Source organism: Streptomyces sp. NPDC001941 (assembly GCF_040296945.1).
In the GTDB taxonomy this organism is placed as follows: domain Bacteria; phylum Actinomycetota; class Actinomycetes; order Streptomycetales; family Streptomycetaceae; genus Streptomyces.
On record NZ_JBEOYE010000035.1, the window covers coordinates 1 to 89,225 of the forward strand.

Below are 89,225 nucleotides of genomic sequence, written 5' to 3' on the forward strand. Positions count from 1 at the left end.
GCATTGCTCAGTTCATGCCGACGCACCATGCCAGGCCCCTGCCCGGAACAGCAGCAGATCCACCCTCCGGACAAGAGCCATCAGACACGCCCTAGGCGGACGCAGAGAGCGGAACGGGCCGCACCCCACGAAGGGGGTGCGGCCCGTCAGTACCCAGCAGTTCGGCTCGGTCGAACAGCCCGCTTCAGCCCAACCGTCCGGCCGGGTCGAACCATCCCGCTCAGCCCAGCGATTCGGTGGCGGTGCGCCTGATCCTCTTGGTCCGGCCCGACGCCGCCAGGACGCGTAGCACTGCCGCGTCGCCCTGGACCGCCGCTCGCAGCTGCAGCCAGTCGCTCCACTCGTCGATGGCGTCGGGCAGCCGCTCGGGTGCCAGCCGCCCCGAGCGGAGGTCCTCCAGGGTCTCCAGCTCCCGCGCCCGGCGCTCGCTGAAGCCGCGGACCTCCGGCGCCAGCGCCTGTACCCACGCGTCCCGCTCGTCGCGGGGGAGGTCCTCCAGGACCGCGCCGACGACGCCGGAGGCGACCCCGTGGTCGGATTCCGCGGTCACGGCGGCCAGCAGGAACGGCCTGGCCTCCCGTGACGTGAGGACGGACCGGTAGAGATCCCAGCGGACGTGTCCGTCGGCGGCGTCGGACACGGGCGTCCCGCGGTGCTCCTCCAGACGCGTCAGGGCCGCACGCAGTTCGGGCGACGGTTCAGCATCCGCCATTGGCCTTGAACCTTTCCATCGCGACCCGGATGTTCTCCCTGATCGTACGCAGGTTGTTGTCGACGACGGCCTTCTGCAGGCGGGAGAGCTCGCCGTCGCCCGCCAACGGCCTGCCGTTCTGGCCGATCCGCACCTCCGTGCCCTTGCCCTTGACGTGCGCGTGCGGCGGGGCGTGGTCGTTGGAGTAGATCTGGATGGTGACGCCGCCTTCGTTGACGATCGTGCCGACCCCCGGGAAATCAGAGGCGGTGGCGGCACGGACCGCCGCTGTACCCACCAGCGCGACGGACGACGCCGTCGCCGCCGGTGCGGCGGACGCCGTGCGCAGGGCGACGGACTTGGGCTTGACCGGGCAGGCGTGCCCCTTGCCCTTCTTGGCGTCGTCGACGATCTTGCGGAACTTGTCCAGAGTCCGCTTGGCCTTGACGGACTTCTCCAGGAAGCCGCCGATGCCGCTGGCGACCCGGACGACGGCCTTGCCGACCGAGTACGCCTTGGAGACCGGGACGATCTTCACGAGCGTCCACAGGCAGCTCTCGATGTCGAACTCGCTGAAGCAGCGCTCCAGGTCGCGGTAGCCGATCTCCTCCAGGAGGATCTCGCCGCCATTGGCCTTGAGCCAGTCGAGGATGCCCTCGCCTGCCAGCGCCTTCGCGGCGCGGAAGTCCGCGACGCACTCCTCGCCGCACTCACGGCGCAGGAGTTCCTCCTCGTCGGCGGTCAGGTCCTCGCCCGTGCCGCCGCCGTTGGCCTCGACGCGCTCCTTGACGGCCGCGCGCTCGCGCTCTCGCTCCTCGGCCTCGGCGCGGTCGGCGGCCTTGTCCGCCGCGGTGGCGTCCTCCACCGCGTGGGTGGCCGCGCTCTCGGCCGCGGTGGCGTCCGTCTCGGCCTGCGTGGCGGTCGCCCGGGCGCTGCTCGCGTCGCCCTCCGCGGCCGTGGCGCTGGCGCGGGCACCTGCCGCGTCGCGCTCGGCGTCGGTGGCTTCCCGGTCGGCCGCGGCCGCCTCCGACTCGGCGTCGTTGGCCGCCACGGACGCGTAGACGGCGTCGGCGCCGGCGGCCGCGTCGTACTTCTGAGCGTTGGCGTCGGCCTTCTTCGCCGCCTCGGCGGCCTTGTCGGCCTCGGCGGCGGACGCCCGTGCCGCCGCGGCGGACTGCAGGGCCTTGGTCGCGTCCGCGGCGGCGTTGGCGGCTGCCTGGAGGGCGATCTTGGCGTCGTCACTGGCCTTGTCCGCCAGGGCCTTGGCCTCCGCGGCCGCCTTGGCGGCCTCGTCGGCCTTCGCCTTCGCGGCGGCAGCCTGCTGCTCGGCCATCGTCTTGGAGGTCTGGCCCACCAGCACCGCGAAGGCGGCGGAGGTGTCGGTCTCGCGGTAGGGGCCACCGACGGTGATGGCCTGGTCGGCCGCGACGGTGACGGCGTTGGCGGCGTCCCGGGCCCCGGCGGCGGCCTGCCCCGCGGCGAGGGCGAAGCCGGCGGTCTTGGCGGCCCACGCGGCCGTCTGCGCGGCCTCGTTCTTGGCGGCGGTCGCTTCCTGACGGGCCTTGACCGCGGCCGCCTGCGCCTTCTTGGCCTCCGCCTCGGCGTTGCGGGCGTTGGTCCTGGCGGCGGCGGCAGCGTCGATGGCCTCGGCGGCCGCGGCGTGCGCGGTCGCGGCCGCGGCGTGCGTGGTGAGGTACGCGGACCACGCGGAGTCGGCCGCGGCGCGCGAACGGGAGGCCGCCGCGGACGCCCGGGTCGCCGCGGCGCGCGCGTTGACGGCTGCGTCCGAGGCGTCGTTGGCGGCCGCACGGGCACGGCCGGCGGCACCCGTGGCCTCGTTCGCGGCGCTGCGGGCCTCGGTCGCGGCCTGTCGTGCCTCCCCGGCGCTGGTGGTGCCCTCGGCCGCCGCGGCCGCGGCTTCCAGCGAGGCGGCGCGGGAGGCCTTGGCGTCCTTGTCGCGTTCGGCGGCCTCGGCCGTGGAGCGGGCGAGCGCGGCCCGCGCCTCGGCGGCTTCGGCGGCCTCGCGCCGGTCGGCGGCGGTGGCGCCCGCGGTCTCGGCGGTGGTGCGGGCGTTGCCCGCGGCGGTGCGCTCGGTCTGCGCGCGCTCGGCCGCCGTGGCGGCCTTCTGACGCTCGCTGGTGGCGAGGGCGTGCTCCCGGGCGGCGTTGGCCTTCTCGGTCTCGGCGATGCCGCGCTGGCGCTTGGCCTCGGCGGCGCCGGCCTTCGCCGTCTGCTCCGCCGACTCGGCGGTGGCCTGGGCGCTCTTCGCCTTCGTGGCGTTGGCGGCGGCCTCCTTCGCCTGGGCCTCGGCGGCCGTGGCGGCGGCCTTCGCCTGGGCGGCGGCCTCCAGGGCGGCGGTCTTGCGGAACTCGGTGTTGAGGGCGTGCGCCTGCGTCTGGCTGAGTGCGTACAGCGCACCGCTGTCGGCGACGGTCGCCTTTGCCGCGTTGGACGCGGTCAGCGCCGTCTTGGCGGCGGCCTGCGCGGCCGCGTACGAGGCCTTGGTCACCTGGACGGACTGCTGGGCGTACATCAGGCCGCGGCCGCGCGGCAGCTTGGCCTGGTCGGCGATCGACCACGCGGCGGCCTGCTCGGAGGCAGCCTTGTCGGCGGCCGTCTTGGCGCGGCCGACCGCGGCATTGGCTACGGCCACCTGGTTGGCGGCGGCGTTGCGGGCCGCGTTGAGGTCCGCGGTCGCCTTGGTGAACTCGGCCGGCTTGGGGTAGTTCAGGTCGTTCTTGTGGCCGAGCCAGTACTTCTGCCAGTACAGGATCTGGTCGGCCTGCCACGCCTGGCGCATGCCCTCGACCATCGCGTCGGTGGCGGTGCGCAGCTCCTTGGCCGCCGCCGTCTCGGCGGTCACGATCTCCTTGCGCTGCGCGGCCTGTCCGGCGTACTCCGCCTCCCACTCCGCGTGCGCCTGCACGACCACGCCGGACAGGGCCCGGTAGTGGTCGACCGGGTTGGCGCTGTCGCAGCCCGCCCAGGCGAGCTTCAGGTTCTCCACCTCGATGCGGAACTCCGCGGAGTCCGGTTCGGGAGCCTTGGTGGGGAACCCGCCGAAGCGTAGGAAGGTCGCGATGTCGTTGGCCGCGCCCTTCTTGCCGGAGAGGCGGTCGAAGAGCTCGTCCCCGGCGAAGGGCTTGTAGGCGGTGGCCCAGTCGTCGTCGGGCGTCGAGAGGCCGTCGAAGATCTGCTGTGCTTTGTCCTGCGCGGTCTTGCCCGCCCGGGGGACGGGGCTGTCCCACGTCTTGTAGTACAGCTCGGGCTGCTGGCGCAGCGTGAACGCCAGGATGTCGCCGCCGAACTCCGGGGCGTGGTAGTCACGGCCGCCGGAGGAGTTCACGTGCGCGTACGGCTTGTTGGTCGCGTCCAGCCTGGCCTGGCGGTCCGTGAAGGCACTGCCGTAGGCGAGGCCCGCGGCCTTGTCGCGGTCCTGGGCCTCGCCGAGCGTGCCGAGCGTCCAGTCCGCCACGACCTGGCGCAATCCGGAGTCCGGTCCGGCCAGGGTGTCGCGGGCATGGGTCTTCATCTCCGGCCCGCCGTAGTGCACGGCCCGCGCGACCTGGCAGCGGTCGCCGCGGGCCTGGGCACCGAGGCTGATGCGCACGGTCCGTTCGTACGGATTCGTGGGGTGGTCGCCGGGTTCCTCGGCGGCGGCCGGTGCGGCGGTCACCAGACCGCCGACGATCGCGACCGCGGTCGCCAGGACGACGCCCGAGGTCAGGGCCCTTCCCGGGCCGGTCCGTCCGGCCCTGCGCCATCGGGACGGAAGCAGTGTGTGCACGTCTCTTGCCTGTCTGATCGAGTAAAGGGATCAGCCCGGGGGAGACGGCGGCATGAGGAATGAGGAACGGCCGTGTGGCACTCGGCGGTCCGCGTGCTCGGGGACCGAAGCCGGTGCCGAGCGTGACGAAGGCGGCCAACAGCGCGCTGAAGGTGACGGGTTGATGCGGCGCGACCGATTGGTGGGTGCTTCGTACGGAGTTTGTTCCTTGCCTTCCCCCCAAGGCCCGCAGATCATTGCACGCGCCACGTAGTAAGTAAAGGGAATCTCAAGGTCCGCCCAAGAAGCCCAAGTCGGTGCGGTGAGGCCGGGGTTGCGGAGCGGCTCCACTCCGTTCGCGGCGGTAACTCGCCGTGCACGCAAGGCGTGAAGGCGTGACGGGTCACGCCCCCGCGACCACCCCCGGCCGCGCCCACCGCTCCTCGGCGAGCACGGTCAGGGCCCGTAGCGCGGCGGTCGGCTGCCGGTCCTTGTGGAGCACCAGGTGCACCCCGAGCACCGGATGGCACGTCCACGCCAGCGGGACCAGTTCCCCGCGCTGGATCTCGTCGGCGACCGCCGCCGCCGGCAGCAGCGCGAGCCCGAGTCCGGCCGCCGCGCACCGCTTCAGCGCCTCGGTGCTGACGAACTCCATCGCGGCGGGCCGGACTTCGGCCCGTGCCAGCTCGCGGTCCATCACCTCGCGCTGCGCACACCCCTTCTCGATCAGCAGCAGCGTCTCCTCGGCCAGGTCCGCCGTGCGCACCCGGGAGCGTCCCGCGAACGGATGCCCCGGGTGCGCGACCAGGCGGAGTTCCTCCTCGCCGAGCACCCGCGAGGTCACCATCGGCCCGCCGACCTCCTCCTCCAGGAGGAATCCGGCGTCCAGGGTCCCCTCGGTGAGCGCCTGGAGCAGGGAGCTGCGGCTGGCCGGACCGAAGATCACCCGCAGCAGCGGGAACCGGTCCTTCAGGTCCCGCAGCACCGGCGGCAGCCGGTGGGCGCACAGGCTCTCCGGCGCCGCGATCCGCAGGGTCCCGCTGACGCTCTGCGCGCCGCCACCTGCCGCCCGTACGGCCTCCGTGGCCTGCTCGGCGCAGTGCAGCAGGGTGCGCGCGTGGGTGCGCAGGGCGAGCCCGGCCTCGGTGAGCACCACGCGACGGCCGAGCCGCTCGAAGAGGCGCACGCCCAGGTCGCGCTCCAGGGCCTTGATGTGCGCGGTGACGCTGGACTGGACGTAGCCCAGCTCCTGCGCGGCTCGCGTGAAACTCAGGTGCCGGGCCACGACGTCGAAGGTCGCGAGGTGCTTCAGCTCCATCCATCGATCGTAGAATCCGATGCGATCCATCGCAATTGTTCGTTGGACGCGATGGGTGGTGCCTCCGTAGAACTGGAGGCATGGCCCCTTCCACAGCGCAACGAACCGGCCGTACGGACACCACGCCCGCGGCGGGCGTCCTCGGCAGGGACTTCCTGCTGCTGCTCGCCGCCACCCTCGGCACGTTCTCCAACTACGCGCCCCTGCTCTCGGTGGCCCCGCTGTGGTCCGCCGAAGGCGGCACGGGCAATACCGGGGTGGGCGCCGCGACCGGGGTGACGATGGCGACCACTGTCGGGGTCCAGCTCTTCATGCGCCGGCTGCTGGCCCGGTTCACCCTGCGCCGGATCCTGGTCCTCGGCGCGCTGCTGCTGGGCCTGCCGACGTTCGCCTACCCGGTGTCGGCGGGGCTCGGGTGGGTGCTCGCGATCTCCGCCGTGCGCGGGGTCGGCTTCGGGATGGTCGCGGTGGCCGGCAGCGCGCTGGTCGCGGAACTGGTCGCGCCGGGCAGCCGGGGGCGCGCGGTCGGCTGGTACGGGATCGCGGTCGGCCTGCCCCAGGTGGTGTGCCTGCCGCTGGGCGTCTGGGCCGCCGGGCACCTCGGCTTCACCGCGGTCTTCGTCGCGGCGGGCGCCCTCAGCGTGCTGGCCGCCCCGCTGGCCGCCGCGATCACCGTACGGGGTGACGGCGCCGCCCCCCGCGGGCCGCGGGTCGCCCCCGCCGACGCCGGCCGCTCCGGGGCCACCGGCCTGTCCGGCCCCTTCACCCTCCTCGTCGTGGCTGCCTGCGCGCTCGGCGGCGTGACGTCCTTCTTGCCGCTCGCGCTCACCCGGCCCTCGGCCGCGCCGCTCGCCCTGTTCCTGCTGTCGGCCGCCGTCATCGCCGGACGCTGGGGCGCGGGTGTCGTCAATGACCGGATCGGCCTCGGCCGGCTGCTGGTGCCGGGCGTACTGGCCTGCGCGGTCGGCATGGGCGGCTTCGGCGCGGCGGCGGTGCCCGAGGGCGGCGCACCGGTGCTCGCCGCCGTCGCGGCGGTCGTCTACGGCGCCGGTTTCGGCGCCCTGCAGAACGACACCCTGCTGGTGATGTTCCGCCGCGCGCGCCCGGGCGGGCACGGCAAGGCCAGCACCCTGTGGAACATGGCGTACGACGGGGGTACCGGCATCGGCTCGCTGGCCGTCGGCCTCTTCTCCCCCCTCCTCGGCGTCGGCGGATCGTTCACCGCCGCTGCCGTGCTCGTCCTGCTCGTCACGCACCTCGCCGTACGCGACGCGCGGACCGAACGGGCTGTCGCGGCGCCGGGTGCGGGACAAGAGGGGGAGGGCTTTTAGCCAATACGTGCCGGTGGGTCTTGTGTGTGGCACATGCACCCACCGATCCTTACATCCGATGGACAAGAAAGGCAGCCTTCATGGTGAACAGCTCTTCTTCCCCTCGCGCCCGGGGGGACTTCCCTCAGGGCAACCCCCACGGCACGTTCGTGGACCTCAGCCACGGCATCGTGGCGGGGGCGACCGCCTACCCGGGGCTGCCCCAGCCGGTGCTCACCGACCACATCACGCGCGAGCAGTCGCGTGAGGCCTACGCGCCGGGCACCGAGTTCCACACGGGCAGGATCTGCATGGTCGGACAGACCGGCACCTACATGGACGTGCCCTTCCACCGCTACGCGGACGGGTACGACCTCAGCGGCCTCGACCTGGCCCGCGTCGCCCACGTACCGGTGACGGTCGTCGAGACGGACAAGCAGGAGATCCCGCCCGAGGTCTTCGCCCACTCCGACCTCACCGGCCGCGCCGTGCTGATCAGGACCGAATGGTCACGCCACTGGGGCACCGACACCTACACCAGCGGGCACCACCCCCACCTGTCGGCCGCCTCCGCCGCCCTCCTCGCCGAGGCGGGACCGGCCGTGGTGGGCATTGATTCCACCAACATCGACGACACCCTCGGGCGCGAACGGCCGGCGCACACCCAACTACTCGGCGCGGGGATCCCGTTGGTCGAGCACCTGACGAACCTGTCCCACCTGCCCGAACGGGGCGGCTGGTTCACCGCCGTCCCCGTGAAGTTCGCGGGCCTCGGCACCTTCCCGGTCCGCGCCTTCGTCCGCACCGACCCGGGGGACTGACCGCGCCGCAGCCTCCGAGGACCGGAGCGGCACCCGGACGCGGCCACCCGTCCGGGTGCACGGCGCCGACGGCACGCACCGGCCGCGCGGAGCGCGGTCCTCTACGAGAGCGGAGCAATGGCCAACCTCCAGCAACTGCGAACGCTGCACACGGTGCGCAGCCACGGCGGCATCCACGCCGCGGCGAAGGCGCTTCACCTCTCGCCGTCCGCCGTCTCCCAGCAGATCAAGTCACTGAGTTCGGAGTGCGGGTTCCCGTTGGTCGAACCCGAGGGGCGGGGCATCCGGCTGACCGACGAAGGGTCGATGATCGCCCAGGTCGCCGCCCAGATAGCCGACTTGTGGCAGGCCTCGGTCGCCCGGCACCAGGACCCGACGGCGCACCCGCACCGCAGGCCGACGGTGACCTTGGGCGCCTTCCCTTCCGCGATGGGCACCTGTGTCCTCCCCGCCTTCCGCGGGGAGGACCAACTGCCTTTCAGGGTAGAGCTGTTCGAGACATCGCCGTACGAGGGACGCGACCTGGTCAGGTCCGGCACCCTCCAGGCGGCCGTGTCGGTGCAGGACGCGGAGGAGGCCCCGGAGACGGAGGACGGCGGGCTGCGCACCGTCCCGCTGCGCCACGAGTCGTTCGTCCTGGTGGGCCCGCCCGCCCTGCTGTCGTCGGTCATCCGCTCCGGCGCCGAGTCACTGGCCGGCTTCCCCTGGGTGCTGCCCCGGTCCGGGTCGGACTGCGACCGGCTGATCAGCGCCCACCTGGCCCGGCACGGGGTGATGGCGCGCCCGGTGGGGCGCACCGACGACTGGGGACTGGCCCAGGAGATGGCGTTCACGCTGAGGGCGGTGACGTACGTGCCGTCGTCCGCGCTCGTCCAGCACTCCGGACTGGCCCGTTCGGTGGACGCCGCGGGCATTCCCGCGCCCTCGCGCACGGTGGTCCTGCTCGCGGAGGAGGCGGCCGCGCTGTCCAGCTGGTTCATCGTCCTGGAGCAGCGCCTGAAGCGGGCCTACCGTCGCAACGCGACGATCGTGCAGGCTGGTTGACCTTGGTCGTGCAAGCCGGCTGACTGTCGCGCCCCCGTCGCCTGCGGGCATGAGGAAGGCGCGCGCACCGGGCCCCCCTCCGGTCCGGCGCGCGCACCTCGTCCCGGCGGACGCCCGGGTGCCTCAGCCGTTGCGGAGCCGTACCAGCCCCTCGTACTCCGGCTTCAGCTTCCACTGCGGGTCCGGCGGGGTCTGGTGGGGGCGCGGTACGTACGCCGAGTAGCGCTCGCACCGCATGTCGTGCAGATAGCGCGGGCAGTTCTCGAAGACCTGGCGGACCCGCACCTCGACCACCGCGTCCGCGTCCGGGAACGCGTCCAGGAGTGCGTCCTCCGTGGAGACCCGGGCCGTGCCGTTGACCCTGAGTTTGATCGGCTTCTCGTAGTCGATGAACAACATGCCGACCCGAGGGTTCTCCAGGATGTTTCCCAGGCTGCGGAACATTCCGTTCCCGTCGTAGCTCGGAAAGCACAGGCGTTCCGGTGAGGCGACGTGGACAAATCCCGGAAGTCCGCCCTTGTACGAACAGTCCGGGAATCCGTGCGCGTCCGCGGTGGCGAGATAGAAGCACGGGGCACCGGTGACGATTTCGACGGCCGATTCGTCGAGGTGCTCCGTGACGTACTTGTTCGCTATGTGGTCGGCCAGCGGTCGGGTGTCGAGGGTGTCCTGAACCCGACGTGCGCCCCGGTTGTAGAAATGTGCCTCGGGCATCTATGTGTCCTGTCCCTGGTCGTCCTTCTCCTGATGGGGGCCTCCCTATGGACGGTCCTGCCCCGGGAAGAGGGCGCGCAACGACCGTACGTGGTTCCTGAACGTTCTTTTTCGCGGAGTGTGGAATCGACCGAACCGGGCACCGCGAAACGGAATTCTTCCTTTCACGCTGACCGCGCGCACCGGGTCGTGCCGACGGGTGTGTGGAGGGTGCATCCAGTCACTGGGTGATCGTTTCGAGCTTCTGAACTGTGCGGGATCTTGTCGTGACGGAAGGAACACTCCTTTACGGCAGCCCAGCACGGCCATTCGAAATGGCCGCCCGAGCCGCCCGAATCGACGTCAACACCCGGGGCACGGGCCCGCGCTGGCCGACCCGTACCCCCACCCGCGAACAGCACGTCCACCACCCGACGGAGAAAGGCACTCCCATGACCGCACCCGTGGCGACACCCACCCGCGCCGAAAGCCGCACCGACAGCCGCTCCGACTTGATCGCCCGTGCCTTCCCGGACACCGGCGGCTCGCCCGACGCGGCGGCCCGTGAGGCGCTCCTGAGCGAGTTGCACGCCCACTACGTCGCTTACATGGCGGGCCCCACCGAGTTCGCCCGGATACCCAGGCTGAACGCCGACCCCGCCGTCACCGCCGTCGAGGACGCCTGGCTCGCCTGGGAGGACGCCCAGGTCGACGCATCCCAACTGCCCTCTACCGGTGCCGAGTTCCGCAGCTGGTTCCTCGACGTGGCGGACCGGCACACCCAGCCCGAGTTCTGCGACTACCTCGCGAACGAGGCCACCATGGAGCAGATGGCGCTGTTCTTCATGGGCGAGGAACTCGTCGACAGCAAGTTCGACGACCTGATGGCCATGGTGCAGATCGGCACCCAGGGCCACACCAAGCTCACCATCGCCGAGAACTACTGGGACGAGATGGGCGAGGGCAACATCGACCAGGTCCACACCCGCATGTTCGAGCACTCCGCCGTCTACATGCGCGCCCGCCTCGCCGACGCGGGCATCGGCCGCGAAGCCCTGTTCTGCCCCGAGGCGTTCGAGAACGCCTGCCTGCTGCTGATGTACGGGATCCACCGCCATCTCAACCCGCGCGCCCTGGGCGCCATGGGCGTCCTGGAGCAGAGCGCTTCGCCGCGCTTCCAGGCGATGGTCGACGGCTGCAACCGCCTCCGGGTGCCCGCCGACGTCATCGACTACCAGCGCATCCACGTGCACGTCGACGCCGACCACGGTGCCGAGTGGTTCGACGGGGTCTTCGTCCCGCTCGTCGACGAGTCTCCGGAGCTGCTGCGCGAGATCTCGCTCGGCGTCGCCACCCGGGTGCGCGTCGCGAACGCGTACTACGGGCGCATCTGGCAGGCGATGCGCCAACTCCCGAACTGACCGCTGGGCCGGCCGCGCGACAGCGCCCCGCTCGGCCCGAGCGCACGACGCACACCCACCACGCCTGACCGAGGAAGCCCCACCGGAGAAGTCCGACCGATCAAGCCCCACCCAACACGCCCCACCGAAGAAGCCCGTCCGGAGAAGTCCCACCGAAAGAAGCCCCACCGAGGAAGGACCCACGATGGCCGTCACGGCCGCCTCACCCCGTCCCCCGCAGGAGCTCTTCCGCAAGAGCCGGGTCTCCGCCTGGGACCAGAGCGTCTTCACCTTCAAAGTGGCCCTCGCCGTCGCCCTCGCCGCGGGCGGCGCCCACCTGGCCCTGCGCCCCGGCTGGCTGCCCGCCCTGGCCGGCGTCCTGATCCTGGGCGCCGTCTACACGCACATGGTGGAGCTCCAGCACCAGTGCCTGCACCACTCCGCCTTCCGCACCTCCCGCCCGCACCGGATCGTCGGCGTCCCGCTCGGGCTCCCGCTCCTCGTCTCGTACAGCCACTACCGGGTGCGCCACCTCCAGCACCACCGCTTCCTCGGCACCGACCAGGACTCCGAGTTCTTCGGCTTCGACAGCCGCCGGCCGGTGACCCCGGGGCTGCTGCTGCGGGGACTGTTCGACTACGCGCGCCTGCTCACCGTCGTGCGGGACGTCGCCGCGAGCTGCACCGGGAGCTGGACGTACGACGCGGGGCAGATCGCCGAGCGCAGGCGCCGCGACGTCATGCACGAGTACGTCCTGTTCGGCCTCGTCCTCCTCGCGGCCGTCGTCGCCGCCGCCCTCGGGCACGGCGAACTCCTGCTCCGTCTCTGGTTGTTACCGCTGCTCGTCGCCGTCCCGCTGCACTTCCTCGTCGAACTGCCCGAGCACCTGATGTGCGAGAACGACACCACCGACGTGCTGCGCAACACCCGATCCATCAAAGGCAGTTGGCTGACGACGTGGTTCACCAACGGCAACAACCTGCACATCGAGCACCACGCCGCCATGGTCGTCCCGATCAACCGACTGCGCGCCCGCCACCAGGAGGTCGCGCGCCACGCCGTCCACGTGGACCGGAGCTACGCCGCCTTCTTCCGCAAGGTCGCGTCCGCCGCGTGGTGCAACCGCAAACAGCCCCTCGCCGAGCAGACCGGACGGAGCGCCGCATGAGGACCACCCACCGCCGCCACGCCGCGATCACCGGCAGCGCGATCCGCCACGCCGGCCTGCTGTGCACCGAGGCCGTGCCCGACGCCCGCCGACTGTCCTGCGTGGAGGACACGATACGGATCGAGGTCCCGGAGGCCGAGTTCCGCATACGTCTCACCCGCCCGACACCGGCCACCACCCGGCTCTGCTTCCAAGCGGTCTTCCGCGAGGACGAACCGGCGGGAGGCACCTGGTGGTCCAGCTGGGAGGTGGACGTCACGGCCCCCGCGACCTCGCCCGAGGTGGGCCACGCCCTCGCCGCCGAGGTCACCCACAGCCGCCACACGTTCGCCACGGCACTCGCCGACGCACAGCACGGTGCGGAGGCTGCCTGAAGCGGAAGTTGGGGAGAGGGTGAGCCGCCGCCGGCTGGTCAGGCCCAGTCGGCGGGCGGCTGTTCCTGGCGGCCGCCGACATGAGGGGTGGACATGTGATCGCGGGCCCCGGCGGGCAGGGCGTCCACGCAGGCGGAGGAGCAGGCGTTGACCAGGAGGGGCAGTACGTCGGTGGCCACCCGCAGCGAGATCCACACCTGGTGCAGTCCGCGTTCTGCGAGGGGCTGGTCGCAGACACTGCAGGTGCCCAGCGAAGTGGGCCCCCAGCGCCCGGGATCGAGACGGCCGAGGTCCGGGTCGGCGTCTACTGCACGGGCCTGGGTGGGACGCAGGCGAGGGAAGGGCGGTCGCAGCTTGTAGTTGCCGAACAGTGCGCGCGTACTGACGCTGCTGCGGCGCAGGTTGGGGCAGCGGGTGATCTCGTACGGGAACCAGTGCAGCCGGTAGGAGGTGTAGGGGGTGAACTCCTCCAGGCTGGTCATGGCCCCGATCTCGGGTGGTATCCGGACCAGGTTGCTGCCGTACAGGTCCAGGCGCTTGACGTGGGTGAGTCGGGCGATGGTGACCGGCAGGGTGATGACCTGTCGGCGTTCCAGGGCGCTGAGTTCGCGCAGCGGCTCGAACACCTCGCGCTCGTCCGCCGCCGCTTCGTCCACCAGGTGCAGCAGCCGCTGCCAGCCGGGTGCGGTGGTGTCCTGCAGTTCGCGGTGGAACCCGACCCTGGCCCGCGGGTGGCACTTGTACTGGGAGAAGCAGGAGCACACGTCCCGGTAGGAGCCGGACCCGGCCGGGTCCGGGTCGCTTTGCCCGTCCCACGGGTTCGCGAAGAGTCTTGGTGCCGCCTCGTCCGTCATGACGACACGATACGAAGCAGCCCCTGGGGCGATCCAGCCGGTGTCCCGCGCTCGCCACGTGACGCCGACAGGCGAGCGGGACCGGACCTGTGCGGGGTCGTGTCGGTGGAGGAGGTCCGAAGGCGCCGCCGCTGAACCGGCCACGCGGCCGCCCGCCCCACCGCCTGCCGCCCCGGATCCGTCCGGGTCGGCAGGCGGTCCGGTGACCGGGCGGAGGTCAGCAGAGGATGATCAGGCCCGTCACCACCGTGCAGGTCGCGGTGGCCTGGTTGTTGGCCGGTACGGGGTCGGTGGGGCTGCTCGCGGTACGGGTGGCCGTGGCGGGCAGGGGGCCGAGGGCGAGCACGTTCTGCCGGGCGGTGAACGTGGTGGTGGCGGTGGAGGCGTTCGCCAGGTTGGTGTAGGCGCAGGTCACGGTCTTCGTACCGGCTTGGTACGAGCAGTTCGACGGCAGGCCCGTGACGAGGAAGGTCTGGCTGGGGAGCTTGGTGGTGACGGTGCCGCTGGCCACGGTGGCGGGGCCGTGGTTGGTGGCCGTCTGGGTGTAGACGATCGACGAGTTGAGAAGCGTCGCCCTGGCACCCAGGCCGACGGCGAGGTCGGCTTCGCTCGCCTCGTCGAGCACGGTGAACGTGAAACTGCCCGGCGTGTACGTGTCGTCCGCACCGTTGAACGCGCCGTAGGGGATGACCGAGTACGCACCGGGGGCGGCGTCGGCGGAGACCGTCGTGGTGAGGGACGTCTTGACGCTGGAGTGCGCGGGGATCTCCGTGGAGGCGCCACCGTATCCGTAGTAGAGGGCGTAGTACTGGGCGCCGCCGTCGCGGTAGGTGTCGCAGGCTTCCGGGTCTCCGCCCTGCAGCGTCGTGCAGGTACCCTGGTCCTCCAGGAAGCCCGCCGAACTGTAGAGGTTCTGGCTGGAGTTCACCGGGGCGTTGGTCGGGTTGCTGATGGTCACGGTGATCGTGACGGCGTCACCGGGTCTCGCGGCGAGGGTGGACAGTTCCACGCTGTGATGCGGACTGCTGGTCGCGACGCTGTCGACGGCGGCGGCGGGTCGCACCAGGCCCAGGGTGGCGACGAGGGCGACGAGGACGGTCGCGAGGGCCGAGCGGCGGGGGAAGAGCTGTCTGGTCATAGGACTCCCATCGGGTGGAGGTGACGTGAGGTGCTGCGACGCGGCGATCCCTGCGGGTGGCTCGTGGCGGCATCCGGCCATCAGAGGAGTGGGCCGGGGCCCCGCTGCGACGGCCCGGCCTGCCGGGGCGCCTGCCGCCACTTCGCTGCAGCCAAGCTATGCGACATTTCGCGACAACGAGCCATATAAAACCGGACAAAGAATTCGTTGGTGTGATGTGGTGCGACTCCGGAAACCAGGGGGACTCGCTCTGGTCTCATGCGAGTTCGTGCCCCTGGCGTGCGCTGCTGATGTGCCGTCGGTAGGCCTGAACATCGCCGGGCTCAGGGCTTGGCCGGTTTCCTCCTTGCCCCATTGCCCAGGATTTTGGGAATGGGCCATCGCATTGCCAGGGAAACGGACATTCCGCCCCTATAGTGCGGTCATGTCGATCATGCGTTCCCGTGCGAGGGTTCTGTTCGTCGCAGTCGCCGTCACCACCGCGACCACCGCCTCGCTGCTCTCCTCCACCGCGCTCGCCCCCGCGACCCCCACCACCTCCGCCGCGCGTCAGGCGCGGGCGGCCGCCGGGGGTGAGGACACCAGCGCGCGGGCCTTCCTCGTCGACTACCGGCTCGCCCCCGGGGTGGTCGCCAACACGGCCAACCCCGCCAATCCCAACCCCAGCCAGGTGCACGGCGTGCTCGGCATGCCGCGGGGGAGGGGCGCCCGGCCGGTCGTCGTCGTGCTGCACGGCAACCACCCCCTCTGCGTCCACGCAGGGAAGTCGCCAGAGCTCGGTCCCGCGCGCGTCACCAACCGCTGGTCCCTGGTGTGCGCCGATCCGAAGAACCTCCGCAAGACCCCCGGCATCGGACCCGACTACCTGCGCAATGACGCCGGGCTGTCCTACCTGGTCCAGGGCCTCACCCGGCAGGGCTTCGTCGCGGTCGCCATCGACGTGGCCGCGGCCGAGATGGGCTGGGGCGGCGAGACGAACCCGCAGAAGGGCTACGCCCAGCTCATCGACGCCCACCTGCGCTTCCTCGCCGACCTGAACAAGGGCCGCACCCACGGCCTGAGGATCCGCGACACCCGAGGGCGCATCGCCACCTCCGTCGTGGGCCTGGTCGGGCACAGCAGGGGCGGCGGCTACGTGCTGTCCCCGCCGGCCGCCCGGCGCCCGGGCCTCTTCGGCGTGGTCGCCCTCGAACCCCAGACGACGGGCGAACCGGCCCCGCACAAGGTGCCCGTGCTCAACATCCGCGGCGCCTGCGACGAGGACACCGGCTCCGACGCCGGGCGCGACACCGTCAAGGCGCTGGCGGCCTCCCGCAGGACGCAGGTGGCCGCCGACGTCCTGCTCGCGGGGACCGGCCACAGGATGCTCAACACCAACTTCGCCGACCCGCGCGGCAAGGGCCCCCTCGGCGACTGCCCCGCCAACAAGATCGCCGCTCCTTCGGTCGCACGGGACCAGGTCGCCCAGCTCACCGCGGCCTTCCTCGCCCAGGCCCTGAACGAGGAGCGCACCTACCGGCTCCCCGCGTTCACCGCACTCCATCCCCGGGGAGGCAACCTGCGCACGGGCGGACCCCGGCTGCGCTTCGTCCCGGCCCGCCCGCAGGGTTACGTAGGCGCCGACCGGCTGCCCCGCACCGCGTCACCGCAGCGGATCCTCCCGGCGATCCCCAGGAACCTCAGGGTCGACAAGGAACCCGGCTCGGACCTGTAAGGGAGACGACCGGGCCGCGCCCGGGATCCGTCCCCCTGCCCGGGATCAGTCCTGGTGCTGCGGCTGGAGCCGGCGCGGCAGGGAGAACTGCTGGGTCTCCTGGGCGGTGGTGACGACGTCGACGTGGCCGAACCCGTGGTCGGCGAGCCAGTCCAGCACGCCCTCCACCAGGACCTCGGGGACCGAGGCGCCGGAGGTGACGCCGACCGTGGTGGCACCGGGGAGCCAGGCCTCGTCGATGTCGTCGGCGCTGTCCACGAGGTGGGAGGCGCGGGCTCCCGCGGTGAGCGCCACCTCCACCAGGCGCTTGGAGTTGGAGGAGTTGGCGGAGCCCACCACCAGGACGAGGTCCGCGTCGGGAGCGATGCGCTTCACCGCCTCCTGGCGGTTCTGCGTCGCGTAGCAGATGTCGTCGCTGGGCGGGCTGACCAGGGCGGGGAAGCGCTGCCGCAGGGCGGCGGCCGTCGTGGTCGCCTCGTCCACGGACAGGGTGGTCTGGGAGAGCCAGGCGACCTTGTCCTCATCGCGTACGACGACCGTCCCCGCCTCCTCGGCCCCGTCGACGAGGTGGATGCGGCCGGGGACCTGGCCCAGCGTGCCGATGACCTCCTCGTGGCCCTCGTGGCCGATCAGGAGGATGTCGTAGCCGTCGTCGGCGAACCGGCGTGCCTCCTTGTGCACCTTCGTGACCAGGGGACAGGTGGCGTCGATGACGGTCAGGTCGCGCGCCGCCGCCTCCGCGTGGACGACCGGGGCGACGCCGTGCGCGGAGAGGATGACGGTGGCGCCCTCGGGGACCTGCTCGGTCTCCTCGACGAAGACGGCGCCCTTGCGTTCCAGCGCGCGTACGACGTAGGCGTTGTGGACGATCTGGTGGCGTACGTAGACGGGCGCGCCGTACAGCTCCAGCGCCCTCTCCACGGTGGCGACGGCGCGTTCCACCCCGGCGCAGTAGCCGCGCGGCGCGGCGAGCAGGACGCGGCGGGAGGGATCCGTCATGACGACCTCCACACGGCGGAGTCGGCGAGTGCCCGCAGGGCGTGGGCGCCCTCGGCCGTGAAGCCGGCGGCGTCCAGCGCGGACAGCGCCTCGCGGTACCGGTCGGTGATCATCTCTTCCACGGTGTCGCGGGCGCCGGTGGCCACGACGATCTCGCGGACCGCGGCCGCGTCCCGGCCGCTGAGGGCGGGGTTTCCCAGATGGGCGTGGAGCGCGGCGAGCTGGTTCGGGCGGGCGCGCTGCAGGGTGAGGGCGATCAGCGGGGTGTGCTTGCCCTCGCGCAGGTCGCCGTCGGCGGACTTGCCGGTGTCCCGCGGGTCCCCGAAGACGCCGAGCAGGTCGTCGCGCAGCTGGAACGCCTCGCCGAGCGGCAGGGCGAACGCGCTGCAGGCCGAAAGGAGTCCGGGGGTGGCGCCCGCGAGCGCCGCACCGGCCTGCAGGGGGCGTTCGACGGTGTAGTGGGCGGTCTTGTAGCGGCTGATGGCCAGCGCGGAGTCGACGTCCGCGCGGGGGGAGCCGGTCGCGAGGAGGTCGAGGTACTGGCCGGTCAGCACGTCACCGCGTACCGCGTCCCAGACGGGCACGACGGCCCCTGCCTCACGGGCGGTGAGCGGTACGGCCCGCAGCAGCTGGTCCGCCCAGACGAGCGCGAGGTCGCCGAGCAGCAGGGCGGCGCTCGCACCGAACCGGGCCGCGGCCTCCGGCTCGGCGCCGAGGCGCTGTGAGGCCAGCGCCAGATGGGCGGTGGGGTGGCCGCGACGGCTGGCGGCGTCGTCGATGATGTCGTCGTGGATGAGCACGGAGGCGTGCAGCAGCTCCAGCGCCGCCGCCAGGTGCAGGACGGCGCGACGGCTGCCGACGCCTCCGGCGGCGTGCCAGCCCACCACGCACAGCAGGGGCCGCAGCCGCTTCCCCCCTGCGTGCAGGAAGTCACGCAACACCTTTGTCAGGGGACGGAGTTCACCGTGCGCGGAGCTGTGGTCGAGCCGGTCCAGATAGCTGTCGAGGGTCGCGTCGACGTGACGGCGGATGTCGTCCAGGTCGACGGTGGCGGGCGTGAGGTGGGCTGTGGTCACGGCCGGGCCTGCCTTTCCCCCGTGCCCGGGCCGGCGCGGTGCCGGCCCGGGCACGGGGTTGTCGTGGGCGGACGGCTCAGACGCGGTCGGCCGCGATGAGCAGGTACTGGAAGCTGCCGTTCTTGTACGCGGTCAGGAAGGCGTCCTCGATCCCGGTGACCAGGGAGGACTTGGCGCGCAGCTCCCAGTAGGGGATGGTCGCCTCGGTCAGGTCCACCACGCAGGTGGGGACGAGCCGGTTGTTGGCCATCTCCCTGAAGTACGTGCTGCGCGGGTGGATGTCGCAGATGTAGTGGGCGTTGATCTCGCTGACGGCGCGCGAGGGCAGCCCGTAGGTGTCGTTGTAGCAGCCGGTGATGGTGACGTACCGGCCGCCGCGCTTGAGGAGGCGGGCGTACTCGGCGAAGAGCAGCGAGAGGTCCACGTACATGGTGGACTCGTTGTTCCAGATGGCCTGGAACGAGCCGCTCTCGAAGCCGGTGTCGAGCATGTTCCTCAGGTGGAAGCGGACCTTGTCGTCCACCCCGCGCTTCTTGGCCTGTTCGTTGGCGAAGGCGACCTGGGTCTTGGAGATGGAGATGCCGTCGACCTGGCAGTCGAAGCGCCGGTTGGCGACCAGGCTGCCGCCGCCGCGGCCGCAGCCGGAGTCCATCAGGCGGTCCTGCGGGGTGATGGCGCCGAGGTGGTCGGCCAGCAGGTCGGCCTGGGCGCATTCGAGGCGGTGCAGTTCGTTGATGACGGCCTGGTCGCGGTCGGGCTCGGGGGTGTCGAGCACGGACCAGTCGGCGGTGCCGATGCCGTAGTGGTGGTGGTAGAAGCCGTCGACGTCGCCGAGGCGGAGGTTGACGGGGTTCTTCTCCTTGTTCCAGTAGTCGGCGACCGACTCCTGGTAGGCGCTGACGAGAGGGGCCTCGGTGGACTGGAGCGTCGTCACGGTGCTTCTCCTTCGGGGAGGGGTGCGGAGACGGGAAGGGAACGGGTGGGGACGTACGTCCGGAGGTGGTCCGGAGTCGTACGGGAATCAGTCGCCGGGAGCCTGGTGGTAGCGCTTGCTGGTGGCGTGCCACTGCTTGCCGCCGCCCATCCAGGCCCACACGCCGGCCAGGAAGCGGCCGAGCTCGGCTGAGCCCTGGGCGGCGAGCAGGGCGGACTCGGCTTCGACGTAGTGCATGAGCTGGTCGTGGAAGGCGGCCGTCTCGTCGACGGCCTGCTGCAGCGAGCAGCCCTTCTCGGCCATGACGACCCGGGGCATGCTGTAGTCGAACGCGTTGACGTCCTTGACGCGCTCTTCCTTGTCGAGCGAGTAGAGGTCGTTGACGAGGACGCTGCACACGCCCGCCGTGAGGAACACGCGGCGCACCCGCGGGTCGAAGTACTCCTGCGGGGGCACCTCGTAGCCGCCGACGGTGTCGGTGATGACCATGCACGGGCAGAAGGCGTTCTCCCAGCGGTGCAGGAGGAACTCCCAGACCGGCGGGACGCGCCGGGTGAGCTGCCACTCGGCTTCCTGGTTGTAGGCGACGAACATGATGCACAGCTCGTGCCGCAGCCTGAAGACCTGGACGTCGCTGGCGTAGCGGGCCAGGTTGGTCCAGCTGGAGCGGATCGCCCGCAGCACGCGGTCGCCGTGCAGGACCTGCTCGTACTGGGCCGCGTACGGCGGGGGCGGGACCCGGGCCGGTGACATCGCGCCGTAGGCGAGGGCCAGGCGCGGCCCGAGCTTCTCGGGGGCGGGTTCGGCTTCGTCACCGTCCTGGTAGAGGTCGTCGACGGACCATTCGGCCACCGCGCACTTGGCGGCCGCGGTGAGCCGGTCCAGGTCGTCGCTGTCGGGGTGGGAGAGCATGATCAGGCGGCCGAAGCCGCAGTCCCGCAGCCGGTCCAGCTGCTGCGTCGTGGCGTCGGGGTCGATCTCGCCCGCCCACCAACTCACGAGTCGCGCGTCGATGGCGTCCCCCAGCGCGGGGTCGTCGCGCTCGGCGTCGGGGCAGTACAGCGGCGGCACCCGCACACCGGCCGAGGTGGTGCCGGGCCCGGCGGGGACACAGGGAGGTCGGTCCCCGCCGGGCCGGTCCGCACCCGTGGGGCGCGGTCGAGGGGGCCGTACGGCCGTGGAGCCGAGGCCGCTGGGCCCGCCGAGCAGGTGGCGCAGCGCGTCGGTGAGGTCCGGCGCGCCGAGGCCGGCCGGGCCCGGGCGCGTGACGGTGGGAGGGGCGGGGCCTTCGAGCGAGGACATCACGGGACTCCTCGGGGCGCGGCGGTCAGGACCGGGGGGCGGCGATGTCGACGTTCTCCAGGATGCCGACGGCGTCGGGGACCAGGGCCGCCACGGAGTAGTACGCGCTCACCAGGTACGACATGATCGCCTTCTCGTCGATGCCCATGAACCGCACGTTCAGGCTCGGCTCGTACTCGTCGGGGAGCCCGAGCTGGTGCAGGCCGATGACGCCCTGCTCCTCCTCGCCGGTGCGCAGCGCGAGGATGGAGCTGGTGTGCCCCTCGCTGATGGGGATCTTGCCGCAGGGGAAGATCGGCACGCCGCGCCAGGCCGGCACCTCGTGGCCCTCGACGATGGTCGAACCCGGCGACAGGCCGCGCTTGTTGCACTCGCGGTAGAACGCGGCGATCGCCTTGGGGTGGGCCAGGAACAGACGGGTCTTGCGGCGCATGGTGAGCAGGTCGTCCATGTCGTCGGGGGTGGGCGGCCCCGACCAGGTGCTGATGCGCTGGTCGTAGGCGGTGGTGTGGAGGAGTCCGATGTCACGGTTGTTGAGCATCTCCCACTCTTGACGCTCCCTCAGTTCCTCGATGGTCAGCCGCAGTTGCTCCTGGAGCTGGTTCATCGGGTTGTTGTAGAGGTCGGCGACCCGGGTGTGGACGCGCAGGACGGTCTGGGCGACGTCCAGTTCGTACTCCCGCGGCTCCAGGTCGTAGTCCACGAAGGTGGCGGGCAGTTGTGCCTCGCCCTCGTGCCCGGAGGCGACCTCGACGTCCGCCTCGCCACGCCGGTTGACCGGCCGGCGGGCGTTGAGCAGGAAGCGGTCGATGTGGTCGGCCAGGTGCTGGTGGCGGTCGAGCAGTGTCTGGAAGGAGCGCCACGGCATCGACACCACCGTGACCGCGGTGGTGGCCTTCACGGTGTGCAGCCACAGGGGGTCCTGCTGCCCGAGCGCCTCGTCGCCGAGCGGTTCCCCGTCGGCGAGGACGCCGAGGAGTTCCTCGGTGCCGTACTTGCCGGTGCCGTAGCGGTTGAGGCGGCCGTGCGCGACGATGAACGCCTCCTCGATGGGGGTCCCCGCCTCGACCAGCACCTCGCCCGCGCGCAGGTCGCGCGGGGTGAACTTGTTGGCGAGCTGGGAGAGCAGCTCCGTGTCCGGGAAGCCGCGCAGTACGGGGATCTCGCGGAGCGTCTCCGGGATGATCCGTACGTCGTCGGCCCCGTTCTGGATGAACTCCACCCGGCCGCGCCCGACGGCGAGGGTGAGCCGGCGGTTGACGCGGTAGGCGCCGCCGGGGACGTGCACCCAGGGGAGCGTGCGCAGCAGCCAGCGCGAGGTGATGGCCTGCATCTGGGGGCGGGTCTTGGTGGTGGTCGCCAGGTTGCGGGCGGCCTGGGTGCTGAGGGACAACTGGGGCTGCTGGCCGTTGAGTTCCGTGGTCGTCGGTTCCTGCTGAGTGGTCATGGCGGATCTCCCTCCCTGTTGGTTGATCGCTCGGTGCGGTGCCGGGTCCGTCGCGTTGGGCTGTTACGGGCCGGCCTGCTGGGTCTCGGCGGCGGTCAGTTTGAGTGCCTCCTCCAGGAGGGCGTCGACGATCTTCGATTCGGGTACGGTCCGCACGACCTGGCCGCGGACGAAGACCTGGCCCTTGCCGTTGCCGCAGGAGACTCCGATGTCGGCCTCGCGGGACTCGCCGGGACCGTTGACGACGCACCCCATGACGGCGACGCGCAGCGGGTGCGGGAAGCCGTCGAAGGCGGCCTCGACGCGCGCCGCCAGGGAGTGGATGTCCACTTGCAGCCGGCCGCAGCCGGGGCAGGAGACGATCTCCAGGTTGCGCGGGCGCAGGCCGAGCGAGGCCAGGATGTGGCAGCCGGCCTTCACCTGCTCGACCGGTGGCGCGGACAAGGAGACGCGGATGGTGTCACCGATGCCCTCGACCAGCAGCACGCCGAAGGCGACCGCGGACTTGACCGACCCCTGGAAGGCGGGGCCCGCTTCGGTCACGCCCAGGTGGAGCGGGTAGTCGCAGGCCTCGGCGAGCAGCCGGTAGGCCGCGATGGTGGTCAGCGGGTCGTGGTGCTTCACCGCGATCTTGATGTCGCGGAAGCCGTGCTCCTCGAAGAGGGACGCCTCCCACAGAGCGGACTCCACCAGGGCCGCCGGGCACGGTTTCCCGTACTTCGCCAGCAGCCTGTTGTCGAGTGATCCGGCGTTGACGCCGATGCGGATCGGCACCCCGGCGGAGCCCGCGGCCCGTGAGATCTCCTTGACCTTGTCGTCGAACTTCTTGATGTTGCCCGGGTTGACGCGCACGGCCGCGCAGCCGGCGTCGATGGCCTGGAAGACGTACCGGGGCTGGAAGTGGATGTCGGCGATGACCGGGATCGGCGACTTGGCGACGATGGCGGAGAGCGCGTCGGCGTCGTCCTGGGAGGGGACGGCGACGCGCACGATGTCGCAGCCGGCTGCGGTGATCTCGGCGATCTGCCGCAGCGTGGCGTCCACGTCGGCGGTCAGGGTGGTCGTCATGGTCTGCACGCTGATGGGCGCGTCGCCGCCGACGAGCACGTCGCCGACGCGGATCTGGCGTGAGCGGCGGCGCACGGGGGCCGCGGGCGGCAGCGTGGGCAGGCCCAGGTCGATGGACACGGTCAGACCTCCTGTTCCAGGTGGGGGTGGCCGGCGCGGGCCCGCAGGACCGCGTGGACGATGCCGGCGGGGTGCAGCCCCGCCGCGGCGAGCAGATCGGTGCGCTGCCCGGCCGGGATGAAGCGTCCTGGCAGCCCCAGCACGCGTACGGGAACGGTCGACCCCGCGTCCGCCAGGGCGCGGGCGACGGCCGTACCGGCGCCGCCGGAGCGGGTGTTGTCCTCCACCGTGACCACCAGGCGGTGGCGGGCGGCCAGTTCGACCAGCTGGTGCGGGACGGGAAGGACCCAGCGCGGGTCGACGACGGTGACGCCGATGCCGGTGGCCGCCAGCGAGCGCGCCGCCTCCAGCGCGGGCGCGGCCAGCGGCCCCACGGTCACGAGCAGCACGTCGCGCACGCCGGAGCGATGCAGTACGTCGACGGGGCCCAGGCGTTCCAGGGCGGGCAGGTCGCCCTGGGCGCCGGCCTTGGGGAAGCGCAGCGCGGTGGGACCGTCCGCACAGGTCACCGCCTCGGCGAGCAGCTCGCGCAACTGCCGGGCGTCGCGCGGCACCGCCACCCGCATGCCGGGCACCGCGCCCAGGATCGTCAGGTCCCACATCCCGTGGTGGCTGGGCCCGTCCGGGCCGGTGATGCCCGCCCGGTCCAGCACGAACGTCACCGGCAGCCGGTGCAGGGCGACGTCCATCAGGACCTGGTCGAAGGCGCGGCCGAGGAACGTGGCGTACACCGCCACCACGGGGTGCAGCCCGGCCGTCGCGAGGCCGGCGGCCGAGGTGACCGCGTGCTGTTCGGCGATCCCGACGTCGAAGAAGCGCTCCGGGAAGCGGTTGCCGAACGCGGCGAGCCCCGTCGGTCCCGGCATCGCCGCGGTGATCGCGACCAGGTCCCGGTGGCGCTCGCCGAGCAGGCTCAGCTCCTCGGCGAAGACGTGCGTCCACGTCGGCTTCGAGGCCGTGCGGGGGAGGCCGGAGGCGGGGTCGAGGACGCCGACGGCGTGCATGCGCTCCGCCTGGTCGGCCTCCGCCGGAGCGTACCCCCGGCCCTTCACGGTGACCACGTGCACCACGACGGGCCGGCCCAGCTCGCGGGCGACCTGCAACGCCTCCTCCACCGAGGGCAGGTGGTGGCCGTCCACCGGCCCGAGGTAGGCGAAGCCGAGCAGTTCGAAGAGGTTGCCCGCCACCGGCAGCGGACGCGGCAGCGCGCTCGGTGCGCCGTCGAGCAGCCAGTCCACGCTGTCGGCCCCGTCGCCGCGCAGTTGCTGGAGGTGGTCGGCGAGGGCGCCGATGGTGGGGGCGTAGGAGCGCTCGTTGTCGTTGAGGACGACGACGACCGGCCGGTCCTGCCGGGCCCCGAGGTTGTTCATCGCCTCCCACGCCATGCCGCCGGTCATCGCCCCGTCGCCGATGACGGCGACGACGGCCCGGTCCTGCTGGTCCTGCAACTGGCGGGCCTTGGCCAGCCCGTCGGCGTACGAGAGGGCGGTCGTGGCGTGGGAGTTCTCCACCACGTCGTGCTCCGACTCCGTGCGCGAGGGGTACCCCGAGAGCCCTCCGTGCTCGCGCAGCCGGTCGAAGTCGGCGACCCGGCCGGTCAGCAGCTTGTGCACGTACGCCTGGTGGCCGGTGTCGAACAGCAGCGTGTCGTGGGGGGAGTCGAAGACCCGGTGCAGGGCCAGGGTGAGCTCCACCACGCCGAGGTTCGGCCCGAGGTGACCGCCGACCGCCGTCACCCGCTCGATGAGGAAGCCGCGGATCTCCTCCGCGAGCGACGCGAGCGCCTCCTGGGACAGGCCGCGCAGCGCCTTGGGGCAGTCGAGTTCGCACAACAGCGGGAACGCGGCGGAGAGCGTACGCATGGGCATGGGTCCTCGCAGGAGGTGGGGGAGGGGTGGTGCGACGGGAGGGGTCGCGGACAAGCGCTTGCCGACGGGCCGAAGACAGCGGCCCTCCGTGCGGTGCCCCTCCATCAAGCACCAGATCACCGCGCCGCCGGAACCCCGTCCCGGAGGACCGCGTGTGACAGCGATGAACGCTTGTGCAGTTGTGAATTCACCCCGGGGCGGGCGTCGGTCCGGAGGGGAGCGCGACGCGTGCACGGGCGCCTGACGTGGTGCCGGGAAGTGAAGAGAGCGCGTCGGGGGCGCGCGGTGGTGAATCGCTCATGGGAATCGCGCCAACGTGGAAGGGAAAGGCACGGCTCCTGCGGTACCGGGACGGCAGACCCCTGCGGAGTGGGAGCTCCGGGGAACGCTGTCGTCATCGGTGCCTCAGGCAACCGGCTGCCCTGTCCATGCCTCCTACCGCCCGACGCCCATCCCCCTCGCGCCACCCCCACCAAGCCCCCGCCTCACACCGCCTAGCCTCACGCCTCACGCCTCGCTTCCGCCGCGCCTCGTCGAAGGGCCCGAGCGCGATCCCGCCTGCCTCCACCGCGACAGATGTCCAGCGCCCCCGGACCTCGGGCAGCGACCCGTCCCGCGTGCGTACGTGACCCCGCCTCGCCGACACCGACAGGTGACGTCCCACGCGGCACAGCCATGACACCCGCCGGCCCCGTCTCCGCTCCGCACGCACGCCGTGCCGCCCGAGAGGGAACGTTCATGCCCCGTCGCGAACCCAACCGCCGCCTCGCCGCGCTCCTCACGGACGCCCAGTGGAGCGCCGCCGACCTGGCACGCGCCGTCAACGCCCTGGGAGCCGCCCAGGGCCTGGACCTGCACTACGAACGCACCGCCGTCGCCCACTGGCTGACCGGCTCGCGCCCGCACGGCCCCGTACCCGAGCTCGCCGCGCAGGCCCTGAGCCGGCGCACGCGGCGGCTGATCACCGCCGAGGACACCGGACTCGCCCCCCACGGACGGATAGGCGTACTGCCGGAACCCGCTCCCGCCGCGGAAGGCGACCCCGTACGCCGCCTCAACGCCCTCGCCCGTGACGACACCGACCCCGCGCACCGCGCCCACCTGGCCCGCACCGCCTACACGCTCTCGCCGGTGACGGTCCCCGACTGGGCGGCGCGGGTGCCCCTCCCGCGGGCGGGCTCCGGCCACCGGATCGTCGACGCGGACGTGGAGGGGTTGCAGGACATGACCCGCACCTTCGCTTGCCTCTGCGACCGGCGCGGCGGCGGCCACGCCCGCACCGCCTTGACCAGCTACCTGGCCGACGACGCCACCGCACTGGCGGCCGCCCCCGCCTCCCGTACGCTGCACCGCCAGATCCTGGTCAACTGCGCGCAGTTGACCCACATCCTGGCCGCCATGACCGCGGACGCGGGGCACCAGGGACTCGCCCAGCAGTACTTCCGTGCCGCCCTGGGCCTCTCCCTGCGCGCGGACGACCGCACCAGCCACGCCGTCACCCTGCGCGCCATGAGCACCCAGGCCCTGCGCCTCGGCCACACCCACCATGCCGGTGAACTCGCCCGCGCCGCCCACGAGTCCGCCGGAACCACCGCTCCCGCCGCCACCCTCTCGTACCTACTGGCCCAGCGCGCCCTCACCAGCGCCGCGGACCGCGAACCGCGCCGGGCACTGGCCGACCTCAACGCCGCCGAACAACAGCACAGCAGGGCCACCAGCGCCCCGGGACCCTTCTCCACCTATCCCCAGGCAGGGCTCGACTACCAGCGGGCCCAGATCCTCCACGCGCTCGGGGACCAGCAGGAAGCGGTGAGCGCGCTGCGCCAGGCGGCCCGCCACCGCCCGCCCTCACAGCGCCGCCTGTACGTACTCACCCAGCTGCGGCTCTCCGACGTACTGCTCGACACCGGCCACGTCGAAGAGGCCTGCGCGTACGCCCGCCTCGCCCTGGACCACTACCCGCACCTGCACTCCGTCCGCGCCGACAAGGCGCTCGCCCACCTCATCAACCGGCTGCGGGCCTTTCCCCGCCAGCGGCACGCGGCGCTCGCCCTCGAGCAGGCGTACCAGCTGAAGCAGGACTGGTCCTGACCGCGGTCGTACGGATCCGGGAACGAGCCATTCTGGCAGCAGCCCCGAACGGAGCTGTCAGTAAAGGGAGACGGACAAGCGGAATGACCCGTGCGACCGGCGGGCGGTGTTCCGCACCCCGCCGCCCCGGCACCGCGACAGCGGGTGGCGGCGGGGCGCCAGTGGCGCGACGCGTCCGCCAACACGCCTTTTCCTTGGCCGGTTTGTCGTCGTTCCGTCGCGGTGGCGGGGGTACTCGCGCGCCGTCCGGTTCCCAGCCGGACTCTTCTCCCTCGAAGGAGCGCGCCATGACCACAGCATCATCAGCCGGCTATCCCGAGGCGGGCCACAGCGCCACCGCCTCCCGGCCCGTCGCCGACCATTACGTGGAGACGGAGACCAAGCCGTCCTTCAAGACGACCGAACTGATCGTCTACGTGGCCGTCGTGCTCGCCGTGCTGATCGCCTCGGCGCTGGTGGGCGCCGAAGGGATCGGCGACGACCGCTTCACCGCCGCCCAGGCCTGGTGGTACGTCACCCTGCTGACCATCGGCTACCTGATCAGCCGCGGGCTCGCCAAGTCCGGCTCGCGCGGGACCGTGCGCGACATGCGCGGCACGCGCGACACCAGCGGCTACGACTCCCGGGTCTGACGACAGGCACCGGCTGCCCCCTCGGACCCGAGGACGCGGCGGAACCGGCCCCGACGCCGGCGCGGGACACCTCGACGAAAGGCTGATCATGACCGAACGCAACACGCTGCTCCGCAGCGCGCACGACCTCGGCCTCGCGGCCTGGTTCGGCGGCTCCCTGATGGGGGCGGTCGGCGTGAACGGCGCCGCCGAGCAGGAGGGCGGCACGAGGCTCGACACGGCACGGATCGCGAGCGCGGGCTGGGCGAAGTGGGCACCGCTCGGCGCCCTCGCCATCGGCACCCACCTGGTGGCCGGCAGCGGTCTGCTGATCGCGAACGGCGGACGCGTCCGCCACCAGGCCGGTGTGGGCGCGTCGACGCTCGCCAAGCTCGGCCTGACGGGCGTGGCCCTCGCCGCCACCGCCTACACCCGGGCGCTGGGCAAGAAGGTCGAGCTCGACTCGTCCGACGACGCGGAGGACCGCGAGGCGGCGCAGGAGATCCCCGTCGGGACGACGCGCGCGCAGCGCCAACTGACCCTGATGCAATGGGTGGTTCCCGGACTGACAGCGGGCCTGGTGGTCCTGAACGCCCTGCACGGTGAACAGCAGCGCCCCGGGCAGCAGACGCTCGGCGTGCTGCGGAAGATGGCCCCGGGTTCCACGCGCGGCGCGTAGCGCCACGCCCCTCGGCGGCGCCCCGTCACGAAGGACAGCCGCGAAGCACAGTCAAGATGGACATCGCGATGGACAGGAGCCGGCAGTGACCGCACCGTCCGGACCGCCCGGAAGCGCCGGCGGTTGTGCGCCTGGCGCGTTCGGGTGCCTGGTTCGGCTGGAGTGCGCCTGTCCGCTATCCGGTGGCGGGTCTAGGGTGGGATACCAACGTCGGCGGGCAGTCCTGTCCTGCCGGTGCGATGGCCCGGCCCACCCCGGTGGGCGCCGTGTCGTGGTCCGTTCTCTGCCCTGACCCCGCAGAGCACGTCCTTCTCTGCCCCAGCCCCGGCAGAGTGCGCGTACCTGTCTGTACCGTCTGCCCTGACCCCGCAGATCACCTGCTTTCCTTTGACGACACCCAAGGATGCCGGTTGCGGGCCGGGGAGCGGCCCGTGAGACCGGTGCGTCCCTCCAGGCCGATGCCTGTTGCCGCCAGGGTTGCCTTCGCCGATGGCCCTGGAAGCCGCGGGTTTGGGGGAATGCGTACGACCGGCTCCCTGTGCGGCTGAGCCGGCCGGGTGCATGCGGCCGTCACCGAGTGCGGTGGCGGCCGCCGCTCCCGTAGCGACGCCGACTTCGCCCGGGATGCCCGGGGCGCGACGCACGGACGGCAGAACAGAAGGGATCGAGGGGGAGCACTGCCGTCCACTGTCACCGCCGGCCCGAAGGAGCGCTCCCGCGCGCCCCTTGTGACGGGAGGCGTCGTCAAGTCTAGGAGCTGGAGCCCCTACCGTCACCCCGTAGGCCCACAACTTCCCTGAAGGGCTGGACAGTTACCTCCCCCTTGTCAACAACCCCCGTCGTACGGCGCTCCGGATCCCGTACGACGCCGAGGCCACCAGCGGCACCACGGTCAGCGCCGCGACGAGCCAGTAGAAGGGGCTGCTCTCCACCGCCCAGTTGCCCGGGTCGGCCAGGGACTCCAGGTCGTCGCGGTCACGGTAGTAGCAGTAGAGCATGATCAGCATGGACACCGTGGAGCGGAGCACCGCCGACATCAAGCTCCCGGACGTCGCGCCCAGCGCCGCGACGAGCACGAACCAGGGCCAGACCGGCTCACTGACGAAATGGCCCCACGTGCCACCGGCGGCGTCACCGGCGGACACGCACCACGCGGTGCCGAGCCCGACCGCCACGGCGATGACGAGGTCGAGTGGCAGACGCCTCACGATGGGCGGCCACCGTCCCCGGTCGCCGTACGAGGCCGTCTCCGCACGCGAGGACGGCGGCTGGGGGACGAGGGGCGCGGGCATGCGGGACTCCGGTGGGGTGGCCGATCGGGGGTCCCCTCATCCTCACGGGTCCTGACGGGCCGCTCCTCGCCCGTGGGCAGGAGATCGCGCCCTCACCTTCGGCATACGCGCCCCCGATTCGGCATACGTGCCGCCGGTGGTCAGTCGTGGGGGAGCGACGGACCGAGAGGAAGGTCGTACGTCAGGAAGCGCCCGCCCACGCGCAGCCCGGCCAGTTCGAGGGCCTGCCGGACCGTGGGGTCGTCGAACTCGTGGACGGTCAGCTCGGTCACCTCGGGATGGGCGGCCCGCAGCCGCGCGACGAGGTCGGCGACCAGCGCGGCGAGGCGGTGCTGATCGCCGTCGCGATGGCTGATCGCCTCGCCCGCGTTGAGGAGGGCCGTGTGTCCGTCGAGGGTGGCCGAGACGCGTGCGCCCGTCGTCGCCAGGGTGAGGCCCGCTTCGGGCAGTGACCGGACCTGGACGTGGGGCAGGCCGGTGGGGGGCCGCCAGGCGGCGGGCCGCGCCGTCCAGAGCCGGGCGAACTCGCCATGGGCCTGCGCGCCGAGTGCCTCCGCGGCTCGCCCCTCGGCGCCGCTGTCCAGCCCGTCCCACCGCAGGACGCGGAACCCGGCACCCCGGGCTTCCTCGGCGGCGCGGCCGTACAGGCGCGTGAACAGCTCGGCCTCCGCGGCCTCCGCGGCCAAGGCCCCCGCGTGGCCGCTGCGCAGCCGACGGACCTCGCGCGGCACGTACAGGCCCTGGACGCGCGCGACCTCGTCGCTCTCCTCGAACACCCACGCCCAGCCCGACAGCACGCCGTCGAGCCGGGCCACGGCCACCCCGACCGTCCGGGGACGCTCTCCTGCCCCGGCTTCCGCGTCGTCGGGGAACGGGTGGTCGGCGGCTGCGTACAGCTCCCGGGCCAGACGGTCCTCCGCGTCCGGCCGACCGTCCCAGGAAACGGACATTTCGCTCGTCATGCCGGAAGAGTAGGGCGGCCGGAGCGTCGGGCGGGGGCGGCGCACTCGGGAGCGGCCCGTGTTCGTACCCACCCCGCCCCGAGGCAGAGGGGACGACGAGCGGGGTGGACCTTCGGCATAGACCACGTTCCGCATCCAGGCCGACGTCCGCGCCGATCGTGGGGGAGAGGATGAAGACGCTCCGCACGCCCCCACCACCTCTTCCACGCCCACGCTCCACCACCTCGTCGAGGACCCCCACAGTGATCATCTCCGACCGGCCCGTCCCCGCCCGCCGCCCCGACATCACCGCGTTCCGCCTGGTGAGCGGCCTCGGCCTGATGCTGATCGCCGCCGCCGTACCGCTCCTGGCCGGCGCCGCCCGCGCGCACCCGCCGACGGCCGAGGCCTGGCAGTCGGCGGGGGTGACCACCGCGATCGGGCTGGGCGCGGCCGTGGCGGTCCTCGGCGTACGGGTGCTGACCCGGCGGGCGACGAGGGGTCCGGGCCGCCGCTCCTGAGCGCGGGTACCCGCGGGCTATCCGAGCGCCCGGGCGGCGGCCTCGACGCGCGCCCGCTCCAGGAGTGCGATCTGGCGGTCCGCCCGCTCCGACAGGACGTCGAGGTGCTCGGTGAACAGGCGTCCGTCGGTCTCGGACAACGCGCGCAGCGTCCGCCAGCACGCCGCCTTGGCCGCCACGTCGGCCAGGAGCGATTCCAGTTCGAGGACGTCGGTGAGCGGCGAGCGGGCGAAGAGCCGGCCGTTCGGCCGCAAGCGGTCCGCCCGCTCGGCGAGCCAGCCGAGAGCGACCTTGGGACGGCTCGTGGGCAGGCCCAGGTCCTCCATGATCCCGAGCAGGCACTGGCGGTCCTGCTCCACCTCACGGGCGAGGTCGGCGAGCGCGGGCTCGCCCCGCCGCGCCCGGGCGGCCCAGCGCGCCAGCTGGACGCCGCCGGTCGCACCGGCCAGGTGGTCGTTGAGGTACGCGGACAGGAACTCCGCACGGTTGCTCCGGACGGGACGGGCAGGACGGGTGGGACGGACGGGACGGGCCACCACGGCGGGCGCAGGGCCCCGAGGCTTCCCGTCCCGCCCTTCCCCGGCCCGCACGGGCTCCTCGCGCACCGACCCCTCCCGCACGGGTCCCTCGCGCACCGGCTCCTCCCGCACCGGCTCCTCCCGCACGGGCCTCTCCCGCACGGGTCCCTCGCGCCCGCCCCCGGCCGTGCGCATTCCGAGGTCGACGGCCGCGCCCAGCCGGGCCCAGCTCTCCTCGGCGGCGGCCAGGTCCTCGCGCTCCAAGAGGTCCGTGACCTGTGCGAAGTCCACTCCCACCCGCTCCAGCGCGGCGAAGTGCCGCAGCGCCGAGGCGTGGTCGTCGACCGCCGGCGTGTGCACGGGGAGGGCACCGTGGTCCGCGTACGCGGCCAGGGTCGCGCGCGACATGGTGCTCACGGTGCCGGCGATGGCCAGCTCGGTCACGTACTTGGTGTCGGGGCAGGCGGGGTCGTCGACGCCGGTGGACGCCCACAGCGGACGCTGGGACCGGGCCCCGGCCCGGGTCAGGCGCCGCCGCAGCGGTCCGGCGGCCTCCGTGCCGTACGCGTGGTAGGCCAGCCGGGCGTTGGCGACCCCGCTCCTGCCCTTGAGCGCCAAGGCCTCGGGAGTGCCGAGGGCGTCGAGGCGGCGGTCCACCTCGGCGTCCACCCGGGACACGGGGAACGAGGCGACCGAGTGGATGGCGGCCAGGTCGTGCCCGGCGCGCCGGGCACGGTCGAGTCCCGCCGCGTGGGCGGCCATCACGGCGCGGTAGCGGTCGAGCGCGAAGACCAGTGTGAGGTGGACGCTGATCCCGCGCGCCACCACCTCGGTGGCGGCCGTCAGGCCCTCGGGGGTGGCCGGGACCTTGACGTACAGGTTCGGCTCCCCGACCTCCTCCCACAGCCGCACCGCCCGCGCGACGGTCGCGTCGGTGTCCTTGGCGAGCCTCGGATCGACCCCGACCGACACGCGTCCGTCCAGGCCCCCGGTCCGCTCGTGGACCGGGGCCAGGGCGCGGCAGGCGGCCCGCACGTCGGCGGTGGTGAGCGCGAGCACGGCGTCGTCGACGCTCGTGCCCCGGGCGCCCAGGTCGCGGAGCTGGTCGGCGTAGTGGTCCCCGCGGGACAGCGCGGCGGTGAGGGTGGTGGCGTTCGTCGTGACACCCACGACGTGCCGTTCGGCGATGAGCCGCTCCAGTTCGCCACTGGTGAGCAACGCGCGGGAGAGGTCGTCGAGCCAGACCGAGACGCCCGCGGCGGACAGGTCGGCGAGCGGGTCGGGCACGGTGGACGGGAACATGCTGGACCTCCGGGGAAGGGGAGAAGGAGCTGACGTGACGACGGCACCCTCGGCGGTACGGGGCGCGGGCGCCGTCACGGTGATGTCGCACGGTCGTCCACGGGACGCGAGTGCCGGGCGGCCGCCGGGGACCGGAGTGGGACCAGTACCCCGCAAACGGCGCCCCGCACGCCGTTCCCCTTCCGGGCTTCCGCCCCGGTCCGCCTCCGTGGAAGTCGCTTCCGGCAGAGGCCGGTTCGGGCCACGGGCGAGAACCGACGAACCTCCGACGACGGCGGGTCATCCGCCCTAGTCTGGACCGAGTTGACCCGGGCCCTGGTGCCAGGGCGTGTTGCGAAAGTCCCGCCTGCCCCGCGACGCCTGGCACGCACGCTCGCTGCGTTGTCGGGATCATCCAAGTACGCCCAGTACGAGGATGACCCTCCGCCTTGCGAGCGCACGCACCAGACGCCGCGGGGCCCGCCCTTCGGGCGGACGGCGCTACTTTCGCACCACGCCCTGGCAGCCTCGATCCTCGTTGATCCCCCACACCTGCAACCGTCCAGGATCGAGGGCTACATGCCCCCCACCCCGCTCCACCGCCTGCTGCGCACCGAGCCGCACGGCGACGACCTGCTGGCCACCGTCTACGGCGAGATCGACTTCTGTACGGCCCCGACCCTGGCCGGCGGTCTGAGCGCCCTGGCGCAGACCACCCGGCCCCGGCTGCTGATCGACCTGCGCCACATCGACTTCATCGACTGCTCCGGCCGCCGTGCCCTCACCGCCACGCGCGACATCGTGACCGTACGCCGAGGACGCCTGCGCCTGGTGTGCACCCGGCCCCTCACCCGTACGGTCCTCCATAGGCCGCCCTACCTGCGGCCCTTCGACATCATCCCCGGCCTCCCGGCCCTGCCCGCCGCGTGAGCGGCCGGACGCCGCACCGAGGGGCCGTTCCCGTCCAGGACGACCCCCGGAGACGCGAACGCCGCTCTGGCCCTCCGTACGGACCGGAAGGCCGGGCGACGGAGGGGCGGTTACCGGCCTCGCCGGGGCATCGTGGCTCCCGACGTGCCGTGACCGTGCGCTCGCCGCCCGGTCGTCGTGGCGTGGCTTGGTGAAAGGTGCTGCGGGGGTGGGCGAGCGGTGAAGCGGTGGTGCGGGGGAGTAACGCGCCGCTGGCATAGGCCGGTTGACGCCTTGGGAACGGGTTCCCGATGTGAGTGGATGGAGGCGTGGTCGTCGGCCGCCGCCAGGGTGGCGTCACTGGCGGCGGCCGCGAGCGCGGGAGTACGCGGCTCGGCTCCCCCTTCGCCGCGTGAGGTCCCGCACTGGATCGCCCCTCCGGGACCGGGACCGTCAGCGGGATGTGGCCCCGGGTCGAAACAGACCGGAAGGGCGATGGGCCCAGGCCGATGGCGTCGGCGCTGCGGCCTGGGCCGCCCGGTGGACGGTGGCGACCCAGGGGCCGGGGGCCAGCAGGAGGAATCGGTCTCCGCCGACACCGGCGGGCGCTCCTGCTCTCGCCATGGTAGTGCCGTGGGTACCCGAAACCACCCTCGTGCGTCGGCCAGTTGACGCGAATTCACCAAACGCGCCGCGCCGCGCCGCCCGTAGGTCGTCCGTACGACCGGGCACGGCGCGGACGGAGTCACCGACTCCCTTTGGGGTACGCTGACAAGAAGGCGAGTTGTCGACACTGGCGCTCCATGCGACCCCCTTCGCGTCGGGTGCGCAGCGTCCCGTACGAAGACGGCGCCCCGGACGATTCCAGCCCGGGGACACCACGGGACGCGCCCACCGGCCGCCACGTCACTCGCCCCACTCACCCCTCGGCCCCCGACCCCGGCCGTCGCATCGACACCGAGGTCAAGGAGCCCTGGATGACGTCGAGTTACGCCGCGCGGACTGACGCGCGGTCCACCACCACGCCCGAACCGACCGAGCCGGTGCTCGCCTACGACGGAGCCGCCCCCTTCCCCGTGGACACCGTGCCACCGCACGCGCGCGACCGGGGCGAGCGGCTGTCCCTGGTCATCACGGCAGCGATCGTCGCCCTCCCGTTCATCGGACTCGGCCTGGCGCTCACCCTGCTCTGGGGCCGGTTCGTCCACCTCTCAGACGTCCTGCTCGCCCTGGTCCTGTACGTGGTGACCGGGCTGGGGGTCACCATCGGGTTCCACCGCGGCCTCACCCACGGCGGCTTCACCGCCCGTCGTCCGCTGCGCATCGCGCTCGCGGTGGCCGGCTCGATGAGCTTCCAGGGCAACGTCGTCGACTGGGTCGCCACGCACCGCAGGCACCACGCCTTCACCGACCGGCCCGGTGACCCGCACTCCCCCTACCGTTACGGGACCGGGCCGGGCGGGCTGCTCCGGGGGCTCCTTGACGCGCACGTCGGCTGGCTGTTCCGGCACGACCCCACCCCGGCGGACCGCTACGCGCCCGACCTGCTCGCCGACCCCGACATGCGCGCCGTGGCCCGGGCGTTCCCCGCGCTGTGCCTGCTCACCCTGGCCCTGCCCCTGGCGTGGGGCTGGATCGTCGGCGGCACCTGGGTCCACGCCCTGGTCGCGCTGCTGTGGGCGGGCCTCGTCCGCATCGCCCTCCTGCACCACGTGACGTGGAGCGTCAACTCGCTGTGCCACATGGTGGGTCGGCGGCCGTTCCGCACGCGGAAGCACGACCGGGCCACCAACCTCTGGCCGCTCGCCCTGCTCTCCTTCGGCGAGGGCTGGCACAACCTCCACCACTCCGACCCCACCAGCGCCCGGCACGGCGTCGACCGCGGCCAGCTCGACCCGTCCGCCGCCGTGATCCGCGTTTTCGAGCGGCTCGGCTGGGTCAGTGACGTGCGCTGGCCGAGCCGGGACCGCGTCGCGGCCCGCCGCGCGTGACACCGCACCACGTCGTACACCCAGGAGCTCAGCATGACCGTCCCCCCTCTTCCCCCGCCCCCCGTCCCGCCGCTCACCGCGCGGGTACGACTGTCGCCGCCGGAAGGCGGCCCGCGCCTCATCGACGGCGCGTGGTGGCCGCGCGGGAACGACCTCGTGACCGAACTGCCGCCGTTGCTTAGCGCGTTGCCGGAGAGCTGGCACCCGATCGTCCACGTCACCGTCAACGCGCTCTCGTGGTCGCCCTTCCCCGGGCACATGCTCCACGAGGGCCGCATCCTCCAGCTGCACCACACGCACTCCCCGCACTCCCCGGACACGGTCTGCCTGATGGCTCCCGGGTGGGGGCGCTGGGACCTGCTGCTCGTACCGCCGGGGGCGAAGAAGTGGCCCGGTGACGCATGAGCGGAGCGGCGCCCCGGAGACCCGGAGACGTGCTCGCGGGCACGGGCCCGAACGCCCGGGTCCTGATGCGGGACAAGCTGGAGGAGATGTGCGAGGTGGCCCGCGTGGCCTCGGCGCACGCGGCGGTGATGTGCGCGACGGCGGCGCGGTCGTGCACGGCCGCCCAGCAGATGCGGGTCGACAGCGAACGCATGCTCACGGCCGCACGCATCGGTTTGGAAAGGGCCAGGGACGCCGGTTAGGCCGGCGGTGCGCACCACGGCCGGGGAATGTGGTGCGCACCTCGGGTCCGGGCGGCCGACGGTGTCATCGGCCCGTGGGTGCCTTCGGTCCGGTGCGAAGCGGCGTGGCGGCGGCGCCCGGCGCGGGTGCGCTGTAGCCGCCGATCAGGAACGTGCACCCGGTGAGGGTGAGCAGGCGCCCGAGCGCGGCCGACGGGTGGTGCAGGCGCAGGGCGGCGCCCGCGTCGGCGGCCTGCAGGTGGGCGCCGAGGAAGGCGTTCAGACCGCTCACGTCGCAGAAGGTGACGGTGGTCAGGTCGACGTCGATCGTACGCATCCCCCCGCGCAGGCACTCCCGCAAGGAGGCGCTGAGCAGCGGGGCCGTCTCGGCGTCGATCTCACCGGCCAGGGTGACCAGTGACCGGCACCGCTTGTCGTGGCGGTAGACGTTCAGGCGGGGCAAGGACATGGCGCCTCCGTTCCGGGAGACCGGCCGGTGGGAAGCCCGGGAAGCGGGCTGGGCCCGGTGCACCTGTGGGTTCGGCAGCAACGCGCCGTCGGGGTCTGGAACGTCGACGTCCTGATGTGGAGCGTAGTCCCGAACCGGCGGGCGTGGGAGGCGCGTCGGGTTCCAGCTCGCGATCGGTGCGGACGGGTGCCGCGCGCGCTCCGGCCGTACCGCCGCGCGGGCTCAACGCGCGCCGCGCAGCGCGAGGTTGGCGGCGGTCTTCTGGAGCAGCCCGTAGGCGAGGACGGGCATCAGGAGGTGCGGCTTGTCCGGCGCGGCGGCCGTGAGCAGGGCGGCACCGGCGCTGCTGTTGTTCATGCCGCTGATCAGGGTGAGGGACGAGCGTGTCGGGTGGTCGAGGCGCAGCGCGGTCGAGGCGAGGCGTCCCAGCAGGAAGGAGGCCGCGCACAGGAGTGCGGCGGTGGCGACGGCGGCGCACAGCAGCAGCGGGCGTGGCCGTTGCAGGCAGGCGCCGAGGGCCCCGCTGGCGTTGGCGTACGTGGTCAGGAGGGAGGCGACGAGCGCGACCGGCTCGACGAGGATTCCGAGGCGTTCCGCCGCGGCCGTCGCGAGGAGCGTGCGGGCCGCGGTGCCGAGCAGGCACGGCAGCACGATGGCCCCCAGCGCGAAACCGCCTCCGGCCGCGGCGCCCGCGACCTGCAGGGTGCGGGTGTGCGGGCCTTCGACGAGGGGGGCGAGGAGTCCGGTCACCAGGGGAGTGGTGAGGGGGCTCGACAGGGTCGTGAGGAGCACGGCGGCGACGATCGTGGGCTGGTCGGCGGTGTCCTTGGTCGCCCAGACGGTGGCGCCCGAGGCGACGGGCATGGTCACGATGAGGATCAGCGCGGTGGTGATGCCGCTGCCGTGGTCCTGGTCGGAGCCGGCCCGCAGCAGCAGTGCGACGAGGGGGATCAGCGCCAGGGGGAGTGCCGCGTGCAGCGCCAGCGCGGCCAGCAGCGGCCGGGGCCGGGCCAGCAACGGTGACAGGGCTGCCAGGGGGAACTTGTAACCGGCCGCGAACAGCACGACCCCGAGCAGTACGGGGGTGGCGTGCACGGCCGGTCCGTGCGCCGGCGCGTGCGGGCTACGTAACCACAGCCCCGGGCCGGGCAGGAACAGGGCCAGCAGGTAGGCGGCGACCACGGCACGGCCCAGGCGGGCGCGCAGACCGGTGGCGAAGCGGCGGGCGGCGACGGAGCAGCGAGTGGTGGCGGAACGGCGAACGCTGGTGGAAGCACGGTGCGGTGGCACGTTTTCCTCGGTGGTGCGGAATCGGGGCGGGGCGGGGGAGACAGGCCCTTACCGTGGGGCGCGGTCAGCGGGGCCCGGTGCGGCGTCGTGCCCGGACCGGTCGGTCGCGTACAGCCAATGGGCGGCACAGAGTGCGCCGAGCGCGCTCCACGCCGTGGCCAGAAGCCACCCGGCGAGGACGTCGCTGGGCCAGTGCACGCCGAGCCGGACCCTGCTCACCCCGACCAGCGCGGCCCAGCACACGGCCGACGCGATCCCATAGCGGTGTCCCCGCGGCCTGCGGAGGAGGAGGGCGACGACGACGATCCCGGCCGCCATGGCAGCCGTGGTCGCGTGCCCCGACGGGTAGGCGTACCGAGAGGCCCGCGTCAGCCAGTCCTCGGCCGGTGGCCTGGGGCGGGCCAGGACGGTCATGAGGCCGAAGCGCACCGCCTGCCCGAGGGCCAGCCACGCCACGCAGCCCGAGGCCGCCACGGCGATCCGCGTCCCCGAGGGCCAACGGGCTGTCAGGAAAGGGTGGTTGGCGAGTACGAGAGCTCCCGCGCCGAGGGTGACCAGGTACGGGATCGCACCGGTTCCGGTCGCGGTCACCATCCTGAACGCGGGCACGTCCGCGGCGGTGCGGTGGGCGAGTACCGTCCGCAGGAGTGCGGAATCGCCGGGCAGCGGCGCGAGCGCGCCGGCCGACAGGGCGATGGTGAGGGCGAGGAGCGCCACGGCAGGCAGCAGGATCCACCACCCGTACCTCCGGGTCGTACCCGGCCGGTCGCTCATGCGGCGGTGACCAGCGGCTGGAACCGGCTGCGGACGAGTAGCCCGGACAAGGCCGGTGCGTGCCGGGACAGGAGCAGGCCGAGGGAGGCGGCGACGAGGGCGCCCACGGTGAGCCCCGCGAGGACGTCGTGCGGGTAGTGCGCGCCGACCCAGACGCGCGAGGCGGCCATGGCCAGGGCCGCGAGCCCAGCCACGGCGCCGAGGCGGGCGGAGACGAACCACAGGGCCACGGCCGCCGCGGCGGCCAGGGCGGCGTGGTTGCTGGGAAGTGACCAGTCGCCAGGCGCCGGGCAGGCTTCCAGGGTGGCCACGTGCAGGGTCCGGCACGGCCGGGTCTCGTGCAGCAGCGACTTCAGGACGCTGTCGGCCGCGAACGCCGCGAGGGTGAGGACGGGTGCGGCCAGCGCCAGGACCGCGCGCCCGGGCTCGCGCCGCCGGGCGCGCCACCAGGCGCCGAGCATCAGCAGCGCGAACAGGGCGAGCCCGTAGGTGGAGTAGGCGCTGATGAGGGCGTCGAGCCAGCTGGGTGCGCGGTGGGCTGTGTCGACGACGTCGAGGTAGGTGCCGGTGTCGAAGCCGGCGGCGACGGAGTGCAGGTGCGTCATGCGCCCTCACCGGCCTGGTGCGCGCGCCGGGCGCGCAGCAGCTCCAGCGCGAGCGGGATCAGCGAGACGACCACGACGACCCCGATGATCGGGAGCAGGTAGCGGTCGACGTTCGGCACCGAGGAGCCCAGCGCGTAGCCGCCCAGGACCAGGCCGACCGTCCACACCAGTCCGCCCGTCACCTGCCAGAGCGCGAAGGTGCGGGGCGGGACGGCGAGGATGCCGGCCAGCGGGTTGAGGACGGTGCGCACGATGGGCAGGAAGCGGGCGAGCACGATCGCCTTGGCGTGCCCGTAGCGGTGGAGGACGTCGGCGGCGCGCTCGGCGCCGTCGGCGAGCTTGCGGGACTTGGTGCGGGCCAGGAGCGCGGGCCCGGCCCTGCGGCCCAGGTGGTACCCGGTCTGGGCGCCGGCGAGCGCGCCGACGGCGGCGGCGAGCAGCACCCACGGCAGTGAGAGGTGCCCGGGTTTGGCGGCCGGTCCGGCACACAGCAGGCCGGCGGTGAACAGCAGCGAGTCGCCCGGCAGGAAGAACCCGATGAGCAGTCCCGTCTCGGCGAACAGCACGAAGGCGATGCCGAGCGTGCCGAAGGCGGCCAGCAGCGACTGCGCGTCGAGCGGGTTCACCGCGAGTGCCACCGGTGGTACGGCGAGGGTCATGAGGATGCGCCCCTTCTCCTGGGCTGGTCGGACAGCGAACGGCTATCCTGACTACAAAAATGTAGACCGTCTACGTCAATGTAGACGATCCAAGGGTGGAGGCGGTTCCGTGACGCACCAGGAGAGCGAGCGCAGGCCTTCCGGCGCACTGGAGGCCAGCGTCCTCGCGGCCCTGTGGGCGGCGGGCGCGCCGCAGACGACGGCCCAGGTCAGAGCGGCTCTGGCGCAGGACCTCGCGCGCACCACCGTGGCGACCCTCCTCGTGCGCCTGTACGAGAAGGGCGTCGTCGGGCGCAGGCCCGGCGCGCGCGGCTTCGTGTACTACGCGACCGAGGACGCCAACGGCCTCACCGCTCGCCGCATGCACCAGGAGCTCGCCCGGCGCGGCGAGGACCGCGGCCTCGTCCTGGCCCGCTTCGTCGAGGGCCTCAGCGACCAGGACGAGGCGGAGCTGCGCCGCCTGCTCGAGGAGCCCCGCCCGTGATCGTCCTGCTGCTGCTCCCCCTCGCCCTGCCCTGGGCCCTGCCGCCGCTGCTGCGCCGGTACGTCCACGCCGTCCGCCCCGACATCGCGCTGTGGGTCACGGCCGGAGCCTCCTTCGCCCTGGCGGTCGGGGTGATCTCCTGCCTGGGGGTGCTGCTCCTTCCTCTCGCCCTCCACGTCCCGGCCCTGGCGGCCCTCGCGGAACTGCTGCGGCCGCTGCGCGTCGGGCCGCCGCTGCCGGTCCTCGCCACCTCGGTCCTGTCCGCCGCGGCTCTGGCGGCTGCCGCCACCGCCGTGGTGCGTGGCGCGTCGAGGGAGGTGCGCGGCCTGCGCGCGACCCGGCGCCGCGTCACCCGGCTGCCCGCCGCGGGCGGCCTGTGCGTCGTCGACGACGCCCGGCCCGAGGCGTTCGCGCTGCCCCTCGGGGTGCGGGGCCGCGGCCGGATCGTGGTGTCCTCCGGCATGCTCCGTGCGCTGGGGCCCGGTGAACGCGAGGCGCTCCTCGCCCACGAGCGGGCCCACCTGTCCCGCCGCCACCACCTCCCGCTGGCCGCCGCCCAGTTGGCCGGCTGGTGCCATCCCGCGCTGGCCGCCGCCCTGCCCGACATCGCCTTCGCCGCCGAACGCGATGCCGACGAGCGCGCCGCGCGCGCCTGCGGCGACCGTGGGCTCATCGCCCGGGCCGTGGGCCGCGCCGCCCTCGCCACCGCGCGCGGGCGGCGCGGCGACGGCCTCCCCTCGGTGGCACCCGCCGCGACCGGCGGCCCCGTACCCGCCCGGGTGCGCGCCCTGCTCTCGGGCGCCCCGGCCCGCCGCTTCGCCCCGGCCCTCGCCGCCGTGGTCCTGTTGTGCGCGGCGGCCGGGTCCCTCGCGCTCGCGGGAGCCGTGTCCGTGCACCGCGGTGTGGAGGTCGCCCAGGGGGAGCATCCCGCCGACTAGGGCCTTGGCGACTGGAACCCGCCGACCGAGACCCCGAACACCCGTCCCGCGTCCGCCGCTTAGGGCAGCCTTCCTTTACCGACTACGTTTATGTAGTCTCTGGAGTGATCCCGGGACGGTCGTCCCCGGGCACCCCCGGCTTCCCGCACGCGAAACGAGGCACCATGTCCGCCAGCCCCCGCCGTCTGCTCGTCGGCGCGAGCACCGCCGTAGCCGCCGTCGCCACGCTCGCGGGCTGCGCGCAGAAGGCCGACGCGGGCGACGGCGCGGTCAGGGTCACGGCCTCGGACACCGCGTGCGACGTGTCGAAGAAGGAGTTCCCGGCCGGGCACGTGGAACTGGCGGTGGAGAACAAGGGCTCCAAGGTCACCGAGGTCTACGTGCTGTTCCCCGACGACCGGATCGTCGCGGAGCGCGAGAACATCGGCCCCGGCACGAAGGCGTCCATCACGACCGAGATCAAGGCCGGTTCGTACAAGATCGCCTGCAAGCCCGGCATGAAGGGCGACGGCATCCGCCAGCAGGTCAAGGCCACCGGCGGCAAGGCGGGCCCGGCCCGCTCGCCCGAGATGGACCAGGCCGTCGCCTCCTACCGCCAGTACGTGCAGCAGCAGGCCGACGAGACGATCCCCCTGTCGAAGGCCTTCACCGACGCCGTCCGAGCGGGCGACGTGGAAGCGGCCAGGAAGGCGTACGCGACGTCACGGATCGGCTGGGAGCGCACCGAGCCGGTCGCCGAGTCCTTCGGCGACATCGACCCCAAGGTCGACGTGCGCGAGGACGGCCTGGAGGCGGGCCAGGACCCGGCGAAGGACTGGACCGGCTGGCACCGCCTGGAGAAGGCGCTGTGGCAGGACGGGAAGATCGGCGACCCGGAGAAGAAGCTCGCCGACAGGCTCGACCTGGACCTGGCCGACTGGGTCAAGCGGGTCGGCAAGGCCGACATCACCCCGACCTCCATGGCCAACGGTGCCAAGGAACTCCTCGACGAGGTGGCGAAGAACAAGGTCACGGGCGAGGAGGAGCGCTACTCGCACACCGACCTGGTCGACTTCAAGGCCAACGTCGAGGGCGCCCAGAAGTCCTTCGAGCTGCTCAAGCCGGTCGCCGCGAAGAACGACGCCGCGCTGGTCGCCGAACTGGACAAGCAGTTCGCCGCGCTCAACACGCTGCTTGACAAGTACCGCGCCGACAAGACCGGTTACGCCTTCACCTCGTACGACAAGGTCGGCAAGGACCAGCGCAAGGAGCTCTCCGACGGCGTCAACGCCCTCGCCGAGCCGCTGTCCAAGCTCGCCGCCGCCGTCACCAAGTGACCACGGGCGACAAATGACCACGGGCGAGCGGGAGTCCCGCCGCCCCTCCCTCTCCACCCCCTCCCTCTGCACCCCCTCACGGACGCCCCCCTCACGGACAAGGAGCCGGCGTGCTCGGCAACTACCTGATCGGCCTGCGCGAAGGCCTGGAAGCCAGCCTCGTCGTCTGCATCCTGGTCGCCTACCTCGTCAAGACCGGCAACCGCCGGCAGCTGCGCCCGGTCTGGGCCGGGGTCGGCCTCGCCGTGGCCCTCTCGCTGGCCTTCGGGGCGCTCCTCCAGTTCGGCTCCTCCACCCTCACCTTCCAGGCCAAGGAAGCCCTCGGCGGATCCCTCTCCATCCTCTCCGTGGCCCTGGTGACCTGGATGGTCTTCTGGATGCGCCGCACCGCGCGGCACCTGAAGGGCGAACTCCAGGGCAAGCTCGACGCCGCCCTCGCCGTCGGCACCGGCGCGCTGGTGATCACGGCCTTCCTCGCCGTCGGCCGCGAGGGCCTGGAGACCTCCCTGTTCATCTGGACCGCGGTCCAGGCAACCGGGGACGGCGTCCGCCCCCTGATCGGGGCCCTGCTCGGTCTCGCCACGGCGGTCGTCCTGGGCCGGCTCTTCTACCAGGGAGCCCTGAAGATCAACCTCGCCGCGTTCTTCCGCTGGACCGGCGCCATGCTGGTCGTCGTCGCGGCCGGCGTCCTCGCCTACGGCATCCACGACCTCCAGGAGGCCGACCTCCTGCCCGGCCTGCACGCCCTCGCCTTCGACATCAGCGACACCGTCCCGCCGGACTCCTGGTACGGCACGCTCCTCAAGGGCGTCCTCAACTTCCAGCCCGACCCCACCGTCCTCCAGACGGCCGTCTGGGCGCTCTACGCCGTCCCCGTCATGGCGCTCTTCCTGCGGCCCCAGCGCACGGACGCGCCCCCGCGACAGGCCCACGACCGGGCCGTGACCCGGTAGGCCACGCCCAGACGACCACGCCCCGACGACGACCACGCCCCGACGACCACGGCGCGACGAGAGGACGGACGGTGTACGAACCGCAGGACGCCGACCACGGCGCGAGGCCGGGACCGCTGGAGCCGGAACAGGTCATCGCCTGGCTGCGCGACCGCGACGCCGTGGGCCAGACCCTGCAGAACGCGGTGGACCACCTGCCCAGCCAGCGCGACGTCACCCTCGCCACCATGGCCGACGTCCTCCAGGCCACCGCCCAGGGCCTCGAACTCCCCGCCGCGGCGGTGTGGGCGGGTGTGAGCGAGTCCGTCCTGCGCGGCTGGATCGACGGCGACCCCGCCTTCGCCTCAGCCCTGTACGCCTGCGCCGCCCTGGCCGCCGCGCACGGCCTGCGCCCCGGCCACGACAGCACCACCCCCGCCATGCTGCGCCTGCTCCTCTCGGCGCTGAGCGGCGGCGCCACCAAGAACGACGCGGCCCGCCTGGTGGGCGTCCCCGAGCGCCGCCTGCGCCGGCTGACGCGGGAGTTCCCCGCGCTGGCGGGCCTGCTGGACGCGGCGCGCAGCGTCCGCCCGCGCCCGCGCCGCTCCCGACCCGCCTACGTCCCCTCCACCTACCGGCCCCGCCGCCCGGGCCAACGGACCCCTGCCCACGGTGCGTTCCGCCTCGTCCAGCGGGAGGACCGCGAAGGGACCGCGTGAGGCGGCGTGCACGAGGGGCGGGGCTCAGCCGCCCCGGACCGCGATCGCCGCGTACTCCACGTACTCGTGCAGGCCGTACGCAAGCCCGAGCGCCAGGACGGCCGAAGCCGCCACGCCCACCGCGAGACCGGCCGCTCCCACCCGCCGCGCACGCCCCCGCGGGGCGGTCGGCACGGGACCCAGCAGCGCCTCCACCCGCTGGGGCACCGGCCCCGTGGACACCGCGAGGACCGGATACCCGCCCCGACCGGCGGCGCCCGCACCGGCCCCCGCCAGGGCCGCCCGCGTGATCGCCGCGGCCGTCAGGCGGCGGTCACCCACCGCCTCGGCAGCCGCCTCGTCCGCCCACCGCTCCAGGTGGAAGCCGAGCGACGCGCGCAGCGGCCTCAACGCCGGGTGGACGACCACCGACAGGTCCACCAGCACGGACAGCAAGTGGTGGCGGCCCGCCAGGTGCGCCCGCTCATGGGCCAGCAGCACCTCGCGCTGGCCCGCGCTCAGCGCCCGTACCATCCCCGAGGTCACCACGACCCGCCCCGCCCGGCCGCGGTAGCCGGGCAGCGCGTACGCGTCCACCTCCTCACCCGGCACCACGAGGAGGTCGCCGTCGCCCGTACCGTCAGCCACCGAAGCCCAGGCGCGCCGGAGCAGCGCACGCTGCCGCAGCCCGCGCCGCACCAGCAGCACGCCCTGCGCCAGCAGCACAAGGCCCGCCGCCGCGGCGACCGGCACGGCCGCGGGCCACACCCGCAGGACCCGAGCCGGGGACACCTGCTCCAGCGAGGCCAGGAACGGCACGTGGAACAGGCCGACCAACGCCGCGACCGTGCCGCCCGCGGACAGCAGTGCCGCCGCCGTCAGCGCCCAGCACGCCTCGCGCGGCGGCAGCGCCCGGGCCAGCCGACGCGCGAGCGCGCCCGCGCCCCACGGGAAGGCCAGCGCGAGGACGACCAGGACCAGGGCGAAGGTCACTCCGCGTCCCCGGACTCGGCTTCGAGCAGCAGCCGGCGCAGGGTCTCCTCGTCGCCTTCCGAGAGCGAGGACACGAACCGCTTCAGCACCAGGTCACGGTCCGGCTCGCTGTCGAGCTCGCGCCGCATCCGTCCCGCGACCAGCCCCGCGGCGTCCTCCACCGGCGCGTAGGCGTACCCCCGTCCCGACGGCGTGCGGGTGAGCGTGCCCTTCTCGTGGAGCCGGGTCAGGATCGTCGCCATCGTCGTACGGGCGAGACCCCGGTCCAGCGCGGTGTTCACCTGCTGGGCCGTCATCGGCTCCCCGGCCTCCCACAGCACCGCGAGCACGTCCGCGACGAGCTCCCCGTGCGGGCGCTTGCCGTCCCGCTGCATCTCCGCCATCTCTCTCCTGCCCACCACACGCCCGGACGATCGCCCCCACCGGGCCCGCCCGCTGGGCGGACACGACCGCGCACGAGGTCCGGTGAGGCAGCCCTAACCTACCTCGGTCGCGTCAGGCCCCGCCGTGAAGGCGTACGCGCGGTCGGGCAGCGCGTGCCGCAGGACGCGCCCCCACATCGACGCGTACTGGCGCCACAGCGGGCCCGTGACGTAGGGCAGCCCGTGGCGCGCGCAGATGTCCCGCACCCGCGGCGCGATCTCGGCGTACCGCCGGCTGGGCAGGTCGGGGAAGAGGTGGTGCTCGATCTGGTGGCTGAGGTTGCCGCTGAGGAGGTGGAAGAGCGGACCGCCCTCGATGTCGGCCGACCCCTCGATCTGCCGCAGGTACCACTGGCCGCGGCTCTCCCCTTCGACCTCCCGCTCGCTGAACGTCCGCACCTCCCCGGGGAAGTGGCCGCAGAAGATGATCGTGTGGGCCCAGACGTTGCGCAGGCCGTTGGCGGTGAGCGTGCCCAGCAGGCAGGGCAGCGCGGACGGCCCCGCGAGCAGCGGGAACAGCACGTAGTCCTTCGCCGCCTGGCGGAACGCCTTGCGCAGGAGACCGCCCAGGTCGCCCGCGAAGGCGCGCACGCTCTTGCGCCGCCCCAGCACCGCGTCGGCCTCCAGGTCGTACAGCGCGATGCCCCACTCGAAGACGGGCGCGAGCAGGGCGGCGTACAGCGGCTGGAACAGGTGGACGGGCCGCCACGGCTGGCCGGAGCTCATCCGCAGGATGGTGTAGCCGAGGTCGCGGTCGCGGCCCTCGACGTTGGTGTACGCGTGGTGGAGGTGGTTGTGGGTGTGCTTCCAGGCGTCGGCGGGGGTGAGGAAGTCCCACTCCCAGGTCGTCGAGTGGACGGCCGGATCGCCCATCCAGTCCCACTGGCCGTGCAGGATGTTGTGCCCCAGCTCCATGTTCTCCAGCGTCTTGGCGGTGGCCAGCATCGCGGTCCCCGCGCACCAGGCCGGCGGGAACAGCGAGACCGCGAGCGCGAGGCGCCCGCCGGCCTCGAGCCCGCGCTGGGCGGCGATCACGGTACGGATGTAGAGGGCGTCGTCCGCGCCGCGCGCGGCGATGACCTCGGCGCGCAACTGGTCGAGCTCGCGGGCCAGTTCCCCGGCGGGGTCGGCCTCGATCCCGGCCGGTGCCGGTACGGGTGCCGGTACGGGTGCGTCGGCGGCGGTGGCCTCTGCGGTCATGGGTTCCTCCTCGATCGGTGACTAGAGATCCAGGACGACCGGACCGGCGGCGCCGTTGACGCAGGTCTGGACGGGACGGCCGGGCTCCCCGTGGAGCCTTCCGGTACGCAGGTCGCGCACCCGGCCTTCGAGCAGCGGGACGAGGCAGCCGTGGCAGATGCCGGCCCGGCAGCCGTACGGCATGCCCACGCCCGCGGCCTCGCCCGTCAGCAACAGGGGCGAGGCGGCAGGGGAGTGCGTCTCGACCCCGCTGCGGGCGAAGCGCACGAGGCCGCCCAGCATGCCGGGGACGGGCCGCAGGAGGGGCGTCGGCCGGAAGCGCTCCACGTGCAGCAGCTCGCGCACGCCTGCCGTGGACCACTGCTCCTCGGCGACGGCCAGCAGACCCGGAGGACCGCACACCCACGCGGACCGGTCCGCCCAGTCCGGGCAGGCGTCGGCGAGGTCATGACGGGTGAACCTCCCGTCGGTACGCGTGAAGCGCAGTCGCACGTCCAACCATGGGCAACGGTCGGCCAGTTGGTCCAACTCGGCTCGGAAGAGGCATTCCTCCGGGGTGGGCGCGGAGTGAAGGAGCGTCACGCGCGTAGCGGGCCGGCCGGAAGCGCGCAGGGTGCGGAGCATGCCCACCACCGGGGTGATGCCGCTTCCCGCGGTGAGGAACAGGATGCGCTCGGGCCATGGCTCGGGCAGCGTGAACGCGCCTTGCGGGGGCCCGATGCGCAGCACCGTGCCCGGTGGTGTGCGGTGCACCAGATGGGGTGAGACGAGGCCACCGGTTGCCTCCTTGACGGTGATGGTCACGTCACGCGTGCGCGGGCCCGCGGGTGAGGTGATCGAGTACGTACGCCAGTGCCGCACCCCGTCGATCTCGACGCCCACCGGCAGGAACTGGCCCGCGCGGTGCGGGAGATGGCCCCGGCCCGGCCGGATGGTGAGGGTGGCCGCGTCGCGGCCTTCGCCGCGCACGCCGGTGACGCGTCCGGCCGGCCGCCCGGTGTCCCACAGGGGGTCCCACAGGGTCAGGTAGTCGCCGGGGGTGCGCGGAGTGGTCAGCCAGGAGAGGGCGGAGAGGAGGGCGTCAAGGGTGCGCGAGCCCGGCCCTGGGGGCGACCAGGCCCGCACGTTCACGTCCCTGGTCGGCCACAAGGCCATGCCCGTTCCCCTCTCGTCGTACCGCCGCGGGCGCGGGGAGGCTGGTTCCGCGGGCGGACGGGGCGCGGGCAGGCGCAGGGACGGTGCCCGGCCGGCGGTCGCCGGCCGGGCACCATCAGTCGGTCAGGAAGCGGGGCGGCCAACGGTCAGGCCTGCGACCGGCCGTAGTACGAGCCCAATTGCTCGTGATACGTCGGGTCGCTGAGGTGCTTTTCCTTGTCGAAAGGAGGAGAGTTCTTTATTTCCTCCTTCGTGCGGCCGACGAGGATCTTCCGCTCCTGCATGTCGATGCGTGAAACGGTGCCCGCGGGAAGGAGTACTTCCTTGCCGGACATGCTGCTGCCCATGTCGACGACGATGTAAGCGGAATCGGCGTCCTCGGAATGCCTCTCCACCCGTCCGATGCCCCCGTCGGTCGCCTCGACCTTGAATCCGGTCAGATCGCTTCCCGTCCGGTGCGACACGCTCTTCTGGTAACCCCAGATGTTCTTGTCCACGGCTTTTTCCTCTCTCTTTGGCGGCTGTCTTGTCGATCAGGGCGCACTGACGGGAGGCCTCCTGGGCCGCCTTCACAGCGGCAGAGGCTGCTTTCACCGTGACCCGCGTCCGCCGACACGACCGCGCATGAAGAACCCGATGACCCAGAGGACCAGCAGGATGACGGCGACGTACCACAGGAGGTGCAGGGTGAAGCCGAATCCGAAAAGGATCAGCACCAGTACGAGAAGAACAATCCAGAGAAGGATGGGCCGACCTCCGCTTCGCGTCGAACTGCGCGTCCGCGGGGTCCCGGCGACTGGTGGGCGGCGGGCCACACCGGATATTCCGGTTGCTTCGGCCCTGTGCCGCACGTGTAGTCAACGTCCTCCACCCCGGTGTGTCAATGCCTGTGGGCGGGCGGGAATTTTCCGTTCCGGAGGGCCGATTGTCGAAATGAGCCATCCCCGACGCGGCCCGGCCTCCGTATTTCCGCGGACGCCTCGTCAGCGGGGTGGGGAACGCACGGGGCGGGCGAGCGCCATCGGGGCCGGGGGAGCGATCGGTACCCCCGCCTCGACGGGTGGTTCGGCCGGCTCGGCCAGTGGCAGGACGCGGTCCTCCCACCAGGACAGGCCCATGACGGTGGCGAGCAGGACGAAGGGGACCGCGGCCGGAATGATCAGCGCGTACATGTGTACCGCCTGTGCCAGATGCGTGCGACGTGGCGGGCACGGACCGGCGCCCGCCGGGAAGCGCATCGAGGCCGCCACCGGGGGCCTGGTGAGGGGCGGGGGCGAGTGGCCGCGCTTGTGGCGCGAGGAGGTTCCGGCAGCGATGCGCGGGTGCGCTCCCTGGGGAGCGCGGTGGTTGTTCGGCGCTGCCGGGGGCCGGGGCGGCACGGCGCACACTAGCGTCCGGCGTGTGCGCCGGAAAGATGTCAAGTAGCCATCCGGCAAAGGCAGTACGCGCGGACACGGAGAGGTATCCGCAACGCCCGCGCGGGGTTAGGCTCGCAGGTGAGGCCCCAGCCCCCGGCAGCGATGCCCGTCGCACACCCCGGGAGGCCCCTGGTGCCCGTGTTCCTCTTCCTCCTCCTCGCGGTCCTGTTCGGGCTCGGCTTCCTCAGCCCCCTGTGGTGGGTGGCCGCGGCCGTGGTCCTCTTCGGCGTGATCGCCCCCGGCCGGGGCGACACGGGCGGCTGGGCGCGTCGGCGCGGCTCCGACGGCAGTCGCTACCGGGACTACCAGGACTACCGGGCGTACCGCGACTACCGGGAGTACCAGGACCGTCGGTACGCATGGCCACGCCGCTACCGTCGCCGGCCCCGGGACGAGCAGCGGCGCGAGGAACGCCAGGACCGGGACCGCCGCTGACCCATCGCCGCGCGCCGGGACGACGCCCCGCCTGCGCTGTCCCGTGGGTGCGCCCCGGCCCATCGCCCGCTCCCTCGGGGTTTTCCCGCGTGCGGGACGGGCACTGGGAAGGCCCGGCGCGCCCGCGGCAGCCTGAGTCCCCGGCCCCGCGTGCATCGCATCGCGCCGTCTCCCGGCACCTGTTCCAGCGAGGAGTACGCCCATGCTCGGCTACCCGCCCGTGCCCGCCGAGGGCCTTTCGCACAGCGCCGCGCGGACTCCGTCGCACCCCCCTCCGGAAGCGGACCCCGCCCGCGCCCCGGCCGCCGTGCGCGTCCTGTGCCGGGCCACCGGCGCCGGACCCCGCTGTCACGATGCCCGTAATGCTGCCGACCCGGCGGTGTACCCGCGACGGCACCAGGGCGAGCGGGACCCGGCCGTCCTCGGCGCGCTGCCGGCACGGCCCGAGGAGCGGCGTTGACCTTCACCGACCCCATCCAGGCACCCGGTACGGACGAGCGGATCTGGCAGCGCTGGCAGGGCTGGGCCGCGCTGCCGACGATCACGCTGGAGTCCTTCTCCCACGTGGTCGTCGTCGCGGCGCACCCCGACGACGAGGTGCTCGGCTTCGGCGGGTCCCTCGCCCTGCTCGCCGCGGCGGGCGCGCACACCACCGTCGTGTCGGTCACCGACGGCGAGGCGTCCCACCCCCGCTCGCGGGTGCTGACCGCAGCGGGCCTCGCCCGGCTGCGGGCCGGGGAGACACGCGCGGCACTGGGCGAACTGGGCGCGCCGCAAAGCGAGGTGATCCGCCTGCACGTCCCCGACACGGCCGTCGCCGAGCACGAGGACGCCGTCGTCCGGGCACTCGTACCGCTACTGTCCGGGGCCGACCTGGTGGTCGCGCCCTGGTCCGGTGACGCCCACGGCGACCACGAGGCCGCGGGCCGCGCGACGGTGCGCGCCGCCGAAGGACGGCCGGTGACCTGCTGGCAGTACCCGGTGTGGATGTGGCACTGGGCCGCTCCCGCCGACGACCGGGTCCCCTGGCACCGCGCCGCCCGCATCCAGTTGCCGCCACGCGTGCGCCGGCTCAAGGAGGCCGCGGTCGGGCGGTTCACCACCCAGATCCGCCCCCTGGGGCCCGGGCCCGACGACGCGGCGATCCTGCCGCCCGAGGAAGTGGCCCACCACCTGCGCGACTTCGAGGTGGTGTTCCGGTGAACGTCCCCCGCCACGAAGGCGCCCCGGGCGAGACCTTGACGGAGGGTGGTGAGGGCGAGGACGGCACCCCCACCCGCACCCCCACCCCCTCACCCACTCCCCGCGAAGACCTCGCATGAGCACCGACACCCGCCCGCACCGGCCCGTCCGGGCCATCGCCGTGATCCTGCCCGCCCACAACGAGCAGGAGCTCCTGCCCGCCGCCCTCAGGGCCGTCCGCGTCGCCACGGGCCACCCCGGACTCGGCACGGTACGCGTACTGACCGTGGTGGCCGCGGACAGCTGTACGGACCACACCGTGGCGGTCGCCCGCGCCGAGGGAGTCCTCGTCGTCCCGGTCCGCCACCGCAACGTCGGGCAGGCCAGGGCATCGGCGGTGAGGACGGCGGCCGCCGAGCTCGGCGCCGATCCGGTCTGCTTGTGGATCGCCTCCACCGACGCGGACTCCCGCGTCCCGCCCCACTGGCTCGCCCACCAGGTCGCCCGGGCGCGCCAGGGGTGGGACGCGGTCGTCGGCACCGTCACCGTCGACCAGTGGGAGCCGCACCAGGGCGTCCTGGCCGACCGCTACCGCCGCCTCTACGAAGTCTCACGGCCCCCCGAGAGCCAGGTCTGGGAGCACCCCCACGTGCACGGTGCGAACCTCGGCGTCGCGGCCATGGCGTACGAGCGGGCCGGCGGCTTCCCGCCCGTACCGCTGGACGAGGACCGCGTGCTCGTCGCCGCCCTGGTGCGCACCGGGGCCCACGTCCTGCGGACCGCGCAGTGCCCCGTCGCCACGTCGAGCCGCGTCCGGGCGCGGGCGCGCGGCGGATTCGGCGACCACCTGGGTGAGCTTGCCGCGAACTGATCCCTGGTGCCCCGGCACCGGTGGTGCCCCGGCCCCCGCGCGGGCCAAGTCCCGCGCGGGGAAACGGGGTTCAGGGGTGCGGATTGCCGTGGTCGGGATCGTCGTTGATGGTCTGCCACGAGCGGCCCCGCTGGGCGGGCCCGCTCTCCTCGGCCGGGGGATCCACCTGTGTGTCCCGGCGAGCCCTCTCACGCGTACGGCGACTGCCGTAGACGAGGGCGCCGATCAGGGCTGCGGCGATGAGTACGCCGACGAGGATGAGCCACAGAGCGCCGCCGGATCCAGCGGCAAGTTCGAAGGAAGTCTCCATGCCTACCCAGTAACCATGCCCGGCCCGGGCATCCCCCGGTGACGCCTTTACTTGCGATGACGTACCCGAATCGGGCCCGGTGCGACGCAGCCAGCAAGCCAGCAAGCCAGCAAGCCGGTCAGGGCAGGCGCAGGTCCGCCCACTGCTCGGTGCGGACGAAACCGGTGGCCTCGTACAACCGGGCGGCCGGGTTTCCCACGGTGACCGACAGGCCGAGTGCGGGCAGCCCTGCCTCGGCGGACAGCCGCAGGACGTGGCGCAGCAGCAGCGAGCCGGTGCCCCGGTAGGCGGGGGAGGGGTCGCGGAACACCTCGGAGATCCAGGGGCCTTCCAGGGGCGGGTCGCCCGGGGTGTCGTGCACGAGTACGGCGGCGACACCCCGGTGGGAGCGAGTGTCGAGCAGGACCGTGCTGACGGGCAGGAGCGGCTCCATCAGCGTGCCCTGCAGCAGCGCCTCCAGGTCCTCGAAGGCGCTCATGTCGTGATCGGGGTGCCCGACGGGATACGCGGCCGCGTACGCCTCCCGCAGGACCGCCGGGTCCACGCCCGTCGCGGGCACCGCCTCCAGGTGCGCGGGCAGCCGCAAGGCCCCGGACAGGTGCGGCGAGTCCCGCAGCACGTGGGTGTAGGAGGCGAACCGGCGCTCGATCCGCGCGCCCCGCGCCGCCAGGTCCGCCTCCAGCGCCTCCCGCGTCGTCGCACCCCAGCCCGACAGCTCCGCCAGGACCAGCTCCGCGGCGTCGGCGGCGGAGACCCCGCCGGCGGGACGCAGGTCGTCGGCCCACCGCACGTCCTCCCGCTTGCCCGCCTCGTAGAAGGCCACGGGCGTGCCGCGGACATCCCGGACGACTTCGGTATCGCTGTCCACGTATGACTCCGCTCTCAGCTCTCACGTCTCACGAACATCCGGTGCTCATGAACGCACCACCAAGGTGTCGGTGTGTCATATCGCCCGTATCGCCCTCATTGTGCACTGTCCTGTACGTCCCTCAGCGCCGGTGCGGCTCCTGTCGCCCGGGCGGCGCGGGCGCGCCGGTCGGGCGGCTGATGGCACCGGTGTCGAACGTCCCGTCGGTGATGCTCATGGCGAGCGCGGCCAGTGACTGCTGGTGTGCGCGGGCGTAGGCGCGCAGCGTGTGGAACGCGGTGTCGGGGGTGGTGTTCCAGCGCTCGGCCAGGACGCCTTTGGCCTGCTCGACCGCGATGCGGCTGTGCAGCGCGTGCTGCAACTGGTCGCGCTCGGTCTCCACCGCGACGATGGTGCGCTGCTGCATGAGGGCGATGGTCGCGACGTCCGCGAGCGCTTGGCCGAGTGCGATGTCGGCGGGGGTCATCGGCTGCGGTGCGGCGCAGAAGAGGCCGAGGGCGCCGATGGTGCGTCCGCGCAGCTTAAGTGGGAGCGCGTTGGCTCCGCGGAGCCCGCCCTGGAGGGCGGCCGGGGTGAAGTTGGGCCAGTCGCGGGCCGCGTGCTCACCCGTGAGGTCGATCCCGGTGCAGGGGCTCCCGGTCCGGTAGGACTCCTGGCAGGGGCCCTCCATGTGCTGGAGCGCGAACAGCTCCAGCAGACGGGTGTACTCGTCGGAGGCCGCGAGGACGCGCAGCACGGAGTCGGCGTCCGCGAGCATGACGCCCGCCGCCTGGATGCTGAGCAGGTCCATGGAGTGGCCGCACAGGCGTTGCAGGAAGTCCAGGACGTCGAAGTCCTCGGTGAGTGAGTCCGCCATCTCCACGAAGACGGGGGCCAGGAGTTGGTCGCGGTTCATGCGGGCGGATCCTTCTCGTCAGGGGTGTCCTCACCGATCGCGTCGTCGGTGGTCGAATCGTCGTCGGCGTCGCCGCGGCCGAGCCTCAGCCGGCGGGTGACGACGGCGTGGGCCACGTCGTCCAGCGACCGGCCGGAGCCGTAGGCGTGGGCGCGCAGGCGGACCAGGGCGTCGGCGAGACCGATCCGCAGCTGGATGCTCAGCATTCCGGTGGCCTGGTGGACCTCGGCTCTCGCCAGCCCTTCCGTGGCTTCGAGGAAGCCCGGGACCTCGCCTTCCGCCGCGGAACGGGGCACGGGGTCGCGCTCCGGCGCCGGCCGGCCCGTGGCGGGAGCGTCCTGTCCCTCCGCCGTACCGGGGCCGGACAAGTCCAGGCCCAGGCAGTACCGCGTCAGCGCCCGGGCGAACAGGTCGGCGCCGTCGTTCGACGCCCCCGCCAGCGGGCCCGGACACGTACGCAGCAGGGTCAGGACGCCGATCCGCAGCGCACCGATCCGCAGGGGGAAGCAGAAGACCGCGCGCACCGGGCCCGTGTCGCTCGTGGTCAGCGCCGGCCAGCGGTCCTCCCGTACCGTGTCGAGGTCCTCGACCCGCACGACCAGGCAGTGCCGCATGCTGTCCAGGCTCGGACCCTGGCCGCACGTGAACTGCAGATCGCTGAAGGCGCGGGCCAGCGGGTGCGAGAACCACATGGCCTCCAGGGCGCTGCCGCCGTCCCGGCTCAGGCACACCGCCACGCCGTCCATCTCCAGGACGTGCGCGGCCTCGGTCACGGCGTGGGAGGCGCCGTCGGACCAGCCGTCGCCCTCCAGCAGCCGCAGCACCCCCATCATCCGGTCACTGCCCACGGGGGCCCAGAGACCAGGAGAGCGCTGGCACGTCGGACGCACCCCTGCGGGCATCACCGGGCGCACGAGCGCGCGGCTCGGTCAACAGCGCCCGAAGGCAGGCGAATCCAGTGGAGTGGACGACTCCGGTGCGACTGGGCGACATGGGGACCCCTCCTCGGATGAGGGCCTGGGTCCTGGGCCGACGACACCACGGTACGAGTACCAGGCTTCGCCCATGCCGAACCCTCGCCGCGCGCATTCCGATGCCCGAGAAGGGGGCGGCAGCGCCGCGGCGGGGAGGCGTGGTGCTTCCACCGCGACGCTGCCGTTGTGTGGTCGCCCGCGCGGCCCCCCAAGCCCGTCGGAGGCGACCTGGTCAGGAGCCGGCCACCGTGTCAGTGCGGAGGCGTCGCAGAACGCGAGGGGGAGTGCGCGTGTCAGGTGGCCGGGAAGCACGGCGTTCATCGGTGATGCGCAGCCGCGCGACGACCGGCCAATAGCACGTGGGGACAGGATGGTTGACCGCTCCACCGCTCTGCGGGACCGCGAAGGCCGACTGCTCCGGTCGGCACGTCGGAGCAGCTAAAAGCCTTGCTGAGAGGGTTGGTTGTGTCGGGAGACGACACCCCACAGGATTCACCCGCCAAGTCCGTACGGTCGCTGGACCGCCGGGGGCAGGGGCGTGCCGAGAGCGTATCTCCTCCGGCCCTCGACCGCCATGCCCCGACCGGGTGCCGTCCCCGGCACGAGCCCGGCGCACTCCGGAGCACATGGCGACGTGACCCCGCCTGATGCGTACGACAGGTGTGGGTGGCGGCGTACCCGGGCACCCGGCACCGCTGTGCGGATCGATCCCGAGACCACGGTTCCTTCCACGGCGTGCGCGGGCGGGCACACCCGATCCCCGCGTACGAGAACGACACGGTTCGTCGAACCGACACCGTGACGCCCCACACGAAGGATCACCATGACAGAACGCAACACGTTCCTGCGCAGCGCGCACGACCTGGGCCTGGCCGCGTGGTTCGGCGGCTCGCTGATGGGCGCCATAGGCCTCAACGGCGCGGCCGAGGAGGAAGGCGTCACCGACGTCGGCACGGCACGCATCGCGTCGGCGGGCTGGGCCAAGTGGGCACCGCTCGGCGCGGTCGCCATGGGCGCCCACCTGCTCGGCGGCTCCGGCGTGCTGCTCGCCAACCGCGACCGGGTCCGCAACCAGAAGGGCGTGGCCGCCTCGACCGCCACCAAGACGCTGCTGACCGGTGCCGCCATGGCCGCCACCGCGTACACGCGCGTCCTCGGCAAGAAGGTCGACCTCGCCACGTCGGAGAAGCAAGAGGACCAGGAGACGGCCGAGAACGTCCCCGTCACCACCCAGCAGGCGCAGAAGCAGCTCGCCCTCATGCAGTGGGTCGTGCCCGCGCTCACCGCCGGGCTGGTCGTCCTGAACGCCCTGCACGGCGAGCAGCAGCGACCCTCCCAGGAGCTCCGCGGCAGGCTGCGCGACAGCCTCAACAGCCAGAGGAACTCCAAGCGCTGACCCCCCGGGCTCCTGACGCGTGAGCGGACGGCACGCCCCGGCAGCCGCCACCACCATCAGGGGCCCGCCGCCGCGAGACCCCACGCCCGCACAGGGCACTTCGACGATCCCGGAGACCTCGCATGCCCCCCCACCGCATCACCCGATCCGCTCGCAGAGCTGTCCGCGGCCGGTGTGTCCGTCTGGCTCGACGACCTGTCCCGTGAACTGCTCGCGGGAGGAGAGCTGGAGGAACTGATCGCGCGGAAGCACGTCGTGGGCGTCACGACCAACCCCACGATCTTCGCCTCGGCGCTCGCCAAGGGAGACCGCTACGACGACCAGCTGCGCCGCTTGCGCGAGCGGGGGACCGACGCCGAAGCGGCCGTCGCAGCCCTCACCACGGACGACGTACGCACCGGGTGCCGGGTCCTCGCCCCCGTGCACCGGCGCACCGCAGGCGTGGACGGCCGGGTGTCGATCGAGGTCGACCCCCGGCTCGCCAGGGACGCCGACGCCACGATCGCGCAGGCGCGCACACTGTGGGAGACGGTGGGCGAACCGAACCTCTTCGTCAAGATCCCCGCCACCGAGGAGGGCCTGCGGGCGATCACCGAAGTCATCGCCGGAGGCCTCAGCGTCAACGTCACCCTGATCTTCTCCCTCGACCGCTACCGCGCCGTGCTCGACGCCTACATGTCGGGACTGGAGCGCGCCGGGCAGGCCGGACACGACCTCACGAGCATCCACTCGGTCGCCTCGTTCTTCGTCTCGCGGGTGGACACCGAGGTCGACCGGCGCCTCGAGGCCATCGGCACCCCGCGGGCCCTGGAACTGAAGGGCGGGGCCGCGCTCGCCAACGCCCGCCTGGCCCACCAGGTCTACGAGACGACGACCGCCGAGCCCCGCTGGCGGAGCCTCGCGGTGGCCGGCGCCCGGCCCCAGCGTCCGCTGTGGGCGTCGACCGGCGTCAAGGACCCCTCCTACCCGGACACCCTGTACGTCAGCGGGCTCGCCATCCCCGGCACCGTGTCCACCATGCCCGCCGGCACACTCGCGGCCTTCGCCGACCATGGCACCCTCCCCGCCCCTGACCGGGACCGGGAGAGGGAGGCGGCCCGTGCCCACTTCGTGGCGCTGGCGGACGTCGGCGTGGACTTCGCCGACGTCACCGACGCCCTGGAGCGGGACGGGCTCGGCACGTTCGAGAAGAGCTGGGCGGAACTCGGCGCGACCGTGAGCGGCCGACTGAACGCCCGTACCGAGCCCCGGTCGAGCAGCGGCTCCGACACCCACGCCGACAGCGGGGAGACCGAGCAGGCTTCGGAAAGCGCCGAACTCCTCGGCATCTACCTCAACGACCACCTGGCGGGCGCGAGCGGCGGCACCGAACTGCTGCGCCGGACCGCCGACGCCCACCAGGACCGCAAGCACGCCGCTGCCCTCAAGGACCTGGCCGAGCAGGTCGACGAGGACCGCCGGGCTCTACGCCGGATGATGTCGGACCTGGGCGTCGCCTTCGACCCGGTGAAGGCAGGCCTGGGCTGGCTGGCCGAGAAGGCCGGGCGGCTCAAGCTGAACGGCCACCTCTTCTCCCGGTCGCCGCTCAGCGACGTCCTCGAACTGGAGGCGGTGCACACGGGCGTCCAGGCCAAAGCGGCCTGCTGGCGAACCCTGCGCGTCCTCGCCGACACCGACGACCGCCTCGACGCCCACCGGCTCGACGCCCTCCTGCGACGAGCCGACGAGCAGTCAACGACCCTTGAGGAACTGCGCATCCGCGCGGCGGCGCGCACGCTCGGCACCCACGGAACGAACTGACCAGGACGGGTCCGGATCCGGCCGCTGTCTGCGGGCCCGCCGCCCCGGAACCCGGCGGGCCCGCGGTCACACCCGGGAGTGGTGCACGATCCAGGCCAGCGCGCCCGAGCCCTCTTCGTACTGCGGCGCCTCCCGCCAGATCCGTACGAAGGCCTGAGCGAGGGAGGACTCCGCGTCGGCCACGGACGCGCACCGGACGACGGCGAGCACCAGCAGCAGACCGCACACCTCGTCGAACAGCTGCCCCATGGCACGAAGGCTCCCGCGGCCGACCTCCACGAGCAGCACGTCCAGGCTCACGTCATCCGGGAGCGCTCTGTGCCTCCGCTGACCGGCCGGCCGCGTGCCGGCCCGTCGGGACGCGTGAGCAACGCGGCGCCCAGGCGGCCCGGCCGGGGCCACGTGGCGTGCGCTCGCGTGCGGGGGACGGGAGACGCCCGTACGCCGCCGGGCCATCACGCGCCACCCAGGGGCCCGGCACCCCGGCGTCCTGCCCGAGCCGGGTGAGGTGCGGTGCACGGGTGCGCGACAAGTGCCGGGCGGGGGAGTGGAGTTCTGGTCATCCTGGTCCACCGAACGGTCGAGGGACGCGCCGGGGTCCAGGGCCTGCCCCTCCAGCGTAGCCGCTCAACACCCCTCACGGCAGAGCGAGGTTGAGCCGCACTCGACGCCCCGGACCCCGCCCAGGGCAGGCGCCGCGGCCCTGATATGGGTGAGTTCCAGGGTGCGTACGTGAATGCTGATGACGGCGAACTCCTCGCACACAGATGCCGGTTGACACGCCTCCTCGGTCAGGGCGGCATGGGCGCGGTCTGGCTGGCCCATGAAACCCGGCTGGCACGGGACGTCGCGGTCAATGAGCTGCGCCTGCCCGGCCACCTCGGGGACGCCGAGCGGGCGAACTGGATCGCGCGGCTGGACCGGGAGGCGCGCGCCGCGGCACGCCTGAAGCACCCGGGCATCATCACCGTCCACGACCGGATATGTCCCTGGCCGACCTCGTCGAGGCACGGGGACCGCTCCCGCCTCAGGAGGTCGCGGACATCGGACGCCAGGTCGCCGCCGCCCTGGCCGCCGCGCACCGGATGGGCATCACCCACCGGGACATCAAGCCCGCCAACATCCTCCTTGAGGACGGCCGCGCGGTGCTCACCGACTTCGGGATCGCCGCGGTGGAGGGGGACGCCACGCTCACGGCCACCGGCATGATCATGGGGACGCCCGCGTTCATGGCCCCCGAGCAGGTCCGGGGCCTGCCCGCGACGGCCGAGTCGGACCTGTGGTCGCTGGGAGCGACCCTCTACGCCGCCGTGGAGGGGCGGCCGCCGTTCGACGCCATGACTCCCAGCGCGGTTCTGGTCGCGGTGGCGACCGAGGAGCCCGCGCCCGCCGTACGGGCCGGCCCGCTCGCTCCCGTACTGGCGGGGGTGCTGCGCAAGGAGCCGGCCGAGCGGCTGACGATGGAACAGCTGCAGGCGCGGCTGGCACAGCCCGTAGCCGTACGGGCACAGGCCCCTGTCGGCGCGCCCCCGCACTCCCCGGCTTCGCAGCAGCGGACCGTCACCGCGATGGCACCGCGTCCCGCGGTTCCGCCCACCGCGCCCGCCGCCGCTCCCGGGGCTGCGCCGGCCGGTCCGGTGCCGCCGCGCCGCCGCTGGTCCACGCGCCGGACCGTGCTCGGCGTGGGCGCGGTCGTGACCGTACTCATCGCGTCGGTGACCGGTTACGCGGTGATGAAGTCCGACGCCTTCAATTCCACGTACCAGGCCAACCTGAGTACCGCCGAAGGAGCCGGGACCCCCTCGGGCTGCCAGCGCGGGTCCGGGGCGCGTGCCTCCGGGGACCGGGCCCGGATGACCTACACGGCCGGGTGCGCGGACTACGACGCGTGCGGCTCCCGGACGGACAGCGCGAAGCAATGGCTGGCCGCGCTTCCCGGCGTGGCCGCCATCGCCTTCGATCGCAACAGCGCCTGCCTGACCTCGCGAACGGGCTGCGACGTCCAGGTCACCGCGACCCCTCCGGATGACCGGCCCGCCGTGCGGCGGGCCTTGCTCCGCCTGACCGTGGAGGCCGGATCCGCCCGGCACCCCCTCGCCGGCGCGTACCACCTCGAAGTCGACTTCGGCCGGTAGCCGCGCGCACGACGGTGACACGGTGGTGCGGCTGGCAGCCGGCAACGGCCGTCGTCAGGGTGGGCCGTGTCAGTGCATCGCCCTACAGTTGGACGTCAGCGGGCAGCCGGTGCGCAAGAGGCGCGCGGGCTGATGAGGGCGTAGGGGAGTGGGGAGCAGGGGTGTTCGAATCCATCACCGATCACGGGAATGAGGTTGCGGCGGCCCCCCAGGGCGCGGCGACCGCCCCGGGGCACGATCCGGCGGCGGGGCGGATCACCGCGGTGAGCCGCAACTCGTCGTACGCGTTCAGCAAGCCCAACCGGGCCTCCGTCACGCTGCTCGCGGGCCTCGGCGTGCAGGATGACGTCCACGCGGGCGAGACGATCCGCCACCAGTTCCGCATGACCTACGAGCCGGACCTGCCCAACCTGCGCCAGGTCCACCTCATGCACGAAGAACTCTTCGACGAACTCGCCCTCAGGGGCTTCGAGGTCCGCGCGGGCCAGCTCGGTGAGAACGTCACCACCCGCGGGGTCGACCTGCTCGGCCTGCCCACCAGGTCCCTGCTGCGCCTCGGGGCCGACGCGGTGGTCGAGGTGACGGGACTGCGCAACCCCTGCTCGAAGATCAACGACTTCCGGACGGGTCTCCTGGGCGAGATGTTCGCCCTGGACCCGCTCACCGACGAGTTCACCTTCAAGTGCGGCGTCATGGGCGTGGTCCGCCGGACCGGGACGGTACGGCCCGGTGACCCGGTGGTGGTGGAACTTCCGCCCCTGCCCCACCGGCCGCTGGCGCGGGTCTGAACCCGCGGAGAACGGATCCGTCGGCGTCGTCCGCACGGTACGGCGCTATGACCGACCGCTCGGCAAGGGCGTACGGGAGTGAGCCCGCCCCGGCGCTACGGCACCAACGGATGCGCCGAGTACTGCGACCCGTACCCCGCGAGGTAGAGCCTCATCGCACACTGGTCCTCGGCCTCGATGAACACCTGCTGCCCCCAATGGGCGCTGAGGCGCTGCGCGACGGCCATGAGCCGCCGGCGTTCTTCCGGCGAGTAGGCCGGGAACCGAACCCAGCCCCGCTCGGCGATGACGTTCCCGAGGTCGCTGGACAACACCGCCCGCGCGCGCCGCTCCTCCTCCTCGGTCAGCGGCGTCGGCCCGCCTTCGGCAGGCGACACGCGGACGTTGTACAGGTCTCGGATCACTGGCTTCTCGCAATGCGTCTGGTCCGTTTGCCAGGAGGATACCGGCACGGCCGACCGCCATGACTGCCCGCTTGGGACCGGGGCCACCGCAACCTTCCAGCGGCGCGTCCTGCGCGAGTCCGGCATCACCCGGGAGCACAAGGCCAGGCTCCACAAGGCCGGGCGCCACAAGGTCGTCGAACTCCGCCGCGAGGACCTCGACGTCCGCTTCCCGGGCCTCCTGGACGCCGTCCTCGCCGCCACACGGCCGAACAGGCCCGCCGACGGGACGGCGCCCGCCGGCGCCGTCCCGGTTCCCGGCCCCGCCGAGGATTGAGGCCCGCGCACCGTTGTCGTACGAGAACGGGCCTGGGAGGGGCACTCGCCCCGGCTGTCGTGAGCCGGATCCGGCCGGGTACCGCCCACCGACAAGGCGGCACCCGGCACGGTAGGACTCACCAGGAGCCCTCACCGGGGGATTCGGAGCCCGTGCGCTGCCGGATGGGTCCGGCTCGCGCTTGCCCGCGCCTCGCCGGTACTGCCCCTCTCCGCCACAGCGTCCTGCGAACTCCCTCACAGTTCAGGCGTTTTGACCTCGCCGCAACCCGCACCGATGAACGGGCCGAGAACCGGCACGTCCTACCGGCGCCCGGCGTGGGCGGGCGGCGGCCGCCGTCGGGGCGGCGGCCGCGTGCCCCGTCCAGGTGGCAGCGCCCTTCTCCTGGCGTGCCACTGGAGCACTCCCTCCAGGCAGCCGGGGGCATAGCCATCCCGGCCTCGAATGTGCCCCGAGGGACGGGCCGGACTGTCGGTTGACTTCCGCGGGAGTGGAAGGCAAGCCCGGCGCTCATGGGGTGTGCGCCACAGGCTCGCTCTGCTGCGGGATAGGCCCTCCCGGTACGCCAGAAGGCGCGGAGGGCTGTCTCCACCGTACGGCCAGGGGGCCGAATCCCACCCCGGGGACCCGGAACTGTTACGCGGGGCGGTCCCGACCCCGGTGCGCCACCACTGCGAGCCCCTGCCGCGGTCCCGAGGCCCAAGTCCGGCTGGTATTGGCCCACGGTTTTGCGGACACGGAGCCGGGATGGTGGGAGGCTGTACGAAAGATCCCGGTTGCCGCCGTCCCAAGCGGCGCCAATCGGAAGCGCGCGGGACCACCGCTCCCCTGTCCGGTCCTCGCGCGGGACGCTCTCCTGGCGCGGAGGCGGAGCCGCGGGAGGCTCCACCAGCCGGCACGCGTACGGAAGCGGAGGCTGGAGCCGTGTCGTCGGTGATACGGCTCCGGCCGGTCTCGGCGCGAACGGTGCGGGTCACGGTCACCCGCCCGCCCGACCACCGGGCGAAACCGGCTCCCCAGGAGCCCACCAGAAGGGACTTCACCAGAAGCACTGGCACGTGCAGAGGATCGCCACCGTGTCCTGCGTGGTCCAGGTGTCTCCCTCGCCGCCGAAGTGCCGTACGGTGACGGTGTCCCGGCCAGTGCTGGCGCGGCAGCTCACGCCGATGTGCTCGGCACGGTCGTGGCGGCAACCGCGGCAGGTGTCCGTGGTGTTGGGGCGCCAGCCCTCGGGATAGAAGCCCCCGCAGTCGCACCGGCTGCCGTCACCGCCGCACACGCCCTCCAGGTGGACCGTCCACAAGTGCCCGCATCGACATCGGGCCACACGGCCGTCGCTCATTCCCGCTCCTCATGTGGCTGAAGACACCCACCCGTACTGCGAACACCCACATCTAGCAGTCGGGTTCATGGGAGGGAAACCCGTCCGAAGCGCCCCCGCAACGAGCCGTCGCGGAGCGGCGGAGTGTGCCGGTGACCTGCTGCTTCTCGCCGTTGTTGGCTCCGGCGGTGGCCGGTTCTCGACGTTCACGGTTGCGGGCGCGGCGGGCTGGCTAGGCGTCCCGTGCCGTGATCAACAAGGAAGAGACGCGGCGCTTCGGCCCGCGTACGCGGCCACCGACGTGGCAAGCGGCACCCGGCCGGAGCTGATGGCACGGACGTAAGCGAATGTAAGGAGCACAGGTGACCGACGACGCCAAGCAGGCCGGCGGGCAGCAGCAAGAAGACGACCAGAACCTGTGGCGCGCCCTGTACACGACCGACGAGGGGTGGTCGGCCGGTGTGCCGTTCGCCGACCACCTGAGCGTGTCCGCCCCGGCGCTGGCCGAGGTGGGCGGGACGCTGTACTGCGTGCACCGTGGAGCCCGCCGGGACGGCGGGAAGTACGAGTGCCTGCCGCTGAACTTCTCCGAGTTCACCCCGCGTGCCGCCCAGCCGTTCATCGACGCGCTCGACGAGGCCCGCAAGCCGCTGCCCGAAGGGGCCTCCGCGGAGGAGGTCGCCGCGTGGGAGGCGAAGGTGCAGGAGGCGTCCCGGGCCCTGGACGAGGCGCGCCGGTGGTCCCGGGACGAGGTGCCGTTCTGGGCGAGCGTGGAGGCTCCGGCGATCACCGCTCACGAAGGGGCGCTCCTCCTGGTCACCACACGGCTCGAAGAGAGCCACGGTAGCTACCGTGGTCATTTGAAAGCGACGCACCTTCGGCCCAACTCCGAAGGAGGACTGAGCGGGTACAACGTCGGCATTCCTGGATACGGATCACTCCGGATCGCCCCTGCCGTGGCGTCGTACGACGGCTCCCTGCACGTCATGTACGTGAACCTCGCGTCGAACCGCATCACACACCTGATCCAGAAGAAGTCGAACGAGGGACCGGGCGATGGGTCCGGGGACGAACTGGCTGAGTCCCCCGGCCAGAGCTCCCAGGGCCCGCAGACATCCCCGGTCTCCGCGCTTCACGAGCTTGAGGACTTCCCCCACTACGACCTCGAGGAATTCCACGACCACGAGCTGATACTCGACCACCGCTTCGACCGGCGCGAAGTGGAGGACCCCCGGCGCGGCACCTTGGGCTACCCCGCCAACCTGGCGCTCGCCGTGCACGACGGGAAGCTGCACCTGGTGTACCGCAAGGGCAGCCGGGACCCGTGGCTGTACCACGCCGTCTTCGACGGCAAGGTCTGGAGCAAGCCGGCCGTGCTCGGCGGAACGAAGGACGAGGACGGCTACGCGGAGTCCGCGCATTTCTCCCGCCGCAACGCGGCACTGGCCTCCTACGACGGACGCCTGCACGCCGTCTACCCGTCCGCCGAGAGCGACAAGCTCACCCACACCACCTGGACCCAGGAGGGCGGGTGGAGCGCGCCGAAGGAGCTCGACGGACACGACTCGAACAACACCCCGGCCCTGCTCGTCGTCAAGGACGGCCCCGAGGGCCAGGAGCACGAGGCGTTGCTGCTGGTGCACCGGGGCATCGACCGGTACGTCCCGCCGACACCGCCGAGCCTGGACCAGGTCGCCTCCCGCGAGGAGGTCCAGTACGGGCCGTGGGTGAGCGACGAGGGCATGGGCGGCTGGTCCCGGCTGCGCCACCGCACCTCGATCACCCCGGCGACCCTCACCGACGGACGGAAGGTACTGATCCTGTCCTGGGAGGCCAACGCCGAGTACTACTGGGGCTTTTGGTACTACCCCGACCACAACCGCTACATCATGCCCACCCATCTCGGTGCGGGCGGCGAACTCTGGCTCGCGGACAGCAAGGGCGCCGTGCCCGACCACCACGCCATCGCGATGGGCTCCCACCAGGTGGACGGCAAGGGCCGCATCCGCGTCGACGCCGTCATCTCCCGCCCGGAGCCCGGGACTTACACCCTGTACAACCGGTACGCCACCGAGAAGAGCAAGCCCGAGAGGACCGGCGGCTACTACTGGACCACCGGCTCGCACGCCGGGCACGACAACGACGACTCGCACCGCTGGTGCCGCTTCCACGTCAACGCCAGGTCCCACGCCACCATCACCCTGACCTGACCCGTACGTCCCGCGTCCGTGCGCGAGCGCGAGCCACGTACACGGACGCGGGACGCCCCGGGCCGGGCCCGGAGGCTCGGGGCGCCGCCGCCCTACGGCCCGACCCGACCCCTGCCCTTGGTCTGTCGGAGGGTCCCCGCCCCGTTTGCCCGGCGGCGTGCCTTCACTTCACCCGCGAGGCGGCGATCGTGTCAACAGATGATCGGACCGGTCATCTCCGTGCGCAGCGTGAGGGGACTCCTGATGTACCAGCGAGCCAGGTTCAGCCGCCTCGGCACCACGATGGCCGTCGCGCTCGTGCTCACCAGTGCCGCCACCGGCTGCTCCCGGCAGCAGGGCACCACGAACGGCGGAACCCCGCACGGTGGGAAGAGCCGGCCGACCGCGGCGTCCAGTCCGGCGCGACCCGCCCCGCGCGGCTTCACCCTGGTGGCCACCGGTGACGTGCTGCCGCACGCCTCGATCATCCGCCAGGCACGCGCCGACGCCGGGGGAGACGGCTACGACTTCGCCCCCATGCTCGACGGAGTGAAGTCCCTGGTCTCCGCGGCGGACCTGGCGATCTGTCACATGGAGACGGTGTACGGCGGCGAGGACGGCCCGTACACCGGCTACCCGGCGTTCGTCTCCCCGCCACAGGTGGCCGCCGGACTGAAGGCCACCGGCTACGACTCCTGCTCCACCGCCTCCAACCACACGCTCGACGACGGGGCCACCGGGATCCGCCGCACCCTCGACGCCTTCGACCGGGCGGGCCTGGCCCACGCGGGCTCGGCCCGCACCGCGCAGGAAGCGGAACGCCCGGCGCTGCTGCACGCGGGGACGGCCAGGGTCGCCCAGCTCGCCTACACCTACGACACCAACGGCTACCCGCTGCCCGACGGGCAGCCCTGGGCGGTCAACCTGATGGACCGCGACAAGATCATCGCCGATGCGCGGGCGGCCCGCCGGGCCGGCGCCGACGTGGTGGTCGTCTCGGTGCACTGGGGCACCGAGTGGCAGGACGAGCCCGACGACACCCAGCTCGACCTCGCCCGCGCGCTGACCGCGTCGAACACCGCCGGACGCCCGGACATCGACCTGATCCTGGGCACCCACGCACACGTCCCGCAGGCGTACGAGAAGGTCAACGGCACGTACGTCGTCTACGGCATGGGCGACCAGGTCGCCGGCCGCATGGTCAACTACTCCGGCGGCTTCGACGACCGCGGGAACATGAGCAGCATCGGCCGCTTCACCTTCGCCCCGCCCGCCGCCCCGGGCAAGCGCTGGGAGGTGACGAAGGCGGAGTTCGTACCGCAGTACTTCGACCCGGACGCCAACCGCGTCTTCCCGCTCGGGGCGGGCGCGAGCGGCTACGACTTCGCGCGCGAGCACATCAGCGAGGTGGTGCTCAGCAGAGGCGCCGCCAAAGCCGGCCTGACCCAGGGCCGTTGACCCCCGCACACCCCCCACGCCCCACACCGGGGCAGCCGGACGGATGGTCCACTCGGGGGGCCGGATAGGGTCGGCCGCATGTCAGCTGCCCCTGAGCCCGTCCGCCCGACCGCTCTCACGCTCCGCCCGGCGGCACGCGCCGACCTGCCCGCGGTCCTCGCTCTGCTCGCCGACGAGGAACGGGTGGTGGACCCGTCGACGCTAGTCGTCGACGAGGCGCACGAGCGGGCCTTCACCGCGATCGACACGGACCCGCGCAATGAGGTCCTGGTCCTGGTCGAAGGCGCCGACGACCAGGACGCGGGCGGCCGGGTGGTCGGCTCCCTGCAGGTGACGTACGTCCCCGGGCTGAGCAAGGGCGGGGCCGAGCGGGCCCTGATCGAGGCCGTACGCATCCGCGCCGACCGGCGGAGCGGTGGACTCGGGCGCATCCTGATGGAGCGCACCATCGACCGCGCCCGTGCGCGTGGCTGCGCACTCGTCCAGCTGACCAGCAACAAAAAGCGTCAGAACGCACACCGCTTCTACGACCGACTGGGCTTCGCGCGCAGCCACGACGGGTTCAAACTGGCCCTCTAGCGTCCGTGCTCCCGGGCGCCTCGCGTGCCCCGGTGACCTCGCAGGCGAGAAACCGGGAGGCCGGTGAGGGTTTGGCCACCGCCACCCCGGCAACCCGTCGGTTCCTGACCCGAGGAGCCGAAGCGATGCCCGAGCCCAGCCCAGCACGGCCCCGTGAGCACGAGAAGCGGCGCCGGCCCCCGACCGGCACCGCGATCCGGGCAGCCCAGCCGCACGGTGCGGTGAGTGCTCTGGCCCGCGGCTACGCCACGCTCCTCGGCCTCCCACCAGAGGGGCCGGAACCCAACAGCCCTTCCACATCTGTCAGTTACTCAACGCCACGTCGAGCGCACGACAAGAAGCGGCCGCGATGACCAGGGAGCCCGCGCGGAGCGCGAATGGATCGGGCGGCACCTCGGGCCTGTACGACGTCCTGGAGCTCATCCTCGACCGCGGCCTGGTCATCGACGCGTACATCCGCGTCTCACTGATCGGCATCGAGCTCCTCACGATCGACATCCGGGTCGTCGTGGCCAGTGTGGACACCTATCTGCGCTTCGCCGAAGCCTGCAACCGCCTCGACCTCGAAGCCGGGCCGGCACGCGGCTCGGGAGCCCGGGAACTGCTGGGCGGGCAAGGCGATGCACAGCGACAGGATCGGACGGACGTCGAACCCAGGCAGACGACACGACGAAGCCCCGAGCCCTTGGCCTGAACCACCCCTCCTCCGGCATGGTGGACCCTGCCCGCAGCCGTGCCACGGGGGTCACCGGCCGGGCCTGACGAGTCGGGGGGCTCATGGACACCGGTACGGGAAGCGTCTCTGGCAGAGACGGCTCCGACAGAACGACGACGCGACGGCCGGACACCGGACCGGCCGGGGGAGGACCGGCCCGGGGGCGAGGCGTACTCGAGGGAGCGTTCGCGCTCCTCGACGCCCTGCGCCTCAGCGGCGACGAGGCGGGCGTGACCCAACTCGCGCACACCTGCGGCGTACCCAAGGCGAGCGTCCACCGCCTGCTCGACCAACTGGTCGAGCTCGGCGCCGTCGAACGCAAGGGCACCCGCTACCGGATCGGCCCCCAGCTGTACCGCCTCGGTCAGACGTGGGACCCGCACCCCGGCCTGCGCGCGGCCGCCCGCGTCCCGATCCAGCGGCTGCGCCTGGGCACCGGCGCGAGCGTGGTCGTCACGGTCCTGAGCGAGGACACGGCGCTCGCCGTCGCCTCCGTCCCCGGCGACGTCGAACCCCTCATGCCCCTGCGCGACGGCATCGCCTTCCGCCTCGACACCGCCGCGGGAAAGGCCCTCAGGAGCCCCGCTTCCAGCACCCCGGTGCTCGACAGGGAGGCCGTCATGGAAGGCGTGTGCTGCGCCGCCCTGCCCGTACGAACCCCCGACGGCCGTACGGTCGCGGCGCTGACCGCGCTCGTCCCGGCGGGCCGCCCGCTGGACGCGCTCGCGCGCCACGTCGTCGAGGCCGGGGCCGCCATCAGCCGGGCACTGGCTCGCGGTGTCCCGCGCCGCGCGCACGCACCGAGCGCACCGGTCCTGTGAACCGCCCGCGCGCGTTCCGTTGAGCGGAACGCGCGTAGAACCGTACGCGCCGGGCGGGCACAGTACGTGTCGTGCCGAGGGGAACACGGCACACCGGCCCGGTCCGACAACAGGACGGCGCCGGATCACCGTCACCCAGTGGCCAGTTCACTGCGTGACCCGTACGTGGGGGGACCACATGCGCAAGAACCGCCTCGCCCGCACCGCCGCCACCGCGCTGCTCGGACTCGGCAGCATCGCCGCCTTCGCCGGCACCGCCCAGGCCGAGCCGATCGACTACGTACGCATCGAACTGGTCGAGCTGCACTGCCAGAAGAGCAGCGAAGGCGACCACGACGAGGCCTACCTGAAGATCACCGACGCCAACGGCAACGCGGTCAAGGTGTGGCCCGGTGGTGGCGTCAAGTACCAGACGATGGGCCCTGGTTACGTGCGCTCGATGGCCGACGGCAACAGCAGCGCCGCCCTCATCCTGGGCAAGCAGCAGGCCCGCACCATGACCCTGTGGGACTACGACACCACGAGCGGCGACGACAAGCTCGGCGCGACGCTGGTGACGGGCTCCGAGGCCGGTGCGGAGACGCAGTGGCGCACGGTGGAGGGATCCGGCGGCGTGTACGTCATCGGTTACCGGGTCATCGACATCTGATCGCAGAAGGGCGGCCTCGCTACCCGACAGGATCACGCCGTACGCGCGGCCGGGTCCGCAGCCCCGCTCGGCGTCCTCGCCGACGGGCTGCGCACCCTGCACGCTCACATCAACGAATCCGGTGCCGGCTCAGCACCAACTGCCGTCACTGAGATGCGAGAAGGCCTTCCACGCGGCCCGCGTCTTGGTGCCGGCGACTCCGTCGACCCCACCGGTGTCGTAACCGATGTAGTTCAGGAACCGCTGAAGTCCTCGGATGGTGTTGGGGCCGACCTGGCCGTCGACCGTACCGGCGTTGAACCCGCGGTCGTTGAGGAAGAGCTGCCACGCCTTCCAACTGGCCGTACCGAGCTGGCCGTCGATGGCGCCGGGGTTGTACTTCCCGACGGGCGCCGCGTCGCGGACGTAGCACTGCACGCTCTGGGCCTCGGGCTTGGACAGACCGAGGTTGTTGACGGCCTGGACGGTGACGGTCGCCTGGGACGTCTTGACGGCGGACGGAGCGGCGGTGGCGGCGGTGGCACCGGCAACGGTGCCGACGCCCAGCGCTGCGACGGTGAACGTCGCCAGCACCGCCCTCGTGAACCTGTTCGATGGCATACGTGTCCCCCTGAAGCTCGCTTCGGTCTTCTGGCTTCTGTCGGAGCCGGCCCGGTCAAGGCGGCGGCAGGGCCATGTCTATCAGCGCCACCACCAGCGGAGCAGACCCTGGCGAGAAGTTGACAGCGAACTGGACAGGCTTGATGTGAGCGGCGGTCCACCACGTGGGGAGACAGCCCGTGCACAGCCGACGACACACACCCCTCCCGCCCCTTCGCCCGCTCCACCAGGAGCGAGGACCAGCCGCGCCCACCCCGCGACCGACGAACGCTCCGGGCCACGTCGGCCGGTAACCACGTCCCTTCGGGCCCACACGACCGGTGCGCGAAGCCCTGGTGCGTCGGGAAGAGCCCAGCCGTCTTCGAGTGCGCTGCAGCATGGATCGCGCGTCCCACGAGCGGATGGCGCCGCGACCGGCCCACCGACCGCAACGAATGGACCCTCGACGGTCAGGAAAAGCGCGACTCAGCGAGTGGTGGTGTGCGCGGTCGGCAGTACGAGTACGAAGGCGGTACCGCTTCCGGGCGGCGTGTCGCCGACGGTCAGGGTCCCGTGGTGGCGCCGGGCGATGTCGCGGGCGATGGCCAGGCCCAGGCCACTGCCGCCGGAGTCGCGGTCGCGGGCGTCGTCGAGGCGGGCGAAGCGTTCGAAGACGTACTCGCGGCGGTGGGCGGGCAGGTCCGGGCCGTCGTTGTGGACCTCGACGGTGGTGGCGTCCGGGTCGCTGGTCACGGTCACCGTGATACGGGTGCGGGCGTGCCGGGCGGCGTTGTCCAGGAGGTTGCGCAGCAGGCGGTGCAGTTGGAGGGGGTTGCCGCGGACGGGTGCGGTGGGGGGCGCGTCCAGGTGGAGGGTGACGTGGGGCCTGATGACTGCCCTCTGCTGGTCGATGAGTTCGCGTGCGGTGCCGGCCAGGTCGGTGAGGGCTGGTGTGGCGGTGGCTTGCGGTCGCGAGAGCAGCAGCAGGTCGTCGATCAGGGCTTGCAGGCGCCGGGTCGTGTCCAGGGTGTGGCCTGCGGTGCGGGGCCAGTCGGTACGGTCGGGATAGGTGAGGCAGACCTCCAGCAGGGTCCGAAGTCCGGTGACGGGACTGCGGAGTTCGTGCGCGGCGTCGGCGACGAAGCGCTCCTGCTGGGTGTGGGAGTGCTCCAGCTGGTCGAGGGTGCGGTTGGTGGTGGTGGCCAGGTCCTGGATCGCGTCGCGGGCGCGGGGGACGGGTACGCGGCGTCCGAGGTGGTGCGCGCTGATCTCGGCGAGTTCGGCGCGGATGGCTTCGACGGGCTTGAGGGCCCTGCGGGTGGCGAGGTGCGCGGTGACGGCGACCAGGAGCGCGGCGAGGGGGACCCCGGCGAGCAGGGCCGGGTCGAGGGCGGCCACGGCCTGGTCGGCCGCGTCGGGCAGGACGAGGACGTAGACGGTGTAGCGGCCGCCGTGCTCGCCGAAGACGGTGGGTTCGCCCGGCTTGATGTCGATCAGGGCTCCGACCGCGGTGAAGGTGCGGTGGGCCAGTGGGGAGGGTGCCGGGGGTGAGGCCGGGGCGTCGGGGTGGGCGGAGCGCCCGGTCGTCGGGGGTGTTCTTGGCCGGTCGTGCGTATCGGGCGGGCCGGGTTTCCGGGTGGAGGGGCTGTCGGGGTCGGCGGTGTCCTCGATCGGCTGACGTTTGGGGCCTGCGGTCGTCACGGTACGGGTGGTCGTCCAGCCGGCCGGTGCGGATGCCGGAGCCGGGGGGACCTGGCCGTGGGGGATGGTGAAGCCGTCCGAGCTGCCGATGCCGTTTCCGTCCTCGGTGACGACCACGTAGGGCCAGGACAGCTGTCCTTCGATGAGGGCGGTCTGCTTTCCCAGGACCAGGGCGCGGGCCACGGCGCGGGCCTGTACGCGTGCCTTGTCGGTGGCGGCGCTGATCTGGTCGTCGTAGAGGTGCTGGCGCAGCCACCAGGCTCCGCCGGTGCAGACCAGGAGGGCCACGAGCCCGGACAGCAGCGCGGTGCGCGGGCCGGTGGGCAGACGGTCAAGCATCGCGGCAGGGCCCTGGACCACCGGCCGGCGCAGGGGGAGCGTCGTCCACGAGACGGTAGCCGACGCCGTGCACCGTCTGGATGGAACGCCGCTGGAACGGGGCGTCGATCTTGCGGCGCAGCGCACTGACGTACACCTCGACGATGGCGGTGGAACCGTCGTACGCCCCCTCCCACGCCTCGTCGAGGATGTCCTGCTTGGGCACCACCTGCCCGTGACCGCGGGCGAGGACGGCCAGCACGGCGAACTCCCGTGCGGTGAGCGCTATTTCCTCCGTACCGCGACCGCACCGGTAGGAACCCGGGTCCACCCACAACGTCCCGGTGCGCAGCAGCCGGTCCCCCGCACGGCGGGCGTGGGCGCCGCGGCGGATCAGGGCGCGCAGCCGGGCGAGCAGGACGGGGTAGGAGAAGGGCTTGGTGAGGTAGTCGTCGGCGCCGGTGTCCAGGCCTTCGGTCTCGTCGTGCTCGCCGTTCTTCGCGGTGAGCATCAGGATCGGGGTGAGGACCTTCGCGCGGCGCAGTTCGGCGCAGATCCGGTAGCCGTGGACGCCGGGCAGCATCACGTCCAGGACGATCACCTGGTAGGGGTGGCGCAGGGCGTACTGCAGACCGGTGAGGCCGTCAGCGGTGTGCTGCACGGTGTAGCCCTCGGCCTCGAGGCCTTGTCTGAGGGCCCGGGCGATCTGTGGATCATCCTCGATGACCAGTACGTCCATGCATTCGAGAATCGCATGGTGGCGCCGGGTGTCTTCAGGAGTCTTTAGCCTTGCGTCCTCCTGCGAAGGTCATCGCCGCCGCGCCGCCCGGGCCGTCCCGGCTCCCCCCTTCAGGCTTCTTCAGGATCTTCAGCCCCCTTTTGGTCTTTGAGCAGGGCTTATGGAGGCCTAGTACAGGCTGTGCTGGTCGCCGCCCCGGCGGTGGCGCCGTACCGCGTCCGACCTGTGAGGAGCTCATTGATGGAACCGGAGGAGCGCACCACGACGCTGCCCGTGGTGGCGCAGCGGGAGGCGGACGATCCGTCTGAGGACGACGCGGCCGAGCCGGTCCGGCGCCGCAGGCGGCCCCTGGTCTTCACCGCCGTCGGTGTGGTGCTGGTCGCCACCATCGGCGGGATCGGCTACACGTGGCTGCGGGCCTCCGACGCCGGACCGGCGCCGGCCGGCCCGGCGCGCGCGGGCACCGCGAAGGTGGGCCGGGGGGACCTGTCCCAGCACAAGGTCGTCTCCGGGACGCTGGGCTTCGGTGCGGAGCGCGGCGTCAAGGGGCGCCGTGCCGGGACGGTGACGTGGCTGCCCGCGGCGGGCGACACCGTGTCCCGAGGCAGCCAGCTGGCCAGGATCGACGACCGGCCCGTCACCGTCTTCTACGGCAAGATGCCGCTGTACCGGACGCTGGGCGCGCCCCCGGCGGAGTCCGCCGACGACTCCTCCCGTACGGCGGGCTCCGGCACGGCCTCGACCGGGCAGGGCTCCGATCCGGCCGAGGGCCAGGGGAAGACCGGCGGCCCCGAGTCGGCCAAGGGCACGAAAGGCAGCGGCAAGACAGCCTCGGCGGGCGGGGCCCGTGACGAGGTGGCCGGACCGGGCACCACCGGAGCCGACGTCAAGCTCCTGGAAGAGAACCTGTACGCGCTCGGCTACCGCGACTTCGGCCGGCCCGACTCCACCCTCACCGACCAGACCGTCACCGCGATCAAGCGCTGGCAGAAGAACAGCCTGAAGATCGCCGAACCCACGGGGCGGATATCTCCCAGTGACGTGGAGGTCCTGACCGGCCGGGCCCGCATCGGCCAGGTCAAGGCGCACCTGGGTGATCCCGCCGAGGGGGACCTGGTGACGCTGACCGGGACCAGCCGCACCGTCACCGTGCCCCTGGCGGTCTCTGACCTGTCCCTGGCCGCGAAGGGCACCAAGGTGAGCGTGTCGATGCCCGACGCCTCGACGGCGACCGGCAAGGTCGCCTCCGTGGGCAAGGCCGTCACCGCGTCCACCGGTACCAAGGAGGGCGTGTCAGGCGGTCAGGAAGCCAAGATCAACGTCACGGTTACCCTCGACGACGCCTCCGCGGGCAAGGGCCTGGAAGGCGCCCCGGTCTCGGTCAGCCTGACCAGCCAGGAGCACAAGGGCGTCCTGACGGTCCCGGTCGGAGCGCTCGTCGCCCTGCGCGAGGGCGGCTACGCCCTGCAGCTCCCCGCTCCCGCCGGCGGCAAGGACGCGCCCGGCGACCAGACGCGTCTGGTCGCGGTGAAGACCGGGATGTTCGCGCAAGGGCTGGTCGAGGTCTCCGGCGCGGACGTCAAGGAAGGCATGAAGGTGGTGACCACCCAGTGACCCCTCCCCGCCACGGCCGCACCGCCCCGGCCACGCCGCAGAGCGCCCACCGCACGCAGGACGCCCACCGTACCCCGGGCGTCGCCCGCACCCCCGGCGTCCCCGTCACCCCGGGCGAAGGCGCGGCACCCGCTGTCCTCGCCCTCGAGGGCGTCGGCAAGAGCTACCCCGGCGGGGTGCACGCGCTGCGCGACGTCAGCCTCTCCATCGGCCAGGGCGAACTGCTCGGCATCGTCGGCCCCTCCGGCTCCGGCAAGTCGACCCTCCTGCACCTGATGGGCATGCTCGACCGGCCCACCCAGGGCACCATCCGCATCCACGGGCAGGACATCGCCGCCCTGCCCGACCGCGCCCTGTCACACCTGCGCGGGCGCACCCTCGGCTTCGTCTTCCAGCAGTTCCACCTCATCGACGGCCTCAGCGCCGCCGACAACGTCGCCACCGGCCTGCTGTACGCCGGAGTCCCCGCCCGCCACCGCCGCTCACGGGCCCGCGAAGCACTGGACCGGGTGGGCCTGGCAGAGCGCGCCGGGCACCTGCCCCACCAGCTGTCGGGCGGACAGAAGCAACGGGTCGCCATCGCCCGGGCGCTGGTGACCGAACCGTCCCTGGTCCTGGCCGACGAACCGACCGGCGCCCTGGACAGCCGTACCGGCGAAGCGGTGATGGAACTCCTGCACCGGCTGCACGCCCAGGGCACCACCATCGCGATCATCACCCACGACCGGCAGCTCGCCGCCTCACTTCCCAGGCGCGTGGAAATCCTCGACGGCCGCGTACGCCACGACAGCGCACACCCCCACACCACCGGCGCCGACGACGAACCGGCACCCCCGCGCGCCGAGAAGGCCCTGTACCGCGAGCCAGAACCCTCCGGAGGCACCCCGTGACCACGCCACCCCCGCGCCCGGGCGCCGGACCGCGCGCCCGCCTGGCCCCGCGCGACGTCCTCGCGCTGGGCGTCCTGCGCGTCCGCTCCAGCCCCGTACGCGCCATGCTCTCGGCCCTGGGCATCTGCATCGGCGTCGCCACCATGATCGTCGTGGTCGGCATCCCCGCCTCCAGCAAGAAAGCCCTGGAAAACGACCTCGCCAGCCTGGGCACCAACATGCTCAAGGTCGAAAAGGCCACCGGCGGGGGCGGCCCCGACATCCCCCTGCCGGAGAAGGCCGACGCCATGACGGCGCGGATCGGGCCGGTCAGCAGCGCGGCCGCCCTCGGCAAACTCCCCAGCACCCCGATCCGCCGCAACGCCGAGGTCGACCAGGGCGACACCTCCGGCGTCTCCGTCGTCGCCGCACGCGGCGACCTCACCAGCACCTTCCAGGCGGACCTCTACGCAGGCCACCTGCCCACACCCGATTCCGCCCTGCCCACCGTGACCCTGGGATCGGACGCCGCCCACAGCCTGGGCATCACCGACCTGACCGCACGCGACGGCACAGGACCGCAACTCCTCATCGGCGACGCCTGGTACACCGTCACCGGCATCCTGCGCGCCGTACCGCTCCTGCCCGAGCTCGATTCCATGGCCATCGTCGGATGGCGCTCGGCCACACAACAACTCGCCTTCTCCGGGCACCCCGACACGGTCTACCTCCGTGCCACCGAGTCCCAACTCGCCGACGTCCGCGCGATCGCACCCGCCACCGTCAATCCCCAGAACCCGGAGGCGGTCACGGTCTCGCGGCCCTCCGACGCCCTGGCCGCCAAACAACTCACCGACACCGCGTTCTCCTCCCTGTTCCTGGGCCTGGCCGCAGTCGCCCTGTTCGTCGGCGGCGTCGGCGTCGCCAACACCATGATCGTGTCGGTACTGGAACGCCGTACCGAGATCGGACTGCGGCGCGCCCTGGGCGCCGCCCGCGGCCAGATCCGCATCCAGTTCCTCACCGAATCCGTCCTGCTCTGTCTGCTGGGCGGAGCCGCCGGACTCGTCCTGGGAACAGCGGGGGTGGCGGGCTGGGCCCTGGCGCAGGACTGGCCCGCCGTCCTGCCCCTGCCCGCCGCCCTCGGCGGCCTCGGCTCAGCCGTGGTGGTCGGCGCCCTCGCCGGCCTCTACCCGGCCACCCGCGCCGCGGCACTCACCCCCACGGAAGCCCTCGCCAGCGCCTGAACTCCCGCGCACACGGGCCGGGTCCACCGGCCCGTTCCCTCTCTACTCCCGTCTGGAGCCATCATGATGACCAGCCCCACCAAGACCCGTTCGGCATGTGCGCTGATCTTCGGATCCGCACTGGCGGTGACCCTGCTGACGGGCTGCGGCGGCGCCGATGCTAAGGACGACTCCCAGGGCGTGGCGTCCCTCGACAAGGGCGGCAGCACGGCGACCCCGGCCACGTCGGACGCGGCCCCCAAGGGCAAGAAGGTCGACCCGCAGAGCGCCGAAGGCAAGCAAGCGCTGGCCAAGTACAACGCCGACATCAACACCTGCCTGACGCGCAAGGCCAAGGCCGCGGGCATCGACACCGAGATCGCCACCGACTCCCACTCCAAGGGAGCCGTACAGCCCAAGGGCGGATTCGGGGGCAAGGTCGCCTTCATGCCGGACGGCTCCATCGAAGGATCGCCCGTGGCGAAGAAGTGGTGGGGCGAACTCGTCCCGGCCTGCCGCAAGGCAGTCCCCATGCCACAGTTCGAGGGCGCGACCGACCCGGGACAGGAGCTTGCCCGGGCACGGAAGCAGTACCAGTGCCTGAAGAACGGCGGCCTGGAGTACCTCCACGAGCCGACCAGCGACAACTCGTCCGTGTTCACCCAAGAAGGCACCAACAAGTACTTCTCCGGCAGCGGCCTCGACCCGCATAGCAAGAGCATCCTCAACAAGTGCGGCATCCAGGCCGGCGGCTGAGCACACCGTCTCGGACGATCAACCCTCCCGCCCGGGCGGCGCCTTGTACCAGTCCGGCATGGTCGAGGGTCGGGCGGTGGCCTCGCGGTCGCCATCTCGGGAGCGGCGGAGCGCCCGTACGGTTGCGAGGCGTTCATCGCATCCGGGCCGACGGCTACGAGGCGTCCATTGCGTCCGGAGCGGGGGAGACGTGGCAGTGTGCGGGCTGCCCCGTCGCGGCGAGCGCGATGACGAGAGCGGCCCGTGGACGGCCGTCGTTTTGGACGGCGGTGACAGCTTCGGGGGATCTGGCTGTGGCCGCCGGTCACGGATGTCCGATTCCCTGACCTGTTGGTGAGGACAGGCAGATGCGAGCATCACAGCCATCTGGTCATCGGCACGGAGGCTGCTTCTGTCGTTCCTACTGGCGACGGAGCGAGCACTGCGGGCCACGGGGCCGGAGGGCCGGTGCGGTGTCGGCAACGGATGATCGCGCAGAGTGCCAGACGGAACGCTGGTGCTCCGCGCGATCCAGGCGGTACGGGGGGCTGCGTGTCGAGGGCTGCGTATGAATTTCCGGATCTGCGAGCGGGAGACCCCAGGAGCCTTGGGGACTTCCAGCTGGCGGCGCGGCTGGGGGAGGGCGGGATGGGGCAGGTGTTCCTCGCGTTCTCGCCAGGCGGGCAGCCGGCGGCGGTGAAGATGATCCGCAGCGAGTTCGCCCGCGACGCGGAGTTCGGCCGCAGGTTCGCGCGGGAGGTGGCCGCGGCGCAGAGGGTGCGCGGCGCGCATCTGGCACAGCTGCTGGACGCCGACCCGGGAAGCGAGCAGCCGTGGCTGGCGACGGGGTACGTGGCCGGCCCGTCCCTGCGGGACCTCGTTGTCGGCCACGGGCCGCTGCGAGCGGATCAGGTGATGCTACTTGCCTGGGGAATCGCCCACGCGCTGGCCGACATCCACTCGGCGCGAGTGGTGCACCGTGATCTCAAGCCCGGCAACATCATGCTGGACGAGAGCGGCCCGAAGGTCATCGACTTCGGGATCGTCAAATCCCTCACCCAGTCCGCCACCTATCGCAGCGAATCCACTCGGATCGGTACGCCCCTCTACATGTCGCCCGAGCAGGCTCTCGGCCGCCCGGTCGGTCCACTGTCCGACATGTTCGCCCTGGGCTCGACCCTCCATTTCCTGGCCACCGGCCGCGAGGCATTCGCCGCGGAGAACGAGTGGGCCGTCGCCCACCGCATCGTCGCCGACAGCCCCGACCTCACCGGGCTCACCCCGCCGCTGCGGGACCTGATCACCGCCTGTCTGGACAAGGACCCCGAACGGCGCCCGACACCCGAGCAGGTGCGGGTGTCGTGTGAGAGCCAACTCGGCCATGCGCTCGGCCCAGGTGCCTGGATGCGCATCGTCGGCGCGCGAGAGGCGATCCGGGCGCGCACTGACGCACTGCGGTCCCTCACTGCCCCGAGAGCGGACACGATCGCCCGCTCCGACAACACCCGTCCCCTCACGGTCACAGGCCCCGCAGGCCGTGGGAGGCCCAAGGTTGAATCCCAGAAATCGGCGACTCCCCATAAGACAAGGACTACTTGGAAACCTCCGAAGAAAGAGCCGAAACCGAACGCGGCTTCACCGATGGGCGAAGTCATCGCTCGTGTGCTGATCATGCTCCTGATGGGATTGGGGTCGCTCGCCTTCAGCTGCACCTCTGCGTTCATGTCGGAGACCTGGACGCTGAGGTCATCAGGCGCACAAGTGGCCAGCGTGACGGAAGCTTTCGACCTGAGCCACCCCTGGCAGCCGATTTCCACAGGCCTCCAGGGAGTCTCCACCGACGCCGGATCGTTCATAGCCGCCCTGACCATCGGAACAGCGGCCAGCATTGCCTTTGCCCTCCAAGCCCTGCTGAGGGAATCCAAGGGTGCAACCCTGCGAAGGTGGGGCAGCGTGGCGGGTGTTCTATGCGGCCTCTGGTTCTTCTTCTTCACGATCGCCTGCGCCGTCTTGCTCGGAGCTGCAGGCGTGGACCAGATCGACGACAACCCGGACTACATGCTTGGTGTCGACCTGATGGGCGGGGCTGGGTGGCTACTCGTGGCGAACGCCACGACCGCGTACGCACTATGGGGAAGAGTTGACGACCTTTTGCGCTGATGGAGCAGGCGAGCCCAGGGCCGCCCCAGGCAAATCCTATCCATGTGTCTCGTATGGGTAGATTATGCGCATCTAGATGTTCGAGCCCGTGAGCAGTCTGGCGCTTCGCCCTGTCATCCCGCCCGCGGGCAGGATCAAGAACGGAGCGGGTATCCGCCCGGTCATCGACGGGCGCGACGTACTCGCGGAGAGCCACCCGGAGGGCGACTCCAGCCTCTACCACGAGAGGTGGTTCGGCCCTCCCGAGACCTGGCCCCTGTGGGTCGGCGAGGAACCGCACCGCATCGAGCTGTCCAACAACGACTGCGACACGGGCTGCTGCGGCGGAGTGTTCGTCACCATCCAGCGCCTCGGCCCGCTCGTCGAGTGGACCGACTGGGAGAACACCAGCGACGTCCTCGCGCCCGTGCCGCCCGAGATCCACTTCGACGCGGCGCAGTACGACGCGGAGCTCGCCAGACTCGTCGCCGACCACACCTGGGAGCAGCCGGTCGACACCGCGGCACGACTGCTGGCCCAGCACGTCAACACCTCCGACTGGTGCACGCGGTGGACGTGCGAGCCGTTCACCGCGGGCATCCGTGTCAACGTACGGGGTACATCACCGGAAGTGATCATGTCGTTCATGAACGACGGCTTCGGCCCGGGAGGCCGACATCGCTGGTTCACCCTGCCCGTCACCAGCGGAGAACCGGTGAGGGACCAGGTGCGGCGCTTCATCGCCCGCATCACGGAAGCGGACCCGCGTGACATCGCGAAGGGCTCCTGAACAGAGGCGAGACGCCTCCGGGGCGGATGGCATCTCGGTTCAGTCACGTGCGGGGGCGCTCGGCCCTGGAATGTGGCTGCCTTTGTTCCGGCGCGGAATGTTGTCGCAAGACGTCCACTTCGAGTTGGTCCACCAGCGGGCTTCGGCGCCGTGCCCGGCCGGCAGCCGGTGCGTGGGCAGCGCCCGGTCAGGTCGACCCCATCGAAGTTCGTACCCAGGCCGCGAAGATGCATCAGATGTGCCTGTGGTTGATCGATTGCCTCTCCGTGTAGCAGGATGCGCGCGGGGAGGGATTTGAATGTGTTCAAAAGATGTGGTGTGTGATGTCGTCCGGGTGCGGGACAGGTACGGGGGTACGGGGATGCACTGACTGCCACGACGGCCGTCCTGTGCGTCGAGGCGCTGATCGCCTGGGTGGGTTACCTGGTCTGGACGGAGACCCAGGAGTATGGGGGCGGCTCCTACGACAGACTGGGGGCCTTGATCCTGATCATCGCGCTGCCCTTCTTCGTGGGCCTGGCGATCGTCGCCTTCATGCTGCTGTCCGTCTGTGTCGTGATCCCCCAACTCGCCATCGGCACGGCGCTGGAGAGGCGACTGCCCGGGCTCGGGGCGTGGTGGCATGCCGTCGTCGTCGCTGTTCTCGCCGCGCACTTCACGCTGGCCGCCACCGTCGCGGCCGACCCCGGGAGCATGGGAGCGCTGGGGATCTGGGCCGCGCTGACGACGGCACCGGCGAGTCCGGCACTGGTCGCCCGCAGGCTGCTGCGCACGGACCGGCCGTGGCGCTCGGGGGCCGCGATCCTGGGCCGGGTCATCGGGTACGGGGCGGCGGCCGTGGCCGGGACGGTGGTGCTGGCCGCCATCGCCTTGTCCGCGGGACTGGCCTACGAACCGCCACACCTCAACGCCCAGCAGACCGCGGGCACATGGAGCGACGGGGGCGGCGGAACGCTCGTCCTCACCCCTGCCGGCAAGGCCACCGCGGCCGGTGTGAAGACGTTCGTGGACGACCCCGACTCGCCCGAACCGGCCACCGGAGAGTGCCAGGGCGCGGGGACGTGGGAGTTCACCCCCGACACCCCAGGGCTATTTCGCAAGGTGACCGTCACCATCACCGGCTGCGACCTGGACAGCTGGAAGATCTACGGAAGTTACGAGCACCCCAAGATGTTCGTCTACGTCGGTGACCCGGACCTGGGGGCGACCTACGTGCTGCACCGCACGGGCCCACGATGAGTCAGGCGGTGGTCGGACGACAGCGCGGGGAGACGCGGCACCAGGACCAGGCAGGACGTCGGCCGGTGGAGGGCCGGCAGGTCTGACCGGCCGGGCGCGCAAACGGCGTCGCCAGGCGACGTGCCACCCCCTCACCGGGCCACCGGATCCCCACCCGGTAGAGGCCCGGACTGGCAGCCCGAGTGACTCTTTCGCTACCCCTATGCGCGCAACCATCGGCCACTCAGCCGGGTCGTGTGTGCGTGATCAGAAGACTCTTCCGTACCACCGCCGTGCTGCTCGCGAGCCCTGCCATCCTGGCAGGCTGCACGAGCGGCACGGCGGGTCCGGCCCAGCCGCCCGCCCACCCGGTGTTCTCCATGCCGTTGGACCGTCAACCGTACGAGGCCCTCAACGTCACCCGCGACGCCAACGTCACCTTCCGCCAGACGCTCGCCTTCGGCTCTCCCCAGGGCAGCGCCGTCCTCAACAGCACCGGACGCCTTGACTTCGAGACGTCACGGGCATCAGCGACCCGCACATGGACCATCGACAAGCGCTACGGCGAAGAAGCCAAGCTCGCCTTCCTCGGCTCCCAGGCGACCAACGGCCACCCGTCCCCCGTACGGCGCGTCGCCATCGACCCCAAGACGATCCAGGTGCGCGCCGGAAGCCACCAGTACTGGCTGCGGTACGGGCACGGAGGCGTCACCCAGGACGAGGGAGAGGAGGTCACCGACCTTCGCGGAGCCTCCGCCCCCTACAACGGCACCCTCCTGGAGACCCTGGCCAGTACCAGCGCCGTCACGTTCCGGCCCGCAACCGGCGGCGGGCGCACCTACAGCGCCCGCCTGCCCCGCACAGCGGTGCAGGCGCTCCTGCCGACCTCGACGCACTGGCTGCTCGACGCCGTACGCAACCCCTCCGCTGAAGCCCCCGTCCCCGTCCCCCTCACCGTCGACGCCCGCGGCCGCATCACGCGCGCGGACGCGGACCTCGCCGCCCTGCTCCTGCGCAAGGGGACCCTGGCGAAGGTCACTTCGCTGCGCGCCACGCTGGTCCTGAGCGGCTATGGCACGTCCCGGCCGGTGATGCCCGGACCGGCCGAACGGGTCCTTGCCGCGGACGACGTCGTGCGGCACAAGGAGGACACAGCGCCCGGTGCCTGTGTGGACTTTGACTCCGGGCTCGGTGCGGGCGACCGCTTGGTGACGGTCCCCTGCGGCGGCGACCACGACGGCCGCGTCTTCGCGCAACGGGCCCTGGACCCGCAGTATCCCGGCAAGGAGGAGGCAGAGGCGGTGGCCAGCCGGGAATGCCGGACTGCTTACCGGGCGGCCCCGTTCTCCTGGCGGGAGGAGTCCCGGAAAAAGGGTCACTACTGGTTGACGTGGCCGACGCAGGACGACTGGGAGGCCACCTCGCACCCGAAGGCGACCTGCTTCATCGACGCCCGCTGACCAGTGGGGACAGGCCGCCGCAGTGCCCGCCGTTCCACCGCTCGCAGGCGCAGCCGACTGGTCACCCGCGGCAGGGGCCTGCCCGGTGGTCCTCTCCGTGGCTCTGCGCCGGATACCTGTCGTATCCAGCTATGCACGACTCTCAGGGGTGGGAACGCAGTACGCACGCGTGTGCGCGATGACCGTTATCAGCGAGGCCCTGGTGACCTCGGATGCCTTCGAGCGGCCCCACCGTCCCGACCGTGACTACACGGGCTTCGGCCCGTTCACGGCGTGGTTCGGATATCCACGGCCCCCGAAGCGAGGCCCAGCCCAGGTCAAAGGCACACCAAACGTGCCTATAGGATTCACGTTCGAACCCGAGGGTGGTCGGCATCCGGCCCCCACCGGCAGCGTCCGGCCGGTACGTGATTCACGTCCGGCCGCCGGACGACGCCCGCCCCACTCAGAACACACTGGAAATCAGATGCGGCGTTCCGCCCTCCTCGTCGGCGCAGTCCTCCTGTCCGTCACCGCGTGCAAGTCCGCCTCCTCCGACAGTGCCGCCCCCGCGCCCAAGCCGTCGCAGGGCAAGCCCAGCAGCGCCCCGGTCGACGCGGGCGCCGTGGTCCGGGCCGCCGTCGCAGCGACGGGCGCAACCACCGCCACGGTCGACACCAAGCACGAGATGAGCGCGGCGGGCACCCAGGCCGTCATCGCGACGGACGGCACCCTCGACATGAAGGCAGACCAGGGGAAACTGCGGGTGAAACTGACCGCCACCTCCTCCGCGCAGCAGCCCCCGGTACGCGCGGACGAGGTCTTCCACGGAGGCAAGGTCTACTTCCGGATGCCGCAGTCCGCCGACGGCGACACCGCCTGGCGAGCCGTTCCGCAGGCCGACACCCAGGTCCACTACCTGCTGCGTACGCCGATGAACGACCCGGAGCACCTGCTGCGCCAGGCAGCGCTGGCACAGAAGGTGACCGAGGTCGGCAAGGAGAAGGCGAACGGCGTGCCTACGGTCCACTACCGCGGCACCCTGGGCCGCGACGCCCTGACGCTGCGCGCGGGCGGCGACTTCCGCACCAAGCTGGACCAGCTGTTCGTGCTCACGAAGAACGCCCCGTTCACAGCGGACGTCTGGGTCGACGCGCGGGGCCGGGTGACGCGCACGAAGTTCGCCTCGACCCTGCCGGGCATGGGCAGCACGGTGACGATGAACCTCACCAACCTCGGCAAGCCGCTCACCCCTCCGGTCGTACCGAAGGGCGCCACCGAGGTCCCGGCCTCGATGGTCAAGGGCGCACTCACCGGTTGACCCGGCATAGCCGGAACGTTCCAACCGGTACTGCGCCGGCACGGAGGCGGCCAGACCCACCCCATGGCGCGCTCGGACGACGGCGAAGACGACCTTCTTGAGGACGATCACCCGGAGGCACCGGTCCTCCTCATCGTCACCGCACCAACCGAATCCCTGCTCCAGAAGAACGAGTTCGCATCGTTCGACGGACTCACCCGGATCCGGGAACCGTCAAGCCGGCAAGCCCCACGGGCCAGGAAGTTCAGGTCTGCAGCGGCCGTACGTGCCGCTGCCTCCCATGGGGAGCCTGGAGGTGCGGCGGGTCCCGCCGAGTCCAGGGCGGGTAGGACCCGGAGGTGGCCGGACCTCGCCGGGGCAGAGTCGAGGCGGCCACACGGCCAACCCTGCACCCGTGTCCGGCGCAGATTGACCAGGACGGGCATGAGCCATCCTCAAGTCCGCATCCTCTTGTTCGCGATCGCTCGATCGTCCTCTCAACCCGAGCCGCGTCATGTCATGTTTAGGCCAAGCAATAGGGCGTGCTGAGAGAGCCATGGACCCTCACCGGCCTGCTCTTCATCTCCAGCCCCCGGCAAGCGCGGCGAACTCCGCGCGGCCTGTTGCCGCCTGCTGAACGTCGACGCTCGCCTCGGCCATACGAGTGCAACGCACACGACGCCTCTACTTGACGTGGTCGCTGAGGGTACGGATAGGGCCGCGATCGGCATCAGCCGACGGTCTCTCGTCGGCACCGGCCAAGCGCGATGGCCACCCTCTGGAGGCAGGATGAGCCCGCAGAACCCACGCATCCGTCTGTCCGAAGTGGCAGCAACCGTTCAGACGTACCTCGACCAACACTCCGCCACGCAGTACCCGCACGCCCTCGTCAAAGAACTTGCGCGGCAAGGCGTATTCGGCGCGACCGTTCCGCTGGAGTACGACGGATCGGCCTGCGATCCCACCCAAGCAGCCCAGTTGAGCTACACCTTAGCCCGGTCCTGGCAAGCTCTCGCCGGACTGGTCGGCACCCACCTGAAACTGTGCCGACAGGCCGCTGAACACGGCACCGAGACACAGAAGGCACAATGGCTGCCCGCTATGGCGAGCGGCCGGACGATCTGTGCCCGCGGATATCACGAGCAAGCGGTCGCCGATCCTCGCGAGCTCCGTACGCGTGCCGAACTCCGCGGCACAGAAGGAGCGTTGCACGGGTCCAAGCACTGGGTTACCAACGCCCGTCATGCCGATCGCATCCTGGTCATCGCGCGAACGGACCGGGCGACGGTCGGGGTATGGGTCGATCCCACCCGCTCCGGCGTGCTCCTCGGGGAGGACCTGCCGCGCGCGGGCATGCTCGGCGTCTCGCTGGCCGAAGTACACCTCGACGACTACCGGTTCGACCCCGAGGCCGACACCCTGGGCGGCTGGAACCACGACCTCACCGACGCCCTGCAGTCCTACGACGTCACCAGCTACGCCACCCGGGCCATCGCCGCTGTCGACGCGGTCCACGAGCGGGTACTCACCCTCGTGCGTGCCGCGCATGCCGGACGCAGCGAGGCGGCCCTGGGGGCCATCACACTGCGCCTCGGCGAGCTCGCCGTCACCCGCGCGGCCATGCACGCCGTATGGCGCGACGCCACCACATCCAGGCCGGCGACCGGCTCACGACACGCCAAGGTCTTCTGCACGGCCTCGTTGCAACAGTTCCTGGCCGTCGCGGTCCCGTTGTGCGGAGGCGCCGGATTCGCCGGTGAGGACGACATCGTCGCCCGTCACTACCAGGACGCCATCGCCCTCTCCATCACCGGTCAACCCAACGACATGCTGATGTCACGTCTCGGCGAAGAGGATCTGTGCCCGTGAACGAGATCTACCGCGAGGACGCCAGCATCGTCCTGCGCTACGCACACCACCTCAAGGACGTCGACCGCACATCGCTGGAACAGGTATCCCGGCGCGAAGGGGCACGCATCGTCGGCCTCGGCCGGGTCAGACAGACGGATCTCTACGCCCTGGACATGTCCACACTGTCCACCAACGGCACGTTCAAGGACTGGGTGGCCACCCTGGCCGTCGCCCGGGCCCGCGCCACGGGGCGCACACGCATCCTCTTCCAGAGCTCAGGGAACACCGCCAACGCCCTGACCAGCTACGCCGCCCACGCAGGCCTGCACAGCCTCGGCCTCTACCCCCCGACCTCCCGGGGCCGCATCCACGGCGCCTTGGCAGGGCCGGGACACGAGTTCGTCGAGATCGACACCACCGAGTCCCGCATCAAGGAGATCCTCGGCGACGTCTCCCGGGACACCGGCGTACCCGCCCTGCCCACGCTGGAGGACCAGTACGCCGGGAACAAACTGCGCGCCCGATTCGTCCGCGATGCCGAAGCCCACACGGGGATCCACTGGAACTGGCACGTCCAAGCTCTCTCCAGCGCCTACGGCCCCCTCGGCTTCTACCGAGGGCTGGCCGAGATGGGCGGCCCCACCCACCAGTGGCCCCACTTCCTGGGCATCCAACAGGAGGCGGTCCACCCCTTCGCCGACGCCCTTTCGGGCACACCCCGCAGCGATCCGTCCGGCCGGATGCTGGAGCCGACACTGTTCCGCCGCATCCTCAGCAAGGACCTGGTCGAGGAAGTCCGAGGCATCTGCCAAACCACCGCAGGGCACGTCCGGGTCCTGTCGGACGCGCACTACCTCGCCCGGGAAGCCGAGGCCCTCGACCGGCTCCACGACGCCGGCATCCACATCTGCCTGACCCCCGAGGGCGAGCCCTACGAACGCGCCGGCCTCTACAGCCTCCTCGGAGCCCTCGACGCGATCCGGGACGGCATCATCCTGCCGGGCAGTAGCGTCCTGATCGCCCACACCGGCGGCGCCGGCTACTGCCGGCACACCCCCTACCAGCCCGAACACATCCTCCAGGCCGACACCGCCGCACCCCAGATCGCCAAGCTGCTGGACGGACAGAAACGCTAGCCATGGCGCTCACGAACGGTGCGCAGCTCCTTCAGTCCCCTCTATGACCGACCCGCGGGTACTTGGCGTGACAGGCCACGCCGAGTGTCTGCGCCCCCTCGCCCGCGGTATCACCCCGACCCTCGCCGGTGCTGCACGGTCCGTTACCCGGTTGCTCGTTCGCGCGGCGGCGTGGAGGATCCGGGATCGGATGGACGCACGGCGCGAGCACGGCGGAAAATTGGGGGGATTGGGCGTGGAAGACGGGCGGCGGGTCGATCGCCTCATGGCGGCGATCGGGGCGTGGGACATCGGGGCCGTCGAGGCGCTCGTGGCGGCGGGTGCCGACGCGCGCATGCCGCTTCCCGACGGAGGCACACCACTCGAATTCGCTGTCGAACAGGGCTCGCCGGCCCTGTTCGACGCGGCCCGGGGCCAGTGGCCGGCCGCGTCCCTGACACAGGCCGACCGGGCCCGCCTCCTGACGCTGGCCCGCCAGTGGTACGAGACCGGCGTGCAGGAGATGCTCCGACACCGCTCCGCGGCGGCCCTGGGCCAGGCCAAGATCACCCCGGTCGCCGACGGAGAGTGGGACTGGGTCGAGGAGGTGGCCCTCGGCGGGCACAGGGTCCGGGCCGGGCACGGCGCGCTGCTCACGACCTTGGAATGGGAGTCGCGGATGCTGACCCCGGTCGGCGAGCTCATCGACCGCGCCGTCCGCCACACCCGTGCGTCCTGGGACGAGGACCTGGACCACGTCGACCGGGCCGCGTCCCTGTGGGTGCTCGCCTCCCGCTACAGCTGGGAGACCTGGACGGCCGTCACCGACCACCGACGCCACCCGGATCCGCAACGGCGCAGGTTCGCCGCCCAGTTCCTCCGCCTCGCCCTGCACCACGAGGGAAGCCGCCGCAACTCCTACGCCAAGGACACCGCCCGGGTCCTGGACGAGTGGGCCGGATCCGAGCAGGAGCCGACGGTCCTGGAGGCGCTGCTGCGCACGTGCGCGGACGCGGACCTCGCCGACGAGCGCGTCGAGGAGATCCTCCTCGCCTGCGCGACCCATCCCGACGCCCGAGTACGCCGTGCAGTGCCCCTGGCCGTACGGGAGGTCACCGAGCCCATGGCCCAGGCCCTGCTCGCCCTGGCCCGGGACCCGGACGCCCAGGTGCGGGCCCGCGCGGCCAACGAGCTCAGCGGCGTCAGCCGCCCACCCTCAGGCCTGGCGCGCCGCAGCCTGCTGTTCTCGAGGCTCTGACCGGAGTTTCGTGAATCTCATGGCTGGGTGAGTATGCGGGTGCGGAGGAGGTCGAAGGAGGCCCGTCCGTACATTGCTCTCTTGAGTGTTTTCACTCGGTTGACGTGTCCTTCGACGACGCCGGAACTCCAGCTGAGGGTCAGTCCGGCGGTGACGGCGTCCAGGTCGCGGCGGAGGAAGCCGGCGAAGCCGCTGACCGGTTTCGGGGCGTCGGTCTAGGGCGTGTCTGATGGCTCTTGTCCGGAGGGTGGATCTGCTGCTGTTCCGGGCAGGGGCCTGGCATGGTGCGTCGGCATGAACTGAGCAATGC

The 89,225-nt window shown here is 72.3% G+C and carries 82 protein-coding genes and 2 pseudogenes; 45 read left to right on the forward strand and 39 right to left on the reverse strand.

The features are described from left to right. Nucleotides 1-220: 220 nt before the first annotated feature. The 3 genes from ABT160_RS22890 to ABT160_RS22900 form a co-directional block, all read right to left on the reverse strand. A complete protein-coding gene (locus tag ABT160_RS22890) occupies nucleotides 221-712 on the reverse strand; it encodes a hypothetical protein (RefSeq protein WP_351649594.1) in 492 nt (163 codons plus the stop codon). Further along, the gene (locus ABT160_RS22895; RefSeq protein ID WP_351649595.1) at nucleotides 699-4,478 is read right to left on the reverse strand and encodes a hypothetical protein; all 3,780 of its coding nucleotides are present in this window, start codon (nucleotides 4,476-4,478) and stop codon (nucleotides 699-701) included. The genes ABT160_RS22890 and ABT160_RS22895 overlap by 14 nt, the downstream gene beginning before the upstream one ends. A 382-nt stretch (nucleotides 4,479-4,860) precedes the next feature. Then, on the reverse strand, nucleotides 4,861-5,775 hold the full coding sequence (locus tag ABT160_RS22900) for a LysR family transcriptional regulator (protein WP_351649596.1): 915 nt from the start codon (nucleotides 5,773-5,775) through the stop codon (nucleotides 4,861-4,863). Between the two features lie 80 nt (nucleotides 5,776-5,855). Here ABT160_RS22900 and ABT160_RS22905 point away from each other — a divergent pair, with 80 nt between their 5' ends. The 3 genes from ABT160_RS22905 to ABT160_RS22915 all read left to right on the forward strand — a co-directional run bounded on the left by ABT160_RS22905 (nucleotide 5,856) and on the right by ABT160_RS22915 (nucleotide 8,950). Continuing rightward, nucleotides 5,856-7,106 carry an MFS transporter gene (locus tag ABT160_RS22905; RefSeq protein ID WP_351649597.1) on the forward strand — a complete coding sequence of 417 codons (1,251 nt, stop codon included), beginning with the start codon at nucleotides 5,856-5,858 and terminating at the stop codon, nucleotides 7,104-7,106. A gap of 149 nt (nucleotides 7,107-7,255) precedes the next feature. After that, entirely contained in the window at nucleotides 7,256-7,906 is a 651-nt protein-coding gene (locus ABT160_RS22910) for a cyclase family protein (protein ID WP_351649598.1), read from the forward strand. A 117-nt stretch (nucleotides 7,907-8,023) separates the two neighbouring features. Next, nucleotides 8,024-8,950, forward strand: coding sequence for a LysR family transcriptional regulator (locus ABT160_RS22915; RefSeq protein ID WP_351649599.1), 927 nt, complete (start codon nucleotides 8,024-8,026; stop codon nucleotides 8,948-8,950). A 123-nt stretch (nucleotides 8,951-9,073) separates the two neighbouring features. On the opposite strand, the gene ABT160_RS22920 is transcribed toward ABT160_RS22915, so the two are convergent. Further along, complete coding sequence (locus ABT160_RS22920; protein WP_351649600.1) at nucleotides 9,074-9,664, reverse strand: pyridoxamine 5'-phosphate oxidase family protein; 591 nt, start codon at nucleotides 9,662-9,664, stop codon at nucleotides 9,074-9,076. Nucleotides 9,665-10,095: 431 nt separating this feature from the next. On the opposite strand from ABT160_RS22920, the gene ABT160_RS22925 reads away from it, so the two are divergent. The 3 genes from ABT160_RS22925 to ABT160_RS22935 all read left to right on the forward strand — a co-directional run bounded on the left by ABT160_RS22925 (nucleotide 10,096) and on the right by ABT160_RS22935 (nucleotide 12,585). Further along, nucleotides 10,096-11,064 carry an iron-containing redox enzyme family protein gene (locus ABT160_RS22925; protein WP_351649601.1) on the forward strand — a complete coding sequence of 323 codons (969 nt, stop codon included), beginning with the start codon at nucleotides 10,096-10,098 and terminating at the stop codon, nucleotides 11,062-11,064. A gap of 184 nt (nucleotides 11,065-11,248) precedes the next feature. Next, on the forward strand, nucleotides 11,249-12,211 hold the full coding sequence (locus ABT160_RS22930) for a fatty acid desaturase family protein (protein ID WP_351649603.1): 963 nt from the start codon (nucleotides 11,249-11,251) through the stop codon (nucleotides 12,209-12,211). Then, nucleotides 12,208-12,585: a hypothetical protein gene (locus tag ABT160_RS22935; RefSeq protein ID WP_351649604.1), complete on the forward strand. Its 378-nt coding sequence runs from the start codon at nucleotides 12,208-12,210 to the stop codon at nucleotides 12,583-12,585. The genes ABT160_RS22930 and ABT160_RS22935 overlap by 4 nt, the downstream gene beginning before the upstream one ends. A 38-nt stretch (nucleotides 12,586-12,623) precedes the next feature. Here the strand turns inward: ABT160_RS22935 and ABT160_RS22940 are convergent, their stop codons facing one another. Together ABT160_RS22940 and ABT160_RS22945 are read right to left on the reverse strand one after the other, a co-directional pair. Further along, nucleotides 12,624-13,439, reverse strand: coding sequence for a leucine-rich repeat domain-containing protein (locus ABT160_RS22940; RefSeq protein ID WP_351649605.1), 816 nt, complete (start codon nucleotides 13,437-13,439; stop codon nucleotides 12,624-12,626). 217 nt (nucleotides 13,440-13,656) lie between these two features. Next, nucleotides 13,657-14,577, reverse strand: coding sequence for a hypothetical protein (locus ABT160_RS22945; RefSeq protein ID WP_351649606.1), 921 nt, complete (start codon nucleotides 14,575-14,577; stop codon nucleotides 13,657-13,659). A 424-nt stretch (nucleotides 14,578-15,001) separates the two neighbouring features. Here ABT160_RS22945 and ABT160_RS22950 point away from each other — a divergent pair, with 424 nt between their 5' ends. Further along, nucleotides 15,002-16,291, forward strand: a complete 1,290-nt coding sequence (locus tag ABT160_RS22950; RefSeq protein ID WP_351649607.1) for an alpha/beta hydrolase — start codon at nucleotides 15,002-15,004, stop codon at nucleotides 16,289-16,291. A gap of 45 nt (nucleotides 16,292-16,336) precedes the next feature. Here ABT160_RS22950 and ABT160_RS22955 read toward each other — a convergent pair whose 3' ends face one another. From ABT160_RS22955 to dxs, 7 genes are all read right to left on the reverse strand, one after another. Beyond that, on the reverse strand, nucleotides 16,337-17,290 hold the full coding sequence (locus ABT160_RS22955) for a 4-hydroxy-3-methylbut-2-enyl diphosphate reductase (protein ID WP_351649608.1): 954 nt from the start codon (nucleotides 17,288-17,290) through the stop codon (nucleotides 16,337-16,339). Continuing rightward, the gene (locus ABT160_RS22960; RefSeq protein WP_351649609.1) at nucleotides 17,287-18,366 is read right to left on the reverse strand and encodes a polyprenyl synthetase family protein; all 1,080 of its coding nucleotides are present in this window, start codon (nucleotides 18,364-18,366) and stop codon (nucleotides 17,287-17,289) included. Before ABT160_RS22960 ends, ABT160_RS22955 begins: the two co-directional genes overlap by 4 nt. Before the next feature lie 76 nt (nucleotides 18,367-18,442). After that, a complete protein-coding gene (locus ABT160_RS22965; RefSeq protein WP_351649610.1) occupies nucleotides 18,443-19,300 on the reverse strand; it encodes a geranyl diphosphate 2-C-methyltransferase in 858 nt (285 codons plus the stop codon). Nucleotides 19,301-19,387: 87 nt separating this feature from the next. Further along, the gene (locus ABT160_RS22970) at nucleotides 19,388-20,602 is read right to left on the reverse strand and encodes a family 2 encapsulin nanocompartment cargo protein terpene cyclase (protein ID WP_351649611.1); all 1,215 of its coding nucleotides are present in this window, start codon (nucleotides 20,600-20,602) and stop codon (nucleotides 19,388-19,390) included. Nucleotides 20,603-20,627: 25 nt separating this feature from the next. Continuing rightward, complete coding sequence (locus ABT160_RS22975; RefSeq protein ID WP_351649612.1) at nucleotides 20,628-22,049, reverse strand: family 2B encapsulin nanocompartment shell protein; 1,422 nt, start codon at nucleotides 22,047-22,049, stop codon at nucleotides 20,628-20,630. 63 nt (nucleotides 22,050-22,112) lie between these two features. Continuing rightward, on the reverse strand, nucleotides 22,113-23,243 hold the full coding sequence (ispG, locus tag ABT160_RS22980) for a flavodoxin-dependent (E)-4-hydroxy-3-methylbut-2-enyl-diphosphate synthase (protein WP_351649676.1): 1,131 nt from the start codon (nucleotides 23,241-23,243) through the stop codon (nucleotides 22,113-22,115). Next, complete coding sequence (gene dxs / locus ABT160_RS22985) at nucleotides 23,240-25,099, reverse strand: 1-deoxy-D-xylulose-5-phosphate synthase (RefSeq protein WP_351649613.1); 1,860 nt, start codon at nucleotides 25,097-25,099, stop codon at nucleotides 23,240-23,242. The genes ispG and dxs overlap by 4 nt, the downstream gene beginning before the upstream one ends. A gap of 744 nt (nucleotides 25,100-25,843) precedes the next feature. On the opposite strand from dxs, the gene ABT160_RS22990 reads away from it, so the two are divergent. The 3 genes from ABT160_RS22990 to ABT160_RS23000 all read left to right on the forward strand — a co-directional run bounded on the left by ABT160_RS22990 (nucleotide 25,844) and on the right by ABT160_RS23000 (nucleotide 28,486). After that, complete coding sequence (locus tag ABT160_RS22990; RefSeq protein WP_351649614.1) at nucleotides 25,844-27,196, forward strand: NsdA family TPR-like regulatory protein; 1,353 nt, start codon at nucleotides 25,844-25,846, stop codon at nucleotides 27,194-27,196. Nucleotides 27,197-27,483: 287 nt separating this feature from the next. After that, nucleotides 27,484-27,828 carry a hypothetical protein gene (locus tag ABT160_RS22995; protein ID WP_351649615.1) on the forward strand — a complete coding sequence of 115 codons (345 nt, stop codon included), beginning with the start codon at nucleotides 27,484-27,486 and terminating at the stop codon, nucleotides 27,826-27,828. Between the two features lie 88 nt (nucleotides 27,829-27,916). Beyond that, a complete protein-coding gene (locus tag ABT160_RS23000) occupies nucleotides 27,917-28,486 on the forward strand; it encodes a hypothetical protein (RefSeq protein ID WP_351649616.1) in 570 nt (189 codons plus the stop codon). A gap of 812 nt (nucleotides 28,487-29,298) precedes the next feature. On the opposite strand, the gene ABT160_RS23005 is transcribed toward ABT160_RS23000, so the two are convergent. Beyond that, nucleotides 29,299-29,694, reverse strand: a complete 396-nt coding sequence (locus ABT160_RS23005) for a hypothetical protein (RefSeq protein ID WP_351649618.1) — start codon at nucleotides 29,692-29,694, stop codon at nucleotides 29,299-29,301. A 224-nt stretch (nucleotides 29,695-29,918) separates the two neighbouring features. Continuing rightward, on the reverse strand, nucleotides 29,919-30,740 hold the full coding sequence (locus tag ABT160_RS23010; RefSeq protein WP_351649619.1) for a hypothetical protein: 822 nt from the start codon (nucleotides 30,738-30,740) through the stop codon (nucleotides 29,919-29,921). Nucleotides 30,741-30,982: 242 nt separating this feature from the next. Here ABT160_RS23010 and ABT160_RS23015 point away from each other — a divergent pair, with 242 nt between their 5' ends. Beyond that, nucleotides 30,983-31,240, forward strand: coding sequence for a hypothetical protein (locus ABT160_RS23015; protein WP_351649620.1), 258 nt, complete (start codon nucleotides 30,983-30,985; stop codon nucleotides 31,238-31,240). A gap of 698 nt (nucleotides 31,241-31,938) precedes the next feature. Here ABT160_RS23015 and tal (ABT160_RS23020) read toward each other — a convergent pair. Beyond that, a pseudogene (gene tal, locus ABT160_RS23020) lies at nucleotides 31,939-33,060 on the reverse strand (transaldolase); the annotation flags it as partial. A gap of 558 nt (nucleotides 33,061-33,618) precedes the next feature. On the opposite strand from tal (ABT160_RS23020), the gene ABT160_RS23025 reads away from it, so the two are divergent. The 4 genes from ABT160_RS23025 to ABT160_RS23040 all read left to right on the forward strand — a co-directional run bounded on the left by ABT160_RS23025 (nucleotide 33,619) and on the right by ABT160_RS23040 (nucleotide 36,586). Further along, nucleotides 33,619-33,969, forward strand: a complete 351-nt coding sequence (locus ABT160_RS23025; RefSeq protein ID WP_351649621.1) for an STAS domain-containing protein — start codon at nucleotides 33,619-33,621, stop codon at nucleotides 33,967-33,969. Between the two features lie 956 nt (nucleotides 33,970-34,925). Beyond that, complete coding sequence (locus ABT160_RS23030) at nucleotides 34,926-35,939, forward strand: acyl-CoA desaturase (protein WP_351649622.1); 1,014 nt, start codon at nucleotides 34,926-34,928, stop codon at nucleotides 35,937-35,939. Nucleotides 35,940-35,972: 33 nt separating this feature from the next. Beyond that, nucleotides 35,973-36,344, forward strand: a complete 372-nt coding sequence (locus ABT160_RS23035) for a DUF5994 family protein (RefSeq protein WP_351649623.1) — start codon at nucleotides 35,973-35,975, stop codon at nucleotides 36,342-36,344. 29 nt (nucleotides 36,345-36,373) lie between these two features. Then, on the forward strand, nucleotides 36,374-36,586 hold the full coding sequence (locus tag ABT160_RS23040; protein ID WP_351649624.1) for a hypothetical protein: 213 nt from the start codon (nucleotides 36,374-36,376) through the stop codon (nucleotides 36,584-36,586). A gap of 64 nt (nucleotides 36,587-36,650) precedes the next feature. Here the strand turns inward: ABT160_RS23040 and ABT160_RS23045 are convergent, their stop codons facing one another. The 5 genes from ABT160_RS23045 to ABT160_RS23065 all read right to left on the reverse strand — a co-directional run bounded on the left by ABT160_RS23045 (nucleotide 36,651) and on the right by ABT160_RS23065 (nucleotide 40,362). Continuing rightward, nucleotides 36,651-37,034 (reverse strand): STAS domain-containing protein, encoded by a 384-nt coding sequence (locus tag ABT160_RS23045; RefSeq protein ID WP_351649625.1) that lies wholly within the window; start codon nucleotides 37,032-37,034, stop codon nucleotides 36,651-36,653. Between the two features lie 222 nt (nucleotides 37,035-37,256). Beyond that, nucleotides 37,257-38,324 carry a sodium-dependent transporter gene (locus ABT160_RS23050; protein WP_351649626.1) on the reverse strand — a complete coding sequence of 356 codons (1,068 nt, stop codon included), beginning with the start codon at nucleotides 38,322-38,324 and terminating at the stop codon, nucleotides 37,257-37,259. 48 nt (nucleotides 38,325-38,372) lie between these two features. Then, nucleotides 38,373-39,098 (reverse strand): phosphatase PAP2 family protein, encoded by a 726-nt coding sequence (locus ABT160_RS23055; protein ID WP_351649627.1) that lies wholly within the window; start codon nucleotides 39,096-39,098, stop codon nucleotides 38,373-38,375. Then, complete coding sequence (locus tag ABT160_RS23060; protein WP_351649628.1) at nucleotides 39,095-39,703, reverse strand: phosphatase PAP2 family protein; 609 nt, start codon at nucleotides 39,701-39,703, stop codon at nucleotides 39,095-39,097. Before ABT160_RS23060 ends, ABT160_RS23055 begins: the two co-directional genes overlap by 4 nt. Continuing rightward, nucleotides 39,700-40,362, reverse strand: coding sequence for a DedA family protein (locus ABT160_RS23065; protein WP_351649630.1), 663 nt, complete (start codon nucleotides 40,360-40,362; stop codon nucleotides 39,700-39,702). Before ABT160_RS23065 ends, ABT160_RS23060 begins: the two co-directional genes overlap by 4 nt. Nucleotides 40,363-40,471: 109 nt before the next feature. Between ABT160_RS23065 and ABT160_RS23070 the strand changes: the two genes are divergently transcribed. The 5 genes from ABT160_RS23070 (at nucleotide 40,472) to ABT160_RS23090 (ending at nucleotide 44,751) form a co-directional block, all read left to right on the forward strand. Then, the gene (locus ABT160_RS23070; protein ID WP_351649631.1) at nucleotides 40,472-40,846 is read left to right on the forward strand and encodes a BlaI/MecI/CopY family transcriptional regulator; all 375 of its coding nucleotides are present in this window, start codon (nucleotides 40,472-40,474) and stop codon (nucleotides 40,844-40,846) included. Further along, nucleotides 40,843-41,784: a M56 family metallopeptidase gene (locus tag ABT160_RS23075; protein WP_351649632.1), complete on the forward strand. Its 942-nt coding sequence runs from the start codon at nucleotides 40,843-40,845 to the stop codon at nucleotides 41,782-41,784. The genes ABT160_RS23070 and ABT160_RS23075 overlap by 4 nt, the downstream gene beginning before the upstream one ends. A gap of 164 nt (nucleotides 41,785-41,948) precedes the next feature. Beyond that, nucleotides 41,949-43,100, forward strand: coding sequence for an iron uptake system protein EfeO (gene efeO / locus ABT160_RS23080; RefSeq protein ID WP_351649633.1), 1,152 nt, complete (start codon nucleotides 41,949-41,951; stop codon nucleotides 43,098-43,100). 110 nt (nucleotides 43,101-43,210) lie between these two features. Then, nucleotides 43,211-44,053 carry an iron uptake transporter permease EfeU gene (efeU, locus tag ABT160_RS23085; protein WP_351649634.1) on the forward strand — a complete coding sequence of 281 codons (843 nt, stop codon included), beginning with the start codon at nucleotides 43,211-43,213 and terminating at the stop codon, nucleotides 44,051-44,053. A 71-nt stretch (nucleotides 44,054-44,124) separates the two neighbouring features. Further along, nucleotides 44,125-44,751, forward strand: coding sequence for a hypothetical protein (locus ABT160_RS23090; RefSeq protein ID WP_351649635.1), 627 nt, complete (start codon nucleotides 44,125-44,127; stop codon nucleotides 44,749-44,751). A gap of 24 nt (nucleotides 44,752-44,775) precedes the next feature. On the opposite strand, the gene ABT160_RS23095 is transcribed toward ABT160_RS23090, so the two are convergent. From ABT160_RS23095 to ABT160_RS23125, 7 genes are all read right to left on the reverse strand, one after another. Beyond that, nucleotides 44,776-45,723: a M48 family metalloprotease gene (locus tag ABT160_RS23095; protein ID WP_351649636.1), complete on the reverse strand. Its 948-nt coding sequence runs from the start codon at nucleotides 45,721-45,723 to the stop codon at nucleotides 44,776-44,778. After that, nucleotides 45,720-46,106 carry a BlaI/MecI/CopY family transcriptional regulator gene (locus ABT160_RS23100; protein ID WP_351649637.1) on the reverse strand — a complete coding sequence of 129 codons (387 nt, stop codon included), beginning with the start codon at nucleotides 46,104-46,106 and terminating at the stop codon, nucleotides 45,720-45,722. The genes ABT160_RS23095 and ABT160_RS23100 overlap by 4 nt, the downstream gene beginning before the upstream one ends. 93 nt (nucleotides 46,107-46,199) lie before the next feature. Continuing rightward, nucleotides 46,200-47,345 (reverse strand): fatty acid desaturase family protein, encoded by a 1,146-nt coding sequence (locus tag ABT160_RS23105; RefSeq protein WP_351649639.1) that lies wholly within the window; start codon nucleotides 47,343-47,345, stop codon nucleotides 46,200-46,202. 21 nt (nucleotides 47,346-47,366) lie between these two features. Beyond that, on the reverse strand, nucleotides 47,367-48,500 hold the full coding sequence (locus ABT160_RS23110) for a ferredoxin reductase (protein ID WP_351649640.1): 1,134 nt from the start codon (nucleotides 48,498-48,500) through the stop codon (nucleotides 47,367-47,369). 146 nt (nucleotides 48,501-48,646) lie between these two features. Further along, complete coding sequence (locus ABT160_RS23115; RefSeq protein WP_351649641.1) at nucleotides 48,647-48,997, reverse strand: PRC-barrel domain containing protein; 351 nt, start codon at nucleotides 48,995-48,997, stop codon at nucleotides 48,647-48,649. A gap of 93 nt (nucleotides 48,998-49,090) precedes the next feature. Continuing rightward, nucleotides 49,091-49,216 carry a DUF5670 family protein gene (locus ABT160_RS23120; protein WP_502984284.1) on the reverse strand — a complete coding sequence of 42 codons (126 nt, stop codon included), beginning with the start codon at nucleotides 49,214-49,216 and terminating at the stop codon, nucleotides 49,091-49,093. A 267-nt stretch (nucleotides 49,217-49,483) separates the two neighbouring features. Continuing rightward, the gene (locus ABT160_RS23125) at nucleotides 49,484-49,672 is read right to left on the reverse strand and encodes a hypothetical protein (protein ID WP_351649642.1); all 189 of its coding nucleotides are present in this window, start codon (nucleotides 49,670-49,672) and stop codon (nucleotides 49,484-49,486) included. Between the two features lie 378 nt (nucleotides 49,673-50,050). Here ABT160_RS23125 and ABT160_RS23130 point away from each other — a divergent pair, with 378 nt between their 5' ends. From ABT160_RS23130 to ABT160_RS23145, 3 genes are all read left to right on the forward strand, one after another. Next, entirely contained in the window at nucleotides 50,051-50,353 is a 303-nt protein-coding gene (locus ABT160_RS23130) for a hypothetical protein (protein WP_351649643.1), read from the forward strand. A gap of 456 nt (nucleotides 50,354-50,809) precedes the next feature. Then, the gene (locus tag ABT160_RS23140) at nucleotides 50,810-51,556 is read left to right on the forward strand and encodes a PIG-L deacetylase family protein (RefSeq protein ID WP_351649644.1); all 747 of its coding nucleotides are present in this window, start codon (nucleotides 50,810-50,812) and stop codon (nucleotides 51,554-51,556) included. 115 nt (nucleotides 51,557-51,671) lie between these two features. Then, entirely contained in the window at nucleotides 51,672-52,406 is a 735-nt protein-coding gene (locus ABT160_RS23145) for a glycosyltransferase family 2 protein (RefSeq protein ID WP_351649645.1), read from the forward strand. A gap of 70 nt (nucleotides 52,407-52,476) precedes the next feature. Here ABT160_RS23145 and ABT160_RS23150 read toward each other — a convergent pair whose 3' ends face one another. From ABT160_RS23150 to ABT160_RS23165, 4 genes are all read right to left on the reverse strand, one after another. Beyond that, nucleotides 52,477-52,716 (reverse strand): DUF6479 family protein, encoded by a 240-nt coding sequence (locus ABT160_RS23150; protein WP_351649646.1) that lies wholly within the window; start codon nucleotides 52,714-52,716, stop codon nucleotides 52,477-52,479. A 118-nt stretch (nucleotides 52,717-52,834) separates the two neighbouring features. Then, complete coding sequence (locus ABT160_RS23155) at nucleotides 52,835-53,584, reverse strand: GNAT family N-acetyltransferase (RefSeq protein WP_351649647.1); 750 nt, start codon at nucleotides 53,582-53,584, stop codon at nucleotides 52,835-52,837. 121 nt (nucleotides 53,585-53,705) lie between these two features. Continuing rightward, nucleotides 53,706-54,479: an ANTAR domain-containing protein gene (locus ABT160_RS23160; protein WP_351649648.1), complete on the reverse strand. Its 774-nt coding sequence runs from the start codon at nucleotides 54,477-54,479 to the stop codon at nucleotides 53,706-53,708. Beyond that, nucleotides 54,476-55,327: a GAF and ANTAR domain-containing protein gene (locus tag ABT160_RS23165; protein ID WP_351649649.1), complete on the reverse strand. Its 852-nt coding sequence runs from the start codon at nucleotides 55,325-55,327 to the stop codon at nucleotides 54,476-54,478. Before ABT160_RS23165 ends, ABT160_RS23160 begins: the two co-directional genes overlap by 4 nt. A gap of 949 nt (nucleotides 55,328-56,276) precedes the next feature. Here ABT160_RS23165 and ABT160_RS23170 point away from each other — a divergent pair. After that, the gene (locus ABT160_RS23170) at nucleotides 56,277-56,849 is read left to right on the forward strand and encodes a hypothetical protein (RefSeq protein ID WP_351649650.1); all 573 of its coding nucleotides are present in this window, start codon (nucleotides 56,277-56,279) and stop codon (nucleotides 56,847-56,849) included. Nucleotides 56,850-57,023: 174 nt separating this feature from the next. After that, nucleotides 57,024-58,649: a transaldolase gene (tal, locus tag ABT160_RS23175; RefSeq protein ID WP_502984285.1), complete on the forward strand. Its 1,626-nt coding sequence runs from the start codon at nucleotides 57,024-57,026 to the stop codon at nucleotides 58,647-58,649. A 66-nt stretch (nucleotides 58,650-58,715) separates the two neighbouring features. Here the strand turns inward: tal (ABT160_RS23175) and ABT160_RS23180 are convergent, their stop codons facing one another. Then, a complete protein-coding gene (locus tag ABT160_RS23180; RefSeq protein ID WP_351649651.1) occupies nucleotides 58,716-58,949 on the reverse strand; it encodes a sigma-70 family RNA polymerase sigma factor in 234 nt (77 codons plus the stop codon). A gap of 683 nt (nucleotides 58,950-59,632) precedes the next feature. Here ABT160_RS23180 and ABT160_RS23185 point away from each other — a divergent pair. Together ABT160_RS23185 and ABT160_RS23190 are read left to right on the forward strand one after the other, a co-directional pair. Then, on the forward strand, nucleotides 59,633-60,784 hold the full coding sequence (locus ABT160_RS23185) for a protein kinase domain-containing protein (protein WP_351649652.1): 1,152 nt from the start codon (nucleotides 59,633-59,635) through the stop codon (nucleotides 60,782-60,784). A gap of 263 nt (nucleotides 60,785-61,047) precedes the next feature. Further along, complete coding sequence (locus tag ABT160_RS23190; protein WP_351649679.1) at nucleotides 61,048-61,572, forward strand: MOSC domain-containing protein; 525 nt, start codon at nucleotides 61,048-61,050, stop codon at nucleotides 61,570-61,572. Between the two features lie 95 nt (nucleotides 61,573-61,667). Here the strand turns inward: ABT160_RS23190 and ABT160_RS23195 are convergent, their stop codons facing one another. Together ABT160_RS23195 and ABT160_RS23200 are read right to left on the reverse strand one after the other, a co-directional pair. After that, entirely contained in the window at nucleotides 61,668-61,949 is a 282-nt protein-coding gene (locus tag ABT160_RS23195; RefSeq protein ID WP_351649653.1) for a hypothetical protein, read from the reverse strand. Nucleotides 61,950-63,331: 1,382 nt separating this feature from the next. Then, a complete protein-coding gene (locus tag ABT160_RS23200) occupies nucleotides 63,332-63,634 on the reverse strand; it encodes a hypothetical protein (RefSeq protein ID WP_351649654.1) in 303 nt (100 codons plus the stop codon). 341 nt (nucleotides 63,635-63,975) lie between these two features. On the opposite strand from ABT160_RS23200, the gene ABT160_RS23205 reads away from it, so the two are divergent. The 6 genes from ABT160_RS23205 (at nucleotide 63,976) to ABT160_RS23230 (ending at nucleotide 70,024) form a co-directional block, all read left to right on the forward strand. Further along, complete coding sequence (locus ABT160_RS23205; protein WP_351649655.1) at nucleotides 63,976-65,823, forward strand: hypothetical protein; 1,848 nt, start codon at nucleotides 63,976-63,978, stop codon at nucleotides 65,821-65,823. Between the two features lie 243 nt (nucleotides 65,824-66,066). Further along, on the forward strand, nucleotides 66,067-67,260 hold the full coding sequence (locus ABT160_RS23210) for a CapA family protein (RefSeq protein ID WP_351649656.1): 1,194 nt from the start codon (nucleotides 66,067-66,069) through the stop codon (nucleotides 67,258-67,260). 78 nt (nucleotides 67,261-67,338) lie between these two features. Next, nucleotides 67,339-67,839: a GNAT family N-acetyltransferase gene (locus ABT160_RS23215; protein ID WP_351649657.1), complete on the forward strand. Its 501-nt coding sequence runs from the start codon at nucleotides 67,339-67,341 to the stop codon at nucleotides 67,837-67,839. A 349-nt stretch (nucleotides 67,840-68,188) separates the two neighbouring features. Further along, on the forward strand, nucleotides 68,189-68,533 hold the full coding sequence (gvpJ, locus tag ABT160_RS23220) for a gas vesicle protein GvpJ (protein ID WP_351649658.1): 345 nt from the start codon (nucleotides 68,189-68,191) through the stop codon (nucleotides 68,531-68,533). 83 nt (nucleotides 68,534-68,616) lie between these two features. Then, nucleotides 68,617-69,375, forward strand: a complete 759-nt coding sequence (locus tag ABT160_RS23225) for an IclR family transcriptional regulator (RefSeq protein ID WP_351649659.1) — start codon at nucleotides 68,617-68,619, stop codon at nucleotides 69,373-69,375. Between the two features lie 178 nt (nucleotides 69,376-69,553). Beyond that, nucleotides 69,554-70,024, forward strand: coding sequence for a hypothetical protein (locus ABT160_RS23230; RefSeq protein WP_351649660.1), 471 nt, complete (start codon nucleotides 69,554-69,556; stop codon nucleotides 70,022-70,024). A 129-nt stretch (nucleotides 70,025-70,153) separates the two neighbouring features. Here the strand turns inward: ABT160_RS23230 and ABT160_RS23235 are convergent, their stop codons facing one another. The 3 genes from ABT160_RS23235 to ABT160_RS23245 form a co-directional block, all read right to left on the reverse strand. Further along, nucleotides 70,154-70,624 (reverse strand): peptidoglycan-binding domain-containing protein, encoded by a 471-nt coding sequence (locus ABT160_RS23235; protein WP_351649661.1) that lies wholly within the window; start codon nucleotides 70,622-70,624, stop codon nucleotides 70,154-70,156. Nucleotides 70,625-71,089: 465 nt separating this feature from the next. Beyond that, complete coding sequence (locus tag ABT160_RS23240; RefSeq protein WP_351649662.1) at nucleotides 71,090-72,643, reverse strand: sensor histidine kinase; 1,554 nt, start codon at nucleotides 72,641-72,643, stop codon at nucleotides 71,090-71,092. Further along, a complete protein-coding gene (locus ABT160_RS23245; RefSeq protein ID WP_351649663.1) occupies nucleotides 72,636-73,361 on the reverse strand; it encodes a response regulator transcription factor in 726 nt (241 codons plus the stop codon). The genes ABT160_RS23240 and ABT160_RS23245 overlap by 8 nt, the downstream gene beginning before the upstream one ends. 240 nt (nucleotides 73,362-73,601) lie before the next feature. Here ABT160_RS23245 and ABT160_RS23250 point away from each other — a divergent pair, with 240 nt between their 5' ends. From ABT160_RS23250 to ABT160_RS23305, 12 genes are all read left to right on the forward strand, one after another. Continuing rightward, the gene (locus ABT160_RS23250) at nucleotides 73,602-74,975 is read left to right on the forward strand and encodes a peptidoglycan-binding protein (protein WP_351649664.1); all 1,374 of its coding nucleotides are present in this window, start codon (nucleotides 73,602-73,604) and stop codon (nucleotides 74,973-74,975) included. Next, nucleotides 74,972-75,865, forward strand: a complete 894-nt coding sequence (locus ABT160_RS23255; RefSeq protein ID WP_502984286.1) for an ABC transporter ATP-binding protein — start codon at nucleotides 74,972-74,974, stop codon at nucleotides 75,863-75,865. Before ABT160_RS23250 ends, ABT160_RS23255 begins: the two co-directional genes overlap by 4 nt. Next, nucleotides 75,862-77,091 (forward strand): ABC transporter permease, encoded by a 1,230-nt coding sequence (locus ABT160_RS23260; protein WP_351649665.1) that lies wholly within the window; start codon nucleotides 75,862-75,864, stop codon nucleotides 77,089-77,091. Before ABT160_RS23255 ends, ABT160_RS23260 begins: the two co-directional genes overlap by 4 nt. A gap of 63 nt (nucleotides 77,092-77,154) precedes the next feature. Beyond that, entirely contained in the window at nucleotides 77,155-77,826 is a 672-nt protein-coding gene (locus ABT160_RS23265) for a hypothetical protein (RefSeq protein ID WP_351649666.1), read from the forward strand. A gap of 465 nt (nucleotides 77,827-78,291) precedes the next feature. Continuing rightward, a complete protein-coding gene (locus tag ABT160_RS23270; RefSeq protein ID WP_351649667.1) occupies nucleotides 78,292-79,965 on the forward strand; it encodes a serine/threonine-protein kinase in 1,674 nt (557 codons plus the stop codon). A 76-nt stretch (nucleotides 79,966-80,041) separates the two neighbouring features. Further along, nucleotides 80,042-80,734 (forward strand): hypothetical protein, encoded by a 693-nt coding sequence (locus tag ABT160_RS23275; protein WP_351649669.1) that lies wholly within the window; start codon nucleotides 80,042-80,044, stop codon nucleotides 80,732-80,734. Between the two features lie 480 nt (nucleotides 80,735-81,214). Next, nucleotides 81,215-81,973, forward strand: coding sequence for a hypothetical protein (locus ABT160_RS23280; protein WP_351649670.1), 759 nt, complete (start codon nucleotides 81,215-81,217; stop codon nucleotides 81,971-81,973). Between the two features lie 242 nt (nucleotides 81,974-82,215). Further along, a complete protein-coding gene (locus tag ABT160_RS23285; protein WP_351649671.1) occupies nucleotides 82,216-83,412 on the forward strand; it encodes a hypothetical protein in 1,197 nt (398 codons plus the stop codon). Nucleotides 83,413-83,878: 466 nt separating this feature from the next. Beyond that, nucleotides 83,879-84,712: an SCO4651 family lipoprotein gene (locus ABT160_RS23290; protein WP_351649672.1), complete on the forward strand. Its 834-nt coding sequence runs from the start codon at nucleotides 83,879-83,881 to the stop codon at nucleotides 84,710-84,712. Between the two features lie 768 nt (nucleotides 84,713-85,480). After that, complete coding sequence (locus tag ABT160_RS23295; RefSeq protein ID WP_351649673.1) at nucleotides 85,481-86,560, forward strand: acyl-CoA dehydrogenase family protein; 1,080 nt, start codon at nucleotides 85,481-85,483, stop codon at nucleotides 86,558-86,560. Then, nucleotides 86,557-87,678, forward strand: a complete 1,122-nt coding sequence (locus ABT160_RS23300) for a pyridoxal-phosphate dependent enzyme (protein WP_351649674.1) — start codon at nucleotides 86,557-86,559, stop codon at nucleotides 87,676-87,678. The genes ABT160_RS23295 and ABT160_RS23300 overlap by 4 nt, the downstream gene beginning before the upstream one ends. Before the next feature lie 265 nt (nucleotides 87,679-87,943). Then, nucleotides 87,944-88,915, forward strand: coding sequence for a HEAT repeat domain-containing protein (locus tag ABT160_RS23305; RefSeq protein WP_351649675.1), 972 nt, complete (start codon nucleotides 87,944-87,946; stop codon nucleotides 88,913-88,915). Nucleotides 88,916-88,932: 17 nt separating this feature from the next. Here ABT160_RS23305 and ABT160_RS23310 read toward each other — a convergent pair. Continuing rightward, nucleotides 88,933-89,103 (reverse strand): annotated as a pseudogene (locus tag ABT160_RS23310) (transposase); the annotation flags it as partial. Nucleotides 89,104-89,225: the final 122 nt, after the last annotated feature.

What these genes read in the sequence shown, in the direction of transcription:
- ABT160_RS22925 (WP_351649601.1), top strand. Translation starts at nt 10,096, where the DNA reads ATGACCGCACCCGTGGCGACACCCACCCGCGCCGAAAGCCGCACCGAC.
- ABT160_RS23200 (WP_351649654.1), bottom strand. Translation starts at nt 63,634, where the DNA reads ATGAGCGACGGCCGTGTGGCCCGATGTCGATGCGGGCACTTGTGGACG.
- ABT160_RS23230 (WP_351649660.1), top strand. Translation starts at nt 69,554, where the DNA reads ATGCGCAAGAACCGCCTCGCCCGCACCGCCGCCACCGCGCTGCTCGGA.
- ABT160_RS23055 (WP_351649627.1), bottom strand. Translation starts at nt 39,098, where the DNA reads ATGAGCGACCGGCCGGGTACGACCCGGAGGTACGGGTGGTGGATCCTG.
- dxs (WP_351649613.1), bottom strand. Translation starts at nt 25,099, where the DNA reads ATGCGTACGCTCTCCGCCGCGTTCCCGCTGTTGTGCGAACTCGACTGC.
- ABT160_RS23245 (WP_351649663.1), bottom strand. Translation starts at nt 73,361, where the DNA reads ATGGACGTACTGGTCATCGAGGATGATCCACAGATCGCCCGGGCCCTC.
- ABT160_RS23270 (WP_351649667.1), top strand. Translation starts at nt 78,292, where the DNA reads ATGATCGCGCAGAGTGCCAGACGGAACGCTGGTGCTCCGCGCGATCCA.
- ABT160_RS22940 (WP_351649605.1), bottom strand. Translation starts at nt 13,439, where the DNA reads ATGACGGACGAGGCGGCACCAAGACTCTTCGCGAACCCGTGGGACGGG.
- ABT160_RS22900 (WP_351649596.1), bottom strand. Translation starts at nt 5,775, where the DNA reads ATGGAGCTGAAGCACCTCGCGACCTTCGACGTCGTGGCCCGGCACCTG.
- ABT160_RS23160 (WP_351649648.1), bottom strand. Translation starts at nt 54,479, where the DNA reads ATGAACCGCGACCAACTCCTGGCCCCCGTCTTCGTGGAGATGGCGGAC.
- ABT160_RS22950 (WP_351649607.1), top strand. Translation starts at nt 15,002, where the DNA reads ATGTCGATCATGCGTTCCCGTGCGAGGGTTCTGTTCGTCGCAGTCGCC.
- ABT160_RS23235 (WP_351649661.1), bottom strand. Translation starts at nt 70,624, where the DNA reads ATGCCATCGAACAGGTTCACGAGGGCGGTGCTGGCGACGTTCACCGTC.
- ABT160_RS22935 (WP_351649604.1), top strand. Translation starts at nt 12,208, where the DNA reads ATGAGGACCACCCACCGCCGCCACGCCGCGATCACCGGCAGCGCGATC.
- ABT160_RS23145 (WP_351649645.1), top strand. Translation starts at nt 51,672, where the DNA reads ATGAGCACCGACACCCGCCCGCACCGGCCCGTCCGGGCCATCGCCGTG.
- ABT160_RS23045 (WP_351649625.1), bottom strand. Translation starts at nt 37,034, where the DNA reads ATGTCCTTGCCCCGCCTGAACGTCTACCGCCACGACAAGCGGTGCCGG.
- ABT160_RS23030 (WP_351649622.1), top strand. Translation starts at nt 34,926, where the DNA reads ATGACGTCGAGTTACGCCGCGCGGACTGACGCGCGGTCCACCACCACG.
- ABT160_RS23065 (WP_351649630.1), bottom strand. Translation starts at nt 40,362, where the DNA reads ATGACCCTCGCCGTACCACCGGTGGCACTCGCGGTGAACCCGCTCGAC.
- gvpJ (WP_351649658.1), top strand. Translation starts at nt 68,189, where the DNA reads ATGACCAGGGAGCCCGCGCGGAGCGCGAATGGATCGGGCGGCACCTCG.
- ABT160_RS23105 (WP_351649639.1), bottom strand. Translation starts at nt 47,345, where the DNA reads ATGACCGCAGAGGCCACCGCCGCCGACGCACCCGTACCGGCACCCGTA.
- ABT160_RS23100 (WP_351649637.1), bottom strand. Translation starts at nt 46,106, where the DNA reads ATGGCGGAGATGCAGCGGGACGGCAAGCGCCCGCACGGGGAGCTCGTC.
- ABT160_RS22990 (WP_351649614.1), top strand. Translation starts at nt 25,844, where the DNA reads ATGCCCCGTCGCGAACCCAACCGCCGCCTCGCCGCGCTCCTCACGGAC.
- ABT160_RS23010 (WP_351649619.1), bottom strand. Translation starts at nt 30,740, where the DNA reads ATGACGAGCGAAATGTCCGTTTCCTGGGACGGTCGGCCGGACGCGGAG.
- ABT160_RS22975 (WP_351649612.1), bottom strand. Translation starts at nt 22,049, where the DNA reads ATGACCACTCAGCAGGAACCGACGACCACGGAACTCAACGGCCAGCAG.
- ABT160_RS23290 (WP_351649672.1), top strand. Translation starts at nt 83,879, where the DNA reads ATGCGGCGTTCCGCCCTCCTCGTCGGCGCAGTCCTCCTGTCCGTCACC.
- ABT160_RS22945 (WP_351649606.1), bottom strand. Translation starts at nt 14,577, where the DNA reads ATGACCAGACAGCTCTTCCCCCGCCGCTCGGCCCTCGCGACCGTCCTC.
- ABT160_RS23125 (WP_351649642.1), bottom strand. Translation starts at nt 49,672, where the DNA reads ATGTACGCGCTGATCATTCCGGCCGCGGTCCCCTTCGTCCTGCTCGCC.
- ABT160_RS22995 (WP_351649615.1), top strand. Translation starts at nt 27,484, where the DNA reads ATGACCACAGCATCATCAGCCGGCTATCCCGAGGCGGGCCACAGCGCC.
- ABT160_RS22905 (WP_351649597.1), top strand. Translation starts at nt 5,856, where the DNA reads ATGGCCCCTTCCACAGCGCAACGAACCGGCCGTACGGACACCACGCCC.
- ABT160_RS23110 (WP_351649640.1), bottom strand. Translation starts at nt 48,500, where the DNA reads ATGGCCTTGTGGCCGACCAGGGACGTGAACGTGCGGGCCTGGTCGCCC.
- ABT160_RS23305 (WP_351649675.1), top strand. Translation starts at nt 87,944, where the DNA reads ATGGCGGCGATCGGGGCGTGGGACATCGGGGCCGTCGAGGCGCTCGTG.
- ABT160_RS23240 (WP_351649662.1), bottom strand. Translation starts at nt 72,643, where the DNA reads ATGCTTGACCGTCTGCCCACCGGCCCGCGCACCGCGCTGCTGTCCGGG.
- ABT160_RS23225 (WP_351649659.1), top strand. Translation starts at nt 68,617, where the DNA reads ATGGACACCGGTACGGGAAGCGTCTCTGGCAGAGACGGCTCCGACAGA.
- ABT160_RS22890 (WP_351649594.1), bottom strand. Translation starts at nt 712, where the DNA reads ATGGCGGATGCTGAACCGTCGCCCGAACTGCGTGCGGCCCTGACGCGT.
- ABT160_RS22930 (WP_351649603.1), top strand. Translation starts at nt 11,249, where the DNA reads ATGGCCGTCACGGCCGCCTCACCCCGTCCCCCGCAGGAGCTCTTCCGC.
- ABT160_RS23035 (WP_351649623.1), top strand. Translation starts at nt 35,973, where the DNA reads ATGACCGTCCCCCCTCTTCCCCCGCCCCCCGTCCCGCCGCTCACCGCG.
- ABT160_RS23000 (WP_351649616.1), top strand. Translation starts at nt 27,917, where the DNA reads ATGACCGAACGCAACACGCTGCTCCGCAGCGCGCACGACCTCGGCCTC.
- ABT160_RS23185 (WP_351649652.1), top strand. Translation starts at nt 59,633, where the DNA reads ATGTCCCTGGCCGACCTCGTCGAGGCACGGGGACCGCTCCCGCCTCAG.
- ABT160_RS23150 (WP_351649646.1), bottom strand. Translation starts at nt 52,716, where the DNA reads ATGGAGACTTCCTTCGAACTTGCCGCTGGATCCGGCGGCGCTCTGTGG.
- ABT160_RS22915 (WP_351649599.1), top strand. Translation starts at nt 8,024, where the DNA reads ATGGCCAACCTCCAGCAACTGCGAACGCTGCACACGGTGCGCAGCCAC.
- ABT160_RS23215 (WP_351649657.1), top strand. Translation starts at nt 67,339, where the DNA reads ATGTCAGCTGCCCCTGAGCCCGTCCGCCCGACCGCTCTCACGCTCCGC.
- ABT160_RS23170 (WP_351649650.1), top strand. Translation starts at nt 56,277, where the DNA reads ATGACAGAACGCAACACGTTCCTGCGCAGCGCGCACGACCTGGGCCTG.
- ABT160_RS23275 (WP_351649669.1), top strand. Translation starts at nt 80,042, where the DNA reads ATGTTCGAGCCCGTGAGCAGTCTGGCGCTTCGCCCTGTCATCCCGCCC.
- ABT160_RS23025 (WP_351649621.1), top strand. Translation starts at nt 33,619, where the DNA reads ATGCCCCCCACCCCGCTCCACCGCCTGCTGCGCACCGAGCCGCACGGC.
- ABT160_RS23295 (WP_351649673.1), top strand. Translation starts at nt 85,481, where the DNA reads ATGAGCCCGCAGAACCCACGCATCCGTCTGTCCGAAGTGGCAGCAACC.
- ABT160_RS23210 (WP_351649656.1), top strand. Translation starts at nt 66,067, where the DNA reads ATGTACCAGCGAGCCAGGTTCAGCCGCCTCGGCACCACGATGGCCGTC.
- ABT160_RS23265 (WP_351649666.1), top strand. Translation starts at nt 77,155, where the DNA reads ATGATGACCAGCCCCACCAAGACCCGTTCGGCATGTGCGCTGATCTTC.
- ABT160_RS22920 (WP_351649600.1), bottom strand. Translation starts at nt 9,664, where the DNA reads ATGCCCGAGGCACATTTCTACAACCGGGGCGCACGTCGGGTTCAGGAC.
- ABT160_RS23250 (WP_351649664.1), top strand. Translation starts at nt 73,602, where the DNA reads ATGGAACCGGAGGAGCGCACCACGACGCTGCCCGTGGTGGCGCAGCGG.
- ABT160_RS22970 (WP_351649611.1), bottom strand. Translation starts at nt 20,602, where the DNA reads ATGTCCTCGCTCGAAGGCCCCGCCCCTCCCACCGTCACGCGCCCGGGC.
- ABT160_RS22955 (WP_351649608.1), bottom strand. Translation starts at nt 17,290, where the DNA reads ATGACGGATCCCTCCCGCCGCGTCCTGCTCGCCGCGCCGCGCGGCTAC.
- ABT160_RS23060 (WP_351649628.1), bottom strand. Translation starts at nt 39,703, where the DNA reads ATGACGCACCTGCACTCCGTCGCCGCCGGCTTCGACACCGGCACCTAC.
- efeO (WP_351649633.1), top strand. Translation starts at nt 41,949, where the DNA reads ATGTCCGCCAGCCCCCGCCGTCTGCTCGTCGGCGCGAGCACCGCCGTA.